Source organism: Salinigranum halophilum, from assembly GCF_007004735.1.
Classification (GTDB): domain Archaea; phylum Halobacteriota; class Halobacteria; order Halobacteriales; family Haloferacaceae; genus Salinigranum; species Salinigranum halophilum.
Genome location: NZ_SSNL01000008.1, coordinates 1 through 112,189, shown reverse-complemented (window position 1 = coordinate 112,189; position 112,189 = coordinate 1). Strand labels below are relative to the sequence as shown.

Here is a 112,189-nt window from a genome sequence, read left to right as displayed (position 1 = left end):
ACGTCGTTCTCCTGCATGAACCGGCGCTGGTACGCCTTGTCGGTCTCGATGCGTGCGTCTTCTTTCCGGGGGCCGAAGGTGTACACCCCGCTCTCGTCGAGCGCGTCCGCGACGCCGGCTTCGAGCGCCGACTCGGGGCCGATTACGGCCAGCGTCGCGCCGACCTCGTCGGCGTAGGCGACGATGTCGTCGACGTCGGTCTCGCCGATGGTCTCGACTCGCTCGGCGAGGCGGGCGATGCCCGGGTTGCGGTTCGACGCGCAGGCGTACAGGGCACAGTCGTCGGCGACTGCACGGGCGATGGCGTGTTCGCGGCCGCCTCCTCCCACCAAGAGTACGGTCTCCGTCATTATCGGAGGACTTCAGCACGAGAGTGTAAAGGTTGCCTTTCGCGCGAAGCGATGTGTACACGGCTGTGCGTATCCGTGTGGCCGGGTACCGACGCCGGAACGACCGCCGTCAGTCGAGCGCGGTGGCACCCTCTCTCGAGTCCATGTCGACCGACGGCATCCCTGACGTCGGTGTCGTGTACGCAGTCGGTTTCTTCTGTGCCGTCGTTCCGGGGTACTCGATGGGGTCCGTCCGGACCGCTGCGAGGTTCCGAATCACTCCCTCGATGAGGTCACCGGACGTGTTCACGAGGTCGGCCTCCGGGAGCCGTTCTCTGGCGGGTCGGGTGTATTCGACCAGTTTCTCCCAGGGGTAGCTGGCGTAGAAGACGACTCGCATGCTGGCGATGTTCGGGTCGGCGTGGTCGCGAAGCCGACAGACGAAGTTCACCCCTTCGTGTATCCTGTTGCCGTCGTTGTACCGATAGCTCTCTCCCACCCGTTGGACGTCCGAGACGAGCAGGTCGAAGTCGTTGTCCTCGTCGAGTATCGCGACGGCCCGCTCCGAACTCGCCGCCGTCGTGACCGTCACCCCGAGCGCCCGAAGGATTCGTCGCTCGCCCAGGAGTTTGTGCGGGTTGTCGTCGACCCAGAGGACGCGCCCACCGCGGGCAGTGTCGACGTCCGAACCGAGGGTTTCGATGGTCGCCAGCAACTGCTCGGTTTCGAGCCGGCTGTCTAACTGGAGTGTCTCGACTGCGGCTTTGACCTCGGGCCGTGTCACGGTAATCTCGACGTTCCCGCCTCTGAACGACTCGAGCCGTTCCCACGGGACGAGCAAGACGGCCGCCGCCGTACCGAGGAGGAAGAGTGTGGTCGAGTCGACGCGCGCGCCGTACTCGACGCTCAGGAGCCGAACCCCCACGAGTCCGAGCGCGACGGCCGCCACGACGACCCGCGAACGTCTGGAAAACGCGTTCATCACCCCTTCGCATTCGTACTGTCGAGAGTTAACAATTTACGTAGATTCGACCCCTCGGTGCGTGGCGTCTTTACGTCACGGAACCGATTCACACCCATGGACCACGCCGGACGCAACCGACTCGACGAGGAGGAGAGCCCCTATCTCCGCCAGCACGCCGACAACCCCGTCCACTGGCAGCCGTGGGACGAGCAGGCACTGGCGGAAGCGCGCGAGCGCGACGTCCCGGTCTTCCTCTCCATCGGCTACTCCGCCTGTCACTGGTGTCACGTCATGGAAGAAGAGTCGTTCGCCGACGAGGAGGTTGCGGCGTTCCTCAACGACAACTTCGTCCCCATCAAGGTCGACCGCGAGGAGCGCCCCGACATCGACTCGGTGTACATGACCATCTGCCAGCGGACCACGGGGCGCGGCGGGTGGCCGCTGTCGGTGTGGCTGACGCCCGACGGCCGGCCCTTCTTCGTCGGGACCTACTTCCCACCGACGGCCCGGCAGGGGATGCCCGGGTTCGTGGACGTGCTCGAACGCCTCGCCGAGTCGTGGGAACAGGACCGAGACGAGATAGAGAACCGCGCCGACCAGTGGAGTTCGTTACTCCGAAACGAACTGGAGGAGACGCCCGACTCCGGCGGAGAGGTCTCCTCGGAGGCGCTCTCGAACGCCACGAGCGCCGCGCTCCGCAGCGCCGACCGCGAGCACGGCGGGTTCGGGTCGTCGGGGCCGAAGTTCCCTCAACCATCGCGGCTCGACCTCCTCATGCGGTCGTACGTCCGGACCGGCCGCGACGAGCCCCTGCAGGTGGTCACGCGGACGCTCGACGCGATGGCCGACGGCGGACTGTACGACCACCTCGGCGGGGGCTTCCATCGGTACGCCACCGACCGCCAGTGGGTCGTCCCGCACTTCGAGAAGATGCTGTACGACAACGCCCTCCTCCCGCGGGTCTACCTCGGGGCGTACCAGCTCACGGGGACCGAGCGGTACGCACAGGTCGCTCGGGAGACGTTCGCCTTCCTCGACCGCGAACTCTCCCATCCCGGGGGCGGCTTCTACAGCACGCTCGACGCCCGGAGCGGGGGGGAGGAGGGGACGTTCTACGTGTGGACCCCCGAACAGGTCGCCGACGTCCTCGACGACGAGGAGTTGGTGAGTCTCGTCTGTGACCACTACGGTATTACACCCGGCGGGAACTTCGAGGGCGGGTCGACGGTCCTGACGCTCGCAGCGAGCCTCGCGGACCTCGCCGAGGAGTACGACGCTCCCGTCGAAGAGGTCCGCGAGCGCCTCGGCGAGGCCCGCGACCGCCTCTTCGCGGCCCGTGAGGAGCGCGTTCGGCCGGCGCGAGACGAGAAGGTGCTCGCCTCGTGGAACGGGATGGCGGTCTCGGCGCTGGCGATGGGCGGCCGCGTCCTCGACGAGACGTACACCGAGCGGGCCGCCGAGGCGCTCGCGTTCGTCCGCGAGGAGCTGTGGGACGCGGACGAGAGACGGCTCGCTCACCGATACAAGGACGGCGACGTGAAGGGCCCCGGGTTCCTCGAGGACTACGCCTTCCTCGCGCGCGGCGCGTTCGACCTGTATCAGGTGTCGGGCGACGTCGAACACCTCGCGTTCGCACTCGACCTCGCGCGGGTCGTCGAAGCGGAGTTCTGGGACGCGGAGCGACGGACGCTGTACTTCACACCCGCGAGCGGCGAGGGGCTGGTGACGCGACCACAGGAGCTGTCGGACCAGTCGACGCCGTCGTCGCTCGGGGTGGCGGTGGACCTCCTCTTCGACCTCGACAGCTTCGTGCCCGACGCCGACTTCGCCGACGTCGCACGGCAGGTGCTCGAGACGCACGCGAACCGCATCCAGGGCAACCCGATGGAGCACGTCTCGCTCGCGCTCGCCGCCGAGAAGTACCATCAGGGGGTGCTCGAACTCACGCTCGCGGCCGACGAGCGACCCGCGGCGTGGCGCGAAACGCTCGCGGCGCGCTACCTGCCCGCGGCCGTCGTCACACAGCGACCCGCAACCGACGCGGGAGTCGGCGAGTGGCGCTCGGTGCTGGGCCTCGACGAGACGCCGCCGGTCTGGGCGGGCCGGGAGGCGCGCGACGGCCCGACGGTGTACGCCTGCGAAGGATTCACCTGCTCGCCGCCGAAGTCGTCGGTCGACGAGGCGCTGGCGTGGGTCGAAAGCGGGGTCGAAGAGTAAGGGAGTCTCAGTCGTCGGCTTCGATGTCGTCGGCCGCGAGCCGCTCTGCGAGGTACACCGCGATGGGGGCGTCGGCGTCCTCGACGAACCGCACGAGTTCCGCGCCGTCGCGTTCGACGACGACCGTCGGAATGCGTTCGATGTCGTACTCGTCGACGCCCGGCCCGACCTTCGACCCGTCGTCTGCCTTCTCGACGGGGTAGTGGCCGACGTTCTCCTCGGGGACCCCCGCGGCCGCCAGCGCGGCACCGAAGTCGGGCAACTGCGACCGGCAGTCCTTGCACCAGTCGCCGCCCCACACCTTGAACACGAGGCCGTCCCGCGAGAGGGCGTCGACCACGTCCGGGTAGGAGTCGGCGTCCCACGCGGGGTTCGGCTGCATCGTCTCGAGTCGCTGGGTCTCGCTCATCGGTCGCGATTGGGAACGGAAGGATATAACGCTGTTCGGCGACGCGCTCCGGCGTCGCGGTCACCGCCGCCTGATTTGATGCGCGCCGTCTTCGCCCGTGACGGCGACGTCGAACGGCTGGGTCATCGTCGCGAGCGTCTGTTCGTCGTGAGCACCGGGGTCGATGCTGGCGACGAGCACCGCCTGTTCCCTGTCGACCCGCCCGCTGAGGACGTGGACGAAGCGGAACACGGCGTTGAGCGTGGCGTGCTGTAACAGCGCGGTCAGTGAGTCCAGTTCGACGAGAATCGGACCGTCGACGTCCTCGAACACCCGGGTGAGCGCGACGCCGTATTCGGTCAGACTGTCGGGCCCCCCGACCGAGTAGACGCGTTCGTCATCGAGTCCATCGGGGGCGCTCGGCGCGACCAGCCGCGTCTCGGCGTCGAGCTCGAACCCCGGTGGGAGACGTCCGAACCGGACGTCGACCGTGGTGAGGCGGCCACTGCCGAGGCGAGCGGTTACGTCGAACGACGGCCGGGGCGCGAGCGCGGCCCCGTGGACGAGAACCGACGATTCGTCTTCGTGGAGGGCGACCCGCTCGTCCGTTGCACTACTCATGTTGTCTTATTGAATCGTGTCCGAGTATATAAAGACACGCCACACCGACTCCGCCGGCCGGTCCGTCACCGGTTTATCACCGGCTGTGCAATCGAGCGTATGGACCGGAGCATCCTCGACACCGTCGGCTCCCCGCTCGTACAGGTCTCGTCGCCCGAGGGGACGACAGTGGCGGCGAAGGTCGAGTCGAAGAACCCGGGCGGGTCGGCGAAGGACCGCCCCGCCCTGGCGATGGTCGAAGCGGCCGAGGAGGCCGGCGACATCGAACCCGGCGACGCCCTCGTCGAACCGACGAGTGGTAACACGGGAATCGGGCTCGCCGTCGTCTCCGCGGCGAAGGGGTACGACCTCACCGTCGTGATGCCCTCGTCGAAGTCGCCGGAGCGCCGCGGCATCATGAAGGCGTACGGAGCGACCATCGAACTGGTCGACGGCGACATCTCCGCCGCGAAAGACCGTGCGGACGAACTCGAGGCCGAGGGGATGTACCAGCTTCGACAGTTCGAGAACCCCGCCAACCCCGACGCTCACTACCGGACGACCGGCCCGGAGATCATCGAACAGGTCGGCGACCGCGAGATCGACGCGTTCGTCGCCGGCGTCGGGACCGGGGGGACCATCTCGGGGACGGGTCGACGCCTCCGCGAGGCGTTCCCCGACATGGAGGTCGTCGCCGTCGAGCCCGCCGACAACGCCGTCCTCTCCGGCGGCGAACCCGGCGTGGACGACTTCCAGGGGATGGGGCCGGGGTTCGTCTCGCCGAACCTCGACGTCGACCTCCTCGACAACGTCGAGACCGTCACCATCGACGACGCGGAAGCCGAGTGCCGGCGGCTGGCGCGCGAGGAGGGCATTCTCGTGGGGCAGTCGAGCGGCGCGTCGAACCTCGTCGCCCGCCAGGTGGCCGGCCGGCTGGCGGACGCGGGTGTCGACGACCCGCTCGTCGTCACCGTGTACTGGGACAGCGGCGAGCGCTACATGTCGACCGGGATGTTCGACGCGTAATCGCCCGTTCGCGGTTATCCCGCGTCGTACTCCGCGGCCGTCAGGCGAACGACGACCGTCTCGTCCACGTCGCGGAGGTCGTACTCGGGCAGGCCGCCCTCGACACGTGCGGCGAACATGGGTTCGGCCAGTCGGCCGTCGACGACACCGAAGATGGCCACGTACTCGTCGGTCTCGTCGGGGTCGAGTCGCCCGTCTCTGACTTTCGTCGCGAGGTCGCGCGAGAGCCACTCCTGCTCGTCGATGGAGGGGTCGCACACGAGCGACCGGTCGGCGAAGCGCACGAGATACCAGTTCAGGTCGTTGAGGAGCGCGACCGCCGCGCCGAGGCTCACCGTGTCGACGGCGACCGCGTTGAAGAAGGGCTCGTCGAGGTCGTACGTCGACAGCGCCGCTCGCGACGTCTCCCGCGAGAGGAGTTCGTAGCGGAGGTTCACGTCATCGGAGCCGACGATACAGACCCGCGTCACGTCTGCGGGGTCGCCGTGCGCCAGTAAAGTGGTTGTGGTCGGCGGCGTCGGTCAGTGCAACCAGGCGTCGACGCACCCGCGCGAGCAGAAGACGAGCCGCTCGCGTTCCACACCGAGCTTTCCCTCGGTGGCACGCTCGCGGAAGAGTTCCATCCCGTAGTGGTCGTCGTCGAGGGCGACGTCGACCCCGCAGGCTGCGCAGTCGTCGACTCCCGCGCGCCAGTAGGCGTACGACCTGACGTCCTGGACGACCCAGTCAGAGCCAGGGTGGTGGCGGGAGGCATGGCGTTTCGTGTGGGACATGGGTGAGCGTAGGTGCTCCACCGACGTAAATCCATTTTTGTGTTATTGTTCACGCTGTTTCGGAGAATACTTCGCGCAACTATCCAGTGGCAGTGGACGAACTGTGTCGAGTGAGCGCGTAAGTGACCGCGTATCGATTTCGGCTCGCGACCGCTCACCCGTCGACCCCCGGTCACTCGGTCTCGTCGACCACCTCGACGTCGCGGGCGACGCTGGCAGCGTGGTCGAGCAGGTCGTCCGGTTCGGCGGCTTCGACGGCCGCCCGCGTCCCGGCCGTCTCGGGGTGCGGCGGGGCGACCCGTTCACAACCGACGGGGAGGGTCGCGTCGTCGAACGTCCCCAGTTCGCGAGCACGGGCGACGACGTCGGCCTTGTCCCAGGCCAAAAGCGGTCGGTGTACCGGGTAGTCGACGACGGCGTCGGTGACCGCGAGGTTCGGGCCGGTCTGACTCGACTTCTGTCCGACGACCTCGCCCGTCGCGAGCGCGCTCGCGCCCTCGCGGTCGGCGACGACGGCCGCCATCCGGAGCATCGCGCGCCGGAGTGAGAGCATCCGTGTGTCGTCGGTCTCGTCCACGACGCGCTCGACCACCGGTCCGCCGGGAACGACTCGGAGTCTCGTATCGGCGTTCGGCGCGCGCTCCCCGAGGAACGCCGTGGTCTCGACCGCACGCGCACGGTGGTCAGCGCCCCCGTACGCGCCCAGGTCGACGTAGAGCGGGACGACGTGACAGCCTCTGCGGAGGAGCTGCCACGCGGCGACGGGCGAGTCGATGCCACCGCTCACGAGGGCCACGACGGTCCCCTGGGTGCCCACCGGCAGGCCCCCCGGCCCGTCGTACTGGACGACACTCGCGAACGTCCCGCTCGACCGGCACTCCACGCGATACACCCTGTCGGGGTCGTCGAGGTCGACCCGGCCGCCGACCCGTTCGAGTATCGCTCGACCACCGACCCGCTCGACGTCGTGCCCGGTGAGTTCCCGTTCCTCCCCGTCGTCGACGACCGAGGCGCGGACGGCGAACGTCGCGTCCGGCGGGTGGGTCGCCGCGAGGTCACACAGCGTCTCGACAGCCGCCTCGACCGTCGGCTCACAGCGCCGCGCCGGCCGCGTCCAGACGACGCCGGGTGTCTCGGCGGCCGCCCGCGCACAGGCGTCGGTGTCGCCACCCTCGACGTAGAGTCGCGCCCACGACTGGTCGACCGTCGCATCGAGACCGCGGTCGGCTAAGACGGCGTCGAGGTTCGTCGCGAGGCGACGGCGCATCCGCCGCCGGACGACACTGCTCTTCGCTCCGAGTTCGCCGTAACCGACCACGACGACGTCGTCCGCCTGAGTGTGGGCCACAATCCCGGTAGCGGCGCACCGGGCTTTGCGTTTCCGGCCATCGCTCCGCGGAAGTTGGGTGGTCTCCCGTCGAAGCTATTGAGTACTCGGGAGGATTAATATAAATGGATTAGTACGCCTCGGCCAACTTGGAGATATCGTCCGACTCCGCCGACGTTCTCTTCGCTCCTGCCATGTCTGACCTTCCCGACGGTTCACACGTCCGCACGGCCGCCCCACCAGTCGACCTCGACCTCGACACCGACGCCGACGGCGAGGTCGCGCTCGACGACCCCGACCTGTATCTGAACCGCGAGCTCTCCGAACTCGCCTTCCAGCGCCGGGTTCTGAATCAGGTGCTCGACGACCGGAACCCGCTCCTCGAGCGGGTCCGCTTTCTCGCCATCGTCACGAAGAACCTCGACGAGTTCTTCATGAAGCGCGTCGGGGGGCTGAAACAACAGATCGACGCCGGGGTGACCGAACGGACGACCGACGGTCGAACCCCCCACGAACAGTGGGCGGCCGTCCACGAGGCGGCCGCGCCCATGTTCGCGCGCCAGTCGGCGTGTTACCGGGAGGTCCTCAGACCGGCGCTGGCCGAGGCGGGTCTCGAGGTCGCTGACTACGACGACCTCACGGACGCCCAGGAGGCGAAGATGCGTTCGTACTTCGAAGAGAGCGTGTTGCCGACGCTGACCCCGCTGTCGTTCGACCCGGCGCACCCGTTCCCGTTCATCTCCAATCGCTCGCTCTCGCTCGCGGTACTCACCCGGAAGCGCGGCGAGACCGACCCGACGTTCACGCGGGTGAAGATTCCACAGAACCGACCGCGGCTGGTCGAGGTCGACACCGACGACGAGGGCCGACGGTTCGTCCTCCTCGAAGAGGTCGTCCGCGCCAACCTCGACCTGCTCCTCCCGAACGTCGACATCGTCGACACTGCGCTCTTTCGGCTCACGCGAAACGCCGAGGTCCGGCGGAACGAGGAGGTCGCCGAGGACCTCATCGAAGCGATTCAGGAGGTGCTCGAACAGCGGCGGTTCGCGTCCGCGGTCAGGATGGAACTCGAGGCGGGCGCACCCGACGCGATTCGCGACCTGCTCATGGAGCAACTCGACCTCGCCGAGCGGGAGGTGTACGACCTGGAGGGTCCCATCGACTACCGCGAGTTCATGGACCTCACCGACCACGACCGGCCCGAGTTGAAACTCGACGACTGGTCGCCGCTTCCCCACCCGCGCCTGCCGGCAGACGGCGGTCTCACGGAGTCGACAGACGGTCACGAGGTGACGGTGTTCGACGAGATTCGCCGCGACGACATCCTGCTGCACCACCCGTATCACTCCTTCACCGACACGGTCCAGCGCTTCCTCGACGAGGCCGCCCACGACCCGGACGTTCTCGCCATCAAGGCGGCAATCTACCGGACGGCGTCGGACTCGAAGGTGATACAATCGCTCATCGACGCCGCCGACAACGGCAAACAGGTGGCGGTGATGGTCGAACTCAAGGCGCGGTTCGACGAGCAGAACAACCTCGAGTGGGTTCGCACGCTGGAGGAGGAGGGCATCCACGTCGCCTACGGCACCGTGGGGCTGAAGACTCACACGAAGACCGCGCTCGTGGTGCGAGAGGAGAACGACGGCGTCCAGTTGTACTCGCACGTCGCCACCGGCAACTACCACTCGGGCACGGCGAAAGGCTACGTCGACCTCGGTCTCCTCACCGCGGACCGCGATATCGGGCAGGACCTGGTCAAGGTGTTCAACTTCTTCACCGGGCCGTCGCTCGACGAGGAGTTTCGGAAACTACTCATCTCGCCCGTCACCATGCGAGCGCGCCTGACAAGGATGGTCCGTCGTGAGGCCGACCACGCCCGCGCGGGCCGTCGGGCGCGCATCGTCGTCAAGGCCAACGCGCTGGAGGACCCCGACCTGGTCGAAGAACTGTACCGCGCGTCGATGGCCGGCGTCGATATCGACCTGGTCGTCCGCGACATCTGCCGACTCAGACCCGGCATCGAGGGGCTCAGCGAGACCGTCGACGTCTACAGCATCGTCGACCGCTTCCTGGAGCACTCGCGTATCTTCTACTTCGAGAACGGGGGAGCCCCCGAGTACTACATCGGCTCTGCCGACTGGATGACGCGCAACCTCGACAAGCGGGTCGAGGCTGTCACTCCCGTCACCGACCCGGACGTTCGCGAACAGCTCCGATTCGTCCTCGAACTCTGCCTCCGTGACAACCGCTCGGCGTGGACGATGAACCCGGACGGGACGTACGACCAGCGCACCCCGGGCGAGGACGAACCGACTGTCTGCACGCAAGACGTCCTGATGGCGTGTACCCGCGCGGCCCACGAGACCGGGGACGACCGCGGAATCGTCCCCGAACACCCCGCGATCGAGACGACACTGCTCCTCGAGGGGTCGGCGCCGGCCCCGTCGGACGACCGCACACCCGCAGAACCCCCCACGGAAATCGATGCCGGGTCAGATTCGGCTGTCGCTTCCGAGTCGGAGACTGACCCATCGGAGACCGACCCGGACGACACACTCCCGGCGATTCTCGAAGCGCACCCGAATCGGTGGTACGTCCCCGACAGCCAGCGCTACGCGTTCGCGGTACGGACGCCGACGGGGGACCGCGCCTACCGGGAGACGGCGGACGCGGCAGCAGCTCTCGTCGAGCGGTACTGGGTAGACAGCGGTACGGACGAGCGCTGAAGAGAGTCGCCGTGAGAACCGGCTCAGGAGAGGTCGCTCATCGTCCGCTGCATCGACCAGTACGCGGCCGTCTGCCGGACGCGACCGCTCGAACACGCTCTCGTGCCGCCGTCGGGAGTGCGGCTCGGGTGGCTGTCGGTGTCGGGCGTGAGCGAGTCGGTGGGTGCGGCGTCGTCTGCTGACATTGTCACGTATGACACGGGAATGTGTGTTAAACGTTGTCTACAAGCGCATATAAGGTGTAGATATTGTATCGATATCGCCACAAAACACGTGATTCGCGGACTCGGGGCGAGTCGAGCGTGGCTCAGAACGTCCGGAGTTCGCCGTCGATGACCCGCTCCGTGATCCCGGTGACCGCAGCGAGTTCCCGGTCGACGATGGCCGCCACGTCCGACTCGATGTCGCCGACCTCGACGCCCGCTTCGGTGACGAGTTCGACGTCGGCGACGTGTGGCTGGTCGATGGGGCGGCCGATCTGACTCAGGAGCCGGACCCGAAGGTCGCGGATGCCGTCGACCTCCGCGACGACCGTGTGGGCGATCTCCGTCGAGAGGAGGTTGTAGATCTTCCCGATGTGGTTCACCGGGTTCTTCCCCGAGGTGGCCTCCATCGACATCGGGCGGTTCGGGGTGATGAGCCCGTTCGAGCGGTTCCCCCGGCCCACCGACCCGTCGTCGCCCATCTCGGCCGAGGTGCCCGTCGTCGTGAGATAGATCGCGCCCTCGTCGTAGTCGTCGGCGGTGTTCACCTCGACGTGGACGTCGCGGTCGGTGTACTCGGTGGCGAGTTCCGTGACGAACGCCTGGACGTCGTCGACCGCCCGCTCGTAGGCGGCCATGTCCTCGAGGTAGGCGTCGACCATCGCGACGGCGACGGTGAGGTCGATGCGGTCGCCCTCGCGCTTGCCCATGATCTTGATGTCGGGTCCGATTTCGGGGTTCTTGTCGGCGTACCGGCCGTTGAGCGCCTGTTCGGCCTCGAGTACGATACGCTCGGTCTCGGTCAGCGGCGCGTGTCCGACACCGAAGCTCGTGTCGTTCGCCATCGGGACCTGGCCGTCCTCGCCGAAGACGTCCTTGAGGTCGCCCGACCCCTCGCCGAGGCGGACGTCGACGACGATGTCCGTCCCGATTTCGAGTTCGGGGATGGTCTCGTGGAGGTAGTCACGGGCGGCTTCGAGGGCCACGGAGTCGACCGGCAGGTTGTGTTCGGTGCCGTTCTCGGTGACGTAGTGTTTCGTCGCCCGCCCGACGATGAGCACGTAGACGGGTTCGAGCATCTCGCCGCCACCGAACGCGGGTGCCGCGGAGCCGGCCACCAGCTGGGTCTCGTCGGTGTTGTAGTGGAGGACGTGACCCACGCGGTCGAGATAGAGGTTCGAGAGGGCCCGGGAGACGCTCTCGGCGATGCCGTCACAGATGGAGTCGGGATGACCCAACCCCTTCCGCTCGACGATCTCTACCCCCTGGTCCTCCACGGCGAGTCGGCCGACCGACTCGATCTGGATGTTCCGCTCGGTCATTGTGTGAGGGGTATAGCCGGGCCTCGCCTATAACTTGCGGAAAGTTTCTGTTGTGTGTGTATTACCATCAGGAATCATCGGGCCCGTCGCGGTCGGCAGGGACTCCGTCACCCGCGTCGCCCGCACCGAGTAGCAAGCCGAGATACGAGGTCCTGACCTGGTCGTCGGGGTCGAGCCCGAGCCTTTCGACGAGTTCGAAAGCACCCTCGCGCGCCGTTTCGACGTCCGCCGATTCGGTCTCGACCTCGACGTACTCGCCGACGTCGGTCACGGCGTCGAGTGTGATGGTGTACTCGCCGACGCGAAAGCGTGCGCGCTCCTTCTCGACGACGGCCACGGGCTCGAAGCCGAGCGCCTGGAGGATGGCGTCCATCGTCTCGTCGTCCGCCACGCCCGTCTCGTGCTCCCGGCGCGTCTTGGACGCGCTGTCGACCAGCGGGCCCTTGTAGGTGACGCGGGCCTCCTCGTCGCCGGCTTCGCACTCGACCCGGCGGATTCGGAGCGCCTCGTCCGTCTCGACGAACTGTCGGTGTGGTGCGTCGTAGTAGGTGTCGCGCTGGACGACGGTTCCCAGCGACTCCGCGTCGAGGTCGGCGAGTCGCGCGCGGACCGCCGCGTGGTCGGCGGGCAGCTTCACCTCTACTTCGTACATACTGCGGACGACGGCGAGGCCGGGCAAAAGCGTGGTCGTCTCGGCCGTGTGCGCACCAATCCACACCATCTGTGGGACGTTCGGTCCGGCCGGCGGGTCGCGTTGACTCGCTCGTCGGGAGGCCCCGCTGCTCGCGGTCCCACTCGGTTCGGGTCTGCGGCCTGAAACGTGATTCTTAAGAGTCGGACGGCTCACCGTTGGAGTATGACCGATGACCAGCAGGCGGAGTCGGCAGACGAACTGGACGCCGCCGAAGCCGAGGCAGCGGAAGACGTCGACGCGGACGCCGAGGGTGCGGAGGAAGAAAGCGGCCTCCAGCAGGGCGATTTCGTCCGGCTCGCATACACCATGCGGACGATCCCCGACGATGACGACGACGAGGAGGGGATGGTCGTCGACACGACAGACGCCGAGGTGGCCGAAGAGGCCGACATCGACACCGACGAGTACGAGTTCGAGCCGAGAATCATCATCCTCGGCGAGGGTCACGTGTTCGAGGCCGTCGACGAGGCGCTCGTCGGGAGCGAAGTCGGCGACGCGGGCACCGTGACCATCCCCGCGGCCGAGGCGTTCGGCGAGGTCGACGAGGACGAGATTCGCACTGTCAGTGCCTCGAAGATCGACGAAGACGACCGCTACCCCGGTGCGCAGGTCCAGATCGACGGCGAGCAGGGCCGCATCGAGACCATCATCGGTGGCCGCGCGCGCGTCAACTTCAACCACCCACTCGCCGGTGAGGACCTCGAGTACGATTACGAGATCCTCGAAGTCATCGACGACCGCACCGAGAAGGCCAAGGGCCTGTTCGGGCTCTACCTCCAGCAGACGCCCGACCTCTGGATCCAGACCGACGAGGTCGAAGAGGAGGTCGAAGTCGCGTCCGACGACGGAGAGACTCCGGAGGAGTCTCAAGCAACCGGCGAAGCCGGTGACGACGACGAGGACGCAGAACCCGAGTACGAGACCGAGACGGTCGAGAAGGAGACGCTGTACATCGAGGCCACGCCGCAGATGACGATGAACCAGCAGTGGCTCTTCTCGAAGCAGCAGATCGCACAGGACGTCATGAACCGCCTCGACCTCGACCGCGTCATCGTCCAGGAGACCATCGACGGGATGGGCGGGATGATGGGCGGCATGGGTGGCATGATGGGCGGCATGGGCGGTGCCGCGCCCGAGGACATCGAAGAGGCCATGGACGACGTGGACCTCGACGACGTCGACGTCGACGCCGACGAAATCGCTGACGAACTCGACGCCGACCTCGACGACGAGTAACGTTCGGTCGTTCGACAGCCGGTCGACCGGCCGGTCGACCCGGTCCGCTGTGCCGTGCTCCCGACTCACAGCGTATCGTATCCGTTATGCAGGTGGCCCACAGCTTCGCTCGTATGGACCTTCCCGAGAGCGTCCGTGACGACCTTCTCGTCGCCCTCGTCGCGGCCGGCTGCACCGTCGTACTCACCCTCGCCCTTCGGTACGGTGTCGGTCTGCGCCCGCCGCTTCTGCCGCGGCTCTCACCGATGGTTCCGTACTTCGGCTACCTGTTCTCGAAGCGGAACGGCCTCCTGTCGATGCTCTCGACAGCCACGTGGGTCGGTGTGACCGTCCTCGTGACGCTGGTGACGTTCGCCTCCTTCGTCGTCTGAGCCCTCACGCGATGTCTCGGCTCGTGTCGACGTCGACCTCCTCGGTGAGTCGCAGTTTGATGGTCTCGTCGAGCGCGCGCCCCCCGCGGAACTTCGGAATCGCCAGTCGGTTCTCTATCTCGGAGCCTTTGACCGTCGTCTCGAGGTCGAAGACGATGTCGGCCATGTGCTTCGTGAGTCCCCGGTTCGCCGGCAGGTGCTCCGTCTTCATGCCGTGGAGGACGGTGATGCCGCCGGTGTTTATCATGTGTGTCTGGACCTCGTTGAGGAACATCCGGTAGCGCGAGGGTTCGACCCCCTCGAGGACGTCGACGATATCGATGATGAGGTTCGCCTCGTCCGGGAGCCCACGAATGAGACGGTGGGCCTGGTCCACCGGACCGTCGCCGTCGACGTCACGCACGGTGGGGTTCCCGGTCTGTACCGACGAGTTCTCGAGCGCGTCCCTGACTGCCTCTACCGAGCGGGCGGTCGTCAGGTAGAGCGTCCCCCGAGCGGCCGTTAGCTCGTAGAGGATGAGCTCCGACTGGCTCGCGGGTCGCGCTCCGAGAAAGACGATGCTTCCTGCCGGTAACCCCCCGTCGAGTTGCCTGTCGAGGACGGTGATTCCGGTCGGAAGCCGGTTCGGCATGCGATGCTGTTACCTCTCCGCACACATATCAGTTACCGGCTAAATATCTTTCTTGATACTCAAAGGCCCGAGGTCGCCGTCCCGTCCGTGGGCCGGTCCGGTGCCGAGAGTGCGGCGGCGACCGCCGCGTACGCGGCCCGCACGCGCTCGTCCGCCAACGGCGCCCCCGTCGCGTTCGGCACCGTGCCGAGCACCGGACCGTCGAAGAGCCTCTCCACTCCGGGAGGTGCCACGCGCGTCCGGGTCAACACGACCCCCGCGACTCGACAGCCGAGCGCACGAGCCATCGCTGCGGTCTTCGTCGCGTCCCGCAGCGCGGGTGCGCACGCCGTCGAGACGAGGACCACGGTGGTCGCTGCGGCGAGGGGCGCGGCCGCGTCCGGTCCGGCACCGCCCGGGCAGTCCACGACGACACGTGCGTCCGTTCGGTTCGCGACCCTGTCGAGTATCGTCGTCACCGTCGCGTCGCTCCCCGTCGGTGACGGCGCTGGGAGTACCGAGAGACCGTCGGCGACACGCTGGGGGGCCGCGTCGTCGCCGGCCATCGGCTCCCGGTCGACGCCTGCCATCGCGTGGAGGTTCGGCATGTCCCGGTCGGTGTCGACGACGACAGTCTCCCCGTCGAGCGCACGGCCGACCCCGAGGGCCGTGGTCGTCTTCCCACATCCACCCTTCCCACCTGCGACTGCGAGCATAGCTCGTCCTGGCCGCCTTCCGGTATTTGAAGTTGAACCTCGGGAGAGCGGGCGCGTCAGTCCTGACAGCAGCCGCCGGCCTCGCCACCGAAGTCGACCGCGAGCGGGTCGGAGATGGCTTCGTTCACGGTTTCGAGCCGTGACTGGAGCTCCGACTGCGCCTCGAGGTACTCGCTCATCACCGGGAGACTGTGAAGTTCCTGCTGCTTGGACTGGAGCTTCTGCATCCCGTCTTCCGTCGCGTTCCCGGTCTGTCGGGCGAACATGAACTCCTCGCGGAGTTGATTGAACTCGCGGATGTGCGCCTGGGCCTCGTCGTCGGCCTCGACGGCCTGCTTCGCCTCCTCGAAGCGCTGGTACTCGTCGGTCTCGGCGATAGCCGCACCGAGGTCACGACCCATCTGCTCGAGGCTCGTCGTCTCGACACTCATGTTCCCGCTTGGGCGAGCACGTAGTTGAATTTGCCGACTGCGTCGGTCCGTCGCCTCGGCGAAAGCTTCGTGTTCGTGAGTACCCTTCCCACGGTCGTGGGAACGACTCGGCCGACGGCGCGGACGGCGGGCGTCACGAAGCGACTGCGTCAGCTCGACCCGGACGCGTTCGTCTCCTTCTGTGCGGCGCTCTGGCGCGCGCGCGGGTACGAGACACGGCGCGAGGGAGACCGGTTCGTCGCCCGACGCGCGGACGAACGCCTGGTCGTCCTCCCGCGACCCGCGCGCGGACCGTTCGAACGACGCGCCGATGCCGTCCTGCGGTGGGCCCGCGGGGTCGCCGACGGGGAGTCCGCCGTCGACGTCGTCGTCACCCCGGTCGACGACTCCGGGGCGTCCCGCCTCGCAGACCGCGACGACGCCCGCCTCGTCGGTCCGACGGGGCTCGTGGACCTCCTGCTGTACGGCGTCTCCCGTGCGGAGGCCGACGCACTCGCCACCGAGCACCTCGGGGTGTCGACGACGGCCCTCCTGTCGACGGACGCCACCACGACCGACACAGGGACGTCCCGAGCCCCGACGCCGACCGCCGTCGCGGCCGTCGTGGGTGTCGCCTGCCTCGTGCTCGCGGCAGGGCTCGCTGGCGTGTGGGCCCCGTCGCCGACGGCGACGCCAGACGACGCCGCCCCGCCGCTTCTGACCGGGGCGGGCACCGAGCCACGGAACGCGACCGACAACTCGTCGGGGACGCCGACCGGGTCGAACGCGTCCGTCGAACGGTACCCGCCGGGGGTCGGGGCGGACTCCGTCGACGCGCAGCGGCTCGCCCGCGCACACGCGACGGCCGTCTCGAACCGCTCGTACCGGCTCATCATCCGGCAGTCCGACACCGACGCGCTGGACGGGGACCGGCGCTGGGACGGCGTCTGGCAGCACGCCGTCGTCGCGAGTGACGGCACGTGGCTCTACACCGTCCTCGGCTACGAGTCGCTGGAGAACGAGTCGTCGCTCGTCCAGTACACGCGGTACACCGACGGCGAGTTCGTCTACCGCCGCACCGACGCCCGGAACGGGACGGTGTACGAGCGGACACCGGCGCGCGTGGACGAGGGGGTCGGGGTACACGCCGACCGGACTCGTCGCTACGTCTCGCGGTATCTCGCGACCACTGACGTCGAAGTCGACCGCGTCTCGTGGCGTCCCGACGAGCACCGCATCGTCGCGACGGGCCGACCGGTGTCCATCGACGGCGGCGTCTCGAACTACACGGCGACGGCGTTCGTCGACGAGACCGGTTTCGTCTCGGAACTGACCGTCGAGTTCACGCGCACCGACGCGCGGGACGCCGACGACGAGTCGGTTCGCTTCCGATTCGAGTACGCGGCCGTCGACGACACCGAGGTCCGACCGCCAGGGTGGTACGACGAAGCCCGGGCCGCAACAGGGACGAACGCCACCCGCGAGTGATCACTGCGTCTCGACGAACGCGACCACGTCCGCGAGTTCTTCCTGCGCGATTCCGTGGCCGGTATCGTACGCCTCGTAGGTGACGGCCGCGCCCATCTCCCGCAGTCGGTCCGCGGCCGCGGCGACGCGCGATTCGGGGATGACCTGGTCGGCACGCCCCGCCCCGAGGAACACCGGGGTGTCATCGAGGTCCGCCTCGGATTCGGCGTGAGATGCGGCCAGATAGCCGTGGAGGCCGACGACCCAGTCGTAGCTGGCGGGTGATTCGACGAGGAGCCCTGTGCTCGTAATCGAGCCCTGTGAGAACCCGAGAAGACCGACGGTGTCGACGTCGAGCGCCTCGCTCGCCGTCGCGGCCGTCTCCGCGGCGTGGTCGAGACTCCGGCGGAAGTCCCCGGCGTGGGGTTGGCTCCGGTGGAGGTCGCCGTCGGGCATATCGAGTTCGTACCACGTGTACCCACCCATGAGTCGGGCGGGCGCGCGGAGACTCAGCACGTGCGCCGGCGGGAGGTGGTCGGCGACAGGGAGGAGGTCGGTCTCGTCGGCACCCCTGCCGTGGAGGACGACGACGAGCGTGTCGTCGCCGACAGCCTCGGCTGGCGGCCGATAGACGTACTCGAGGGGGAGTTCGACGTCGAGCGTCTGTCCTGACATCACCCTCCGTAGGGGAGCGACCCGCAAGAACCCCCAAGTGACACCCGTGTCACCACGTCGTCTCGCCGGCGGGACGGCTCACTCGTCGCGACGGCCGATGCCGAGGGGTTTTCGACAGTTCGCACAGAGGTAGAGGTTCTGCGTGGCCTCGCCGTAGCCGATACCGCCCTGCGGTTTCGACGTGACCTCTCTCACCTCCTCGACGTCCATCTGGTCCGTCGATTCGATGGTCTCTCCGCACTCGGGGCACTGGATCGACGCTGTTGCCATACCGGTCTGTCGTCGCGTGATATATTAATGACACCAGCGTCGTGTGCGCGCGACGCACGAGCGCGACGGCGTCGTCTCACCCACTGTCCGGGACGAAACGCCGACGTTAAACGAGTCGACACGCAATGGATGGCAATGAGCAACGACGCCTACTCCGAGGGCGACCTCCGGAAGACGGGGATGGCCCTGAAGCACGACCGGGAGTGGGATTACGAACTCGACCGCATCGTCGACGCCATCGAAGAGCGCGACGCGACGACGGTCGGGCTCCAGTTCCCCGAAGGCCTCAAGCGCCGGGCTCCGGCCGTCGCCGACGACCTCCGCGCGCTCACCGACGGCGTGACGTTCATGATCTCGGGCCAGCCGTGTTACGGTGCCTGCGACCTCGACACCTTCTTGATGCGCCGCTCGGACGTCTTCGTCCACTTCGGCCACTCGCCGATGAAGGAGTCGGACAAGATCATCTACGTCCCCCTGTTCTCGAACGTCGACCCCTTCCCCATCCTCGAAGACGCCGTCGACGAACTCGACGAGGGGGAGGTCGGCCTCGTCACGACGGCCCAGCACATGAACCGCTTCGGCGAGATGGTCGAGTGGCTCGAAGACCGCGGCTACGAGGTCCAGACGCGGAGGGGAGACGAGCGGCTCACCCACGAAGGGCAGGTCCTCGGCTGCAACTACGCCTCCGCAGACATCCCCGCGGACCAGGTCCTGTACGTGGGAGGCGGGAAGTTCCACCCCCTCGGGCTGGCGATGGAACACCCCGACAAGAACGTCGTCATCGCCGACCCCGTCAACAACGTCGTCACCATCGCCGACACGGAGAAGTTCTTGAAACAGCGCTTCGGCGCGGTGCACCGCGCGATGGACGCCCAGACGTGGGGCGTCATCTTCTGTACGAAGATCGGCCAGGGCCGGTGGGAGCAGGCGGAGCAGATCCTCTCGGAGAACGACGACGCTTACCTCGTGACGATGGACGAGGTGACGCCCGACCGCCTCCGCAACTTCGACTTCGACGCGTTCGTCAACACCGGCTGTCCACGCATCACGACCGACGACGGCCCCCGCTTTCACAAGCCGATGCTCACCCCCGGCGAGTACGAGATCGCCGTCGGCAACAAACCGCTCGAAGAACTCTCCTTCGACACCTTCCACGGCACCTGGTAAGCCACCGCGGCCCGGACGCTTTTGTCGCCCCGCGACACAGCGGGGCTATGCAGTGTGACCCCATCGGCACGGTGTCGACGCCGTTCGAGACGACCAGCGACGCCCCCTCGCAGGGGTGTCACGGCGACGCGGAGGGCGTCGTCCGCGTCGACGAGGCGTACGCCGCGGGCCTGTCGGGGTTCGACGCCGACACCGTCGTGGTCGTCTGGTGGGCCGACCGCGCGGACCGCTCGGTGCTGACGCTCGACCGCGACCCCGCTCGCGGCGTGTTCACCTCCCGGTCGCCCGCGCGTCCGAACCCGGTCTGTCTCACCGAGTGTCGCGTGACCGACGTCGACGTCGAGTCGCGGACGCTCCGGCTCCGCGGCGTCGACATGGCCGACGGCTCGCCGGTCATCGACCTGAAAGCCTCGCTCGCCGACCGACACGAGTGACAGCGACGACCCCGTCCCGTACTCACTCGCGCCGGGTCACCTGTCGCTCCACGTAGTCGACCGCCTCACGGGGTGTCTCACAGGCGTGGACGCCCTCGACCGCGTGCGTTCGAAGCCCGGCGACGGGTCGGTCGAAGACGAACGCGAACCCGATCTCCGAGAGGGTGCCGCCGCTCCCGGCGACGGCGACGACGGCGTCGCCGTTCATCACGACGAGCGGGTTGCGCGCGTGGCCGAGCCCCGTCGCAATCGCCGTCTGGACGAACTCGTTCGCCTCGTCGACCCGTTTGCCGGGGAGTATCCCGATGGTGTGCCCGCCGGCCTCGACGGCACCGTCACAGACGGCCGTCATGACGCCCCCGAGCCCGCCACAGACGACCGTGTGTCCGCGTTCGGCGAGACGGCGGCCGAGCCTCCTGGCGACGTCTCTCGTCGCGGTATCGACGTCGCTCCCGCCGACGACGCTCACGCGCATCGGTTGCTGTCTCCCCCTGTCTTCGGTCTCATCTCTCCCTGGATGAGCCACGCCCGTATAGTTCAGGCGGGTCGCGGCGTCACGTCGTCGGACGTCCCGACACCGAGCGTGCGGAGCGCCTCCGACATCTGACCGAAGTGGGCCGTCCGACGCGTTTCGGATGGCATGGTTTATCACGTGTGACGGCCGGGGGTAAATGTCTTTCTCCCCGACTCTCAACGTGAGCAACATTAAACGGCCCGCGAGGACGCCGAGCGCACGGGGGACCCTGTCGACGTCGTGGGGAACGCGTGGTCGTGTGCGCCTCCTCTCCGTTCGGTCGCAGGCGACGCACAGCCAGCCGTCTCAGTAGACCAGTTCTCCGGAGATGAACTTGCGCGTCCGCTCGTCCGTCGGGTTCTCGAAGACCGTCCCCGTGGGACCGATTTCGCTGAACCCGTCACTCAGGAGCACGCCGACGCGGTCGGCGATCCGTTCGGCCTGGTGCATGTCGTGGGTCGCGACGACGACGCCGATTCCGCGGTCGCGCGCTTCGGCGACCGCTTCTTCGATCAGCCCCGTGTTCCGCGGGTCGAGGTCGGACGTCGGCTCGTCGAGCAGGAGGTACGTCGGTTCGTACGCGAGGGCTCGGGCGAAGGAGACCCGCTGGGCTTCACCACCCGAGAGCGACTGCGCCTCCTGGCCGACCTTGTCGCTCAACCCGACGACGTCGAGCGCCTCCGCGACCGCCTCCGGCGTCCCGTTCGACCCGCGAACCGACCACAGCTGGTCGGTGAGTCGTTCGCTCCAGGACTGACGCACGCGCAGTCCGTACTCGACGTTCCGCGCGACCGTCGCGTCGAACAGACTCGCCTCCTGGAACACCATCCCGATCCGGCGGCGAAGCGCCAGTCGTTCGCTCTCTTCGACGTCCCACACTGCCTGTCCGTCCAGCTCGACCGTTCCCGCCGTCGGTCGGAGAGACACCGCGAGGATTCGCAACAGGGTCGTCTTCCCGACGCCCGAGGGACCGATGATTCCGACCACTTCGCCGGGCTTGACCGACATCGAGACGTCGCCGAGCACGGGCTCGTCGCCGAACGTGTGAGAGACGTTCGAGAGCCGGATCATCGGTTCATCGTCCCCGTATCGCCGACCCGGACGACGATGGTGTTGATGGTCAACACGAGCGCCACCAGCACCGCCCCGAGCACCATCGCGGTCTCGTACTGCCCCTGACGGGCTTCGAGCTGGATGGCGGTCGTCAGCGTTCGCGTCTTCGAGATGCCGTCGGCGCTCGTGATGTTGCCGCCGACGATGAGGACCGACCCGACCTCGCTGATTGCCCGGCCGAACCCGGCCAGAATCGCCGTCGCGATGCCGTACCGTGCCTCCTTGAGGACGACGAGCGCCACGTCGAGGCGCGTGCCGCCGAGGACGCGAGCGGCGTCGCGGACGTTCTCGCTCACGCCGGTGATAGCGGCGAGGCTGATTGCCGTGATGGGCGGCGTCGCGAGCACGAACTGTGACATGATCATCGCCTCCTTGGTGAAGATGAGCTCCAGCGGCCCGAGCGGCCCCCGATTCGAGACGGTGAACAGCACGAGCAGGCCGACGACGACGCTCGGAAATCCCATCCCCGTGTTGATGACCGACTTCACGAACTGCTTGCCAGGGAAGTCGGTGAAACCCATCACGATGGCGACCGGGATACTGAACAGTGTACTCAGCGCGACGGCGATGACGCTCACGTACAGCGAGACGTAGATGATACTCGAGACGTAGCCCTCCCGGAACGGGAGGTCGACCACGGCCGGCAGCTGTGCGACCGATTCGAGCGGCACGTTCACTCGTCGGAGGAGTCGCTACTCCACCCTTCCGGTACGTACTGCTGGAAGTCGGGGTTCTCCGAGACCGCCTCGGGGAAGAACAGCTGTTCCTCGTTGACCTGGTAGCTCGAGATGGCGTCCTGCGCCCCGGGGCTCGTGATCCAGCCGATGTACGCCATCGCGAGGTCGTAGTTCGCGTTGTCGTGGACGCCAGGGTTGACTGCCATGATGCCGTAGGGGTTCGCGAGGATTTCCGGGCCACCCTCGATGGGGCCCTGCACGAGGATAACGAGGTCGACCTCGGACCGCTGAGAGATGAACGTCCCGCGGTCCGAGAGGGTGTAAGCGTCCTGCTGGTTGGCGACGTTCAGCGCCTCGCCCATCCCGGTCCCGGTCTCCTGGTACCAGTCGCCGCCGGGTTCGGTCCCCGCGGCCTCCCAGAGGTTGAGTTCCTTCGTGTGGGTTCCGGAGTTGTCCCCGCGGGAGACGAACGTCGCCTCCGCCTCGGCGATGGCGGTGAGCGCCTCTGTCGCCGAGCCCATCCCCTGGACCCCCGCCGGGTCGCTCTCCGGTCCGACGATGACGAAGTCGTTGAACATGAGGTCGCGACGGTTGACGCCGTAGCCGTTACGCATGAACTCGTCTTCGAGCCCGCGGGCGTGGACCATCACCACGTCGGAGTCGCCGTTGCGAGCCGACTCCAGGGCCGCACCCGTCCCCTGTGCGACCGCGTCGACGGTTACACCGTACATCTCCTCGAAGTCCGGGTGAATCTCGTCGAGCAGCCCCGTATCGTACGTACTCGTCGTCGTCGTGAGCGTCAGCGTCTCGCCGGCCACTCCCGCCTGTTGTTGTTGCTCCTGTTGCTGTCCCGTGCCACCGCTCTGTGTGCAGCCAGCCAGGCTCGCAACTGCCCCGACACCCATCGCCTTGATGAAGCTCCGCCGTTGTATCGTCATAGATACATCGATTGCCCCCCGGGTAAAGTACGTTACGTTGTCACCCGGCCCGCAGGACACGGTGGCCCCGGAGCAGGCGATTCGACGGGGACGTGCTGGCGTCGTCGGCCAGTCCGCCGCCCACCCCTTCGGGAGGTCTATAACGGGCGGGACCGTACGACAGCGCGTGGACTCGGACGGAATCCCAGACGCCGCAGTGCGCATCGAGTCCGACGGTGTCGTCTTCGACGCCCGCGACGTCGCGCTCCTCCGCGCCGTCGACGAACACGGCTCGTTGAACGCCGCCGCGGGGGCACTGGAGCGGTCGTTCGCCCACGCACAGCGACGGGTCGTGGAGTTAGAGGAGGCGTTCGGGTCGCTCGTCGAACGCCGCCGCGGGGGCGCGGGCGGCGGCGGCAGCGAACTCACCGACCGTGCGCGAGAGCTCCTCGCGCGGTTCGACCGGCTCGGTGCCGAGTTCACCGGCGTCGCCGACGCCACTCTCTCCGTGTTCCCCGGCACGGTCGTCGAACTGCACGGCGAACTCGCGACGGTCGAGACGGTTCCGGGGGCGGTGCTGACGCTCGTCCCTACAGATGTGGGCGTCGACCGGGAGGTGGAGGTGTCGGTCAGAGCCGACGCGGTGACGGTCGAACTGCCCGAGGAGGCCCCCGCTCCCGACGCGACGAGCGCCCGGAACCGCTTCGAGGGTCGCGTGTCGGAGGTCGTCACGGGGGAGGCGGTCGGCCGCGTCGCGGTCGACGTCGGGACCGAGACACCCCTGTGGGCGATTCTCACGACCGACAGCCTCGACCGTATGGCGCTCGGGGTCGGTGCCGACGTGGTCGTCTCGTTCAAGGCGACGGCGACGCGAGCGATTCCGCAGTCGTGACTCGGGTGTATCCACAACGCTTAGACGGGCCCCCGTCGAACGCCTCTCCATGTCGACATCCGACTGGGGCGACTGGCTGCCCCGTGCCGTCGCGGACGCAGACCCCGACACCGTCGCCGTCTGGTATCTCGGTTGTAACGGCTTCTTCCTGAAAGGGCGCGAGGGAACGACGCTCGCCATCGACCCGTACGTCGGTCTCGGGGACCCGCCGCGGACCGTTCGAATGGTCCCGGTTCCGTTCGCCCCCGAGGACGTCGCCGACCTCGACGGGCTGTTGGCCACGCACGAACACACCGACCACGTCCACGGGCCGAGCCAGGCACCCATCCTCGCCAACACGGGCGCGACCCTGTACGGGCCGGACGACGCGCTCGCCGTCGCCCGCGAGGACGAGGCCTGGACCGACAACTGGGACGTCACCGACGAGCAGTTCGAGGAGGTCACGGAGGACGATACCTTCGAAGTCGGCGAGTTCACGGTCAACGTCGAGGCCTCGTTCGACCCCGACTCGACCCACCCGGTGTCGTACGTCATCGAACACGCCAGCGGGACGTTCTTCCACGGCGGCGACACCAAGCCCGCCGAGGAGTTCGTCGACATCGGCGAGCGCTACGACATCGACCTCGGCGTGCTCGCGTTCGGGGCGGAGGGCAACATCCCCGACAAGGAGACCGGCGAACCCGTCCACACGAAGTGGTACGCGAACGAGAACGAACTCGTCCGCGCGGCGAAGGACCTCCGGCTCACCCGCTGTCTCCCCTCTCACTGGGACATGTGGAAGGGCATGACCGCCGACCCGACGGTCCTCCACCACCACGCGGCGTCGTTCGCGTACCCCGAACGACTGGAGGTCGTCGAAATCGGCGACCGCGTCGACCTCTGAAGACGAGCCGGAGACGTTCCCTCCTCCCCGAAATTCTCTGTATTGATAGATACCCCCGCACATTTTATGTGAGCGCTCACGGTACCACCTCGCATGAGTTCCGACCCCAGTGCCCAAGAGACGCGTTCGGTCACGGAGGGCCCGGTGACGGTGACGAAGTCGTTCGAGGCCGAGGAGTTCCCCGTCCCCGCCGTGAAGTTCGTGATCGAGTCCGACGCCTCGGAGCCCGTGAGTATCAGACTGGCCGATTCCATCCCCGAGCCGTTCCCGATGGAGAACGTCGGGTTCCACCCCGATTTCGAGAAGGATAACTGGACCGCGTACAAGAGCCACCGGGTCGAGTACGACAGAACGCTCGACCCCGGCGAATCGACGGTCACCGTCTACGGCGTCCGACTCGACGACACGGACGTCGGACCCGACGCGTTCCTCACCGAGCCGACGCTCGCCCGCCTGGACGCGGACGAGGTGGGGACGGCCGACGAGGCAATCGACGACGTTCTCGGCGAGGACTCGAACCAGCTCGTCCGCGACGTTCTCTCGGGTGAGCGCGACGGACTCCCGGGGCTGGGCGAGGAGAACGGGGTCGACGCGCCCGACCTCACGATGGACGCCGCCGGCGGGGAGCCGAACCCGGAGGACATCACGCTGGAGCTGAACGAGCGTGACGCCGGAGGCGACGACACGGCAGACGCGAGCGATGCCCCACGCCCGGACGCGTTCGACGGCTCGGGCGCGTCCGCGACCGAAGCCGCGGCGCGCGCCGTCGTCGCGGCGGTCGACGAGCCCGATGTCGCCGGGGCGGAGGGAGAGACGGGGACGGAGCCGCAGGAGGATCTGGACTTGAACCTCGACCTCGACGACGACGGCGATTCGCCCGCAGAGACCGAATCGGAGACGGCGGCCGACACGGACGTCGCGATCGAGGACGCCGAACACGCCGGGGGACCGCGGGTGACGGCGGGGAGCGTCGTCGCGGCGCTCGCGACGGAACTCGAACGCGAGGACGCCGACTCGGACGACGTGGTGACGCTTCGGGAGGCTCTCGGCACCGAGACCGGTTCGACCGACGGGTCGGTCCCCCGGAGCGTCGACCTCCGCATCGAACGCCTCCAGAGCCAGGTCGAAGACCTCGCGGCGTACTCGGCGGGGCTCGAAGCGTTCCTCGACGAGGAGGGCACGGCGGAGGAGCTCATCGAGGGGTTCCGCGCGGACGTCCACGAGATGACCGACACGGTCGACGAACTCTCCGCGGCGGTCGACGCGGCCGAAGCCGACCGTGACACGCTCCACGGCGACGTGAACAGCCTCCAGTCGGGATTATCGGGCGTCGACGACAGGATAGACAGCCTCGAGGGGCGGTTCGACGAGACGACAGACCGACTGGACCGCGTCGACGACCGGCACGACGAGACGACCGAGCGGCTGGACTCCGTCGAGGACCGCTTCGAGGAAGTGACCGAACGGCTGGACCGCGTCGACGACCGACACGACGAGACGACCGGGCGGCTGGACTCCGTCGAGGACCGCTTCGAGGAGATGACAGAGCGGCTGGACCGCGTCGACGACCGACTCGGTGCCATCGACGAGCGGTTCGACGACCTGGCCGACCAGGCTGCGCACGCCGACGAGACCGCCGAGCGTCTCGACGAGGAGATGGGTGAAGTGCGCGACGAGCTCGCGGCGCTCGACGGCGACATCACCGCGGCACACGAGGCAATTGAGGAGGAGACCGCGCCCGTGCGCGAGGACGTCGCCGACCTCCGCGAGGAACTCGCGGACCTCGACGAGACCGTCGCGGAGTTCCGCGCGTTCCGCGACCGGCTGAGCAACGCGCTCGGGCCGATGGTCGGGGGCGGACCCGGCGGTGACGCCGGGGAGGAGACGACGGCGTCGGCTGAGAGCAGCGGAGAGAACGGCGACGAGGTCGAGAGTGCCGGGGAGAACGACGACGAGCCCGAGGAGGGTGAGGACGCGGACGAAGCCGGCTCGTAGTTCGGCGGCTGTGCCCGTGGCACACGACCGCTAGCCGGCGGCGAAGCGCAACCGGTTTATGAGCGGTTGTCCACACTCAACCAATGACTGCGACGGTGCGCGTCGCCGTCCCGCGCAAGGGACGGCCGCTCGAGGCGGTGCTGGAACGCCTCGCGACGAACGTCGGTGTCGACGACCTGGCCGACGAGATCGCCTCGACGCTCCGATACGAGAAGAGCGTCACCAAGGGGCGCTCCGAGCCCGACCGCGACGTGTACGAGCGGCTGGCCGACTACAGCGACCTCACGGACCCGCTCCGCCCGGAGTTCAGTCTCCTGCGCGACGACCGCGACGGGATGCCCCGCCGCATCGTCTTCGACTCAGTCGAGATCGACGCCGGCGACGTTCGACTCCACCTCGTCGGGCGCGAGGAGCCGTTCCGCGCGCTCCGGACACACGAGTTCGCGCTCGGATTCGACAGCGCCGACCTCGTCCTCGAGGAGGTCGTCTCGCTGGACACCGACGGCATCGCCAACCTCGCGGACGTGAACGCGCGTATCGACCCGATGGAGTCCGACGTCCGCGTCGTCTCCGGGCTCGGTGACACCGTCTATCACACGCTGATGGCGACACCCGAGACCCTGCCTCCCAAGGCCGACCTCGACCGCGACTTCGTCCGCGACTACCAGGGGCCGCTCTGCATCTCGCCGCGGTACGAGCGCCTTGTCGAGGCCGTCCTCGGGACGGACGCCATCGAGCACGTCGACTTCGTCTACCCCGACGAACCCGCAGAAGAAGAAGCCGCAATCGCCGACGCGGGGCTCGGTGTCTATCTCACCGTCACCGGCTCGACGGCGCGCGAGCACGGCCTCGTCCTCGGCGACCACCTCTTCCCGAGCGAGACGGTGCTGCTGGAGAACCGGACCGAAGTCGACCGACACGCCGACGCGGCCAAAGACCTCCTCTCGGTGCCGACCGACGAGACGCAACTGGTCGTCTGAACGTCGAAAGACCCTCTTACCCCCACCCCTGTGTGGTGGTATGTCCGACGAAGCCGAGAGCCGCGTGTGGACGCTCGCACAGCGACCGACCGGAACCCCCTCCACCGAGTGTTTCGACCTCGAGACGCGTGAGAGACCGACACCGAACCCGGGCGAGGCACTCGTCCGCGCGCGCTATCTCTCCGTCGACCCGTACATGCGCGGTCGGATGCGGGCGGGGGAATCTTACGCCGAACCGTGGGACGTCGGTGCACCACTGCGCGGCGGTGTCGTCGGCGAGGTCGCCGACCCCAACGGGACCGGATTCGAGACGGGCGACCTCGTCGTCGGCAACCTGGCGTGGGCCGACTACGCGACCGCCCCCGCACACGAACTGACCCGCGTCGCGGTCGGAGACGTCCCGGCCTCGACGGCGCTGGGCGTGCTCGGGATGCCCGGACGGACCGCGTACTTCGGCACCAGAGCGGTGGCCGAACCACAGCCCGGCGACACGATGGTCGTGAGCGCGGCCGCGGGGGCCGTCGGCTCCGTCGTCGGACAGCTCGCGAAGATGGCCGGCGCGCGGGTCGTCGGCACCGCCGGCTCAGAGCGGAAGGTCGAGTGGCTCCACGAACTGGGCTTCGACGCGGCCATCAACTATCGCGACGTCGACGACTACGGGGACGCGCTCGCCGACGTGGCTCCCGACGGCGTCGACGTCTACTTCGACAACGTCGGCGGGCCCCTCACCGACGCGGTCTTCGACCACCTCGCAACCGACGCCCGGGTCGCCGTCTGTGGACAGATCGCCCTCTACAACGCCGAGGAGCGGCCGGTCGGTCCGCGAAAGCTCGGGACGCTCATCGAGACGCGCGCTCGCGTCGAGGGGTTTCTCGTCAGCGACTTCTCGGCGCGGTTCGAGACGGCGACCGCCGACCTCCGGCGGTGGGTCCAGGCCGGTGACCTCCAGTATCGAGAGACCGTGACCGACGGGCTCGAACGGGCACCCGAGGCGTTCTTGGGCCTGTTCGAGGGAGAGAACATCGGCAAACAGGTCGTGAAGGTGTGACTTACTCGTCGCGTTGACGCATGCTCTGACGTGTGAACTGCGGTTTGACGCTGAGTCCCCGCGACCGACGCCGCATCGCCCGGGCGAAGAAGAGGCCGACGACGGCAGTTCCGACGGCCGTCACTTCGGCCGCGAGGACGTCTGAGAACGCCAGCAGGACGGTCGTCGAGAGCGCACCGGCCGCGAAGAGCAGTCCCCAGACGACGCGACTCGCGAAGCGGTCGAGTGACTCGTTTCGCTCGACGAGGTCGACCTCGACCGTCACGCTCTCGCGGTCGAGGTCGGTGAGGACGTCGTCGATTCCGACCGGTGTGCCGACGATACCGCTCACGACCTCTCCCACGTTCTGCCCGAACCTGTCGGCGAGCGCCCGGACGTTCTCCTCGTTCTGACCCTGCTCGCGGACGTAGTCGTTGACGACGGCGATGAAGTCGAAGTCGTCGTCGAGCGTGCGGCAGACGCCCTCGAGGACGGTCGACACCCTGACGATGAGCGCGAGGTTCTGCGGGAGTCGAAGCGGGAACTCGTACAGCGTCCCCTGGAACTCCGAGACGATCTGGCGCACCTCGTACACCTCGACGCCGCCGCCGCGGAGACTCTCGAAGACGAGCTCGAACACCTCCCGCATCCACTCGCGGTCGACGCCGGGGTCCAGCGCACCGAGTTCGACGAACATGTCGATGACCGTCTCGACGTCGTCGCTCGCGACGGCGACGTAGAAGTCGAAGAGCTTCTCGCGGGTGCGGGCGTCGAGACGACCGGTCACGCCGAAGTCGTAGAAGACGATGGTCCCGTCGGGCTGGATGGCGATGTTACCCGGGTGCGGGTCCGCCTGGAAGAGTCCGTGGTCGATTATCATGTCGATGTAGGTCTCTTCGAGGCGGCGGACGAGCGCCTCCCGGTCGAGGCCCATCCCGTCGATGGCGTCGACGTCGTCGATCTTCACCCCGTCGACGTACTCCATCGTCAGGACTCGCCCGGTGGAGTACGCTGAGAGCGCACGGGGGATTTTCACGTTCGGGTCGTCGGCGAAGTTCTCGCCGACGGCCGTCAGCATCTCGGCCTCGTGGGCGTAGTCGAGTTCCTCGCGGATAGTCGTCTCGAACTCGTCGGCGAGGTTCTCCATGGTGAACGCCTGCCCCGGCGGTGCCACGCGGAGGATGAGTGGGAGCAGCGTCTGCACCACGCGCAGGTCCGCCTCGACTCGACCGACGATTCCCGGCCGGCGCACTTTCACCGCGACCTGTTGGCCATCGACGACAGCGGTGTACACCTGCCCGAGCGACGCCCCGCTGATGGGTTCGGTGTCGAACTCGTCGAACGTCTCGTCGATGGGGCCGAGGTCGGCCTCGACGAGGGGTCGTACTTCTGCCCAGGGGTCCGGTGGGACGCGGTCTTGGAGCTGTGAGAGCACCGTGATGTAGACGGGTGGGAGGACGTCGGGTCGAGTCGAGAGGATCTGTCCGATCTTGATGAACGTCGGCCCGAGAAACAGCAGTTGTTCGAGGAGGTACTCGGCCCGTCGACGCCGGTCAGCCTCGGTGATGTCCCGTGAGCGACCGAAGATGAGGAACCGACGTCTGTCGCGTGCGTGTGTGACGACGAGGGGCAGGAACGACCACACCACGACCACGAACCGTCGGTACGAGCGCAGCGTCATCCGAACCCCCGACGGTGGGTCGACGCCCGCCTCCGTATGCCCTGACACGTCGTGAGGGAAGGGAGCGGTGTGGTTAAACGTGATGACTGACCGCGTCCCACCGCGACGGAGACGGTCCGTCCAACACCGTCAGCACGTCTTAATAACAATATTAATTAAATTGAGTAGAGATGGCACCAGAGAACAGACAGACATATAAAATAAATATAGGATAGAAAAAGAATAATATATGAAAATAGTCGCCGATTACAATAAATATCGTGCTTCAAATCACAAAATATAGTCAGTGCAAAAAGCAGGTGGCTGTGTAGTACAATTAATTATATCTATAAAGCCGGCGACGAGGCCGGATTGGCGACCCTGTTGGCCGGCCCTTACATTACACATATACATCTGTAATTCACATCGGCGCACCGACGGCCAGTTCGCCGTGTCGAAGGCCTCCCGGTCGCACCGGGCGATACGTCGAGTAGTGGGACAGTGCTCACTGCGGGTACGCCAGGTTGAGTTCGATCTCGTTCGCCATCCCGAGCATCAGGTCGGGCACCTCGACTTCGAGTTTCTCCCCTTTCATCCGGTGAGAGGGCCCCGAGACGCTCAGCGCACCGAGAACCTCCCCGTTCGCGTCGCGAACCGGAACCCCGACGGCGTTGAGTCCGCGGAGGTTCTCCTCGCGGTTGAACGAGAACCCGCGCTCACGGACTGCGGCGAGTTCGGAGCGCAACTCCGCCTCGTCGGTGACCGTCTGGTCGGTGACCGCTGCGAGGCCGTGCTGTTCGAGTATCTCGCGGATGCGCTCCTCGGAGAGGTTGGCCAGAATCGCCTTCCCGGCGGCCGTCGAGTGGAGGTGGATGCGTCGTCCGACGCCCGAGTCCGTCTGGACCGCGTGACTCCCCGTCTCGCGGTAGATGTAGACTCCTTCGCCGTTCTCCTCGACGATGAACTGCGCTCGTTCGTCGAAGCGCTCCGCGAGCGTCTTCACGTGTCCCTGGATGAGGCGGAACTCCGACCGGTGGTTCCGGACCTCCTCGCCGAGTTCTAGGAAGCGCAACCCGAGTCGATACTCGTCGCCTTCGCGCACGATGAACCCGAGGTTGGTGAGCGTCGTCAGGTGCGCGTGGACCGTGCTCTTCGCCAAGCCGGTTTCGGCAGTCAGTTCCGCGAGGCTCGCCGTTCGGTGCTCCCGAATTCGTTCGATGATCCCGAACGAGAGCTCCACCGACCGGATGTTGTCGTCGGAGTGGGCGATGTGGTCCATGTGCTGGATATCCAGTAATCGGCAGTGATTCTTAACTCTACCCCCTGTCGTCAGCCCAGAAACACACGAACGCGGGTCGACCTGGGCCTTAGTTCAGATGCGTTCATCTCTGCCGAACAGTCGACTCCCGGCCGGAGCGCGGTGCGCCGACTGCCGACCGGGCCGAGCACGCCCGCTCGGTGTGGTGAACTCACGTGGCGTTGTCCGTTTTCGCGGACTCTACGTGTGTTGTTCACGTGGAGCGTGTCTGGTCGACTCTCCCATTCTTCGTTCCCCACTGCCGAACAGTCGAACGGCCCCTCCGACCGTCCTGGACACTCACCGAGCCGTCACGCTCGGCAGTCGCCGGGTCGTGACCGACCGTCGACCGGCCGTCGACCGACCGACGGTTTCAGTACGAGCGCGGGAGTCCGAGTACCTTCTCTCCCAGATAGTTGAGCACGAGTTCCTGGGTGATTGGGACGAGCCGTGTCAGGCGCGCCTCGCGGAAGTAGCGCTCGACGTCGTACTCCGTCGCGACGCCGAATCCGCCGTGGGTCTGGACCGCCGCGTCGGCCGCAGCGAACGCCGCCTCGCTCGCGAGGTACTTCGCCATGTTCGCACGTGCGCCGACGTCCGTCCCGGTCCCGTCGTCGACGACTTTGGCGGCGCTGTAGGTGAGCTGTTTCGCGGCCTGCACCTCGGCGTATGCCTTCGCCAGCGGGTGCTGGATGGCCTGGTTCTGCCCGATGGGACGACCGAACACCTCGCGCTCGTTGGCGTAGTCGACGGCCCTGTCGATTGCGAGTTCGCCGAGGCCGAGACACTCGGCGGCGATGACGAGCCGTTCCTCGTTCAGCCCGTCGAGCACCTGGTAGAAGCCGTCCCCCTCCTCGCCGACGAGTCTATCGGCGGGGACCCGGAGGTTCTCGAACCAGAGTTCGAACGCGTGGACCGCGTTGCTCGCCGACTTCGAGATGGGCTTCATCTCCAGGCTCCCGGCGTCGACGGCCTCGTCGATGTCGACGAGGAACATCGAGATACCGCGAGTTCGTTTCTCCACGTCGTCGAGGGGAGTCGTCCGCGCGACGAGCAAGATGTAGTCGCTCGCGTCGACGCGGGAGGTCCAGATCTTCTGTCCGTCGATGACGTACTCGTCGCCGTCGCGTTCGGCGAACGTCTCGATTGCCGTCGAGTTCGACCCCGCGTTCGGTTCGGTGAGCCCGAACGCCTGGATGGCGGTCTCACCCCGTGCGACCGCGGGGAGCACCTCCCGCTTCAGCTCCTCGCTCCCGTATCTGACGATGGGGACGGAGTTGTAGATGCCACCGTGGATGGCTTGCGAGGCGGTGAACCCGCCGCCCGCCCGCGAGATCTCCTCCATCATGACGACGGTTTCGGGCGTCCCCATTCCGGCCCCGCCGTACTCCTCGGGGAGGAGGATACCGAACCAGCCGTGTTCGCCGAGTTCTTCGACGAACCTCGTCGGATACGATTCCTCGCGGTCGCGTTCTCGCCAGTACTCGTCGTCGTACCCTTCACAGATCTCTCGGACGCTGTCTCGGACCAGCCGCTGCTGGGCTGAGAGCTCGACGATGTTCGTCGCTCGGGTCATTCGTCCCGACTAAGCGAGTCGGTGAGATAAGCGTATACCCTCGCCGAACCTGACACGGAACAGTGCAGTCGTCACAACGCTTAACATCTCGTTGCGTGTTACATCACGTCGTGACAGGGTACCGCACACAGCAACAGTGGACCGTACCATGGCGGGGACAACCGGCACACCCCGCCGATGGGTGACCGCCCGATTTCCTCGCGCCTCGCCGGGGACGTCCGGTCGGTCGCGCCGGAGCGGGCCGCGGCCGAAATCCCCGACGACGCCACACTCGTCCTGAGCGGGTTCGGGCGCGCGGGCTACCCGAAGGCCGTGGCGCTCGCACTCGCCGAGAGCGGGCGCGACCTCTCTCTCACCGTCATCAGCGGCGGGAGCGTCGGCGACGAGGTCGACACCGCGCTCGTCGAGGCCGGTGCCGTCGCGCGGCGCTTCCCGTATCAGGCCACGTCGGCCGCCCGGACCGCCGTCAACGCGGGGCAGATCGCGTTCCACGACCGGCACATCTCCCGGCTCGGCGACGAGGTCGCGTTTGGCCACTACGGGACGCCCGACGTCGCACTCGTCGAGGCCGTCGCCGTGGGTGACGACTGGCTCGTCCCGACGACGTCTATCGGGCACACGCCGACGTACGTCGCGTCAGCCGACCACCTCATCGTCGAGGTGAACCACGCACAACCGCTCGCGCTCCAGCACCTCCACGACGTGTTCGACCGCGGGACGCCGCCCACCCGACCGCCGCTCCCGCTCTCGTATCCAGGTGAACGCATCGGCTCGCCGCGCATCCCCTTCGACCCCGACAAACTCCTCGCCGTGGTCGAGACCGACCGCCCCGACACACCGTACACCTTCCGAGCGCCGACGCGGACGGACGAACGAATCGCCGACAACCTCGCCACGTTCCTCGCCCGCGAGGTGGAGACGAACCCGACGTTCGACGACGCTCTGAACCTCCAGTTCGGCGTCGGAAGCCTCGGGAACGCGCTGATGGGGGCGTTCGCCGACGCCGACTTCGGCGACCGAGTCGTCTCGTACTACGGCGAGGTCATCCAGGACGGCCTCCTCGATATGCTCGACGCGGACCGTCTCGCCGCCGCCAGCGCCGCCTCGCTCGCGCTCTCGGCCGAGGGCCAACAGCGGCTGTTCGCCGACATCGAACGCTACGCCGAGCGGGTCGTCGTCCGCAACGCCGACGTCTCGAACAACCCGACGCTCATCGACCGCTTCGGCGTCGTGGGGGTGAACAGCGCGCTGGAGGTCGACCTCTACGGCCACGTCAACTCGACGCACGTCGGAGGGACGCACGTCGTCAACGGGATCGGGGGGAGCGGCGACTTCACCCGGACGAGCACGCTCTCTGTCATCGCACTCGCGTCGACGGCCAAAGACGGGACGATTCCGCGTATCGTCCCGATGGTCCGACACGTCGACCACACCGAACACGACGTGAGCGTGGTCGTGACCGAACAGGGCGTCGCGGACCTCCGCGGCTGTTCGCCACGCGAGCGCGCCGTCCGACTGGTCCAGTGCGCTCACCCCGACTTCCGTGCCGACCTCGATGCGTACCTCGACCGCGCCGAACGGGGCGGGGGAAACATCCCCCACGACCTCGACAGCGCCTTCGACTGGCAGCGGGACTGACCGCGTCCGCGTCCCCGACCCAAACGTTCGTATCACCTCCCGACGTCAGCCCAGTCGAACATGGCTGACGACAGCGACCACGAACGGCGACTGGTGAGCGGCTGGGAGGGACGGTACTACGAGGACTTCAGCGTCGGTGACGTCTACAAACACCCCTACGGGCGGACCGTGACCGAGACGGACAACGTCTGGTTCACGAACGTGACGATGAACCTCAACCCGATGCACTTCAACGAGGCGTACGCCTCCACCACTGAATTCGGCGAGCGCCTCGTCGACGGCACGTTCGTCATCGCGCTCGTGGTGGGCATGAGCGTCATCGACGTCTCCGCGAACGCGACGGCGAATCTGGGGTACGACGAGGTCCGTCACCACGCGCCCGTCTACCACGGCGACACGCTGTTCGCCGAGAGTGAGGTGCTGGAGAAACGTGAATCGTCCTCTCGGGACCACGTCGGTATCGTCACGACCGAGTTACGAGCGTACAATCAGGACGACGTGAAGGTCATCTCGCTGAAGCGCACCCCGATGGTGCTCAAACGCGAGTACGCCCAGCCCTCGGCGGCGAAGCCGACGGGATGGCCGGAGGGAATCGGCACCCAGCCCGAAGACCTGGACGGCGAGTGAGGTGCAGAAACGGGGGTGTCACTCACTCGGGGGTGCGGTGGCGCGTGGCGTCGCGGACTCCGGTCCGCGACCCGCGTGCGAGGGATGAGCGAGTGAACGAACGGAGTGAGTGAACGAGTGAATCGGCTGGGGAGGGTGTGGCTTCATCGCGCCCGGCTGCCGCGGGCCGACTGCCGAATCCACGCGTTCGTCCTGCCGTCAGGGCGCGTGCGCATCGATGCACTCTGTCTTGTCTCCCTGTACGCTTCTGATTCCAGCGCGAACTGCTTTATCCTCTCCGCGTGACCTGCGACCGAGGAACACGATATGTCCGACGAGCAATCCCCGGCGATTCGCATCAAAGCCATCAACCCCAACACGACGCAGGCGATGACCGAGAACATCGAGCGGCAGGCCAACCGCTACACCGCCGACTCGACGCAGGTCACCGCCGTCTCGCCCGAACGCGGCCCGGTCAGCATCGAGTCGTACTACGACGACTATCTCGCCGTCCCCGGCCTCCTCGAAGAGGTCCTGAACGCCGCCGACGAGTACGACGCGTTCGTCGTCGCCTGCTGGGGCGACCCCGGCCTCGAAGCCTGCCGCGAGGTGACCGAGAAGCCGGTGGTCGGTATCGCCGAAGGCTCGATGTACGTCGCCAACATGCTCGCGGCGACGTGGTCCGTCGCCACCATCCTCCCCCGCGCGAAGCACTTCATCGAGGCCGCCGTCGTCAAGACCGGCCTTTCCGACCGCTGTGCGTCGGTCCGGTGCACCGATTTGACCGTCGTCGAGACCGAGGAGGCCCGTGACGCCACGTTCGAGGGATTGCTGGAGGTGAGTCGCCTCGCCATCGACGAGGACGGAGCCGAGGCCATCTGCCTCGGGTGTGCCGGGATGGGCGGCCTCGCCGAACGGTTAGAGGAAGAACTGCCCGTTCCGGTCGTCGACAGCGTCGGTGCCGCGGCCGTTCTCGCCGAGTCGCTCGTCCAACTCGGCAAGACCACGAGCAAGGTGATGACGTACAAACCCCCCGAGCCGAAAGCGCAGAGAGGGTACGCGGACATCTACCAGTTCCGCGACGACACGCCCGCGGCCGACGACTGACTTTTCGCTCCCCTGAGCGCTACAGCTAATAGCCCTCTGTGTGTGATTCTCTATGATGCCCGAGACGAATACGAGAGATATCGACCCAATCACCCTGTCGGTCGTCCAGGGTGGGCTCGAGACGGCCCAGCGGGAGATGACGACGACGATGATGCACACGGCGCGCTCGTCCGTCCTCAACATCGCCCGTGACTACTCGAACGCCCTCTTCGACAAAGAGGGGCAGATGCTCGTCCAGGGACAGGACATCCCGATCCACCTCGGGAGTCTCATGCCCGCGACGAAAGCCGTCATCGACCGCTTCGAAGACGACGTCTCCCCCGGCGACGTCATGTACCACAACGACCCCGCCTGGAGCGGCAGTCACATCCTCGACTGCTGTATGTACAAGCCCGTCTTCGTCGACGGCTCCGTCGAGTACTGGACGGTCTCGAAAGGTCACATGACCGACATCGGCGGCCCGGTCCCCAGCGGCTACAACCCCGATGCGACGGAGATATACGCCGAGGGGCTCCGCATCCCGCCCATCAAGCTCTGGGAGGGCGGCGACCTCCGCGAGGACGTCCGAGACCTCCTCTTGGCCAACGTCCGCTCCGCCGACGACTGGAAGGGTGACCTGAACGCCCAGCACGGCGCGGTCCAGATCGGCGAGCGTCACCTCCACCGCCTCGTCGACCGGTACGGCCTCGACACCGTGAACGCCTGCTTCGACCGCCTGCTCGACCGCGCCGAGGAGGCCATGCGTGAGGAGATAACGGGCATCCCCGACGGCACGTACGAGGGGACCGTCCCGCTCGAAGACTCCGGTCACGGACTCGGCGAGGTCGACATCACCGCGCGCGTCACCATCACCGCTGACGAGGCCCACGTCGAACTCGACTCCCCCGAACAGCTCCCCTACTACATCAACTCCTACGCCGCGAACTCGGTGTCGGGGGTGTACCTCGGCTTCATGATGTTCATGCAGCTCGACCCACCGTACAACGAGGGGCTGTACCGTCCCATCACCGTCGACGTCGGCGAACCGGGGACGATGACGAACGCGCAAGAACCAGCCCCGCACGTCAACTGCACGACGACGCCGTCGGAGACCATCACCGACGCCGTTCGCACGGCCCTCGAGAACGCCGAACCCGAGCGGGCGGTCGCGTCGTGGGGGCACACGAGCGGCGTCAACATCGCCGGCACCCGCCCGGACGGGGGAAGCACGTACACGACGATGGTGCTGGCCTCCATCATCAGCGGTGCCGGTGCCTCACACGACATGGACGGCTGGCACTCGCGGGGGCCGCTCTGTTGTTTCGGTGCGCTCTCGTCGGGCGACGTCGAGGTGATGGAGCACATGTACCCCATCGTCCTCCACCGCTACTCGCTCCGACCCGACAGCGGCGGCGCGGGCCGCCAGCGCGGCGGCTGCGGCACCGTCTGGGAGGTCGAACCCCGCGACCACGACATGCAGGTCATCATGTGGGGTGAGGGACGGAAGAACGAGACGCCGAACGCGCTCGGCTCGTACAACTCCCTCAGCGACCCGAAGCTCGGCTCCGTGGAGGTCGACCGCGCGGATGAGAGCGTCGAGGAGTACCGCGAGAACACCATCGTCACGGTGAGCCCGGGTGACCGCGCCCGCAACTACAACCCCGGCGGCGGGGGCGTCGGCGACCCGATGACACGTCCCGTCGACGCGGTCGTCGAGGACGTGACACACGGCGTCGTCACCGAGGCGGGTGCCGAACGGGAGTACGGCGTGGTCGTCGTCGACGGCGAACTCGACGAGGCCGCCACCGAGGAGGCGCGTGCGGCACGGACGGACGGCGGCGCACGCGCCGAGACCCCGGGCGCGACCGACGGGGCCGAGGGGGTGGACCGATGACCTACCGACTGGGCATCGACTCGGGCGGCACGTTCACCGACTTCGTCCTCGCCGGCGATGGCGCTGTCGAGGTCCACAAGACACCGTCGACGCCGTCTGACCCCTCGCAGGCGGTCCGTGACGGCCTCGAACTCGTCGCCCGCGAACACGGGACCGACGTAGCGGGGCTCCTCGCGGAGATAGATATCATCATCCACGGGACGACGGTGGCGACGAACGCGCTCATCGAGCACACGGGCGCGAAGACGGGGCTCATCTGTACCGCGGGCCACGAGGACTCACTCGAGATTCGCCTCGGCCACAAGGAGGACGGCCACCGCTACGATATGAACTACCCGATGGCCGAGATGCTCGTCCCCCGCCATCTGCGGGTGCCGGTTCGCGGGCGCATCCTCGCCGACGGCTCCGAGTACGAGCCCCTGAACGAAGACGACGTGTACGCGGCCATCGAACGCTTCAAATCGGCCGGGGTCGAGGCCGTGGCCGTCTCGCTCGTCTGGTCGTTCGAGAACCCCGCACACGAAGAGCGCATCCGCGAGATACTCGCCGAGGAACTCCCCGACGTCTTCACCTCGCTCTCGGTGGACGTCCTCCCACAGGTGCGCGAGTACACGCGGACGAGCACGACCGTGGTCAACGCGTACGTGAAGCCGACACTCGACCGGTACGTCGCACGGGTCGACGAGTACCTCGACGCCAACGGGTTCACCGGCGAAATCCGCTACATCCAGGCCAACGGTGGTATCGCGAGCAGCGAGACCCTCCGCCGGCGGCCGGCGTACGCGATCAACTCCGGGCCGGCCGGCGGCCCCGCTGCCGGCCTCCACCTCGGGCGACAGTTCGGCTCCGAGGACGTCATCACCGTCGACATGGGCGGGACGAGCTTCGACGTGAGCCTCACGCGCGACGGCTCGACGGAGGTCCGGAAGGACTTCGACCTCATGCGCTACCGGATGGGTCTTCCCATGTTACACGTCGAGACCATCGGTGCCGGCGGCGGCTCCATCGCCTCTCTGGACCGCGGAGTCCTGCAGGTCGGGCCCGAGAGCGCCGGGGCCGAACCCGGCCCCGCCTGCTACGACCGCGGCGGCACACGACCGACGGTGACGGACGCGCTGATGGTGCTCGGCTACCTCAATCAGGCGGAACTCCTCGGGGGGCGGATGCCCATCGATAGCGAGGCCTCCGCGAACGCGATCGAGGAACACGTCGCCGCCGACTCACAGCTAGACGTCGAGACCGCCGCGGCGGGCATCCTGGAGATTGTCACCAAGAACATGGTCGACGGCATCCGCCAGGTGAGCATCGAGAAGGGTCACGACCCGCGTGACTTCACCATGGTCTGTGGCGGCGGCGCTGGCCCCGCCCACGCGACCGCGCTGGCCGACGAACTCGGCGTCGGGCGCGTCCTCGTCCCGAAGACCGCGAGCGTCCTCTGTGCGTACGGCGAGGTCGTCTCGAACTACAAGCACAACCGGCTCGCCTCGTACCCCTCCCGCATCGAAGACGTCGACGCCGACGATTTAGAGGCGCGCTTCGCCGACCTCGAAGCAGGGGCGCGAGACCGGCTCGCGACCGAGGGTATCGCCGCGGAGGACATCGAACTTCAGCGAGTGTTCGAGATGCGCTACCGGAACCAGATCAAAGAGTGCGAGGTGACGATGCCGGCCGTCGAAATCACGGACGAGTGGCTCGACGAACTGAGAGCGGCGTTCGACCGCCGCCACGAGGAGCTGTACACCTACGCCGAACCCGAGACGCCGGTGGACGTCATCAACATCGAGAGCGTCGCCTACGGCGCGGTGACCCCGCCCGACATCAGCGGTGGACTCCCCACCGAGGGGACGGTCGACGACGCGCGGACGGGGAGCCGCGAGGCGTACTTCGAGGCCGCCGGTGGCTTCACCGAGACGCCGGTGTACGACGGCGCACGCATCCCCGCGGGCGCTGAACTCGTCGGCCCGGCCATCGTCGAGGAGACCACGACGACGATGGTCGTCAACCCCGGCTGGCGCGCGCGTCTCGACGACGCGGGCGTCTACGACCTGACCGCCGAGGAGTGAGAATCGGCTCCCGGGGTGGTTTTTACGCGGTTTCGAGAATCGAATTAGTCGAGCGGTAACAGATAACGGTTCCGTGCGGCTCGCCGCTCAGCTCTGTGCGATCTTGCTGATGTCGACGAACCGCGTCAGGACGTAGACGATGGCGAAGATGATGACCAAGAGCGAGATGGACAGCGCCGCGGCGTTCGGGTAGTTCAGCCCGTTGTTCACCGCGAGGTAGATGAGCGTCGTGATGGTCCCTTTCCCGCCCGAGAGGAACTGCGGGACGGTGAAGTCGCCGATGGAGAGGACGAACACGAAGATGACGCCGATGGCGACGCCGGGCATCGACAGCGGGAGCGTGACGTGTCTGAACGTCTCGAGGGGACCGCCGCGGAGCGTCTCGGAGGCGTCGAGGAGGTCCTCGTCGATCTGTGACAGCGAGATGTAGATGGGGGCGGCCATGAACACCACGTAGGCGGCGAGGTAGCCGACGATCTGTGAGAACGGCGAGAACAGCAGGAAGTCCAGCGGCGCATCGATGAGGCCCAGCTGGATGAACAGCTGGTTGATGACCCCCGTCCGGCCGAGGATGGGGTACCACCCGATCGTCCGGACGACCGCGGAGGTCCAGAAGGGAATCACGAGGAAGAGCAACAGCAGGATGCCGCCGTTCTGTGTGGTGTAAAAGCGGAGGTAGTACGCCAACGGGTAGCCGAAGACGAGCGTCACGGCCGTGACCGCGACGCCGATGAGCAGCGAGCGCACGAACACGTCGTAGATGGTCGGCTCGAAGACCGACTGCCACGCCGTGAGCGTGAACTCGTTGATGACGTTGAAGCTGGAGTACGTCAGGAAGCTGTAGTAGAGGATGACCACGAGCGGTGCGAGGAGGAACACGACGAACCACGCGACCGTGGGGGTGATGAGGCCGGCGACCTCGCCCATTCCGCTGAGTCGACGACCCAGACCGGTCGCGGTCGGTTCGTTCTGCTCGCTACTCGCCGATTCGGTTGCCATAGTATCCGGCATGTGAGGGAGTCTCAAATAGTTATTCGTCGGTCGGTTCAGGCGCTAGTGAACTCCTGCCAGCGGCTGAGCATGTAGTCCGCGTTGCTCGGCCAGATCTGGAAGAAGCCCAGACGGTCGATGCGCTCTTCGATGGGACCGGAGTCACGAGCCTTGCCATCAGAAGCCGGCGAGCCCTCCTCCATCGACCACTCGTAGGTCTGGGGGTCGAACAGGCCCGGTTCGGCGACCGACTGGTAGGTCGCCGTCCCTTCGTACGCCCAGTCGTAGTACTCGGGGCCCATGCCCTGTCCCGATTCGTCGGAGCCGTCGCGGACGAGGTCCGTGTTCGGGTAGTGCGGGACCGAGTAGCCCCAGCCCTGGATGAAGCCGGGGAACCACGCGCCGTAGTGGACGTCGTTGATGAGCGAGTGGACCGCGTCGACGTTGTTCCGCGACGAGGCACCGGGACTCACCGGCGCGATGCCGCCGTACCAGTAACGGTACCCCTGGACCCCGTCGCTCATCGTGGCGTAGGTACACGGCGTCCCCGCGCGGCGGACGTCGAGGCAGGCGGGCTGCCAGATGTCGCCGAGGATGGCTTCTTCGGAGGACATGAGGTTCACGGAGTTGCCGTAGGCGACCCACGTCGAGCGGAACTGGCCGGCCTCCTTCTCCTTGATGAGGAAGTCGACGGCCGCGTCGAGCTGGTCTTCTGTCGGGTTGTTCAGGTCGCCCACGTTGGCGTCGATCATCCCGTTGTCGAGGAGGTGCATGAGCGCCTCGGGGATGGAGATCGCGGACGTCGCGCCCATGGCGACCTGCCCCGAGTACTGGTCGTCGAACAGCGCCGACCACTTCGTGACGGCGTCGACGTCGACGAGCTTCGGGTTCAGCCCGATGGCGTCGAAGTTGTACACGTGTGGCGGGAACAGGAGTTCGGTCCGCCCCTCGTCGGCCCACAGCTCTCCCAGGATAGTGTCCGTCTGCGCACCGAGGTAGTCGACCCGCTCGCCGGGGTTGGTGAAGAGTTCGGTGACGGTGCTCTCGTCCCACTTGTCGAGCGCGCTCGTCGGGACGGGGATGCTCGCGTCGTTGTCCTTCGTGATCGCGCCCGACCCGGACGTGTCGAGCGAGAAGGCGTCGAACGTCTCGCGGTCGCCGCTGAGGAGCTTCTGCTGGGTGGTCGGGATGTCGGCGGTCGTGATTTCGATCTCGTTCCCCGTCATCTCGGTGAACTTGTCGCCCTGACCGCCGCGAACAGCCCACGCCGGGCCCATCCACTTCAGGGGGCGCGACCCGCTCGCACCGCCGCCGTCACCACCGCTCCCGCCGCCGTCACCACCACCGCCACCGTTTCCGCCGCCGCCACCGTTCCCGCCGTCTCCACCGTTTCCACCGTCGTTTCCGCCCCCGGTACAGCCGGCCAGTCCGACTGCGCCGGCGGTCACTCCTGCGTGCAACATGAAGTTGCGTCTGCTAATGCCACGGGACATGGTACCACATTCGTGGTGGGGTATATATAACTTCATATCGGTTTGTGTATATACACAACGTACACGTCTTAATACTAGATATAATTTTGACGGCGGCGGTGTTCTCCCAACGTTCGTTCGGTGGCCGTGGCGAAAGAACTAATCTCCACTTCCGAGTCTCCCCCCGTATGGCACACGTCACGGTACTCGGCACCGGTGGGACCATCGCGAGCACGTCGAAGGACACGGGGGCGACGCCCGAACTCTCGGGGGCGGACCTCGTCGAGGCCGTCCCGGACCTCGAGCGCTACGCGACCCTCTCGGTGGAACAGGTCGCACAGGTCCCGAGCTTCGACATGGACTTCTCGACCGTCGCCCGCGTGGGTGAGGCGGCCGAGCGCGCCGTCGACGGCGGGGCCGACGGCGTCGTCGTCACCCACGGAACCGACACGATGGAGGAGTCGGCGTACCTGCTGGACTCGACGCTCGACGTCGACGCTCCCGTCGTCTTCACCGGCGCACAGCGCCGCCCCGACCAGGTGAGTCCCGACGGCCCGTCGAACCTGCTCACGGCGGTTCGTGCGGCCGTCCACGACCGACTGTCGGGAGCTGGTGGCGTCTACATCGCGTTCAACGAGGAACTCCACGCCGCGCGCGACGTCACCAAGACCCACACGAGCGCGCTCGAGACGTTCGCCTCGCCGAACACCGGGCCAGTCGCCAGTTTCCACCCGGGTGACGTGCGGTTCTACCGCGAACCCGGCCGACGCTGTGTCCGCGTCCCCGTCCGCGAACCCACCGCACGCGTCGAGGTGGTGACGACGGGTGTCGGCGTCGACGCGGCGGCCATCGACCGGGCACTCGCCGCCGGCGTGGACGGCCTCGTACTCGAGGGGACCGGCCTCGGAAACACCACGAGCGCGCTCGGCGACGCCGTCGGCCGCGCCGTCGAGACGGGCGTCCCCGTCGTCGTCACCTCCCGGTGTGGCGCGGGGGCCGTCGCCCCCGTCTACGGGACACCCGGCGGTGGGGCGACCCTGGCCGACCAAGGCGCGCTCTCCGGGGGCGACCTCCCGCCCCAGAAGGCCCGACTCACGCTCGCGCTGGCGCTCACGGCGGCCGACACCGTCGAGGACGTCGAACCGTACTTCGCTCTCTGACACGTCGGCGCTCCGGCGGCGATAACTACTTCTCCCGCTCGTGTGACCGACTCTCATGACACGCCTCGCCGAGAGTGTCGCGCTCGTCACGGGCGCCAGTTCGGGAATCGGAAACGCCATCGCCACGACCTTCGGGAGAGAGGGCGCGAACGTCGTCGTCGCCGACGTCAGGCGCGACCCCAAACTCGAGGACGAAGAATCGGTGTTCGACCGGCTCGACGCCGTCGACGCCGAGTACACGTTCGTCGAGACGGACGTCACCGACGAGGCCGACGTGCAGGCCGCGGTCGACACCGCAGTCTCGACGTTCGGCGGCCTCGACGTCCTCGTGAACAACGCGGGTATCTACTACCAAGCGCCCGCCGACGAGGCCCCGATGGCCGACTACGACGCCGTCATGGACGTCAACGTCCGCGGGGTGTTCCTCTGTGCGAAACACGCGTTGCCGCACCTTCGCGAGCGCAAGGGAAAAATCGTCAACCTCGCGTCCATCTACGGCCTCGTAGGTGGCGGACAGAGCGCGGCCTACTGCGCCTCGAAGGGCGCGGTCGCCAACCTGACCCGACAGATGGCGCTCGATTACGCCGCGGACGAGGTGAACGTCAACGCCCTCGCGCCAGGCATCATCGAGACGGCGCAGAACGCCGAGTGGCGCGAGACGGACCCCGTGCTCCTCGAAGACTGGCAGCGCCGGACGCCGTGGCCCCGGTTCGGCACGCCACAGGACGTCGCCGACGCGGCGCTGTTCCTCGCGAGTGCGGAGTCGGACTTCGTCACCGGGACCGTGCTGAGCGTCGACGGCGGGTGGACCGCACAATGACTCCGCGACTCGAACTCGACGTCGGCACCGGGGAGACGTTCTCCGGCGACCTCCTCGTCGACGACGCGCCCGAATCCGTCGCGACCCTGCGGTCGTTCCTCCCGCACGAGTCGGACCTGATGCACGTCCGCTGGAGCGGCTACGCCGTCTGGGTGAACATCGACGAGGTGGAACTGGGCGAGGTGCCGCGGGAGAATCACACGGTGTACCCCTCCCGCGGGGACGTCCTCCTCTACCCCGGCTATCGAAACGAACAGGAGATACTCGTCGCCTGCGGCCCGACCTGCTTCAAGAGCCCCGCCGGGGAGTTGGCGGGCAACCACGTCGCGACGCTCGACGCCTCGCGCGAGGAACTGGCGGCGCTCGAAGAGCGGACCCTGGCGGAGGGGGTCCAGCCGGTGACGATTCGGCTGGTCGACGACTGAAGGGACGTCGGAGCCCGGCGTGAGTCGAGGCCGCGTCTCGGCTGTCGGCACGCACGGTTCGACACTGCGAGAAGCGAGACACGACCGGTGCCCCGGAAGAAGAACGACGACTCAGCGGTTCTTCGCGCCGTAAAAGACCAGGAAGCCCGCGAAACCGAGCAGGACCGTCGAGGCGATGGTCGTGATACTGCCGAGGGCGAAGAGGACCGGTGTCGCCCGCGTCGCGCTCGCGATAGAGAACACCTCGAGCGGCATCGTGTTCTGGTCGCCCAGGAGGAGCAGACTGCGCGTGGCCTCGTTGTACGAGAGCGTGAAGGCGAACACGGCGGCACCGAGGACGGTGGGTGCGATCTGCGGGAGGATGATCTGCCGGAAGACGGTCACCCTGTCCGCACCCATCACGCGGGCGGCCTCCTCGTTCTCTGCGAGGTTCGGCGGGAACCCTGCCAGGAGCACGATGACGGCGAACGGGAGCGCCCAGACGACGTGGACCGGCACGGCGAGCCACAGCCCCTTGTTGAGGTCGAGGAGTTCGTTCAAGAAGAGTGTCGCGCCCACGCCGTAGGTGATGCCGGGGGTGATGATGCCGAGGATGAGCAAGAACAGGAGCGCTCGGCCGCCGACGAACTCGCGGCGGTACGCGAGCGCCGTCGCCGTCGCCAGCAGGGTGGTGATGACCATCACCACGATAGCGAGCTGGAGCGACCGGCTCACCGCCTCGACCATCGCCTCGGTGTTGATGAGTTCGACGTACCACTCGGTCGTGAACGAGACGAAGGGGAAGGTCAGCCCGCCCGAGTTGAACGAGAAGCCGATGACCGAGAGGATGGGTGCGTAGATGTACAGCGCGATGAGCGCGGTGTAGACGACGAGTACGTGTTTGACGCTGATTCGTTCGACGAGGGAGCCGCGCGCGGACGTCTCTGCCGCGCCACTCTCACTCACGGTTTTCGTTGCCATCTACCACGGAGATGCCCGGGGAAGGATATAAATCCTCAGTTCGGCGGTAAAACTCAGTGCATCGCGTCGCCGCCGTCGGGACTCAGCGTCTGTCCGGTGTAGTAGCTGCTCTCCTCGCTCGCGAGGAACACCACCGTCGGGACGACGTCGTCGACCTGCCCCAGCCGACCCATCGGCAACTCGGCCTCCTTCGCGGCGCGCCACTCCTCGGAGATGTCCGCGAGGAGGTCCGTCTCGATGGGTCCGGGCGCGACGGCGTTCACCCGAACCGTCGGCGACACCTCGCGAGCCAGCGCGCGAGTGAACGCGATGATGCCTCCCTTCGCCGCCGAGTAGTGGACGAGCTCTGGCGCACCCTTGATTCCTAGCTGCGAGGCCGTGTTGACGACGCTGCCCCGCCCCGCCTCGAGCATCCCCGGGAGGACGAACCGCGTCGTGAGGAACACCCCGCGGAGGTTCACCTGTATCATCTCGTCCCAGGTCTCGACGGGCATCTCAGCCAGGTGCGACTGGGTGACGATGCCCGCGTTGTTACAGAGGACGTCGGGAGCCCCGAAGCGGTCCTCGAACGCCCTCACCATCGATTCGATGCTCTCGGCGCTGCGCACGTCCCCTTCGAGCGCGACTCCCGTTTCTCCTCCCGCTTCGACCTCATCGACGACTGCCGCGGCCCTCTCGGCCTCGCCGTCGAAGGGCGGGTAGTTCACGCCGACAGTCGCGCCCGCCTCGGCGAGGCCGAGCGCGATTCCCCGGCCGATGCCGCTGCTCGCACCCGTCACTAGTGCCGTCTTTCCCTCGAGGGATACCATGCCACCCGCTCGCAGGCGACCACGAAAAGTGTAGCCCCGAGCGCGACCGTCGCTGAAAGAGTTATGACGCTCGATGTGGACTCACGGGCATGGCCGGTTCAAATGAGACCCACACGTCCGAGGCCACACAGGCCGTCTACGAGCGCGCGAGTATGGACACCCGGGTAGGCTACGGGACGACGCCGGCGCTCGTCGTCGTCGACCTCCAGGTCGGGTTCACCGATTCGGAAAGCCCCCTCGGCGGCGACCTCACGGGCGTGGTCGACCGGACGAACGACCTCCTCGACGCCGCCCACGACACCGACGTGCCGGTGGTGTTCACCCGCATCGTCTCTACTCACCCCGACCACGCCGACTTCGGCATCTGGCAGGCGAAGATTCCCCGTCTCGACACGCTGAAGGCGGGGTCGAGGTGGGTCGATATCGACGAGCGACTTCACCGAGCGGACGAGGACCACGTCCTCGACAAGCGCCAGGCGAGCGCCTTCCACGAGACCGAACTCGCGTCGATGCTGGTCGCGTGGGGCGTCGACACCGTCGTCGTCACCGGCTGTACCACGAGCGGGTGTATCCGTGCGACGGTCGTCGACGCCTGCGCACACGGTTACCGGACTATCGTACCCGGCGAAGCCGTCGGCGACCGCGCGCCCGAACCACACGAGTCGAACGTCTTCGACATGGACGCGAAGTACGCCGACGTCCGTCCCGTGGGAGAGGTCGCCGACTATCTGCGTGGCGCGGACGTGGACGGCCTCGAACAGTAAAAACGGGACGCGCTACTCGCCGTCCTCGCGGCCGTCACCCTGTGCGATTGTCAGGGCGGCGTTGGCGATGGTCTGCGCCGCCGTGTAGCAGTCGTCCCACGAGGTGTACTCGTCCTCGTTGTGGCTCTTACCGTTCTCGCTGACGGCGAACACCATCGCGGTGTCGCAGATGCGGTCCATGTACGACGCGTCGTGGCCCGCGCCGCTGAAGATGCGCATGCTGTCGTAGCCGAGGTCGTCCGCAGCGGTCTGGACGGCGTCGACGGTTCGGTCGGCGAAGTGCACCGGCGAGACGCGCATCCGGTCTTCGAACTCCCACTCGATACCCTCGCGCTCGGCGGCCCACTCGGCCTCCTGCAGGACCCGACTCCGGGCCTCTTCGATGATCTCCTCCTCGGGGTCGCGGAAGCCCCACGTGAACGTCACCTCGTCCGGGATGATGTTGATGGAGTTGGGCTTGACGTCCACGTATCCAGTGGTACCGACGGTGCGCTCGCCGAGCGTCGAGGGAATCCGGCGAATCTGGGTGATGACGTCCGCGGCCGCGACGAGGGCGTCCTTCCGGTAGTGCATCGGCGTCGGGCCCGAGTGGTCGGCGTCGCCGTAGAAGGTGATGGCACCCCACGTGAAGCCGACGACACCCGTGACGACACCGACCTCCTTCTCGTTCTCTTCGAGGTACGGCCCCTGCTCGACGTGGAGTTCGAAGTACGCCTCGTACGCCTCGGGAGGTTCGCAGGGCTCGTCGCCCTTGTACCCGATTCGCTCCAACTCGTCTTCGAACACCGCGCCATCGGCGTCGGTCTTGGCGTACTCCGCTTCGATGTCGAGGACGCCCGCCCAGACGCCGCTGCCCTGCATCGCCGGCTGGAACCGCGAGCCTTCCTCGTTGGTCCAGTTGACGACTTCGATGGGGTGGGTGGTCTCGATTCCCTCGTCGTTCAGCGTTCGGACGAACTCCAGCGCCGCGATGACGCCGAGGGCACCGTCGTAGATGCCGCCGTAGGGTTGGGAGTCGAGGTGCGAGCCGATCATCACCGGCTTCGCGTCGGGGTCGGTCCCCGCCCGCCGCCCGAACATGTTGCCGAAGGTGTCGACGCGGGTGTCGAGGCCCTCCGCATCCATCTGCTCGGCGAACCAGTCGCGAATCTCCTTGTCGTCATCGGAGAGGGTGAGACGGTGGAGGCCGCCGCCGTCGGTGCCGCCGATTTCGGCCTGCGCTTTCATCGTCGAAACGAACCGCTCGCGGTCGAGTGTCAGGTTCATACTCAGAGCGTCTCGTATCGATGCAATAACTCTTTGCGTGGTTCCGTTTGGCGTATCGTCTATCGCCGTCGGTCTGCGAATGCAGGTGAAGACGTGCGAAGGGGGACGAATCGACTGGGAGAGGCGACGGTCCACCGCGCCCGGGCACCGCGCGGTATTCGTGTCACGCTACGCGGCACGCTAGTCGACGGCTTCGTCTCACGCGGTGGGGGCTGTCCCCGCGCTCAAACCGACGGCGAACCCGAAAGAGACGGTCGGGTGCTCGCGTTACTGCCCGAGGATGTCCTTCTCGAGGTCGATGCCCTCCACCACGCTCGGCCGTTCGAGCAGGATGGTGTGTTCGGGGTCCCAGCCGACGGTGACCGCCTCGCTGTCGACCGTCAGTCGGTCCTCGGACTTGAGCTGGAGCTCGACGGTGCTCCCGTCGGCGTCCGTCGCGGAGAGGATGACCTGCGTCCCCGTGCCCGACTGGTAGAGGACGTCCTCGACGTCACAGTCGATGGCGTTGTCCGTCTCGCCCGGGTCGACGAGGCGGAGATACTGCGGCCGCACGGCGAACGGCATCCGGTCACCCACGACGTCTCGTGGCTCGGAGACGAGGTTCGCCGTACTGACGGTGAACGTCCCCAGTCCCGTCTCCATCGCCGCCGTCTCGCCGTCGTCGCTCACACTCACGAGCTCGCCGAAGAAGAGGTTCGAGTCACCGACGAACGTCGCCACGAACGCGGTCTTCGGGCGGTTGTACACCTCCTCGACGGGTCCGGAGTGTTCGACCTTCCCGCCGTTCATCACGATGATCTGGTCGGCCAGCCGCATCGCCTGCGTCTGGTCGTGCGTCACGTAGACGAACGTGGTGCCGAGTTCACGGTGGATGCGAAGCAGTTCCCGCTCCATCCGCTTCTGGAGCTTGTAGTCCATGTCACCCAGCGGCTCGTCTAAGAGGAGGAGTTTGGGTTCGAGTACGAGACTCCGCGCCAGCGCGACCCGCTGTTTCTGCCCGGCGGACAGTTCCCGCGGCGCGCGCTTGCGGAGTTCGTCCAGTTGCATCATCTCCAGCACGTTCGACAGCCGCTCGTCGACGACGTCCTGCGGCGCGTTCATCCGCTTCAGGCCGTAGGTGATGTTCTCCTCGACGTTCAGGTGGGGAAACAGCTGGAAGTCCTGGAAGACGAGCCCGATGTCGCGCTGGTACGTCGGGGTGTCGGTGATGTCGACGCCGTCGAGGATGACCGCACCCTCGGTGGGCGGAATCTTCCCGACGAGCGAGTGGAGTGTCGTCGACTTCCCACAGCCGGAGGGGCCGATGATGACACAGAAGTCGCCCTCCTTGATCGCGAAGTCGATGTCGTCGACGGCGAGGGTCCCGTCGGGGTAGATCTTCGTGAGCCCCTCCACGCGAAGGACGTCGTTCCGGTCGGTGTCGGCGTCAGTCTCTGGGGGCCGCCGGGTGAGGTCTGAGTCCGACATCTCACACCTCCATCAGGTCGTCGACGGTCGCGGTGTCGCTCACGCTCAGCTTCGCGTACGCCACGCCCTCGTCGGCGTTCCACCCGACCGAGGTCCGCGACTGCACTGTCTCCATCGGGACGTTCCCGCTCGTGACGGACTGGAAGTCCTCGACGTCCGTCTCGCCCCGGGTGTCGAGCGAGACGGTGAACTCCGTCACCTCGCCCGTGTAGGTGCGGCCGGCGACGTCGCCGGCGAACGTGTTGTCACAGCCGTCGGCCGCGTCCCCGAGTCGGACCGACTCGGGCCGGACGAGCACGACGACCTCCGCCCCCGGTTCGACGCCGTCGTCGCGGGTGGCCGCCACCACCGACCCCACCGGCGTCTCGACGGTCAACGTGTCGCCGTCGACGGCGGTGACGGTTCCCAACAGCGGGTTCGAGTCGCCGACGAACCGGCCGACGAACGCCGTCGCGGGCTCTGCGTACACCTCGTCGGGGGTGCCGACCTGCTCGATGAGCCCCTGGTTGACGACGACGAGCTTGTCCGCGAGCTTCAGCGCCTGGTCCTGGTTGTGGGTGACGTAGACGAACGTGCTCCCCAGCTCCTCGTGGATCTGCCGCATCTCCAGTTCCATCCGCTTCTGTAGCTTGTAGTCGAGGTCGGCGAGGGGGTCGTCGAGCAGCATCACGTCGCACTCGCGGACGAGTTGCCGGGCGAGTTCGACCCGCTGCTGTTGCCCCCCCGAGAGTTCGGCTGGGAGGCTGTCGCGCGTCTCCGAGATGGCGAGCAGTTCGAGCATGTCGTCGGTCTTCGTCTCGATTTCGGCCTCGCTCACGCCCGCCTGTCGGAGTCCGAACGCGACGTTCTCGGCGACGGTCATGTGCGGGAAGAGCCGTTCCTCGAAGTCCTGGAAGACGAACCCGAGGTCTCTGTCGGGGACCGAGAGTTCTCCGACGTCCCGCCCGCCGAGAGAGATGGAACCGCGGTCGAACTCGACGAGGCCGGCGATGCACTTCAACAGCGTCGACTTCCCCGACCCGGAGGGACCGACGACGACGCAGAACTCGCCGTCTTCCACCGAGAAGTCGATGCCTCTGAGCACCTGTTCGTTCGAGAATGACTTCTCCAGTGAAGTCACAGAGATGATACGTTCTACTTCGCGAGCGACGCTCATGCTGCTGTGAAGGATAACGGCGGTGTTAACGTTTTGGGGAGCGGTACCACGAGACGTGTCAACTCGACACATCTCTGGGGGTACCGGAGACGAATCCCACGCGTAGCGCCTCAGCCGAGTTGGAACACCGTACAGGGGACGTCGAGCGCGAGCAGGATGTCCTGGCTCGTACTCCCCAACAGCGCCTTTCCGGTGGGTCGGCGCTTCCGCCCGCCGATGAACACGTGGTCGATGTCGTGGTCGCTCACGTAGTCCGCCACCTCCTCGGCGGGCACGCCGACCTTCCCCACCACGTCGAGGTCGACCGCCGCCGCCCGGACGAGGCTCGCCGCGTCCCGCACGACGCTGTTTCGTTTCGCGATGTGGGTCGGGTCGGCCGACTCGTACTCCATCCCGTCGAGGATGTCGTCGAACTCCGACTCGGAGTACACCTGGAGGAGGGTCACGGCCGCACCCAGCGCGCTCGCGATCTCCACCGCGTGTTCGGTAATCTCCTCGACGTGCATCCGTTCCTCTCCGACAGCGATCAGTACGCGCTCGATCATCGCCTCTCAGTTCGAGCAAGTGTGATATAACTCTGTGCGCCGGTTCTCCGAACGGACCAGCGTGTGACTCGGTGAGCGGTCCCGTCCGCGCGGCCGTCGAGACGAGCGCGACTCACCTCACGCCGCCTCGTCGCCCTCGTCCACGAGGTCCGTCTTGAACGTGTAACAGTACCGGTCGTAGTCGACGTGGTCCTCGTAGAAGCGGTGGGCGTCGTCACGCCAGAGGCCGGAGGCGAGTTCGACGACGGTGCAGTCGTGGTCGCGGGCCCACCCCTCGACGAACGCCAACAGGTCGGCCCCGTGGCCCTCCGACCGGCGGTCCTCGCGGGTCACCAGGTCGTACACCCACGCGTGGCGGCCGTGATACAGCGTGGTCGAAAGGCGGACGCCCGCGAGTGCGAGGAGGTCGTCTGTCCCCGCTCTCGCCCCACCCTGGTCGCCCTCGTACAGGCCGAACAGTCGGTAGCCCTCGCCGGCCATCACGCGCAGTCGGTCGAGGAACGTCTCGACGTCCAGCGGCCGGAGTTGGCTCATCACGGGGTGAATCTCGCGCCACTGCGCCTCGCTCGTCAGTTCGACGACGTGAGTCTCGCTCGTCATCGAGCGTCGAGACGCGGAGGCGCCTGATAAATGTGGGAGGCGGTCACTCGAGCAGGTCGCGCTTCGCCGCCGCGAACTCCTCCTCGGTGAGCAAGCCGCGCTCGTACAGTCCCGCGAGTCGTTCGAGCGTCGAGACGGGGTCGTTGTCGCCCGCATCCACCGTGTCCTGCCCGTCGAGGTACGCCGCCGCCGCGTCCGTCTCCGTCCCTGGAGTCGCACTCGGATACACCCGATACCGCTCGTCGCCAGCGTCGAACGCCAGTCGCGTCTCCCCGCCCGCGCGCCGGACCGTCGGGCCGCCGACGGTCGCAAGCGGCAGGGTGTCGACGTCGAGTCGGTCGCGGTACTGGACGACGAGGTGGACCGCCCGGTCGGTGACGAGAGTGAGCACGCTCCCACCAGAACACGCCATCCGACGGCGGACCGTGCCGTCCGCCGCCACCCGGTCGGCCATGACACCCTCGAGGAGGTACTGCGGTGTCTCGTCGGGCGCGAGGACCTCTCGGAGCCGTGCGGGGGTTCCCTCGGGGACGAGTCGCACGCCGAGTCGCTCGGCCGTCACCGACTCGCCCGGTGCGGCGGCGGCGAGCGACCGCGTCGTCGCGGTTTCGGACTCGGCACCGGCCGCGTCTTCGGCGTCGGTCGTGCCGTCAGTGGGCGGGTCGCGGGGTGTGTCGGGCATACACCGTCGACGACGGCGCACCGGTTCAACCTTCCCCCGCGCGTGACTGGTGGCCCGAGGGAAACGGCTATAACGGCGACTGTCGACTCTGGACATAGGTATGGGAAGCCACAGCACTCGGCGGCAGCCTCGCATCCGGGTCGGTGTCGACGTCGGCGGGACGAACACCGACCTCATCCTCGTGTCGGACGAGGGGGAGTACAGTCACAAGACGCCGTCGACGGCGGACCCCTCGGAGTCGACGGTGACGGGCATCGTCGAACTCTGTGCGCTCGCGGGCGTCGACCCCAGCGAGGTCGGGCAGGTCCTCCACGGCACGACGGTCGCGACGAACGCGCTCATCGAACACGAGGGCGCAGAGACGGGGCTGCTGACGACCAAGGGCTTCCGCGACGTGCTCCACATCGGCCGCCACCGGAAACCGCACAGTTTCTCGCTCCAGCAGACCATCCCGTGGCAGGAGAACCCCGTGGTCAAGCGTCGCCACCGGAAGGAGGTGACAGAGCGCATCTATCCGCCCGGAGACGTGGTCACCCCGCTCGACGAGGACGAGGTGCTCGACCGCACGGCCGAACTGGTCGACGCGGGCGTCGAGTCCATCGCCGTCTGTTACCTCCACTCGTACCTCGACCCGACACACGAAGCGCGTACCCGCGAACTCATCGCGACGGCGTACCCCGACGTGCGCGTCTCGACTTCCCACGAGGTCGTCTCGCAGTTCCGCGAGTTCGAGCGCTTCACGACGACGGCCATCAACGCCCGACTCGAGCCCGTGATGGCGACGTACCTCACCCGCCTGCAGGAGCGACTCGCTGAGGCGGGCTGCGACGCGGAGGTGCTCATCATGCAGTCGAACGGCGGGATGGCGAGCGTTCGCAACGTCGCCCGACGCCCCGTCACGACGCTCGTCTCCGGCCCCGCGGCCGGGGTGCTCTCCGCGCAGTTCGAAGGGAACGCCCTCGACCGCTCGAACCTCATCGCCCTCGACATGGGCGGGACGTCGGCGGACATCTCGGTCCTTCCGGGGCGAGTCCTCGAACGCGACCCGCGCGACAGCACCGTCGGCGGCTACCCGACCATCGTCCCGATGCTCGACATCGAGACCATCGGGGCCGGCGGCGGCTCCATCGCCTGGTTCGACGGGGCGATGGGGTTCAACGTCGGCCCGAAGAGCGCCGGGGCTGACCCCGGGCCGGCCTGCTACGGCCGTGGCAACGACCAGCCGACGACGACCGACGCCCAGGTCGTGTTGGGGCGAATCGACCCCGACTCCTTCCTCGGCGGCGACCTCGACCTCGACCCCGAACGCTCCCACCAGGCCATCCAGTCGAAGCTGGTGGACGCCACCGACCAGGAGCGGTTCGAGGCGGTCGAGCGCGCCGCGCTCGCGACGCTCGAAGTGGCGAACACGAACATGTACCGAGCCATCCGCGAACAGACCGTCCAGCGCGGCTACGACCCCCGCGAGTACACCATCGTTGCGTTCGGCGGGGCCGGCCCGATGCACGCCGCGAGCATCGCCGAGGAACTGGAAGTCGACACCGTCATCGTCCCGCCGGCTCCCGGTATCGCCTCCGCACGTGGGCTCCTCACCGGCAACGTCAAGTACGACGTCCAGCAGACGGTGAGCCAGCGACTGGAAACCGTCGACGGCGGGTACATCGACGAGACGTTCGACCGCCTCGAAGCGAGGGGCAGAGAACAGCTCACCCGCGACGAGGTCGACGAGTCGCGCTGGCGGTTCGAACGGACCGTCGACTGCCTGTACGAGGGCCAGGGGTACGAGCTGAACGTCCCCTTCGAGGGAACCGACGGCGATTGGCATCAACGCGTCAGACAGCAGTTCGAACGGAAGCACGAAGCCGAGTACGGCCACTACTTCGAGGCCGACCCGGTCGAACTGCTCAACCTCCGCGTGACGGCCGTGGGCGAGATCGAATCCTACACCCCACGCGAGGTCGCCGCCGGCGACGAGGACGCCTCCGACGCCGCGACGACCGAGTCGCGCGTCGTCTTCGGGACGTCCCTCGCTCCCGAATCGGTGATGGTCACGCGGTACGACCGCGACCTGCTGAAGCGGGGGAACGTCGTCACCGGCCCCGCCGTCATCGACGAGTTCGACAGCACCGTCGTCGTCCACCCGGGGTGGACGGCCACGGTTGTCGACAACGGCGGCATCGAACTGAGGTTCGAACCATGAGCTCAGACACGACCGACACCACCGACACCGACGCGAACGACGAGCGAGAAACCACCGCCGCGGACGTCCTCCGTGAGCGCGACATCGACCCGGTGACCATGCAGGTCATCGGCGGCGAACTCGACACCATCGCCCAGGAGATGGCCTACAAGCTCATCCGCTCGTCGTACTCCTCGATTATCCGCGAGTCCGAGGACATGGGCGCGGGCATCTTCACGACCGACTGCCGCGAACTCTGTGAGTCGGACTCGACGCCGATGCACGTCGGCTCGCTCATCGGCTACCTCCAGGGGATGTACGACACGTTCGAAGAGCGCGGCATCTCTCGTGAGGAAGCCATCAACGAGGGCGACGTGTTCATTCACAACCACCCCCACTACGGGGCGAGCCACTCACCCGACATCGCCGTCGCCGTCCCCGTCTTCTACGAGGGCGAACACATCGCGTGGGCGGCCAACACGGCTCACCACCTCGATATCGGCTCTGCCACGCCCGGCCTCGCGGTCGACCTCGAAGACATGTACGCCGAGGGGAGCCTCTTCCGCGCGACGAAGGTGTACTCCGAGGGTGAACGGGTCGAGGAGATCTGGAACTTCATCCGCGACAACGTCCGCACTCCGAGAGAGGTCATCGGCGACCTGCAGGCGCAGGTCTCCTCGTGCAACGTCGGGAAGGACCGCTACCTCGCGCTCGTGGAGAAGTACGGTCTCGACGAGATTCAACACACCGGCGAGGCGCTGATGGACTACGCCGAGGCGCTCTTGCGAAAGGAGATCCGGAAGATCCCCGACGGCACCTACTACGCCGAGGACCACCTCGACGACGACGGTCGCAACCGGGGCGAGCGCCTGAAAATCGCCGCCGAGGTCACCGTCGACGGCTCGGACATCACGGTCGACATGTCCAAGTCCGCGGACCAGACGCCGACGGGGTACAACATCCCGTTCCACGGCTCGACGGACGTCTGCATCTACTTCACCATCCGCTCCATCCTGATGGACACCTTCGTCCGCGACGAGTATCTCCCGCAGAACTCCGGGACGTTCGCGCCCGTTCACCCGAAGGCCCGGCCCGGCTGTATGTTCAACCCGACGCCGCCGACGTCGGCGTTCGCCCGCATCAATCAGGTCGACAAGATGTCCGACCTCATCATCGAGGCGCTCTCGGAAGCCATTCCGGACAAGGTCTGTGCCGGCACCTGCGGGCAGGTGTACTTCGTCTCCTACGGCGGGACGAACGACGCGGGCGAGTACTGGGTCTACCTGGAGGTGAACGAGGGGTCGTACGGCGGGCGACCGGGTGCGGACGGCCTCGACGCGGTGGACGCGCTCGTCCACAACACGAAGAACCGCCCGGTCGAGGACATCGAACTCTCCCACCCGATGCGGGTCGAACAGTACGCGCTCCGCGAGGACGGCCACGGCGCGGGCCACCACCGCGGCGGTATCGGTATCGTCCGCGAGTCGCAGTTCCTGACCGACGCCGTGATGACGATGGAAGGTGACGGAAACACTTATAAGCCACACGGCTTGTTTGGAGGCACGGACGGGACGCACGGTGACCTGAAACACATCACCGCCGACGGCGACGTCATCGACCTCAACTCGAAGGAGTCGGGCTACAAGTTCGCCGAAGGTGACCGCGTCCTCATCAAGACCGCCAGCGGTGGCGGGTACGGCGACCCACACGAACGCTCGGCCGACCAGGTGTACGAGGACTACCTCGACGGCCTCCTGACCGAGGAGATGGCGCTCGAGGCGTACGACGTCGTCATCGTCGACGGCGGCCTCGACACCGAGGCCACGGCCGACCGCCGCGGCGACTGAGCCGCCTCCCCCCGCGATGACCCCGTTGACCCGGGCGAGCACGAGGTGACTCTCCCACGCTGTTCGCATATCCCGTGCCGACAGCCCCCCACTCCCCACCAGAGCTCACCTCACGGGCGACGGGGTGTGCGTGCGTTCCCCCCCCTCGCACCACACCCGGTCCTGCTCTTTCGACACCCCACGACAGACGTGTTTATTCCGTCCGCTCTCGAACGCCTGTCCATGACACCTGCTGACGGGGACCGTCCGGAGGCCACGCTGGCGGCGTTCGTCGCTCGATTGACGTACGACGACGTCCCAGACGCCGCGCGCACCACCATCGAACGCGCGTTCGTCGACACGGTCGGGGTGACGCTCGCGGGAAGCGTCGCCGACGCGGGCACACGAGCGGCCGTGTTCGCGACGAGCGTCGGGACCGGCGAGACGACGGTGCTCGGCACCGGCGAGACGGCGTCGCTCACCGACGCCGTCCTCGCGAACGGGACTGCCGGGCACGCCCTCGACTACGACGACCTCTCGTGGGCGATGGACGGTCACCCGAGCGTGCCTCTCGTCGCCCCCGCGCTGGCTGTCGGCGAGTACGTCGACGCGACGGGAGCAGACCTCGTCACCGCCTTCGCCGCCGGCTTCGAGGCGGAGTGTTACGTCGCCGAACCCGTCTCGCCGACGCACTACGAACAGGGGTGGCATCCGACGGCGACGTTCGGCACCTTCGGCGCGACCGCGGCGGCCGCGTCGCTCCTCGACCTCGACGAGAGAGCGACCGCGCGAGCACTCACCATCGCGGCTTCGATGCCCTCGGGACTGAAGCGTAACTTCGGGACGATGACCAAGCCACTGCACGCGGGACTCGCTGGGCGGTCCGGCGTGACGGCGGCCCTCCTCGCGCGGGACGGCTTCACCGCCGACGAGACGGCCATCAGCGGCGACCGCGGCTTCTGGGACCGCTACGCCGAGGGCGCAGCGCACGTCGCCGACCCACCGGGCGACCCGTGGCGACTCGAAGAGACGGGTATCAGCATCAAGGCGTACCCGTGCTGCTACTTCACGCACACGAGCATCGCGCTCGCGTCGCAACTCGCCGACGACCACGGGCTGGCTCCTGACGACGTCGAACGCGTCGAGGCGACGACGTCGCGTGGCGCGAGCGACGCACTCGTCCACGCCGACCCCGAGACCGGACTCGAAGCGAAGTTCTCGATGGAGTACGCCCTCGCGGCCGCGCTCGTCTTCGACCGTGTCGGGCTGGACGCGTTCGACTCGGAGGCGCTCGCCGACCCGGCGGTCCAGCACGTCCGCGAGCGGGCGACGTTCGTCGTCGACGACTCTCTCGCGTACAAGTCGAATCACGCGCGGGTGGCCGTCGAGACGGTCGACGGCGAACGATACGAAGCCGAGTTGGCAGCGCCCCCGGGGACGCCCGCGAACCCGCTCTCGGAGTCCGAACTCCGCGAGAAGTTCCTCGAGTGTGCGACGTTCGTCCTCGACCGCCCGGCGGCGGCGGACGCGTTCGCCGACCTCCGCGCGCTCCGCAAGTGCGAGAGCGTCCGTGACCTGCTCGCCTCGCTCTGCGTCTGAGCCGCAAAAAACCAAACCGTTCCTGCGTCCCGGGCCGCCTACGCCGGCGGGTTGGCCTCGCGCCACTCCTCGGCGACGGTGTCCATCAGTTTGAACTCGACGCCAGGCTTCGTCGACATGTGCTGGATGAGCGCCTCGAGGCGCATGATGCGGTGGGCCTGTCCAATCACCTGCGGGTGCATCGTGAGGATGAAGACGCCGTCGTCGACGTTCTCGTACATCCAGTCGAACTGGTCGTACCAGCGGCGGAAGATGGAGTCCTCAGAGACGTAGCCCATCCGGTGTGGGCGTGCCCAGGTGAAGGTGAACGGCGGCCAGTCGTCGCGCTGCCACGAGACGGGGAGTTCGACGATGTCCGTCGGTTCGCCGCGCACGTAGGGGCCGTCCGGCGGGGCCTCCCAGCCACCGTAGACGTAGTGTGGGGTGAAGTCCGAGGCCATCTTCGACGACTCCCACCGGATGCCGATGTCGGCGAGGATGTCGAGGGTGTGCGACGAGAAGTCCCACGCCGGGGAACGATAGCCGGTCGGCTTCCGCCCGGTGAGGTCGACGATGTTGTCGACGGCGCGTTCGACGTCGGCGCGCTCGTCCTCCTCGGACTCGAACGTCGCCGGGCCGGTGTGGCTCCAGCCGTGGTGTTGGATGTCGCCGCCGCGGTCCCACACCTCGCCACAGATCTCGGGGAAGCTCTCGATGGTGTGGCCGGGGACGAACCACGTCGCGGGGACGTCGTACTTGTCGTGGAGGTCGAGCAGTCGCGGTGCGCCGACTTCCGCACCGAACACCCCGCGGGAGTGCCGCGTGGGCTCGTCCCACGAGTCATACGACCAGAGCCACGTCGATACTGCGTCGAAATCGTACGATAGACAGACGGTAGCTTGCGCCATTAGCACGTGACTCTCACCCCGGTTCGGCTTAACTGTTGCTGGCAGAACGTGTACAGTTCGACCCGCTCACCGGGCGCAGCTGTCGATGGCAGAGAGAGACACTCGACGGTGGGTCCCGCGTCTTACGGCTGGTCCCAGCGGGTGCCGGGGTTCTCGTCGAGCCAGTCGAGGTGGTTCTCCGCACGGTCGTCGTAGATGACGTCGTCGGGGCCGAGCGGCTCGTCGGAGAAGGTGGCGTCGATGGCGTCGTCGACGCGGAGTACGAGGTCCGCAACCTCGAACGCCGCCACGATGCCCCGGCGCTTGTAGGCGACGGGGTCGAAGACGCCGGCTTCGGTCGCGCTCTCGACGGTCTGTTCCGGCAGGAGGAATCCGGCGTCGAGGGAGCCGGCGGCGTGTGCCATCCGGAGGTCCGCGACGGCGTCGATGGGGTCGGCACCGGCGTTCCGCGCGAGCGTCGCCACCACCGTCTCGAAGGCGTCGGCCATCCCCTCGACCGCGAGCTGTGCCTTCGTCGAGAGACCCGTCGCGCGGGCGCGGACCGCCCGTGCCAGCTCCATCTCGACGGCACCCGCACCGGGGACGACGCCCGGTCGGTGGCTGCCCTCCCCGCGGGCGGCGGCGACGGCCGCGGCCATCTTGCGGACCTCGGTCGTCGCCTGCGTCGCGACGTGCCCCGAGACGCCGTTGAGGACGACGGCCACGGAACCGGGGGTCGGACACTCGTCGAAGACGGTCATGACGGTGTTCTTTCGGCGGCCCCGACGGGGGTCACCCCGGACCTCTTCGACGCGTCCCGCGCGCCCGAGGTCCGTCGGAGCGACGTCTTCGGGGTTGCGGACGAGGCTCGCGCCGGTCGCGCGGGCGAGTTGGCGCATGTCGAGACGGTTCACGCTTCTGATGCCCATGATGCCGGCCTCCGCGAGCAGTTTCTGGAACGGGGGCGTGATGCCGAGGCGGCAGACGACGACGTCGACGCCGAGGGTGCGGTAGGAGTCGACGATGCGCCTCCGGCGCTCGGCGTAGAGGTCCTCGACGTCGTCGAAACTCGACGTGCGGAGGTCGAGCGTCGCTCGTTCGTCCCACTCGGGGTCTTTCAACCCCCCCGTGTCGTGTCCGTCGAGCAGGAGCACTGTCGCGTCAGTCACCGCCCGAGGCATCTGGTCGTTCGCGCGACCGTTCCGGTTGAGGACGGCTCCCTCGACGATCCGCGACGCGCCGATGGCTCCGGTGCTGAGCGTGCGCACGACGAACGTCTCCTCGGTGGGACGTGCGACGAGGTCGACCGCGTCGACGACGGTCGACGCCCACCGCGCCGCGAGACCGCCGACATCGTTCCCGGTCGCCGCAGCGCGGGCGACCTGTTCTTCGACCGCTCGTTCGTCGGGGAACGACGAGAGGAGCCGCGTCTCGGCGTCGAGTGTCGCGAGCGCCGCGTCGAGGCCGACCGCGTAGCCCGCGCGGACGTCGTGGGGGTGGACACCGCGGTCGACGAGGTCGACCGCCTCGTCGAGCAGCGCCGAGAGGAGCACGACGGTCGAGGTCACGCCGTCGGGGATGTCCTGGCCGACGACGTCGGTGTCGCCGGGTCGCTCCGGCCCGAGGACGCGGCGGACGATGGGTGCGATAGGGTGCGTGACCGGGAGCTCTTCGAGCAGGGTCGCGCCGTCGCTCGTGACGACCAGGTCGTCGGCGGGAACGTCACCCCGGTTCTGTGGTTCGGTCTCGCTCGCGAGCTGATTCACGACGAGCTTGTCGCTCGACAGCGGTCCGAAGGCCGTCGAGAGAACGCCAGCGAGGACGTCGACGGCGACGCAGTTGGCGTGGGGGAAGCGGGGAGCCGGTGGGTCGGCGTCGTCCGCGGTGGGTTGGGACGCCTCGTGTACGCTGCTCATTACACATATCCTGTACGTTCGGGTGTAAAAGGTTGTCTCCCACGGCGAGCGTCGGCACGGGAGTGACGAAACGTGGGATTTCTCCGGACGAACCCCGCTCGGGCGTCGACTCAGATGCTCCAGTCGGGCAGTTCGCGCGCGACGAACTGGCCGGTGCCGGGGTCGGCGACGATTTCGCCGTCGTCCGCCACGAGGTGGCCGCGGACGAACGTCTGCTTCACCTTCCCCGTCACCTCGCGACCCTCGTAGATGGAGAAGTCCGCCTTCGAGGCGTTGTCGGCCGCCGTGATGGTGTAGGTCTCGTCCGGGTCGAAGAGGACCACGTCGGCGTCGGTCCCGGGGTCGAGTGTCCCTTTCGTCGGCATGCCGAATATCTGCGCGACGTTGGTGCTCATGACGCGGACGAGCCAGGGGTACGAGAAGCCGCGCCTGCCGACGGCCTCGTCGTGGACGATGGGGAGGCTCCCTTGGAGGCCGTTCGCGCCGAAGGTCGACTCCCACCAGTTGTCGACCTGCTTCGACTCCAGCGAGTAGCCGCAGTGGTCGGTGGAGACCACGTCGAGCGTTCCGTGTCTGAGATGTTCGAACATCGCCTCGTTGTCGTCGGGCTTTCGAATCGGTGGGGCGATCATCGCCTGACAGCCGATGTCCTCGTAGATGGAGTCGTCGCAGACGAGGTAGTGCGTGCAGGTCTCGGCGCGGAGGAGTGAGCCGTCGCCGCGGAAGCTCGCGAGTTCGTCCGCCGCCTTCCGGCAGCTCGTGTGGATACCGTAGTACTTCGCGCCCGCCTCCTGGGCCATCCGGGCGGCGTCGTTCGCGGCCATCGCCTCGGCGTAGTCGGGGCGAGACTGCGGATACCACGTCGGGTCACCTTTCCCCTCCTCGATGAACAGCTCGGTGAGTTCGTCCGTGACCGAGGCGTCCTCGGTGTGGAACACCCCGACGGCGTCGAGGTCGGCGATGCGTTCGAGGACGCGGTTCATGAAGCCGTAGCCGAGGCCGATCTCGTAGGCGGTGAAGAGCTTGAACGACGTCACGCCCTCGTCGACCAGCGTCTCCAGTTCGTCCAGTACCGCGGGGTCCTCGCGGGTGATGGCGGCGTGGACGCTGTAGTCGATGAGCGCCTGTTCACCCTTCCGTTGCTTCTCCTCGAGGCCGTCCATCAACGTCCCCTCCTCGTCGTAGTTGCTCAGCTCGCCGACCCAGTGTTGCCAGGCGAAGTCGATGTACGTCGTGATGCCGCCCAGGGCGGCGGCGGCGGTCCCCGTCTCGTAGGTGTCGATCGAGAAGTGGTCCTCGATGTGGACGTGCGGGTCGATCATCCCGGGCATCACGAGCAACCCGCTCGCGTCGACCGTCTCGTGTGCGTCGGGCATCGACGCCTCGCTTCCGACGGCGACGATCTTTCCGTCGTCGAACGCGAGTGAGCCCTCGAACATGTCTGTCGCGGTGACGAGCGTCCCGCCAGTGATGACTGTGTCTACCGTCATATCGTGTGTGACAACTCCAAACGAGGGTATAAATCTTGACGCCCGGACCGGGGGCCTGAGAGGCGGCTCCCCACCCGCGCGATGCGGGCCACGCGGGGTCGACTACGCTGTCGACGTCGCCACGCGCTCCAGCGCCCGCGCGACACGGAGCGCGACACTGTCTTCGAACCGCGGGGCGACGACCTGCGCGCTCACCGGCACGCCCGACCGCTCGGTCACCGGGAGAGTCACGGCGGGGGTGCCGGCGATGTTGAACGGCGCGGTGTTGCCGATGATGGGGAGGAAGTCCGCGCGCGTCGTCGTCTCGCCCACCGCCGGGACGCGGTCGCGGAGTGTCGGCATCACGAGCGCGTCGACCCTCGAAAACGTCTCGTCGAGGCGCTCTTCGAAGGCGATTCCCTCCCGTCGCGCGCGAGCGTACGTCCGACCCGCACTGCGCGCGTCGAGGAACGCCGGCGGGAGGATTCGGCGTGCGACGTGTTCGCCGAGGCCCCGCTCGCGCGCCGCTCGGAACGCGGCCCGGAGCTCCTCGTTGTAGCCCGACCCGTGGCCGCGGACGACGCCGTCCTGTTCGAGCAGCCAGACGAACTCCGCCGAGCCGACGGTGAGGTACGCCGTCTCCATCTCCGCGAGGTCGAGCGGGACGTCGACGACCTCGACACCGACCGCCTCGAGCCGTGTCGCCACCGCGCGGACCGCCCCAGCCGCCGCGTCCGTGGCGCGCGAGAACGGCGTCGACGGCAACCCGACCCGGAGCCCGTCGGCGTCGTCGAGCCCGTCGGTGAGCGTTCCCGCCTCGCGCGCGCTCGACGTCGTCGGGTCGCGGCGGTCCGGACCGGCGATGGCCTCCAGCACCGTCGCGGCCGTCTCGACGTCGCGCGCGAGCGGGCCGATGGTGTCGAGCGAGGGGGCGAAGTCGACGAAACCGTAGCGAGGGACGAGCGTGTGCGAGGGTTTCACCCCGACGATACCACAGCAGGCGGCGGGGATGCGGACGCTCCCGCCGGTGTCCGTCCCGAGGGCGACGTCGACGGTTCCGGCGGCGACGGCCGCCCCGCTCCCGCTGGACGACCCGCCGGCGACGAGTGCCGCATTCAGCGGGTTCTCCACGTGGCCGAAATCGGAGAACTCCCCCGTCGGACCCATCGCGAAGGGTTCCATGTTCGCCTTCCCGACGACGCCCGCGCCCTCCTCTAAGAGGCGCTCGACGACCGTCGCGTCGAACGAGGGGACTACCGAGTAGGCCCCGGAGCCGCAGGTCATCTCGAGGTCGGCGACGGCGAGGTTGTCCTTCAGGGCGACGGTGATACCGACGAGGGTCCCGTGGCCGGATTCGACGCGCGGCTCGTCGTAGACGGCGAGAAGGGCGTTGTGGTCGTCGTCGGCCCGGTGGCCGCGGTCGTCGCCCGTCCGTGTCGGTGGCCGCTCGTCGGGAGCCGAGCCGAGCGCGTCAGCGAGAATCTCCGCTCGCACCTGGTCCGGCACGTCGAGGTGGAGCCGAGCGGCCTGCTCGCGCATGAGTTCCCGGTCGGCGTCGGTCGCAGCAGTCGCGTCGGTCACGAGACACCCCTCGTTCGATGGTCGCCGCCGGCGTGGGCGGGCGCTGCAACTGCGGTGGTGACGCTCGGGTGCCGTGGCTGGGACGGGCGGCGCATACGCTCTCGGTCACCGGCGAGTCATATAAAAACGTGCGTCGGTAGCGCGGACCCGCCTTAGTGCTCCATCGCGTCGTCCGACACGCGCAGCGCCTCGTCGAGGATGGCGACCGCCTCGTCGACTTCGTCCTCGTCGATGACGACTGGCGGTGCGATGATGAGCGTGTTTATCATGTTCGCGAGGTGCATGCCGTTCGACCAGGCGTGACCCGACACTTCGTCGACGACCGTCTTCCCCATCGAAATCTTGTCTTTGCGCTCGCCGAAGGGGACCCGCTCGCCCTCCTTTCTCGTGAGTTCCACGCCTCTGAACAGGCCGACACCTCTCACCTCGCCGACGCTCGGGTGGTCGGCCGCGACCTTCTCCAGTTCCGCACCCAGATACTCGCCCATTTCGCGGGCGTGCGGGATGAGGTCGTCGTCGATGTACGTCTCGACCGCCGCGCGACCGGCCGCGACAGCCACCGGGTGGCCGGCGTAGGTGTGGCCGTGACAGAACATGTTGTCCTCGAAGTGCGCGGCGATCTCGTCGGTGACGACCGTCGCGCCGAGCGGCGCGTACGCGCCCGTCAGCCCCTTCGCCATCGTCATGATGTCGGGCGTGACGTCGAAGACGTCGGAGCCGAACCACTCGCCACACCGCCCGAAGCCGGCCATCACCTCGTCACAGATGAGGAGTGCGCCGTGGTCGTGGGCGATCTCTTTCAGGCGGGGGAGGTACTCCTTCGGGGGCACGAGGATGCCGTTCGAGCCGACGACGGGTTCGACCAGCACCGCGGCGACGGTGTCGCCCTCGAGCATGAGCATCTCGTCGATGTACTCGAGGCTCTCCATCGGGTCCAGCGTGGACCCGTACGCGTACGGGTCGGGCGCTTTGATCATCCCCGGGAGGCCGGGTTCGGCCATCAGCCGTCGGGGGTCACCGGTGACGGAGATCGAGCCGTAGGTCGCGCCGTGGTACGAGCGGTACCGCGACATGATCTTGTGCTTCCCCGTGACGAGTCGGGCGATCTTGATCGCGGCCTCGACGGCTTCGGTCCCCGAGGTGGAGAAGAACGTCTTCGAGAGGTTCCCCGGCGTGACCTCGGCGAGCAGTTTGCCCAACTGCGCGCGGTTCTCCGTCGTGAGCGACGGGGCGAAGTACGCGCCCGTCCGCGCCTGCTCGGCCATCGCGTCCGCGACGCGGTCGGCCGAGTGACCGAGGTTCGAGCACATCAACTGCGCCGAGAAGTCGAGGCGGCGGTTGCCGCGCGCGTCGGTGAAGTAGACGCCGTCCCCACCCGCAATCTCGGTCGGGCTCACTTCGCTCTGGTACGACCACGTCCCGAAGACGTACTCTTTGTCCATCCGTTCGACGTCGTTCAGTCCGTCGGCTGTCTCTATGGTCTCTTGGTCGTCGGTGGCCATCGTATGTGGGTGGTTCGGGGGAGGCCGAGATTAATCTTCCGCGGCACTCTTCGGTGCCGACACGTCGAGGCGTGTCAGTCGACCTGCGCCTCGATGGCCTCGACGATGATGTCGAGGCCGCGTTCGGCCTGTTCGTGGGTCATGACGAGCGACGGGAGGAGCCTGAGCACCGTCCCCTGTCGGCCGGCGGTCCACACGAGGACGCCGCGCTCGTAACAGTACGTCTGGATGTCCTTGACCATCCCCTTGGCCTCCTTCGAGGGCTTCCCTTCGCCGTCGACGAACTCCGCGCCGATGAAACAGCCCTGGCCGCGAACCTCGGCGAGGTGGTCGTTGTCGGCCTCTCTGAGGCGTCCGCGGATGTACTCACCCAGTTCGACGGCGTGGTCGAGGAGCCCGTGCGACTCGATGTAGTCGATGGCGGCGATGCCGCCGCGCATCGCGGGGATGTTCCCTCTGAACGTCCCGATGTGTCCGCCGGGACCCCAGGTGTCGTAGTCCTCGTGGTACATCATCGCGCCGAGCGGGAGGCCGGCACCGCCGATGCCCTTCGCCATCGTCATCGCGTCGGGAGCGACGCCGTGCCACTCCGCGGCCCACCACTCGCCCGTCCGGCCGAAGCCGGACTGAATCTCGTCGAAGATGAGCATCACGTCGTTGTCGTCGGCGATGTCGCGCAGCCCCTGTAAGAACCCCGCCGGCGGGACGACGACGCCGCCCTCGCCCTGGATGGGCTCGACCCAGATGGCCGCCGGTTTCTCCTGGCCGGCGTACGGGTCCTCGACGGCCGCCTGGACGCGTTCGAGCGCTCGGCCGCAAGAGAGGTCGCCACAGCAGTTCGGGGCCGGACAGACCGCCCGCGCGTTCTCCGTGTCGGCGTTACCCCGCTCGCGCAACGGGTACGGGTAAGGGACGTGCCGGACGTCGGGCAGGAGTGGGTCGTACCCCTGTTTGTACTTTCGGCCGCCGGTGAGTGTCAGCGCGCCGGCGGTGCCGCCGTGGTACGACCCCTCGAACGCCATCATGGCGTTCCGCCCCGTGTTGTGCTTGGCGAGTTTGATAGAGCCCTCGATGGCGTCCGAGCCGCTCGGCCCGCCGAAGACGACCTTGTTGTGGTCCTTCAGCCCGCTCGGGGCGATGTCGTTCAGCCGCTCGATGAACTCGATTCGCGCCTCCGTCGGAAAGTCGATGGTGTGGACGAGTTTCTCGGTCTGGGCGTTCACGGCGTCGAGGACGTGCGGGTTCGAGTGACCCACGTTGAGGACGCCGATTCCGGCGAAGAAGTCGAGGAAGACGTTCCCGTCGACGTCGCGGAGCGTCGCCCCGCGCCCCTCGTCGAGGGCGATGGGGACACTTCGTGGGTAGGACACCGCACTCGTATCGACCTCGCGCTGTCGCTCCAGCAACTTCTTCGACTTCGGTCCCGGAATCGAGGTGTTCATCTGTGGCGCGTCCGCGAAGTGCACGTCTTCGATCGGTGGTCCTGCAGTCATACCCGACACGTCGAAGAGCGTGATAAAATAGGTTTGGCTCTGGTGGCAGTTCGTTTCCAGGTCTCTTCGCGACTGCCGCCGGTGAATCGACTGCGACCGAGCAAAACGGTTAATCCGTATCCTGTCAATCGATGACGTATGGCGCGAATCGACATCAACTGCGATATGGGCGAGAGCTTCGGGAACTACACGATGGGTCGAGACGGCGAGGTGATGCCGTACATCACCTCGGCGAACATCGCGGGCGGCTTTCACGCCGGCGACCCGCACGTGATGAGTGAGACGGTCGAACTCGCGGCCGACCACGGCGTCGGTATCGGCGTCCACCCCGGCCTGCCGGACATGATGGGATTCGGGCGGCGGACGATGGACGCGACGCCCGCGGAAGTCCGCGACTACGTCGTCTACCAGCTGGGTGCGCTCGACGCCTTCGCCCGCCGACACGGGACGCGCGTCCAGCACGTCAAGCCGCACGGGGCGATGTACTCGATGCTCTCACAGAGCGAAGAGCACGCGCGGGCGGTGATGGAGGGAATCCTCGAAGTCGACCCTGAACTCATCTACCTCGCGACGGACATGCACATCTACGAGGTGGCACAGGAGTTCGACGACCTCAGAGCCGTCTTCGAGGGGTACGTCGACATCCTCTACCGCGAAGACCGCAGCCTCATCGTCGAGAAGCAGATGGACCCAAAGCCCCCCGAGGAGGTGGTCGAGCGGTTCGTCTCTATCGCCACCGAGGGCGAGGTCGAGACGGCCTCCGGCGAGACCATCGAGGTCCCGGCCGAGAGCATCTGTATCCACGGCGACGGGCCGAACGCCGTCGAGTTGTTGGAGGCGGTCCACGACGCGGTCGACGAGTACGGTATCGAACTCGTCGGCCTCGACGAACTGGTCTAGGCCTCCCACTCGGGCACCGTCGAGAGGTCGAACTCCTCGTCGATGAACTTCGTCGTGTGCTCGTTCGCCTGGAAGCGCTCGTCGTCGAGCATCGTCTGGTGGAACGGAATCGTGGTCGGGACGCCCTCGATGTCGGCCTCGCGGAGGGCGCGCTTCGCCCGGCGGACGACCGACTCGCGGTCCTCGGCGTGCACGATGAACTTCCCGACGAGCGAGTCGTAGAAGGGAGATATCTTGTCCCCTTCGTCGACGCCGTCGTCGACGCGGACGCCGATTCCTCTCGGGGGACGGTACCGCGCTAGCTCCCCGGGTCGCGGAGCGAAGTCGTTGGCGGCGTCCTCGGCGTTGATACGGAACTCCATCGCCGCACCGCGGGGCTCGACGCTCTCCTGAGAGAAATCGAACTCCTCCCCGGCAGCCACACGCAGTTGCCACGCCACGAGGTCGATACCAGTCGTGATCTCCGAGAGGGGATGTTCGACCTGGATTCTGGTGTTGACCTCGAGGAAGTAGAACTGGCCGTCTTCGTACAGGAACTCCACCGTCCCGGCGTTGGTGTAGTCGGCTTCTGCCATCCCGTGTCTCGCGGACTCACAGAGTTCCTCCCGCAGTTCGGGCGTGAGCGAGGGCGAGGGCGTCTCTTCCAGAACTTTCTGCTGCCGTCGCTGGAGGGAGCAGTCGCGCTCGTACAGGTGGCGGACGTTCCCGTGAGAATCGGCGATGACCTGCACCTCGATGTGACGAGGGTTCTCGAGGAACTTCTCGACGTAGACGTCGGGGTTGTCGAAGTACGCCTCACCCTCCCGTTTGGCCGCCTGAAGCGCGTCGGGAATCGAGTCCTCCTCGGTGACGACCTTCAGGCCCCGACCGCCCCCACCCCCGTCGGCCTTGATGGCGATGGGGTACCCGTGCTCCTCGGCGAACGCTTCGACTTCCGAAGCCTCGGTCACGGGGTCCGTTGTCCCAGGAACGATAGGGACGCCGGCGGCCTGCATCACCTTGCGTGACTTCGTCTTCTCGCCCAGTTGCTCCATGACGTCCGCGGCAGGACCGACCCACGTGAGGCCCTCGTCGACGACTCGCCGGGCGAAGGCGGCGTTCTCGGCGAGGAAGCCGTAGCCGGGGTGGACCGCGTCGGCGTCGGTCTCGTGTGCGGCCTCGATGAGCGCGTCCATATCGAGGTAGCTCTTCGACGCCATCGACCCGCCGACGTGGGCCGCGTGGTCGGCGTGTCTGACGTGTTTCGCCGTCTCGTCGGCGTCGCTGTACACCGCGACGGCTTCGATACCCAACTCGTGGCACGCGTTGATGACACGGATGGCGATCTCTCCTCGGTTGGCAACGAGGACGCGCTCGAACATGCCGCTCGGTATACCGACCATCGATATATACCCTGGGGGTCGACGGCGACGAGTCGCGTCGTGGTGAGCGGGCCGCGGCGTCGAGCGGCAGGCGTCTCGAGCGTGACGGTCGTCTGGTGAGCGGCGACAGAGACGCACGCGCCTCGTCTCGCTCACCGAGCGCCCGCACGCGAGTGCACACGCACACGCCGAGGTGACCGTCACCTATAATTCGGTACCTGTTGACATTCGACTATAACCGATGTCCGCAGAACGCATCACACCGACGGAACTCCCCGAACCACGGTACGAACACGGCGCGGACGACTACGTGTTCGTCGAACTCTCCGAAGAGATGAGCTTCGACGCCAACTTCCAGGCGATGGCCATCACCCAGCAGATTCGCGAGCGCGACATCCCGGGCGTCGACGAGATTTGCCCGGCCAACGCCTCGTACCTCTTGCACTTCGACCCCGACGAGATTGCTCCGACAGCCCTCGTCGACGAACTGAAACAGATCGCGGCCGAGACCGACCTCTCCGAGTACGAGTGGGACACGCGCGTCATCGACGTTCCCGTCCTCTACCAGGACGAGTGGACCCACGAGACGCTGATGCGCTTCCGTGACAACCACCAGGACCCCGACGCCACGGACCTGGAGTACTCGGCGCGCATCAACGGCTACGAGACTGCCCAGGACTTCATCGACGCCCATGCCGGTGCCCCACACATGGTGACGATGGTCGGCTTCGTCCCCGGATTACCGTGGTGTTTCCAGATGGTGCCCGAGAGCCGGCAAATCGAGGTGCCGAAGTACGTCCAGCCGCGGACTGACACCCCCTCGCGGGCCGTCGGCTTCGGCGGGGCGTTCACCGCCATCTACCCCGTTCAGGGTGCCGGCGGGTACCAACTCTACGGACGAACGCCCGTCGAGGTGCTCGACGTCGATCAGGAACTGGCCGACTTCGAGGAGTCGATGGTCCTCCCGAACCCCGGTGACATCCTGAACTTCAGGCAGATCGACCGTGAGGAGTACGACGCGATTCGCGAAGGGGTCGAAGACGGGAGCTACCGCTACACGATGGAGGAGGTGGCGTTCTCGCCCGAGGAGTTCTTCGCGGACCCCGATGGGTACAACGAGCGGTTGGTGGAGGTGCTGTACTAATGATTCACGTCCTCGACGGCGGGCTCTCGACGACGGTCCAAGACGACGGACGCTTCGGCCACTACCACATCGGGATGCCACCCTCGGGCGCGATGGACCAGTACTCACACGCGGTGGCGAACTACCTCGTCGGCAACGACACCGGACACGCCACGCTGGAGATGACCTACAAGGGGTGTGACCTCCGCTTCGAGGAGGACACCGTCATCGCGCTCGCGGGGGCGACGATGGCCGGCGAACTCGCGGGGGAACCGGTTCCGATGTGGGAGTCGGTCGACGTCTCGGCCGGCGACGAACTCTCGATGCAGTTCGCGACCGAGGGCGCGCGGACGTACCTCGCCGTCGCCGGCGGCGTCGACGTCGCGCCCGTGATGGGGAGTCGGTCGACGTACACGCTGGTCGGCATCGGCGGCCACGAGGGGCGGCCGCTGGAAGAAGGCGACACCCTCGCAGTCGGTGATGCCGACACTGGCGGGTTGGCCGGGCGACGAGCCCCGAGGAACGCCATCCCTTCGTACGACGACAGTGAACCGATTCGCGTCGTCCTCGGGCTGTGTGACTACCGGCTCACCGACGAGAGTCGGGAGGAACTCTGCAGCGAACCGTGGACGGTCGACGCCGATGCCGACCGCGTCGGCTACCGACTCAACGGCGTCGACATCGAGTTCGAACCGCGTGAACAGCCGTTCGGTGCCGGCACCGATCCCTCGAACGTAGTCGACCTGGGCTACCCCGTCGGCTCCATCCAGGTGTCGACGCTCCCGATTGTCCTGATGCGCGACGCTGTCACCGGCGGCGGCTACGCGACGGTCGGCACCGTGGTGAGTTCCGACCGGAACCTCCTCGGCCAGCGTCGGACGCACGAGGAGGTCTACTTCGAGTCCGTCACGGTCGACGAGGCGCTCGACGCTCGCCAGGAAGAACAGGCCCTCCTCGAGGAGGTCCGGGAGTCGTTCGCGTGAGTTCGACCATCGAAGCAACGTTTATGCCCGCGACCACTGTACAGTCTCCCGACACGGACACTCAGACCGTCCCCCAACTATGACGACATTCACCATCGAAGCCCCGATGCCGGGCGTGTTCTACCGTAGCCCAGACCCAGAAGACCCGCCGTTCGTCGAGGTGGGTGACGCCGTCTCCGCCGGCGACGTCGTCGCCCTGGTCGGCGTGATGAAGAACTTCTACGACGTCACGAGCGAGAAGGACGGCGTCGTCACCGAGGTCCACGCCGACAACGAGTCCGAAATCGAGGCGGGTGCCGACCTCATCACGCTCGAAGTCGACGACTGAGTCGAAGCCACCGTCCGCGGGTCCCCGGACCCGGTCTTCTCTCGACCGCGTGTCACCGATACCGCCAGAGCGGCGCTCACGCGGTCTATTTCGACCGTTCGTGAGCGACGGCCTCCCGGCGCACCACGCTCCTATTTTGTATAGCAGTATATGATTTATGGGTCGGCCAACGGACAGAGTTCTGTCCGGACGAGAACGACGCAATTGTGTCGATGACGGCCGGAACACCGGAACAGGCGGGTTCTCTGCAGGCGTCGACAGTCAGCAGAGCGAGTACACGTGCTGTTCGTACGTCTCCCGCACGCGGTTGCCCCAGTTGTGGGTGTACGTGTCGATGATGTCGCCGGCGACGTCGCCGCGGAGGTACTTCACGATGCCGCGGTCCCCGGTTCTGTCGCGCATGTGGGTGGTGAAGAAGTGCCGGAAGTAGTGGGGTGTGACGTTCTCGTCGCTGCCGCCGCCGGTCCGGTGCCACCCCGCGTTCTCGGCGTGGTTGACGACCACCCGACGGGCCGCCTTCGCGGAGAGCCGACTCCCCCAGTGGTCGCGCGTTCGCACGAACAGCGGGTCCGCGGGGGAGTGAGCGTCCGGCCGGACGGCGAGCCACTCCGTGAGGACCGCCGCGAGTTCGTCGTCGACAGGGATGACCGTCGACCGCTTGCGCTTGTTTGAGTCCGTCCGACGCTCGCCGTGGGTGACCTGCCCACGGGTCGGAGCCGCGGAGACGAACAGCGAGGCTCCTCTCCCCTCCAGTTGTGGGCGGCCAGAGAGGTCGTACTCCGCCGCTGCTGGACTCTCCGGGAGTCGCAGGTCACGCACATCCAGGTTACAGAGCTCTCCGACACGCATCCCCGTTTTCAACAGTGTCACGACGATGGCACGGTCGAGCGGATGGGTGATCTCACCCACGAACGCCCGCATCTCCCGGACCGAGAGGTCACGCCGTGTCGGGTTCGTCTCGATGCGCTCGTCGAGTTCCTCCATCACCAGCGTCATCGGGTTCGACTCAAAGGCGTCGACGGAGTTCATATACGTGTAGAAGCGGTGGAGGTACGCCGCGTACGTGGCGACGGTGCTCTCGGCCGACTGGCCCCGCTGGCGGTGAATCCACGCCATGCAGTCGCGGTTCGTCGCCTCGTCGAACCCGGTCGACCGCGAGTCGAGAAACGACGCGAAGTCCTCGAGCACTCGACGGTATGCGGCCCGCGTGCGGTCCGAACGACCGTAGTACTCCATGTCCTGGAGGAAGTACTCCACCGGCTGGTCCGCTGTCGTTTCACTCATCGGTCAGCACGTAGCCTCCGTCGCGGCCGCTGTATCGGAGTCGATTCGCGTCCTGAAGGTCGGCGAGTGCGTCGTCGAGCTGGTCTTCCACGTCCGCGGTGAGCCGCGTGAGGAGCTGGTCCCAACCGAGCGCACCCTCCGCCGAGAGGATCGCCACGACCGTCTCTTCGACGCCTGTACCCCCGGGGTTAGCTGTCGAAGAAGCCCCTCCAGAGTTGTCGGTGCCCTGAGTGGTTTCGCGGCTCTTCGGGAGGAATCCCCGTCGGCCCGCCTGGACCATCGTCCGGACGAACTCGCTCTGTGTCATTCCCAGTTCCTCGGCGTGTTCCTGCCAGACGGATTTTTGATACGCCGGGACGTACGTCTGTACGCGTGTCCGCTCGTCGTCGGCGGTGTCTGTCACGGTTCGACGCTCACAGCGAGTGATTATCAATCTACCTCTGATTCGGCGATAAAGTATCTTATCACTGTTTGTGAGTCCACAATCCCACCATCTTTAGTGTTTAGTTCGGTGATAAGCTTGTTTATTGTGTGCTATCGGCCATAACTCTGCACTCGGCGTGACGTTCGTTTCGGTGATTACAAAACACCGATCTGGCGACGACCGAACGGTCAAACGACAGTTTGTGTCTCCACAAACCTGTCGGGTCCGGAGACCGACATCCCGATGGCATGTTCGTCGCGGTCGTCGGCTGGCTCACCGCGCTCCTCCTGCTCGCCGGAGCCGGGCTCGAGGTCGCACGAGCGACCGACGTCCCGTTCCGGGAGTCCCACGAGCGGAGTCCGTCGCTCCTCCAGCGACTCGGTGCCCACGCGATGGACTGGCCGCGCTTCGTGGTGGCTGCGCTCGGACTCGCGGTCGTCTTGCTTCTCCACCCCTTCGTCGACGGGGTGTTACGGTTCGCCGGCGTCGCCGCCCCGTTCGGGTTCTGGGACTTCGGCGCGTACACCGGGGCGCTCGACAGGTGGCGGGCCGGTGAGTCGCTCTACGTCCGGAACGAGGAGGGTGGCTACAGCGGCACGTATCTGTACCCACCCGTCTTCCTCCTCGTCGTCTGGCCGTTCACCCAGCTCCCGTTCGACACCGGGGCGGCCGCGTGGGAGGTCTGTTCGGTACTGTTCTTCTGGGGGAGCCTCCAGCTCCTGGTCCGCCAGTTCGGCTACAGTCTCCGCCTCTGGGAACGCGCCCTCCTCCTGTGGGCGCTCGTGGGCTTTCACCCGCTGTTGTTCTCGGTGAAACAGGGGCAAATCTCGGCGTTTCTGGGCGGCCTCGTTACACTCTCGCTCGTCGGCTTGCTCTCCGCGGAACGACCCAGGAGTACTCCCGGCTACGTGAGCGGCGCGTGTACGGGCCTCGTCGGCGTCGTCAAGCTCGTCTACGCCCCCATCGGCGCGCATCTCCTAACCGACCGACGTCGCTTCCTCGGTGCACTCGGCGCTGGCGTCACTCTGTTCGGTCTCTCCCTCGCGGTGTTCGGAGTTGAGCCGCACGTCGACTACCTCGACGTCCTCCAGTGGGGCAAATCCGGCCAGGTCCGGAGCCCGCTGCTGTGGATGGCACCGTACTACAGGCCGCTCTACGCGCTCGCGCCGGTCTCGCTTCTCCTCCGAATCGTCGGGAGTCTCGTCGTCGTGGGGCTCGCGCTCGCGGCCGCATCCACAGATGCGGACCGTGTGGTCTTCGCACTCGGGGTCGCGACGATGCCGTTGCTCGCTCCACAGGCGTACAGCTACTACCTGACGGCGCTCGTCCCCGCCGTCGTGGTGATGCTCCAGGTCGAGTTCGCGGTGGACGGACGACCGTGGCTCCCACTCCTCGCGGTGTTTCTCCTCCACAGCCACTCGTTCGGCCTCAGACTGGCCGTCGAGTATCTCCCTCCCGTCGTGCCGTTCCGGTCGGCTGCTGTACCCGGCCTCGATGCAACGGTGGCCGACGTCGTCGTCTCGGGCTTCCAGCCGGGGGTGTGGGGCGCACTCCTGCTCGGAGTACTCGCCGCAAAGCGCGTCGTCGACGCGTCTGTACACCCGCTCGCGTCACGCGACCGGGTGCGATAGCCCTGTGCGGGTCGAGACGACGTGGACACCCGAGCGTCGACCACCGTGAGACGTGTGAGATACCCTCTGGTGGGGTCGTCCACCGATTCCGTCCGGCGCGTTCCGACAGATACCGATGCCGGAGCCGTCGCGCCCGGAACAAGTAAATCACATCTCGCTATACAGAATCGGCGACGCGCTCGGATCCGTCGGATACTCGTTTCGGCCACGACACGACCCGGCACTGCTCGGAGTCGACCTGTTCGAGCAGTGTGCGCCCACCGTCCGGAACCGCCACGTTCGGTCCGACACCGAACGACCCGCCGACACGACTGAAGAGCTATATCGTCGGCTGTGCTGTACCCGGGCAGATGCAGAGCCTCGACCGTCGGGCGTTCCTCGCGTTCCTCGCGCTGAGTGGGTGTCTCACCCGCGAACCGACTCCGCCCGTCGCGAACGAGCCCGGCGAACTCGAGACGCCGGTCTCGACGCCGCCGACCGCACCGTCGACACCCCCGGTCGCGACCGCACCGACGGTGGAGCGGCGAATCGAACCGGCCCGGCTCGTCACCTACGAGGCGGCGGGGTTCTCCTTCGTACACCCGGCCAACTGGCAGGAGCGGTCGGCAGCCGACGACGCTATCGTCTCGTTCGAGTACGAGACGCCCGACGGTCGGGTGCTGGGAACCCTCCGCGCGTGGGGGAGTCTCAACACCGCGTACGACGACGTCGCCGCGGCCGAGACGGAGACAGTCAGACGACTCTCCCAGGCCGACCACGCGGTGCGGTCGACGCGGGCGGTGACGCTCCCCGACGACAGACCGGGTCGCGTCGTCGAGTACACCCTCGCCGACACCCCGGTCCGCGGGGCGACCGTCGTCACGCTCGCCGGCCCGTGGATTCTGCGGCTGGTTGTGCTCGTCCACGAGGACGTGTACACCGGCCCGGTGAGAGAGACGGTCGCCGACGTGCTCGGGTCGCTCACCTACACCGGCTGAAGCACGGGGCGCAGCCGCGATTACTCGACGGCCTCGACGAGCTCGGGAGCGTCGTTCGCCGGGCTGTTCACCGCCGTCGACACGGGGTACGCCTCCCACCCCTCGTCGGGTGCGGGGTCGAGAAGCTCGAACGCCTCCGCCTCGTCGCCGTGGAGCCACGTCTCCTCCTCGTCGGGGGCGAGGACGACGGCCATCCGGTGGTGGAGGTCGGCGACGACCCCGTTCGGCGCTGTCGTCACGACGGTGAAGGTCTCGATGGGTTCGGTCTCCCCCGACCCACTGGTGCCGAACTCGCCGAGCCCGGTCTGTCGTGTCGGCGGGGTCCACCGCTCCCAGAGCCCCGCCATCGCGAACGGCCTGTCGTCCTCGTAGGCGACTCGGTAGGGCTGTTTCGTCCCGCCCCGGTCGACCCACTCGTAGAAGCCGTCGGCGGGGACCAGACACCGTCGCGACTCGAACGGTTCGGCGAAGCTCCGCTTCTCTCGCACCGTCTCCGCGCGGGCGTTGATGAACGACGTCGAGTCGTCGTCCGCCCACGAGGGGATCAACCCCCACGTCTTGAATCCGAACTCGTCGGGGGTGCCACCGGTGAGGACCGGCAACTCCTGTCCGGGGGCGCAGTTGTAGCGTGGCGCGACGTCGCGAGCGAAGGAGGCGTCGAACCGCTCTTCGAGCCGGGCCTGCGGGGTGAACAGGGTGTAACGACCACACATACGAGAGGGGAGGGACGCTCGAACCATAACCCCCGGGTTCCGGTCGTCACACCGGGGCAGCGTGGCCCCGACGACGCACGGCGAGGAACGTCGCGACGAGACACAGCCCGGTCGCCGCCGCCAGCACCGGCAGGACCGAGAGTGCGGCTTCGACCCCGCTCCGTTCGAGCACGACGCCCATCAGCGGCGGAAAGACCGCGAGGCCGAAGTAGCCCGCCCCGGTCGTCACCGCGTTCACCGGCCCGCCGTAAGAGGGCACCGCGGACATGGCGTAGGCGGCGAGCGTCGGGAACACCCCGGACCACAGGACGCCGAGGAGGAACACGGCCACCAGAAGGGGGGTCCCCGTGAGCGTCAACACGGCCGCGAGGACGCCCGCCCCGCCGACAGAGAGCGTGATGACGAGCGGGAGGTAGCCGACGCGTTCGGTGATCCGGCTGTAGACGAGGCGGCCGGGGATGTAACCGAGGACGAACACCGACAGCGTGAGATTCGCCGTCGACGGCGGGAGGACGGTCCGGGCGTAGTACGGGAGCCAGGTGAACAGCCCGCCTTCGACGCCACCGCTGACGAACAGCGCGACAGATGCCCCGACGACCTCGGTTCGACCCAGGACGCGGCGGACGTCTTCGAGCCTGAGCGGCCGCTCGACGCCAGAGAGTTCGGGGAAGTCGAGCCGCCAGAGTGCAACCGCGACCGGGACGAAGCCGAGTGCGAGGACCCCGTACGCGAGGCGCCAGGAGCCGATGGCGAGCGCGGCGACGACGAGGACCGGACCGAGGGTCGCACCCACCGCCCACGCGAAGTCGTAGAGGTTGAACACGCGCCCGCGGGCGTCGGGGTAGAGATGACTCAGCAGCGGACGGTCGAGGGCGCGGAACGCCCCGGTCGCGACTCCGCGCAGCACCAACACGCCGAGGTAGACGAGAAAGGAGGGGACGAACGCGAGGACGGCGACGCAGACGGCGACTGCGACCACGCCGAACCGCATCGTTCGTGCGATGTCGACGCGTCCGGCGACAGAGCCCATCGCGAGCAGGGCGACGACGAACCCGACGGTCCCGGCGGGCGCGACGAGACCCAGGAGGGCGGGAGACGCGCCGAACTCGGCTTCGAGCGAGGACAACAGCGGGCCACGGAGCTGGAGTCCGACGGCGTCGACGGCGACGAACCAGCAGACGACGAGGAGCCAGGTCCCCCGCTCCGTGAGGCGGGCCGTGGACACGGGTCGAGGCTCACGCCATCGGTGAAAAAACGTTGGGTTCTGCGTCGGTGGCGAGCCTGCGCGGGACCCGCTGTGACGACTCGTCGTCGGCGAGCGAGAGGTTTAGGCCCGTCCGTCACTCTCCTCGACGCATGCGCGTCGAGAACTCCTTCATCCCGGTTCGCGGAGTGGGGGAAACGACGGAGCGGCGACTGTGGGACTGCGGCGTCCGCGAGTGGGACGACTTCCACGCTGACGTCGACGGCGTCGGCCCGACGACGGCCGAGCGCATCGAGGCGTTCATCGACGAGGCGCGGCCACGCCTCCGCGAGCGCGATTCGGCGTACTTCGCCCGGACGTTCCCGGACAACGAGCGGTGGCGGCTCTACGAGACCTTCCGCGACGACGCCTGCTTCTTGGACATCGAGACGACCGGCCTCGACCACCACCGCGACACCGTGACCACGGTCTCGGTCTATCGGGACGGCGAGACGACGACGCTCGTGAACGGGGACACCCTCACCGCCGGAGCGCTCGAGGAGACGTTCGCCGACGCGGGGCTGCTCGTGACGTTCAACGGGGCTCGGTTCGACGTCCCGTTCCTCGAGACGTCCTTCGACGTCGACCTCGACTACCCGCACCTGGACCTCATGTACGCCTGCCGGTCGGCCGGTCTCACGGGCGGGTTGAAGACGGTCGAGAAGGAGGTCGGCATCGAGCGCGACCGCCCGGACTTGTCGGGGCGCGACGCCGTCCGGCTCTGGCGGGAGTACGAACGCGGTGACAGCGAGGCGCTCGACACGCTCGTTTCGTACAACCGCGAGGACACGGTGAACCTGGAGTCGCTCGCAGAGCAGGTCACGACGCGGCTCGACGAACGGGCGTTCGGCGCGCGGCCAGGCGAGTGATTTTTGTGCCGTCCGCCGGAGGGGAGCGGTATGACGCTCGAACGCACGGACGAGGCGGCTGACGACGACACGGACGCCGAGGACGCCGAGTCGACGACCGACGCGGAGTCCGTCGCCGTCGACGAACCCGACGAGGAGCGACACGGAAGCATCGAGAACACGACCCCGCCGGCACACGCCGAGGAGGGAAACGGCGACAACGGTGACGAGACGGTTCCGACGGTCGAACTCGACCTCTACGACCTCTCGGTCCGGGTCAGCGGGCAGTCGGCCGACGACCTCGACACCGTCGGCGACGCCGCCCGGGACCTCATGGACTACCTCGTCGACCGCGCGAAGGCGCTCGAGGACAGCCCCGACGACCGCGGACTGAGCTGAGTCGGTCGGTGAGGCGGCTCAGAAGTAGCGTTCGAGTATCCGTTCCGCGGTCCGGGCGGCCAGTGCCTGCCCGGTGTTCGTCGGGTTCGCACCGCCCACGCCGTTTGCCAGCGCCGAGTGGTCGGCGACGAAGAGTCGGTCGACGTCGAACGCCTCGCAGGCCTCGTCGACGACCTTCCCCATCGCCATCGTGCTGTGGACGTGTAGCGCGGTCGGCGGCGAGTCCGAGCGGTGGACGTGTGTGGCACCCGCTTCTCGGAGGATCTCCGCGGCGATTTCGGCGAGTCGGTCGCGTCGCTGTCTGTCTCCGGCGCTCGGCTCGTAGTTCACGAGGGGGATGGGGCCGTGTTCGTCCTCGATGCCGGGAGCGACGGTGACGCCGTTGCGCCGGTGCGGACGGTCGTCGCTCACTACGAGCACCTGCAGCATCCGCCGATAGCCCGAGAGCAGTCGTTTGAGCTCCGCTCCCGCCAGTCGACCGACGGTGTCCCAGGGCGCATCGGCCGGGTCGTTCTGGAAGGCGAAGCCCGACGCGCTCGAGCCGAACCCCAGGATGGCACCGATTCCGGGCGCGGTCCCGACCGTCTGGAGCATCCCGAGGCCCGGATAGTCGAACCGGGCCGCGATGTCTTGGCCCTGGAACTGGTCGATGGTGTCCTGCCCGATTCGCGACTCGAGGTCGGCGGCGTCCCACAGTCCCATCACGTTGTCGCCGAAGTGGATGGTCATCCCGCGGCCGACCCACTCGTTCCTCGGGAGGTCGGCGTTCAGCCACAGCCGGGGTGTCTCGATGGCACCGGCAGCGAGGACGACCACCTCGCTTCGCACCGTCTCGACCCGGCCCGACCACGTATCCCGGAACCGAACGCCGGTCGCGGTCGGGTGGTCGATACCGGCCGAGTCGGTCTCGATGGCCGTGACGAACGCGTTCGGCCGGACGGTCACGGTGCCCGTCCGGAGCGCCGCGGGGACGAAGCTGATGTTGCTCGCGCGCTTTGCCTTCTCCTCGTACGGTGCGCCACGTGGGAAGGGATGCCCCGCGATGCTCCCGAGCGCGAGGGTGTCGCCTTCGACGTCGGGGTAGCTGAAGTCGCCGCCGTACCCCGCGTCGACGTGGAGCCGCGGGTCCGGCTGGCGGATGGCGTTCGGCTGGGGGCGGTAGCCCGGTTCGGTGACGTTCAACCCGTCGAGGAGGTCCCAGCCGGCGGCGGCCGCCCCGCGGAAGAACAGCTCCTCTTTCGCCGTGACGGGCGCGGGCGTCACCTCGCACATCGCCTCTACTTCCTGGTAGTAGGGAATCAGGTCGGCGTAGTCGATGGGCCAGTGCGGCTGTTCGTCGACGGAGGCGGGGTACGCACGCGGGTGGCAGCCGGTGTAGTGGAGGGTCGTCCCGCCGACGCCCGCACACTGTAAGATGGCACCGTCGCCCGGGAACTTCCGGAGCCAGAAGCCCCGCTCGTGGTCGGCCGGACCGAAGACGAGCTTCCGAATCATTTCCAGCTCGCGCGTGGTGAACTGTTCGTCGAGCAACGCCCCGCTGAGGTCGTCGACGCTCGACGACGACTCCGCACCCGGGGACTCGTTCGGCTTCGGCCACCGCTCGTTCCCGTAGAACGGGCCGGCTTCGACGAGGAGCACCGACCGACCCGCCTCGGCGAGTTTCCAGGCGGCAACGGGCCCGTCTCCTCCCGCGCCGACGACGACGGCGTCGTAGTGTGAAGCGACCATCGTCGGGTCACTCCGGGTAGGGCTCCTCGTAGCCCGTCGTGTCGTACTCGTTCTCCCGGAAGGTGCCCGACTCGCGGACGACGTCAACCCGCTCGTCGAGGGTCGTCCAGGTCTCGCCCGCGCCGAGGGGGCTGTCGTCGGCACCGACGTAGCCACGGAGCGCGGCGTAACCGTCGGCGACGCCCGGATAGCCGGTCTGTCGCCAGCCCTGGACGGCCGCGGGGTCGTTCGGGTGGGTTCGTTCGCTCGGCGGGAGCGAGAAGTCGTCGTACCCGTCCCACTCGCTGTAGTAGATCATCTCCGCGAACCCGACGACGAGCTGGCCGACGAGGCCGGCGTCGAACTCGAACAGGCCGTGACCGAACGGCGAGACCCGGAGTTCGAACTCGTCGAGGAGGCCGAGCGCGCGCAGACGGTCACGCCGCGACAGCGTCGCGAACGCCCCGGCGTTCCGTCTCACGCGTCGTGGGGACGTGTCGCCGGCGTCGAAGAGTGCGACCGCCCGCTCGACGTCGGGTTCGGACTCGTTGTCGCCGCGCGCGACGAGGGCGTCGGCCGCGACGTCGAGCACCTCCGCCATCGGTACCGCCAGCGGGAGGTTCCCCCGGGTGCCGACGTGCGGGAAGCCGAACTGAAAGAGGCCGTCGACGAAGGTGACGAGGAACGTCTCCATCCCGATGGCGAGTCCACCCGGGACGGCCACTGCGCCGAGTTCGTCGCCGAGTTCGGGCGTCTCCGGAACGACCGCGTCGACGACCGCCCGGGCGGTCACCGCGACGTGGAAGTCCAGCTCCGACTCGTCCGGGGTCGACTTCCCGGCGAGTAGGGCCTCGACCCACTCCCACAGTTCCGACAGCCACAGCCGAACGTGTTGTCCCATGGGCTCTCTGCCACCCTACACGTCAATCGACGAACGCGATATTAGGTGTTACCCGCAGACGAGCGGTGACGCGCGAGCCACCATGACAACTGTTATGTTATGTGTCGACGAATAGCATGGGGACGATGGTCGGGCCGACGAGAGAGAGAGCCGGTCTCGGCCGTCGGCACATCATGACGCCACACGCCCTCACGCTCTGTCGCGCGGCGCTTCGTTCCGTCAGACTCGTGCTCGACGGCAGCGTCCGGTTCCCCCAGGGTCGGCTCGGCGACATCCTCGAAGGGCCGGACAGCGACGCCTTCGTCGTCTATCGCGAGACTGCGCTCGTGGGGAACGACGACGACGCGCCGGAGCGCGTCGTCCTGGTCTTCGCGATGCAGGTGACCGGCCGGGACGTCGGCGAGACGGTCCGTGACGTCCTCTTCGACCCCCTTGCGAACGTCGCCACGCCCTTCTTCGTGGGGATGCCCGGCTTCCGGCGGAAACTGTGGCTCGCCGGCGAGCGTCCGGGGGCGTTCCTCGAACTGTACGAGTGGGCGTCGCGCGCGGACGCCGAGCGCTTCGTCGACGTCCTCGAGTCACTCTTGGCTCCGTTCGAGTTCGCCGGGTCGGCTTCCTTCGAGGTGGTCGACGACGACTCCATCGACGCGTACGTCGACGCCCGAGCGGTCGAGTGGCGCGACGCGGCTCGGGCGGGTCGTCCCGGACGACTCGGCTCGCTTCGTCCGCTCGTACTCGTCGGCATCGCCCTCGCCGTCGTCGGGTATCGCTACTGGCGGCGACGGTCTCGGGCCGAGCCCTCACCGGTCGGCGTCGAGTGAGACGCCCCGGGCACGACGGAGTGAGGACGGCTCCGCCGATTCGACGCCGAGCGAGACCCAGACGGGTGCGCTCCAGCGTCGTATCACTCAAACACACATTTTTTTGGCAAACCTAAAAGTTCAAATCACCCCGTCCACAACCAGGTGGTAATGACCACGTACACCTTCGACGACGTCGCCGTCGTCATGGGGACGTACAACGAGGAAGAAGCCATCGAACACGTACTCACCGACATCGACCGAGTGACCGACGGCCGGGCGGCGGTCGTCTGCGTCGACGGCTCCTCGGACCGAACGGCGGCCGTCGCCCGCGACCACGGCGCGCGCGTCATCGAACAGGAGCCACAGGGGTACGGCGTCGCGGTCCGCGAGGCGGTCCTCGCGCCCGACCGGCCGGTCGTCGTCACCACCGACTGTGACGACACGTACCCCATGGAGCGTCTCCCGGACTTCCTCGACGCCATCAACGAGGGGTACGACGTCGTCTCCGGCGACCGGCTGTCGAAGGGCGCGAAGACGATGCCGATGTTCAACCGCCTCGGCAACCAGGCGTTCGCCCTCGGTGCCTCGCTGCTCGTCGGCCGCCGCCTTCACGACACGACGACCGGGATGCGCGCCTACCGGAAGGCGGTCATCGACGAGGTGACGTGGACGGAGAACACCGGCCTCTCCGCCGAACTCCTCCTGCGGCCCGTGATGCGCGGGTACCGCGTGAAAGAACTCGAAATCGACTACAGCGAACGCCGCGGCGAGACGACGCTCGACCCGCTGTCGGGTGGGGCCGAAATCGCCGGCTCCATCGTCCGGGTCGCCGCGGAGGAGCGCCTGCGACAGCTCTCTTCGAACGGGTCGGGCGCGTCGAGTCGGTCGGCCTGATTCGCGGACGAGTCACGAGACCCGAAGACGACACGAGAGGCACCCATCCGTCCGCGCCGGGGGTGCAGAGAACCAGTGTGGCCGACGCGACCGACCGCGTCAGGCTTCCGTCCGCAGGATGTCCTGGATGCGTCGCGGCTCGCCCGAGAGCGCGGGGTTCTTCTCGACGATTTTCAGCACCTCGTGGTCGGTCACGTTCGGGTAGGACTTCCCGGTGGCCTCCTCGATGAGTTCCCGCTCGAGACGGAAGTCGGTTCCCTGGTAGACGACGTCGACACCGTGTTCGTCGAACGAGAGCGCAGTCATGGGGGGAGCTTTCCCTCGGGAGTATATAAGCACACGGCCCTGGCTCGACGAATTAGTCGGCGTCGACCGGCCCGACGCACCGCGAGGGACCCGTCCGCGAGAGCACGCCGGCGACGGCGAACGCCCCCAGTCCGCCCCCGAGCAGCAACAGCCGATACCCCGTGACCGTCGCGAGCGTCGTGAACAGCACGGGACCGATGGTCGTGCCGAGCCACGCGGCGCTCGTCCGGAGGCTCAGCGACCCGGCACGGTATCGTCTGGGTGCGAGGTCGCTGACGCTCGCGTCGAGCGGCGGGAGGATGAGCCCCTGGCCCGCGCCGACGACGAGGACGCCGAGCGTCAGCCACGCCGGCGTCCCGCCGGCCCAGCCGACGACGAGGCCGAGTCCGTACGCGGCGAGCCCGAAGACGAGGAGTTCCCGGTTCGTGTAGCGAGCCGCGAGCGGACCGCTCCGGGAGGCGACGACGGCCGTCGTGAGCGCGTTCGTGGTGAGGACGACGCCGATGAGCGCCGACGGCGCGAGCGACACCCCGCCGACGGTCACCGGTCCCGTGAATGCGCGCGCGAGCAGGAACGGGATGGCCGTGAACACGCCGCCGAAGAGGAGGACGAACGTGACGATGGCCGTCCCGTAGAGGCTCACTGCCGCACCGACCGGGAGCGCGTGTAGCGCGCCGCGGACGTACGCCAACCCGCCCGCGGGGTTCTCGACGGGGACGTCCTCGACGGCGCGGAGCGCCCACAGCGCGACGAGCGACCCGACGGCGTAGACGGCGAAGGGGGCCTTCCACCCCAGCGTCGCGATGGCGCCACCGAAGAGCGGGTAGACGGCCGCGCCGACGGAGATGGCCGCACCGTTCGCGCCCAGCGCCGCGTTCCGCTGGACGCCCTCGTAGGTATCGCCGATGAGGGTGACCGCGACGGCGAAGAGGCCGCTCGCCCCCATCCCCTGGACGGCCCTGAGGAGGAGCACCGTCGTGAACTCCCCGGCGAGGAGGACCGCGACGCCGCCGAGGCTGAAACAGAGGAGCGACCAGACGAGCACGCGCCGGCGGCCGTGACGGTCGGCGAGCACGCCAGCGACGGGCGAGAAGAACACGCCCGGGAGGGTGTACGCCGTGATGAGGAGGCTCGCGGTACTGTCGGTGACGCCGAGGACGGCGGGCAGGAGGGGCACGATGGGTGTGACCAGCGTGACGCCGAGCACGCCGGCGAGGGTGCTGGCGACGACGACGCGGAACTGCGGGTCGCCCCACGGGACCGTGGTCTCGCCCGAATCGGAGTCCATACGCTCTCGAAGCCGGTGTGAGGGATAACTCGTCCGAGGGGCGTGATGGCTCGCGGCTCGGTCTCCGTCCGGACGCCCCGTGTGAGCCGTGCGTCGCCGGTGTCTCCCCGGTCCCGTCGCCGCCGGCCCGAGTCACAGCAACCGATACGGCCGCGAACGGCCACGGGCGAAGCCGAACACACCGCTCACAACGTCCGACTCCGGGGTCCCCAGCGACTCCGTCAGACGCGCGTCGCACGAGAGTATATTACCAGCGACGTACCATGAACGTCTGTGCCCGTGTCACTCGGAACGGACCCGCTCGACACCCTGGAGATTCCCGACGGGACGACCGTCGAGGAGCACGACCTCGTCACCGACCGTGACGTGCTCGTCGGCGGCCAGAGTTCCGTGGAGTTCGGCGTTCGCGGCCGGAACGTGATGGCGGGAGAACGCGTCCGGTTCGGCGGCGACATCGAGGCCGACGGCGACTGCCGACTCGACGTCTGGTGTCAGGTCGCCGGGAACGTCCTCGTCGGCGAGGACGCCTACCTCGGCGAGCGCGTCCACATCGAGGGTCGGTTGATGGTCTCGGGCGACCTCGACATCGGCGACGACGTCGACATCGACGAGGGGTTCGAGGCGAGCGGCTGGATCGTCATCCGCAACCCGATGCCGACACTCGTCTTTTACTTCGTCGTGCTCTCGCAGTTGCTCAGAATCGGCGAGAAGGACGCCGCCGACGAGATGGCGCAGGCGCTCTCGTCGGACGGCGGCCAGACGCCGCTCGTCATCCCCCGCGGTGCCGACGTCTCCGACGACGCCTGGCGCGTCTCGACCCCGGCGCAGGTCGGCTCGGACTGCCGCCTGCACGGGAACATCCGCGCCGAGCGCATCGAACTGGGGGCGGAGAACAACGTCTTCGGCAGCCTCCGCGCCAAAGGCGACATCACCGTCGGCTCCGAGACCAGAATCCACGGCGACGTCACGACCCGCGGCGGCCACGTGACCGTCGAGGAGGGGGCGCGCGTGCTCGGCGACGTCTCCTGCGGTGACCTCGACCTCCACGAACGGGCGACCGTCGACGGGACCGTGCGCGCCCGCGGTGAGATGCGTATCCGCCGCGACGACACGTCCCGCGACGCGGAGTGAGGGTCCGCCGGCTTCGAACCGCGTTCGTCCACGACACGTGTCAGACAATCTTTATACCACTACTGTCTCTCGTTGCTGTATGAACGAACGGGGGAAATCGCACACGCGTGTCCTGTGTGTCGGGACTCCCACCGATGTCGCCGACGACAGCCTGGCGGCGTTCGACGTCAGGCACGTCGAGACGGCCGCCGACGCTCGCGCTCTCCTCGCCGCCGCCGATTCCAGTCAGTGGACCCCAGACTGCGTCGTGAGCGCCGTACCGGCGGACGCAGCAGCCCCCGACGACGCCCTCGCCTTCCTCCAGTGGGTCGACGAGCGCGCGCCCGGAGTCGCGACGGTGCTCGCCCCCGGCGACGCGGGGAGCGAACGGCTGGCGAGTCGGGCGGTCGCCGCGGGTGTCACTCGCTACTGTCCCGCGGGCGACTCTCTCGGAGACGTCGTCGAGGCCGCCCTCGACCGTGACCGACCCGACCGAACGCACGACTCCGGCGTCGATCGCCGCTACCGGACGCTCGCGGAGAACCTACCGAACGGGGCCGTCGCACTGTACGACCGGGAGCTTCGGTACCTCGTCGTCGGCGGGACGGTGTTCGACGACCTCCCACTCGACCGCGACCGACTTGAGGGGGCGCGGTTCGAAGCCGCGCACTCGGACACGTACGTCGACCGGTACGGCCCGCTCTACCGCGCCGCACTGGACGGCGAGCACTCCGCGTTCGAGTTCACCTACGAGGGCCACACCTTCCGTGGGTACACGGTCCCCGTCCGCGACCGGAGCGACACGATTGTCGCCGGGATGGCACTCACCCAGGACGTCACCGAAGCGCGCGAGCGACAGGCGCGCCTCGAACGGCAAAACGAGCGCCTCGACCGCTTCGCCAGCCTCGTGAGCCACGACCTGCGGAACCCGCTGAACATCGTCGAGGGGTCGCTCGTGTTGCTCCGGGAGGCGGCTCGAGACGGCGACGTCGAAGTCGTCGAGGAGAACGCCGACCGTATCAGCCGGGCGTGTCGCCGGATGAACGAGATCGTCGACAACGTCCTCACGCTGGCCCGACAGCCGGAACTGGTCGACGACCCCGAGAACGTGCCGCTCGCCGACACCGCACGTCGCGTGTGGGAGGGCATCGACGCGCCCCGTTCGTCGCTCCGTATCGATACGGGGCCGCACGACGAGGTGTTCGTCCGTGCGGACCGGAGCGCGCTGGCGCGACTGCTCGAGAACCTCCTCGCGAACGCGGTCGAGCACGGCTCGGCGAGCAGTCCGCCAGCGGCTGCCGGCGCTGTCGAACCCGGGTCCACGAGCGAGGGGGGCGTGTCCGTCCGCGTCGAGTGGTTCGAGGACGACGACCGGGGCTTCGCCGTCGCCGACGACGGCCCGGGCCTCGACCCCGCCGCGCGCGAGCGCGCCTTCGACTGGGGGTACACGACGGGCGATGGGGGGCTCGGCCTCGGACTCAACATCGTCGAAAGCGTGGCCGAAGCGCACGGCTGGAGGCCTGCCGTCGCCGAGAGCGCGTCCGGTGGTGCGCGGTTCGAGATTCGTGGTCTCGAGCACGCGCCCGCCGAAGCCGACGACTGACCGCGAGTGGGCGAACCGATGAGTGAAACCCCCCTTTGTCCCTAGCTAAGGGTTTTTTGACTCCCCGTTGTCGCTTCGGGTATGAACCGACGCCGAACACGAACGGTCGCGACGGTCCTGGTCGCGCTCATGGCCGTCCTCGCCGGCTGTGGCGGGGCGGCACAGGGCGGCAGAAGCGGCGGGGACAGCGGGGCGGTCAGCAGTGATGCGGCGTACGAGCGTGGAGCGACGGCACAGCCGGAAGGGACCCCGATGGCCGCACAGTCGGGCGGGTCGTCCGGCGAGGCCTCGTCGATGCAGTCCATCGACTCGCGCGCGCTCATCCGGACCGGACGCGTGACGCTGGAAGTCACGGACTTCGAGCGCACCGAAGCGAACCTCACCGAGCTGGTCGAGTCGCGCGGCGGGTTCGTCTCCGACACCCGCCAGCGACAACAGCGCGTCGGCGACCGGACGTATCTGACCGGGACCGTCGTCCTCCGGGTTCCGAGCGAGCGCTTCGCGGAGACGTTCAGTGACGTCCAGGCCGAGGGCGAGGTCATCGAGTCCTCGACGTCGACCGAGGACGTCACGGAGCAACTGGTCGACATCGAGGCGCGGCTGAACAACCTCCGCGCCCAGCGCGACCGCCTCCGGACGCTGTACGAGCAGGCGAACGACACGGAAGCCGTCCTGCAGGTCGAACGCCGACTCTCGGAGGTCCAGACCGAAATCGAGCGGCTGGAGGCGCGCAAGCAGGCGCTCGAGCGGCAGGTGGCGTACTCGACGATCACCGTCGACATCAGAGAGGAGCGCCCCGACCGCCTGGGCGTCGACGAGAAGTGGTACGACATCGGCTTCGTCGGAGCCTTCCTCGAGTCCGTAAACGGCGTCGTCGTCGCCCTGCGCGCCGGTGTCGTCATCCTCGGCTACGTGCTCCCGTACCTCATCGTGCTCGCGACGCCCGTCGGACTCCTCGGCGGTGCCCTCGCGTGGCGACGGGGGTGGGGACCGTTCGGCGGTGGCACAGAGCGCGTCGTCGAGGAGGCACCGCCCGACGACGACGAGCGCGACGGATAACGACACCGCCACCGAAAGGCACTCTTCCCGCACGTGCGAGAGGGGAGATATGCTCTCTCTCGCACTCGCGGGCAAGCCCAACGCGGGCAAGTCCACGTTCTACAAGGCGGCCACGATGGCCGACGTCGCCGTCGCCAACTACCCCTTCACGACCATCGACGCCAACCGGGGAATCACTTACGCCCGCACGCGCTGTCCCTGTCTCGACCGCGAGGAGCGCTGTGGCAACTGCGAGGACGGCAAGCGGTACGTCGCCGTCGAACTCGTCGACGTCGCGGGACTCGTTCCCGGCGCGCACGAGGGACGAGGGTTGGGAAACCAGTTCCTCGACGAACTCACCAACGCCGACGCCATCCTCAACGTCGTCGACGCCTCCGGCGGCACGAACGAGGAGGGCGACCCCGTCGAGGTCGGGACGTACGACCCCCTCGCGGAGATCGACTTCATCAAAGAGGAGATGGACCAGTGGCTCACCGGCATCATCGACCGCAACTGGGAGTCGGTCGAGCGGAAGTCCCGCTCGCCCGACTTCGACATCGACGACGCGCTCGCCGACCTGCTCACCGGGTTCGGTGCGTCCGAGTACGACGTCGCCGCCGCCCTCCGGACGCTCGACTACCCGACGGACCCCATCCAGTGGACCGACGAGAACCGAGAGGCGCTCGCCCGCGAGATTCGCGAGCGCACCAAACCGCTCGTCCTCGTGGCGAACAAAGCCGATATCGCACCCGCCGAGAACCTCCAGCGCATCTCCGAGACCGACACCCTCTCGGTGGCGGCGACCGCCGACGGCGAACTCGCGCTCCGGAAGGGTGCGGAGGCGGGCGTCGTCGACTACGACCCCGGCGACGAGGACTTCCAGATCGTCGGCGACCTCACCGACGGCCAGCGGACGGGGTTAGAGCAGATCCGCGAGGTCATGAGTGAACACGGTGGGACGGGCGTCCAGCGGTCCATCGACACCGCCGTCTACGACCTGCTCGACCATATCACGGTGTATCCGGTGCAGAACGAGTCGAAGTGGACCGACGGGACGGGCGAGACGCTGCCCGACGCCTTCTTGCTCCCGCGGGGGTCGACGCCGAAGGACCTCGCGTACGCCGTCCACTCCGACATCGGCGACGGCTACCTCCACGCCGTCGACGCGCGGTCGAACCGCCGCATCAGCGAGTCGTACGAGTTGGAAGAAGGCGACGTCATCAAAATCGTGAGCACGGCGTCGTAGCGCACACCACGCGGCACACGCCACACGCCGGACGCCGCACGCTGTCTCGACCCACCGACGTCTCACGCGTCCCGGTTCCGGCGTTCGAGCAGGTGGAAGGCGACGATGCCGGCGACGAACGCCACGCCGAGGTCGACCAGGAGTCCGCAGAGACCGATTCCGACCACCAGCGGGTACTCGCTCGCCTTCTCGAGGCTCGTCCGACCGAGTTGGAGGGCGATCAGGACCAGGATGGCACCCAGCATCGAGACCGGATACGCCGCCACGAGTTCGACCGCGACGACGGCCACCACGAGGTAGCCGAGGCCGAGGAGGACGTTCGCCCCGGCCGTCCGGGCCCCGAAGGCGTACTTGCCGGCGACGCCGCCGCTGCCGTGACACATCGGCATCGCTCCGAACGGGATGGCGACGAGGTTCATGACGCCCATGCTCGTCGCGAGTTCGTCGGGCGAGACGTCTCGGTCGAAGTAGTCCCCGAGGAGCACGGCCGTCGCCAGCGCGGCGTTGCCGAGCGTCATCGCCAACTGGGCGAGCGTCGCTTCGAGCGCCGGGACGGTGAGGTCGTCGAGGCCGAACAGCACCGTCCCGTTCGCCGACGGGAGGCTCGGCGACGGCAGGCCGACCGACCCCGCCGCGACCACCCCGCCGGCGAGCAACACGGCGAACGCGCTCACCTGCCAGTACCCGCGGACGACGAGGGCCAACGCGAGCACGCCCGCGACCGCCGCCAGCGTGAGGTTTGTGCCGCTCAGGTCGACGCCGGTCCGTAACAGGACGAGCGCGACCCCGAACTGGATCCCGCGGACGACCGGCGAGCCGATGATGCTGCCGAACCGCCCGAGCGAGCCGGTGAGGCCGATGAGGACGAGCACCGCGCTGAGCAACAGGCCAGCGACGAGGAGTTCACCGGTCGTAATCGACCCCGCGATGACGAGCGCGGCGACCGCCTTCATCGGCTCGACGGAGATGGGAACCGCGTAGTAGAGCCCCCAGACGATCTGGAAGACGCCGAACCAGACGAGGAGCATCGACAGCGAGAGGTCGGTGAGTACCGAGAGGGCGACGACGATGGGCAGCACCGTAACCGAATCCCCTATCGCCCCCGTCGCCTCGCTCCAGGAGATGTCGAGGTCGTGGGCTCCCCGGAACGAGACGCTGATACTCATCCATCGGATGATTCATCCCGAACAGTAAAACTCTCACGAGCAACGGACAGGGGTTTCAGGGACGGCACGGAAGAAACTGCTTTTGATTACTCCCTCGCGAGCAGGGGGACGCCGCCGAAGCGTGTGACCCGGCTACTGTACGGCGTCGTACGCCGCGGCCATCCGGTCGAGCGCCTCCGTCAGTTCCTCGACGTTCGTGGCGTAGGAGATGCGGGCGTAGCCCGCCCCGTGTGAACCGAAGGCTTCTCCGGGCACGATGATGACGCCGCGCTCGATGCAGGCGTCGACGAACCCCTCGGGGACTTTCGGCATCGCGTAGAACGCGCCCGTCGGCGTGGGACACTCGAGGCCGATGTCGGCGAGGCCGTCGAGGAGGAGGTCACGACGCTCTTCGAAGGAGGCAGTCATCTCGTCGACGAGTTCCTGTGGGCCCGTGAGGGCTGCCTCGGCGGCGTACTGCGCTGGCGCGGAGGCACAGGCCTGGACGTACTGGTGGACGCGGACCATCCGCTCGATTCGCTCACTCGAGGCGTGGACCCAGCCGACGCGCCAGCCGGTCATCGAGAAGAGCTTGGAGGCGGAGTTGACGACGACGACGTTGTCCGACTCGGCGTACTCGACAGGGGAGTGGTGTTCGCCCTCGAAGACGGTGTACTCGTACACCTCGTCGGAGAGACAGAGGACGTCGTGTTCGTCGGCGATGCGGGCGAACTCGCGGACGTCTTCCTCTGACGACACGGCACCTGTCGGGTTACCGGGGGAGTTGACGACGAAGGCGGCGGTGTCGTCGGTGATGGCGTCCTCGACCCGTGCGGGGTCGATGGTCAGGTCGTCGCGGAGGGGAACGGGAACCGGCTCGCCGTCTGCCAGCTTCGTCAGGGCGTCGTACGAGACGAAGCCGGGGTCGGGGATGACGACCTCGTCGCCGCCGTTGACGTGTGCCTCCAGCGCGACGTGGAGCGCCTCGCTCCCTCCGGCGGTGACGACGATGTCGTCCGGCGAGCGGTCGATACCCTGGTCGCGTTCGTGCTTCGCCGCGATGGCCTCGCGGAGCGACAGCATCCCCTTGTTCTCGGTGTACGCGTCGGCCTCGCCGGCCATGATGGCGTCGGCGGCCGCCTGTCGCGCGTGCTCGGGCGCTGGGAAGTCCGGCTGGCCGAGGCCGAGGTTGATGGCACCCTCGCCCGCCGCCTCGAACACCTCACGGATGCCGCTGATGGAGATACGTTCCACCCGGTCTGAGAAGTGGGTCATACTCACATCGGTGCGGCAGAGCGGATAGTTCTTTGCGAACCGTCTCCGTCTCACCGGCTGTGTGGTGGGGACGCCAGACACCGATACTCGACGGCGGTCGACGTCACCGCGTCCTGAGACGAACCCGGGCAATTAGCAGCAATATCTGCCGTTTCCTACGACGGGTGCGGCCGTCGGTGATTCCCGGCAGATAGCGCTGCAACTTCGCTCCAGCGGTAGGTATCGCCGAGAGCCGTATGTAACCCTTCGAAACGGCTCCGCATGACTCTTACCGCCTGCGAGTGGGGCATAAGGGGCGGTCCCGTACGACGGTGTATGTCAGAACACACGCCTGGGAACGGACCCGCGATTTCGAGACGGCGGTTCCTCGGCGCGGCAGGGGCGACAGGCACGGCAGCCCTCGCGGGCTGTGCCGGGGCCGTCACGGGTGGGGCTGGCGGCAGTGGTCTCTCGGAAATTCAGGTCGCGTACATGCCCATCTACCCCGACATGCAGTACTTCGTCATGGAGGAGGAAGGCTACTTCGGCGACCTCTCGGTCGACGTCTCCGGGAAGCTGTTCTCCGACGGCCCCTCCATCGTCCAGGCGTCGGCGAAGGGCGACTTCGACGTGATGATGTTCGGCATCGTCCCGGCGATGATCGTGATGGACACGGGGATTCCCTCGAAGATCACCGCCGCGAACATCAGAGACGCGATGCAGATTCTCGCGACCGACGAGTTCGCGGGGCTGTGGGAAGAACACGGCACGGACGCCTTCGCGGTCTTCGAAGAGGAGAAGGGCCGCACGTTCACGTTCGGCACGTTCCCGCCGGGGTCGGTCCCCGACATCCTGCTTCGGTACTGGCTCGAGGAAGAACTCGGGCTCGACCCCGAGGAGGACGTCGAAATCACCGCCCTCGGCGGGGCCGGGCCGGTCAGACAGGCCCTCCTCTCGGAGAAGGTCGACGGGACGTCCATCATGGAGCCCGTGCCGACGGTCGTCGAGGCGAACGACGCGCCCTTCTCACCTATCGCCTGGGCGGGCGACTTCATGCCCGGACAGCCGGCCGCGGTGACCCTGATGCACGACCGCCTCAGAGAGGAACACCCCGAGGTCGCCACGGCGTTCGTCCGCCAACACCAGCGCGCGACCGACTTCGCGCTGTCGAACCCTGACACGGCGGCCCAGCACGCCTCGACCGTTATCGGCGAGGAGGCGCTGCCCGTGGAGACGGCGCGGCAGGCGATGGAGTCGCGGGCGTCGGCGTTCATCACGGACCCCCACGAGATCGAAGGCGGCGCGAGCATCTTCTCGCGCTACGCCGCCCGCCTCGGCAAGACGGAGTCGGAGCTGAGCATCGACAGCATGTTCGACTACGGCGTCTACGACAGTCTCTGAGATGGCAGTCGACACCGCGAGCGAAACGGAGTCCACCCCCTCGTTCGAGAGCGTCGACGCTCGACGACTCGTCCTCGGCGGCGTCGGGACCCTCGGGTTCCTCCTCGCGTGGCAGGCGGCCGCCCTCGCTATCGGGAAAGCGTACCTCCTCCCGACGCCGCTTTCGGTCGCCGGCGCGTTCGTGACCGAACTCACGGCGGCGGAGACGCTCTCGCTCGGGTTCGGCGTCACGGTCCCCGCGACGCGGATGGTCGCGAAACTCGTCCAGAGCCTCTTTCACTACCTCCCGGGCCTCGTCGTCGGGTCGACGCTCGGTATCTCGCTCGGCATCGCGATGGGCTGGAACGAGACGCTCGACGACGCGCTGACGCCCGTCACACGGGTCCTCAGACCGATTCCGCCGCTGGCGTGGATCGCCTTCGCCATCGTCTGGATCGGCATCAACCACAGGGGCGCGGCGTTCATCGTCGGCATCGGGGCGTTCTGGATCAACTTCTACAACGCCTACTCCGGGGTCGAAGGCGTCCCTCAGCACCTCAAGGAGGTCGCCAGCTCACTCGGTGTCGAGTCGGACGTCAGCATGATTCGGAAGGTCGTCGTCCCGGCGGCGTCGCCCTCTCTCATGACCGGGATTCGGACGAGCATCGGTCAGTGCTGGATGATCGTCGTCGCCGCCGAACTGTTCGGTGCGCCCGGCGTGGGCTTCCAGATCATCAACGCCGCACAGAACCTGCAGATGGACGTCTCCGTCGCGTACATGCTCGTCATCAGCGTCGTCTTCCTCGCGAGCGACGGGCTCTTCCGGAACGTCGAACGGAGGGTTCTCGAGTGGCGCGCCTAGAGGAACAGCCGATGACCGATACGAAGACCGACGTCGACGACACTGATGCGGACGCGTCGACGACCGCACGGGCGCGAGAGAAGGTGGTCGTCGACGGCCTCGGCAAACGGTACGACTCCGACCGCCAGACCGTCCAGGCGCTCTCCGACGTGAACTTCTCGGTCGGTACCGGCGAGTTCGTCTGTCTCGTCGGTCCGTCGGGCTGCGGGAAGACGACACTCTTCCGGCTCATCGCGGGGCTCGAGACGCCCACGACCGGCGACGTACTGCTCGACGGCGAACCGGTCACCGGCCCGGGCACCGACCGGGGGATGGTGTTTCAGGAGTACGGTCTGTTCCCGTGGCGAACGGTGCGAGAGAACGTCGCGTTCGGGCTCGAAGAACAGGGTGTCGACGGGGCCGAGCGGAAGCGACGCGTCGCCGAGATGATCGACCTCGTCGGGCTCTCGGGGTTCGCCGACGCCTACCCGAAGGAGCTGTCGGGTGGGATGAAACAGCGCGTCGGCATCGCCCGTGCGCTCGCGGTCGACCCCGAACTCCTCCTCATGGACGAGCCGTTCGGCAGCGTCGACGCCCAGACCCGTGACATGCTCCACGGGGAGTTGCTCGAGGTGTGGGCCGAGACGGGCAAGACGGTGCTGTTCGTCACCCACGACGTCGAGGAGGCGGTGACGCTCGCCGACCGCGTCGTCGTGATGGCGGCCGACCCCGGCCGCGTCCGCGAGGTCGTCCCCGTCGGGCTCGAACGGCCCCGGGTGCGGACCGACGCGGCCTTCGCCGACCGCGTCGAGCACATCCGCGGCCTCATCGGCGACTGAGCCGTCGCGTTCCGCCGTCCGGTCGCCGACCCTAGTGTTATGTACTCTCACGCAGGTCATGACGTATGGCGGACACGAAGCGCGGTCGAGAGGAACAGGCGCGGAACGAAGCGCGCCGACAGCGCGAGCGGGAGATCGAGCAGGCCCGACAGCGCCGAGACGAAGCCGAGCCCGACGCGCCGAGTGAGCCCGCGGTCGAAGACCGAGCACAGGCGACGGGCCCCCGTCGCTGTCACCGGCGCGACTGTGAGGAACCCGCGGCCTTCCTCGTGCTCGAGCGATACCTCGAGGACACCGGTCACGGCCCGGTCGAAGCGACGGCAGCCCTGTGTCGGGAACACACCGCAGAGGAAGGCCCCGCCCGTCTCGACGACGTCTTCGCGGGCTACGTCTTCCGCATCGAGCCGCTCTCGGAGACCGCTTCCGAGACGGAGTCGTAGCTCATGCGGAGACGGGCCGTCGAGGCTCAGTCCTCGTAGGTGTCTCTGAGTTCGGCGACGTGGTCTCCGAGACGCGAGAGCGCGGCGTCGGGGTCCAGGTAGCCCTCGTTGTACTCGTAGTAGATGTCCTCTGCGGCGTCGATGAACGCCGCGACGGCTTCGGGCGTCTCGTCGGACTCGTTCGTGTCGGTCATACTGTCACTGTCGACGCCCGGCCTGTTGGTCGTTTCCCTCTGCGCTGGAGGGGGGAGCGGGCGGACGGGCGGCTCGGTTGCACTCACCCACTCCGAAACCCACAAACGCACACCCGTCGAAGCCGGCGTATGACTCCGGCCGTTCGGCGGTCCGTCGCGTCGCCACGAGGGGGCAGCCCGACGTGAACCCGCTCGACCGCTACGAACCGCTCGTCGACGGCCGCGAGGCCTTCCGCGAGGCCTGCGAGCGACCGCTTCCCTACGCGGTCCGGGTGAACACCATCAAGGCCGACCGCGACCGGGTGTGCGCCGCGTTCGACGAGGAGGGAATCGCCTACGAAGCGACCGACTGGAACCCCGACCTGCTCACACTGGAGGGGAAAGCCGGACGGACCTGGCCGTACTTCCTCGGGTGGGTCCACGGACAGGAGGCGGTCTCCGCACTCCCTGCGACCGTCCTCGACCCCCAGCCGGGCGACCGAGTCTGGGACGCCTGCGCCGCACCGGGGTCGAAGACGACGCAACTCGCGGCGCTGATGGGAGACGAGGGAACGCTCGTCGGCAACGACAACAACCTCGGACGACTGTCGGCGCTCCGGCACAACGCCGAGCGTCTCGGTGTGACGAACCTCGTCGTCACGAACCAGGACGCGCGGAACTTCTCGCTCAAGCCGCTCGCCTTCGAGTCGTTCGACCGCGCCATCGTCGACGCGCCCTGTTCCTGTGAGGGGACGTGTCGCAAGAACCCCACCGCCCTCGACGACTGGACGCTCGACCACGTCCACCAGGTCGCCGGCATCCAGAAGGGAATTCTCAAGCGCGCGGTCCAGGCCACCCGCGAGGGCGGCACCGTCGTCTACTCGACCTGCACGTTCGCGCCCGAGGAGAACGAGGCCGTCCTCGACCACGTCCTCAGCGAGGAGGACTGCCGCCTCGTCGACTTCGACGTCGGACTGGAGACGTCGCCGGGCGTCACCGAGTGGGAGGGCGAGGAGTTCGACCCCACTGTCGCGAAGGCCCACCGCGTCTACCCCCACCAGAACGACACGGGCGGCTTCTTCTGTGCGAAGCTGGAGGTGACGGGATGAGCCGCGAGAACGACGGCCAGCGGTTCGACCGGTTGCCCGCGACCCCCACCGAGCGCGAGGTCCCCGGCCGCGCCTCGCGCGCGGAGGTGCTCGACTGGTGGGCCGAACGGTTCGAGATCCCCCCCGAGACGTTCGAAGGCTTCTCGTTCTGGGAGAAGGGCGCGGGGAAACTGTGGGTGTTCGCCGGCGAGTCGCCCTCGCCCACGAACGTCGAGGGGCTCGGGATGACGTTCCTGCGGACGCGACAGGAGCACTGGAAGCCGACGACGGTCGCAGTCCAGCGGTTCGGCCACCTCGCGACGAAGAACGTCGTCGCCCTCTCGCCCGCGGAAGCGAAACGCTTCGCCGCCGGCGAGGACCAGGAGGTCGACTGGGACGGCGACTGGGGATACCTCATCGCCACCCGCGAGGTCGCCGGTGAGCGCGCGCCACTCGGGGTGGGGCTGTATCTCCACGGCGAACTCCGGTCGGTGGTGCCGAAAGGCACTCAGGAGTCGCTTCCGGAGTGAGCCGTCGCTACGCCTTCTCCCGGAGGACGCCGCCACCGAGCCCCTCCCACTCGACGCGATAGCCCAGTCGGGAGAGCACGGCGCTGGTGTCTCCAAGTCCGACGGCGGCCAGCACGTCCTCGACGTCCGCGAGCGACATCCCGACCTCGACCTCCGTGCGCACGCGCTCGAGTACGTCAGGGCGGACGAGCGTGCCGCCCACGCGCTCGTGTTCGGGGAACGAAACGGCGTCGAGCGCGTCCTCGCTCACGCCGTGGCGCTCTGCGAGCGTGGACAGCGACACCGCGTCGTCATCGAGGGCGAGCCGGGTCGGAAGCGACGCTGCCGCCGCCGCGACCAGGTCGGACTCGTACGTCCGGAGCACGTCGACGACGTCTTTTACCCGGACGCGACCCGAGTACGAGACCACCCGGTGGTCCCGCGCTTCGACCGCCTCGCCGACGCCGAGCGACTCGTCGACGGCGACGAGGAGTTCGACCTCCTCGACGTCATCCAGTTGAGCGAGTTTCTTCGACACGTACTCGGGCGTCCAGAAACCCATTATTTCGAAGTAGACGCGGAAGCCTTCGACGTTCGAATCGAACTCGGTCGCCTCAGCGGCCGACCCCGCGGGTCGGTAGTCGAACGCGAAGTCGGGGATCATCACTCGAGTCCCGGTCGCCAGCGCCTCGGGCTCTCGTGTGAGCTCCCAGTCGAGGTCGAGCGTCTCGAACCGCGCGGCGAAGTCCGCCTCGACGCCGCTATCGAACGTCGGCTCGGCGAGCGGGTCGTCGTCCGGGAGGGTGAGGTCGGCGTCCGAGAGACGGAGTTCGCGCTCGGTCCCGCGGTCGTCGATTGTCGCCTCGAGTCGCCACTCCGACGCCTTCGCGGCGGTTCGGAGGAGCCGGGCGAACGCCGTCCCGTACCGTCGCGTGCGGCGGAAGAGCGCGTCCGGACCGGTGACCACGACCTCCCGCTCGCCCGACACGTTCCGAATCTCGTACATCAGCCGGAGCCGTTTGACCGCCGAGACGAGCGCCCTCGGGTCCGACGACCGGAGCCGGACCTCGGTCGCGTCGAACAGGGCGGTCTGTGCGAGCGAGAGGTTGTACCGGTCGACGAGGTCGTCGGGGCTCCACGGCGAGTCGAACCGGGTCATGACCTGATTCACCTCCCGGTCGGCGTACAGCGACTCGTCGACCGCCGCGACAGTGAGACCGAGCGACCCGGCCGCCTGTGAGAGCGCCCGCGTCCGTTCGGTCTCGCTGGCGACACCGACCGCCTCGCTCGCCTCGAACACCGCTCGACGCACCCGCTCGGGCGGCACTGGCGCGCGCGTCTCGAACGTCGCCTCCCTGTCGAGCAGCGCCGCGAACCCCCGGACGAGTTTGAAGTCGTCGGCCTCGCGTTCGAGTTCCGCCAGCGCCGCATCCAGTGCGGCGCGCGTCTCGCCGACGTGGTCGCGGTAGCGTCCGAGCACCGCCGCGGCGAGCGGTCGCTCCTCCCGGTCGACGAACTGCGGACGGTAGCCGCCGCCCCGGCGGGAGACGCGGAGGAGGTCCTTCGTGAGCACGACTCGACCGAGGCGACTGAGCGACAAAAGGTCGTGGGACTGCGCTCCGGCCGGTGCAAACGCACAATCCGACGCACGCTGACCGCTGTGCAGTCGTGACGAGGGGACGCGGGCGTCGGTGATTTCGGCGACGAGACGCCGCCCGAAGCGGTCGGTCTAGTTAGTAGTCGCCCACTAGCCTCTCCGCCGGGCGGCGACGTTCTCCTCCGTGGTCTCTTCGGTGACGACCTCGTACAGGAGCGCCCGCCCCCCGTCCGACTTCGGGCGGAGGATACGACCCAGCCGCTGTGTGAACTCGCGCTCCGACCCCGACCCCGAGAGGACGCACGCGACGTTCGCGTCGGGGACGTCCACCCCCTCGTCGAGGACGTTCGCCGTCACCACCCGCGAGTAGGTCCCCTCTCTGAACCGCTCCAGTATCTCGCGGCGCTCTCCAGCACCGGTCTCGTTCGTGACCGCGGGGAGGAGAAACCGCTCGGAGAGACGGTAGACGAGGTCGGTGTGGGCGGTGAAGACGATGACGCGGTCGTCGCGGTGGCGGTCGAGGATGTCCGCGAGGGCGTCGACCTTGGCGTCGGCGTTCATCATCACCCGGCGGGCGCGTTGTTTGGCGAGGAGGGCCTCACGGGCGCGGGGGTCGTTCCCCGACCGCATCACGAGTTTCTGGTAGTCCGCGCCCGACCGCATGTCGAGGTTCGAAGTTCGAAGGTAGTCGACGAACGTCTCCTGGGCCTCGTCGTACTGCCGTCGCTCCGCCTCGGAGAGCGACACCTCGATGCGCTTGATGTCGTAGTCGGCGAGGTGTTCGCCGGCGAGGTCGTCGACGTCGAGCGCGAAGACCCGGGGGCCGACGAGTCGCTCGACGGCCTCGTGTGCGCCGTCGGGTCGCTCGAACGTCGCCGTCAGGCCGAGGCGGGCGGGCGCGGCGAGCAACCGGGCGATGTCCTGGTACCCCTCGCCGCCCAGGTGGTGGACCTCGTCGAAGACGACGAGGCCGAACTGGTCGCCGATTTCGTCCGCACGGAGATACGCCGAGTCGTACGTCGAGACCGTGATGGGTGCCTGGCGCTGCTGTCCGCCGCCGAACTGGCCGACCTCGACGTCGAACTCGGCCTCGAGTTCACGACGCCACTGATTCAGGAGGTCGATGGTGGGCACCACGACGAGCGTCGGCAGGTCCAGCGTGACCATCGCGGCGATGGCGACGACGGTCTTGCCCGCGCCCGTCGGGAGTTCGACCACGCCCCGATGGTCGGCGCGCCGCCAGGCGTCGAGGGCGTCGCGCTGGTACTCGCGGAGGTCGTACGACGTCGAGAGCGAGAGCGCGGGCCACGACGCGAGGTGGTCGTCGTACACGTCGTCGCGGCTGTCGAGGACGTCCCGCAGGGCGCTGTAGCGGAACGCGGGGGCACGAGCGGTGCCCGAACGCGGGTCCGTCTCGAGGAAGGGCAGCGAGAGACCGGCGGGTGGGTCGTCGACGCGAACGGTGCCGTCCTCGAACGAGAGCGTAGTCACTGCGCCAGCGTAGTCGGGCGAGGGATAAAAGCGTCGTCGCTGTCGAGCGAGGCGGTGTTCGAGGCGAGGGCGTCCACTCGTCCACGACGGTGAGCGTCGATGCCGTGGCGGTGGTGCGGGACGGGCGAACGGCGGGACAGCGACCGCACGGTGCGTCGCTGTGTCCACTGGCTCCCGCGTGACGACGACCCCGCGGACTCACTCAGACGAATACCCACTGCACGCGTCCCGCTCACCCGCCCGCAGCGTTAACCGACTCCCGCGTGTAGCGTCAGGCATGGCACACGTAGACGTACTCGAACCCCTCGAACTGGACGCGCCGACGATGGTCGAGGGTCTGCCCGGGGTCGGACTCGTCGGGAAGATCGCGGCCGACCACCTCGTCGAGGAGTTCGCGATGACTCACTACGCGAACGTCCACTGCGATGCCCTCCCGAAGGTGGCCGTCTACCAGGAGGGAGACGCGACCCTCCACCCGCCCGTCCGGCTGTACGCCGACACCGAACGGAACCTCCTCGTCCTCCAGAGCGACGTCCCCATCTCGCCGGCGGCCGCCCAGGAGTTCGCGGACTGTATCGGCGGCTGGTTCGACGACGACGGGGTGTTCCCCATCTACCTCTCGGGTATCGGCCGGGAGAAGTCCGACGCACCGCCGGCGATGTACGGGGTCGGCGTCGGCGACGGCCTCGAGCGACTCGAAGCGGCCGACATCACCGCCCCGGACGAGACCGGACTCGTCTCGGGTCCGACAGGAGCCCTGTTGAACGACGCCGTCGAACACGGCCGGGCCGCCGTCGGTCTGGTCGTGGAGTCGGACCCGCGGTTCCCCGACCCCGAGGCCGCCCGGATTCTCATCAGAGAGGGTATCGAACCGCTGACCGGCCTCGAGGTCGGCACGGACAGCCTCGTCGACCGCGCAGAGGAGATTCGGGCCGCCAAGGAGCGCCTCGCGAAGCGGATGCAGGAGGCGGGCGACGAGAGCACGCAGGCGCGACCGCTCGGGATGTACCAGTAGCAAGCGGGTGCGCCCGAGCGCCGGAACGTTTCTACAGCCTTAAGCCTCGTCGGTCACTTCGTCCAGGCATGAGCGACGACGCCGACATGGACGCCGACGCGGCCGCCGAGGACGTCGAATCGGGGCCCGCAGTCAACGGCGAGACGGCCGCCCCGGACGACGAGTCGACAGGTGACGACGCTGACGCCGCCACCGCGGAGGCGTCGACGGAGACTGGCCTCGCCAGTGAGGTCGCCGAGGTGGACGAGACGCTCGCCGAGGACGTCGCGGCACTCGAAGGACGGGTCGCCGAACTCGAAGCCGCTCTGGACGACGCACGGTCGAAGCTGACCCGGAAGCAGGCGGACTTTCAGAACTACAAGAAGCGGACGAAGAAGAAGCAAGAGCAGATCAAAGCGCGGGCGACCGAAGACCTCGTCGAACGTCTCGTCCCCGTTCGGGACAACCTCGTCCGTGCGCTCGACCAGGACGAGGAGGCCGACATCCGTCCCGGAATCGAGTCGACGCTCACCGAACTCGACCGGGTCCTCGAAGGCGAGAACGTCACCGTCATCGAGCCACAGCCGGGCGACGAGGTCGACCCCCACCGCCACGAGGTGATGCTCCGCGTCGACGCCGAGCAACCCGCGGGAACCGTCGTCGACCTCTACCAGCCGGGCTACGAGATGGCCGAGAAGGTCATCCGCCCCGCACAGGTCACCGTGAGCAGCGGCGCTGACACGGCGGAGTAGCTCTCCACGGTCCGGTCGCGACGTGTCTAGCTGGTGCCACCTCGACTGACGTCAGTCGTGGGGGGCCGACCACGCCCTTCGCTCGCCCACACGAGGCGACTGGCCGGACGACGTCGCGGCAGCGGAACGGGTTCGGTGTCGGCGGTTCGTGATAAGTCCCTCGCCTCGCCTCCCACCAGATAGCGACAAAAACGCACGACAGCGCCGACATGGCCTGCACTGTTCGGGAGTCGAATCTAGTAACCTTTAACCGACGCAAGCCGATAGGTGAACCCAAGATGGCGAGCAACAAGATTCTCGGTATCGACCTCGGTACCACCAACAGCGCCTTCGCGGTGATGGAAGGTGGCGACCCCGAGATCATCGTGAACGCCGAAGGGGACCGCACGACACCCTCCGTCGTCGCGTTCTCCGACGACGGCGAACGACTCATCGGCAAACCCGCCAAGAACCAGGCCATCCAGAACCCAGACCGCACGATTCGGTCCATCAAGCGGCACATGGGTGAGGAGGGGTACACCGTCGAAATCGGCGACGACGAGTACACGCCCGAACAGCTCTCGGCGATGATTCTCCAGAAGATCAAGCGCGACGCCGAGGAGTACCTCGGCGACGACGTCGAGAAGGCGGTCATCACGGTCCCCGCGTACTTCAACGACCGCCAGCGCCAGGCCACGAAGGACGCCGGCGAGATCGCCGGCTTCGAAGTCGAGCGCATCATCAACGAGCCGACTGCGGCGTCGATGGCGTACGGCCTCGACGACGACTCCGACCAGACCGTCCTCGTGTACGACCTCGGCGGCGGCACGTTCGACGTCTCCATCCTCGATTTAGGCGGCGGCGTCTACGAGGTCGTCGCCACGAACGGTGACAACTCGCTCGGCGGCGACGACTGGGACGAAGCCGTCATCGACCACCTCGCCACGGAGTTCAAGAACGACCACGGCATCGACCTCCGCGAGGACCGTCAGGCCCTCCAGCGGCTGAAGGACGCCGCGGAGGAGGCCAAAATCGAACTCTCCTCACGAAAGGAGACGACCATCAACCTCCCGTTCATCACGGCCACCGACTCGGGGCCGGTCCACCTCGAACAGAAGCTCACGCGGGCGAAGTTCGAGTCGCTCACCACGGACCTCATCGACCGCACGGTCGGCCCGACGAAGCAGGCGCTCGAAGACGCCGGCTACGACAAGGGTGACATCGACGAGGTCATCCTCGTCGGCGGGTCGACTCGAATGCCGCAGGTCCGCGACAAGGTCGAGGACCTCCTCGGCGTCGAACCCAAAAAGAGCGTCAACCCCGACGAGGCCGTCGCGCTCGGCGCGGCCATCCAGGGCGGCGTGCTCTCGGGCGACGTCGACGACATCGTTCTCCTCGACGTCACACCGCTGTCGCTCGGCATCGAGGTGAAGGGTGGGCTCTTCGAGCGGCTCATCGACAAGAACACCACCATCCCGACCGAGGAGTCGAAGATATTCACCACGGCCGCGGACAGCCAGACGCGCGTCCAGGTGCGGGTCTTCCAGGGCGAGCGCGAAATCGCCAACAAGAACGAACTGCTCGGGGAGTTCCAGCTGACGGGTATCCCGCCGGCTCCCGCGGGGACGCCGCAGATCGAGGTGTCGTTCAACATCGACGAGAACGGCATCGTCAACGTCTCCGCCGAGGACAAAGGCTCCGGTAACAAGGAGGACATCACCATCGAGGGCGGTGCTGGCCTCTCCGACGAACAGATCGACCAGATGCAGCAGGAGGCCGAGGAGCACGCCGAGGAGGACAAGGTCCGCCGCGAGTTCGTCGAGGCGCGCAACGAGGCCGAGAGCACCGTCCAGCGCGCCGAGACGCTCCTCGAAGAGAACGAGGACAGCGTCTCCGACGACCTCCGCGAGGACATCGAAGCGGAGGTCGAGAACCTCGAAGAGGTCTTAGCCGAGAACGAGGAGGCCGACGACCTCGAAGCGGCGACCGACGAGATCGAGGACGCCGTCGAGGACCTCGCCGAGGCGCTCCAGGAGATCGGCAAACAGATGTACGAACAGCAGGCTCAGCAGCAGGCCGCCGGTGGCGCGGGCATGGGCGGTGCCGGCGGTATGGGTGGTATGGGCGGCGCTGGCGGCGCTGGTCCCGAAGGCGACGACGACGAGTACGTCGACGCCGACTTCGAGGACGTGGACAAAGACGACGAATAGTCGTCTTTGTCTGCCCGCCAGGAACACACGAGTTCTAGACCGAAGGGCTACCGCCGCCGGTGTCGTAGTCAGCATATGGCCGCCCTGACGCCCGTCCTCTTCGCGCTCACCGTCGCGTTCCTCGCGGTCCACGAACTCGACGCGGTCCGGAACCACGAGTGGCGGTTCTTCTTCTCCCCGTTCGGCGTCGACGACGACACCGGGTACCGCGTCTTCACGGCGCTCCACGTCCCGCTCTTCGCCGTCGTCTTCACGTTCTACTCCGCGCCCGCATTCCAGACTGGCCTCGACCTCTTCGCGGTCGCACACGGCGGCGTCCACCTGGCGCTGCGCGACCACCCGCTGGTCGAGTTCTCGGGGTGGTTCTCCGGGCTGTGGATCTACGGGGCATCGGCGCTCGGTGGCCTCCACCTCCTCGCTGTGGTCGTCTCGTGAGGGCGACCGTGTCCCGACGGGTCGCTCGTTCGAAAGGCGCGTTTTTCAAGTAGTTCGGTCGTGAATGAGCGAGTAACGGATGAGCGAGGACTTCTACGACGTACTCGGGGTGTCGCGTGACGCCTCGGAAGACGAAATCAAGAAAGCCTACCGGAAGAAGGCCTCGGAGTACCACCCCGACGTGAGCGACGACCCCGACGCCGAGGAGAAGTTCAAGAAGGTCCAGAAGGCCAAGGAGGTCCTCACGGACGACGAGAAGCGCCAGATGTACGACCAGCTCGGCCACGACCGCTTCCAGCAGGCCCAGAAGCAGGGCGGGATGGGCGGCGGTGCTGGCGGCCGAGGCGGTGGCGACCCGTTCGGCGGCATGGGTGGCGGCGCCGGCGGCATGGGTGGCTTCGAGGACATCTTCAACCAGTTCTTCGGCGGCGGCGGTGGGCGACAGAACGGGCCCAGTCAGGGCAAGAACATCCGGACGAGCATCACGCTCGACCTCGAAGAGGCCTACGAGGGCGTCTCGAAGCAGTTCACCATCCAGCGCCCCGAGCGCTGTGACGAGTGTGACGGCGCGGGCCACCCCCCGGACGCCGACGTCAGTACCTGTCCGGAGTGTAACGGGCAGGGACAGACCACGCAGGTGAGCCAGACACCGTTCGGGCGCGTCCAGCAGACCCAGACCTGTCGACGCTGTGAGGGCGAGGGCGAACTCTACTCCGAGGAGTGTTCCGAGTGCGGTGGTGCCGGGAAGGTCCGGCGCGAGGCCGAACTCACCGTCGACATCCCCGCGGGCATCAGAGACGGGCAGACCCTCCGGATGAACGGCGAGGGTGCGCCCGGCGAACACGGCGGGCCGAACGGCGACCTGCTCATCGATGTCGCCGTCCGCGAACACCCGGAGTTCGAGCGCGACGGCGACGACCTCTTCCACCAGTACGCGCTCTCGTTCCCCCAGGCGGTCTTCGGGACGACGGTCGAGGTACCCACGCTCGACGGCACCGTCGAGATGGACGTCCCCGAGGGTACCCAGAGCGGCGAGACGTTCCGCCTGAAGCGCAAGGGGATGCCGAAGCTCCAACAGCGGGGTCGACGCGGCCGACAGCGCCACGGCGACCTCTACGTCCAGGTCCAGGTCGTCACGCCCGACAACCTCAACAAGGAACAGCGCAAGGCGCTCGAGAAGTTCGCCGAGGCCGGCGGCGACGAGGTCGACGTCAAGGAAGGCTTCTTCGAGCGCATCAAGAACTCCTTTTGACTGCGCCCGGGGCGTCGGCGTTGGTCGGCGACGTCTCGTTTGCCGTCCGATAACCGACTGGAGACGGACCCGCCCCGCACATACTTACCCACGGCCCGTCTGGTCTCTCGCGTATGTCCTACACCAAGGTCAACTACCGCGACGTCGACCCGGTCGCGGACGGACTGTACTTCCTCCGCGACGCCCTCGGCTGTGAGAACCTCGGATTCAGTGTGGTCGACTGTGAGCCGAACTGGACCGGTAAGGAACACGACCACGCCAACGGCGACCACGAGGAGGTGTACTACCTCGTCTCGGGCGAAGCGACGCTCTACGTCGACGGAGACGAGGTGGCGTTGGACCCCGGCGACGCGGTCCGCGTCGCGCCCGACGCGGCCCGACAGATCGAGAACGGCCCTCGCGAGAGTACGTTCGTGGTCGTCGGCGCCCCCTGAGGGACGAAAGCCTCAGGGACGGTGACATTATTGTCGTTCGGCTGTGAACACACCCCATGACCGGTGACTCCGACCACAGAATCCCCGTGACGGTCCTCAGTGGCGCACTCGGTGCCGGCAAGACGACGCTCGTCAACCGACTGCTGAGGAGCCCCGGTGACCGGACCATCGCCGTCGTCGTCAACGACGTCGGCGACGTGAACATCGATGCCGAACTCATCGAGGAAGAGAACGAGGACACCGGCGTCGTCGACCTCTCCAACGGGTGTATCTGCTGTGGACTCCAGGGCGACCTCCTGTCCGAGGTGACGCGCCTCGCCGACGAGCGCACGTTCGACTACCTGGTCGTCGAGGCGTCGGGGGTCTCAGAGCCCGTCCCCATCGCGCAGACCTTCACGCGCGGGACGGACGACGCCGACATCGACCCGACCGAACGGTTCCGCCTCGACACGATGGTCTCCGTCGTCGACACGTACGGATTCTGGAAGGAGTTCGACGCCGCGACCCACCGTGAGGACTCCGCCGGTGGAGGGCGGTCGCTCTCGGAGGTGTTCGTCGACCAGGTCGAGTTCTGCGACGTCCTCCTCTTGAACAAGTGTGACACCGTCCCTGAGGACGCGCTCGAGGAGGTCGAGGCCGTCGTGCGCGAACTGCAGCCCCGAGCGGTGCTGTATCGGACGGAGTACTCGGACGTGCCGACCGACGCCGTCCTCGACACCGGACTGTTCGACTTCGAGGAGGCCCAGCGCGCGACCGGGTGGAAGCGACACCTCGCGGGCGAGGATACCCACGACGGGGAGCACGACCACCACCACGCTGGTGCCGTACACGCCGTGTCGACGTTCACCTACGAGACCGACGAGCCGTTCCACCCCGAGCGCCTCGACGCGTGGCTCGACGACTGGCGCGGGGACGTCGTACGGGCGAAGGGCTTTTTCAAACTCGCGGGGCGGCCGGAGACGGTGATGGGGTTGAGTCAGGCCGGCCCGTCGGTGCAGGCGGGCCCGCTCGGCACGTGGGACGAGGACGACGATCGACGGACCCGACTGGTGTTCATCGGGACGGACATGGACGAAGCCGACATCAGACGGGAACTCGACGGCTGTCTCGTTCGAGAATCGGAGTCGCTCGAGAGCGTTACCGACCCGTTCCCGGCGTGACCTGCTCGCGCAGGTCGTCCCACTCCTCGTAAAAGCCGTAGTTGGTCTCGCGCGCCCGCTGAGCGGCGATGGCCTCCTGGTAGGTGTCGTCGTAGTCGAGCAGCGCCGTCCAGCCGTCCTCGCGGAACGTGCAGTACATGCACATACGACGTTGTTGGCGCGGGCCACACAAGACCGTTACCGCCGACTTCGAATTCTCACAGATGAGAGCCGACCCGGAACGTAGATACGTGGCAGTGGATGACAAGTGGTATGTGTTCTAGACTCCCACGGCGACGAACCGCGGTCACCGGACAGTGTGACCACTGCGAGTGGACGGCCATCACGGACTCGTACGCAAAGATGGTGAAGTACTACCAGGACCACCTCCGAGCCGACCATCCAGCGGTCTGGCTCCGCACCTGAGCGACCCGGCCCCCTCGACAGGGACACACACCCGCGACCGATACGGCGTAGTACGACGTTCGAGCGCGCGCCGCAAGCCGACGAGCGCTCCCGGAACTCCGCGAGCGTAGCCACGACGCGTTCACGACTACCGGCCACAGGTGTGGCTCGGTGGGGTGAGGCGGCTCGAAAAAGAACGTGTGCTGGTGGAGCGACGTCGCCTACGGCTCGAGCAGGACCTTCGTGACGCCCTCTTCGCGCTTGTCGAAGGCGTCGTACATCTCGGGGGCCTCGTCGAGGCCGACGCGGTGGGAGACCACCCACGAGGGGTCCGCGCGGCCTTCGATGATGAGGTCGCGGAGTTCGCGGTTGTACTCCTTGACGTTACACTGGCCCGTTCCGAGCTTCTGTCCCTTCTCGAACAGCTTCCCGAAGTCGATGCCGAGTCGACCCTGCGCAGCCATCTCGTCGGGGGCACCGGGGTCGGAGGGGACGTACAGCCCGGGGATGCCGAGTTCGCCCGTGGGGCGGACGACCTGGACAAGCTGGTTCAGCACGACGGCCGGGTTCTCGCGGGCCGGGTCGTACGCGTCCGAACCGGGGTCGGTCTCAGGGTCGATGGCCTGGTAGCCGACGGCGTCGACGCCCTTGTCGACCTCGCCCCCGTGGTCGTCGATGATCTGCTCGACCGGGTCGCCCTCCTCGAAGTTGATTGCGGTGGCGTCACAGTGTTCCTCTGCGAGTTCGAGCCGGCTCGGGACGCGGTCGACGGAGTAAATCTTCGACGCGCCCTTGATCTTCGCGCTGTAGGCGGCCATCAGCCCGACCGGACCCGCACCGAAGATGGCGACGCTCTCGCCGGGCTGGAGGTTCGCCAACTCTGTTCCGTGCCACCCTGTCGGGAAGATGTCGGCGAGGAGTGCGAACGCGTCCTCGTGTTCGTCGCCGTCGGGGAGTTTGAGCGCGTTGAAGTCCGCATACGGGATGCGGAGTTTCTCGGCCTGTCCCCCCTTGTACGGCCCCATGGCGACGTAGCCGTAGGCACCGCCGGCGAAGCCCGGGTTGACGTTCGTACAGAAGCCGGTGTAGCCGTTCTCACAGTTCTGGCAGAACCCACACGCGACGTTGAACGGAGCGACGACGCGGTCGCCCTCCTCCAGCGTGGAGACGCCGTCGCCGACCTCGGTGACGATTCCCATGTTCTCGTGTCCGAAGACGATTCCTTCCTCTGCCGCGGTTCGGCCCTCGTACATGTGGAGGTCCGACCCACAGATGCACGACGTCGTGATGTCGATTAGGACGTCGTTCGGATGCTGAAGCTCCGGCTCTTCTACTTCCTCGACGGCTACCTCTTTCGGTCCCTTGTATACGACTGCTCTCATGGACATACTTCTGACACCTCAGGTTAGTGTGGCCCCAACAATTATTATGTTTATCGGCCGTCAATTGTCACTACTGGCGTAGTTGTCGGCCGAGACCGATTCCATCGGCCCCACACTGGCCCCGCGTCTCGAACCATTCGACCTTTGACGGCGAACCCGTTAGAGGACCCATGCACGTCCTCGGAGACCTCGTCGTCCGCGAGCGGCGAAGCGGCCGGCCCGCGTTCCACGTGGCCGAGACGGACCGCTCGATCTCGTATCGCGACCTCTGTACGACCGCGTACAAGGCGGGGAACGTCCTCCGGTATCTCGGGGTCCGCGAGCGCGCGACCGTCGCCGTGGTCGGCACCGTCGGCCCGCACCCACTCTGGGCGTTCTACGGGGCCGGTCAACTCGGTGCAGTGACTCGGTTCGCCGGCCACGAGGACGCCGTCGACGCCGCCCCTCGTGTCCTCTTGCTCCCCGTCACCGACGAGGAGCGTGTCGCACCCGGCCCGCGCACGAAACTCGCGACCTACGGGGGTGCGCCCACGCAGGTGACCACGCTCCACTGGGAGAAGGAACTGTGGAGCGAGAACCCCGCGGTCCACCCGACGGACGTCGACCCGACGGACCCGCTCCTCACGACGGGCTCTCGAACGTACACGCACGAGGACGTTCTCGACGCGGCCCGCGCCGTCGTCGACGCGTTCGACCTCGACGAGACGCGTCGCGTCGCCGTCCGCGGCCCGCTCTCACAGCCCCACGTGGTCACGGCCGGCCTCGTCGCCCCGATTCTCGCCGGCGGGACCGTCGTCGCGCCAACCGAGGAGTCGTCGTCGGACGTCGCCGTCGTCGGGCACGGCGTGGACGCCGTCCCCGAACCACGGGTGTGTCGCGCCGACGACGTTCCGCTGTAACCGGCTTTCGAGCGCCCTCCGTCAGGATGCGTTTTTGAGTTCGTCGAGCGCGGCGGGGTTCTCGATACTCGACATATCGCCGAGTTCTTCGCCCTGGTAAATCGAGGAGATGGCGCGGCGGATGACCTTCCCCGACTGGGTTTTGGGG

At 67.6% G+C, this 112,189-nt stretch carries 108 protein-coding genes (1 of these 108 cut by a window edge); 54 read left to right on the top strand and 54 right to left on the bottom strand.

Annotated elements, in window-relative coordinates; all coding sequences use genetic code 11:
• Both purD and E6N53_RS19515 read right to left on the bottom strand, forming a co-directional pair.
• Positions 1-350 carry the beginning of a phosphoribosylamine--glycine ligase gene (gene purD / locus E6N53_RS19520; protein WP_142861105.1) on the bottom strand. Its footprint begins 937 nt before the window's first position, so only the first 350 of its 1,287 coding nucleotides appear in the window; the start codon lies at positions 348-350; its stop codon lies off the left edge, out of view.
• Positions 351-459: 109 nt separating this feature from the next.
• Positions 460-1,311 (bottom strand): response regulator, encoded by an 852-nt coding sequence (locus tag E6N53_RS19515; protein ID WP_142861104.1) that lies wholly within the window; start codon positions 1,309-1,311, stop codon positions 460-462.
• 96 nt (positions 1,312-1,407) lie between these two features.
• On the opposite strand from E6N53_RS19515, the gene E6N53_RS19510 reads away from it, so the two are divergent.
• The gene (locus tag E6N53_RS19510; RefSeq protein ID WP_142861103.1) at positions 1,408-3,510 is read left to right on the top strand and encodes a thioredoxin domain-containing protein; all 2,103 of its coding nucleotides are present in this window, start codon (positions 1,408-1,410) and stop codon (positions 3,508-3,510) included.
• 7 nt (positions 3,511-3,517) lie between these two features.
• Here E6N53_RS19510 and E6N53_RS19505 read toward each other — a convergent pair whose 3' ends face one another.
• The gene (locus E6N53_RS19505; RefSeq protein ID WP_142861102.1) at positions 3,518-3,919 is read right to left on the bottom strand and encodes a thioredoxin domain-containing protein; all 402 of its coding nucleotides are present in this window, start codon (positions 3,917-3,919) and stop codon (positions 3,518-3,520) included.
• A 60-nt stretch (positions 3,920-3,979) separates the two neighbouring features.
• Positions 3,980-4,519, bottom strand: coding sequence for a DUF7504 family protein (locus E6N53_RS19500; RefSeq protein WP_142861101.1), 540 nt, complete (start codon positions 4,517-4,519; stop codon positions 3,980-3,982).
• A gap of 99 nt (positions 4,520-4,618) precedes the next feature.
• On the opposite strand from E6N53_RS19500, the gene E6N53_RS19495 reads away from it, so the two are divergent.
• A complete protein-coding gene (locus tag E6N53_RS19495) occupies positions 4,619-5,524 on the top strand; it encodes a PLP-dependent cysteine synthase family protein (protein WP_142861100.1) in 906 nt (301 codons plus the stop codon).
• A gap of 14 nt (positions 5,525-5,538) precedes the next feature.
• Here the strand turns inward: E6N53_RS19495 and E6N53_RS19490 are convergent, their stop codons facing one another.
• The 3 genes from E6N53_RS19490 to E6N53_RS19480 form a co-directional block, all read right to left on the bottom strand.
• Entirely contained in the window at positions 5,539-5,994 is a 456-nt protein-coding gene (locus E6N53_RS19490; protein ID WP_142861099.1) for a DUF5804 family protein, read from the bottom strand.
• 51 nt (positions 5,995-6,045) lie between these two features.
• Entirely contained in the window at positions 6,046-6,297 is a 252-nt protein-coding gene (locus E6N53_RS19485) for a hypothetical protein (protein WP_136591880.1), read from the bottom strand.
• A gap of 172 nt (positions 6,298-6,469) precedes the next feature.
• Positions 6,470-7,645 (bottom strand): tRNA sulfurtransferase, encoded by a 1,176-nt coding sequence (locus tag E6N53_RS19480; protein ID WP_236642430.1) that lies wholly within the window; start codon positions 7,643-7,645, stop codon positions 6,470-6,472.
• 173 nt (positions 7,646-7,818) lie between these two features.
• Between E6N53_RS19480 and ppk1 the strand changes: the two genes are divergently transcribed.
• Entirely contained in the window at positions 7,819-10,353 is a 2,535-nt protein-coding gene (ppk1, locus tag E6N53_RS19475) for a polyphosphate kinase 1 (protein WP_142861098.1), read from the top strand.
• Between the two features lie 23 nt (positions 10,354-10,376).
• Here ppk1 and E6N53_RS20850 read toward each other — a convergent pair whose 3' ends face one another.
• The 3 genes from E6N53_RS20850 to cyaB form a co-directional block, all read right to left on the bottom strand.
• On the bottom strand, positions 10,377-10,538 hold the full coding sequence (locus E6N53_RS20850) for a hypothetical protein (RefSeq protein WP_161569965.1): 162 nt from the start codon (positions 10,536-10,538) through the stop codon (positions 10,377-10,379).
• Between the two features lie 122 nt (positions 10,539-10,660).
• Positions 10,661-11,878, bottom strand: a complete 1,218-nt coding sequence (locus E6N53_RS19470) for a methionine adenosyltransferase (RefSeq protein WP_142861097.1) — start codon at positions 11,876-11,878, stop codon at positions 10,661-10,663.
• Between the two features lie 67 nt (positions 11,879-11,945).
• A complete protein-coding gene (cyaB, locus tag E6N53_RS19465; RefSeq protein WP_142861096.1) occupies positions 11,946-12,530 on the bottom strand; it encodes a class IV adenylate cyclase in 585 nt (194 codons plus the stop codon).
• 204 nt (positions 12,531-12,734) lie between these two features.
• Here cyaB and E6N53_RS19460 point away from each other — a divergent pair, with 204 nt between their 5' ends.
• Together E6N53_RS19460 and E6N53_RS19455 are read left to right on the top strand one after the other, a co-directional pair.
• A complete protein-coding gene (locus E6N53_RS19460; RefSeq protein WP_142861095.1) occupies positions 12,735-13,808 on the top strand; it encodes an FKBP-type peptidyl-prolyl cis-trans isomerase in 1,074 nt (357 codons plus the stop codon).
• Positions 13,809-13,921: 113 nt separating this feature from the next.
• Entirely contained in the window at positions 13,922-14,179 is a 258-nt protein-coding gene (locus tag E6N53_RS19455) for a DUF8049 family protein (protein WP_201740280.1), read from the top strand.
• A gap of 4 nt (positions 14,180-14,183) precedes the next feature.
• Here the strand turns inward: E6N53_RS19455 and E6N53_RS19450 are convergent, their stop codons facing one another.
• From E6N53_RS19450 to E6N53_RS19440, 3 genes are read right to left on the bottom strand one after another with little or no spacing between them, the layout of a single operon-like run.
• Positions 14,184-14,810, bottom strand: a complete 627-nt coding sequence (locus E6N53_RS19450; protein ID WP_136591874.1) for an RAD55 family ATPase — start codon at positions 14,808-14,810, stop codon at positions 14,184-14,186.
• A gap of 59 nt (positions 14,811-14,869) precedes the next feature.
• On the bottom strand, positions 14,870-15,505 hold the full coding sequence (locus E6N53_RS19445; protein WP_142861093.1) for a MinD/ParA family ATP-binding protein: 636 nt from the start codon (positions 15,503-15,505) through the stop codon (positions 14,870-14,872).
• A 56-nt stretch (positions 15,506-15,561) separates the two neighbouring features.
• The gene (locus E6N53_RS19440) at positions 15,562-15,936 is read right to left on the bottom strand and encodes a YlbF/YmcA family competence regulator (protein ID WP_136603337.1); all 375 of its coding nucleotides are present in this window, start codon (positions 15,934-15,936) and stop codon (positions 15,562-15,564) included.
• Positions 15,937-16,032: 96 nt separating this feature from the next.
• Here E6N53_RS19440 and E6N53_RS19435 point away from each other — a divergent pair, with 96 nt between their 5' ends.
• The gene (locus tag E6N53_RS19435) at positions 16,033-17,403 is read left to right on the top strand and encodes a hypothetical protein (protein ID WP_142861092.1); all 1,371 of its coding nucleotides are present in this window, start codon (positions 16,033-16,035) and stop codon (positions 17,401-17,403) included.
• Here the strand turns inward: E6N53_RS19435 and E6N53_RS19430 are convergent, their stop codons facing one another.
• Together E6N53_RS19430 and E6N53_RS19425 are read right to left on the bottom strand one after the other, a co-directional pair.
• Positions 17,404-18,057: an alpha/beta hydrolase gene (locus tag E6N53_RS19430; RefSeq protein ID WP_142861091.1), complete on the bottom strand. Its 654-nt coding sequence runs from the start codon at positions 18,055-18,057 to the stop codon at positions 17,404-17,406. It lies immediately after the preceding gene.
• A 78-nt stretch (positions 18,058-18,135) separates the two neighbouring features.
• Positions 18,136-18,327 (bottom strand): hypothetical protein, encoded by a 192-nt coding sequence (locus E6N53_RS19425; protein WP_142861090.1) that lies wholly within the window; start codon positions 18,325-18,327, stop codon positions 18,136-18,138.
• Positions 18,328-18,462: 135 nt separating this feature from the next.
• Between E6N53_RS19425 and dph2 the strand changes: the two genes are divergently transcribed.
• Together dph2 and E6N53_RS19415 are read left to right on the top strand one after the other, a co-directional pair.
• On the top strand, positions 18,463-19,494 hold the full coding sequence (gene dph2, locus E6N53_RS19420) for a diphthamide biosynthesis enzyme Dph2 (protein ID WP_142861089.1): 1,032 nt from the start codon (positions 18,463-18,465) through the stop codon (positions 19,492-19,494).
• Between the two features lie 47 nt (positions 19,495-19,541).
• The gene (locus E6N53_RS19415) at positions 19,542-19,928 is read left to right on the top strand and encodes an SAM-dependent methyltransferase (protein WP_142861088.1); all 387 of its coding nucleotides are present in this window, start codon (positions 19,542-19,544) and stop codon (positions 19,926-19,928) included.
• A 22-nt stretch (positions 19,929-19,950) separates the two neighbouring features.
• Here E6N53_RS19415 and E6N53_RS19410 read toward each other — a convergent pair whose 3' ends face one another.
• The 4 genes from E6N53_RS19410 to E6N53_RS19395 all read right to left on the bottom strand — a co-directional run bounded on the left by E6N53_RS19410 (position 19,951) and on the right by E6N53_RS19395 (position 23,170).
• Complete coding sequence (locus tag E6N53_RS19410; protein WP_142861087.1) at positions 19,951-20,403, bottom strand: TIGR00725 family protein; 453 nt, start codon at positions 20,401-20,403, stop codon at positions 19,951-19,953.
• 345 nt (positions 20,404-20,748) lie between these two features.
• The gene (locus E6N53_RS19405) at positions 20,749-21,513 is read right to left on the bottom strand and encodes an amino acid ABC transporter ATP-binding protein (RefSeq protein WP_142861086.1); all 765 of its coding nucleotides are present in this window, start codon (positions 21,511-21,513) and stop codon (positions 20,749-20,751) included.
• Positions 21,510-22,226, bottom strand: a complete 717-nt coding sequence (locus E6N53_RS19400) for an ABC transporter permease (RefSeq protein ID WP_201740279.1) — start codon at positions 22,224-22,226, stop codon at positions 21,510-21,512. Before E6N53_RS19400 ends, E6N53_RS19405 begins: the two co-directional genes overlap by 4 nt.
• A 2-nt stretch (positions 22,227-22,228) precedes the next feature.
• Positions 22,229-23,170: an ABC transporter substrate-binding protein gene (locus E6N53_RS19395; RefSeq protein WP_142861085.1), complete on the bottom strand. Its 942-nt coding sequence runs from the start codon at positions 23,168-23,170 to the stop codon at positions 22,229-22,231.
• A gap of 166 nt (positions 23,171-23,336) precedes the next feature.
• On the opposite strand from E6N53_RS19395, the gene E6N53_RS19390 reads away from it, so the two are divergent.
• From E6N53_RS19390 to E6N53_RS19370, 5 genes are all read left to right on the top strand, one after another.
• A complete protein-coding gene (locus tag E6N53_RS19390; protein WP_236642429.1) occupies positions 23,337-24,041 on the top strand; it encodes a TOBE domain-containing protein in 705 nt (234 codons plus the stop codon).
• 49 nt (positions 24,042-24,090) lie between these two features.
• Positions 24,091-24,924: an MBL fold metallo-hydrolase gene (locus E6N53_RS19385; RefSeq protein WP_142861083.1), complete on the top strand. Its 834-nt coding sequence runs from the start codon at positions 24,091-24,093 to the stop codon at positions 24,922-24,924.
• Between the two features lie 93 nt (positions 24,925-25,017).
• The gene (locus tag E6N53_RS19380) at positions 25,018-26,919 is read left to right on the top strand and encodes a coiled-coil domain-containing protein (RefSeq protein WP_142861082.1); all 1,902 of its coding nucleotides are present in this window, start codon (positions 25,018-25,020) and stop codon (positions 26,917-26,919) included.
• 83 nt (positions 26,920-27,002) lie between these two features.
• A complete protein-coding gene (locus E6N53_RS19375) occupies positions 27,003-27,899 on the top strand; it encodes a phosphoribosyltransferase HisG-related protein (RefSeq protein WP_142861081.1) in 897 nt (298 codons plus the stop codon).
• Between the two features lie 40 nt (positions 27,900-27,939).
• A complete protein-coding gene (locus E6N53_RS19370; protein ID WP_142861080.1) occupies positions 27,940-28,947 on the top strand; it encodes an NADP-dependent oxidoreductase in 1,008 nt (335 codons plus the stop codon).
• A 1-nt stretch (position 28,948) separates the two neighbouring features.
• Here E6N53_RS19370 and E6N53_RS19365 read toward each other — a convergent pair whose 3' ends face one another.
• The 3 genes from E6N53_RS19365 to E6N53_RS19355 all read right to left on the bottom strand — a co-directional run bounded on the left by E6N53_RS19365 (position 28,949) and on the right by E6N53_RS19355 (position 33,459).
• Positions 28,949-30,655, bottom strand: coding sequence for an AarF/UbiB family protein (locus tag E6N53_RS19365; RefSeq protein WP_236642428.1), 1,707 nt, complete (start codon positions 30,653-30,655; stop codon positions 28,949-28,951).
• 436 nt (positions 30,656-31,091) lie between these two features.
• On the bottom strand, positions 31,092-31,865 hold the full coding sequence (locus tag E6N53_RS19360) for an IclR family transcriptional regulator (protein WP_142861079.1): 774 nt from the start codon (positions 31,863-31,865) through the stop codon (positions 31,092-31,094).
• Between the two features lie 391 nt (positions 31,866-32,256).
• Positions 32,257-33,459, bottom strand: a complete 1,203-nt coding sequence (locus tag E6N53_RS19355; RefSeq protein ID WP_142861078.1) for an acyl-CoA dehydrogenase family protein — start codon at positions 33,457-33,459, stop codon at positions 32,257-32,259.
• A 177-nt stretch (positions 33,460-33,636) separates the two neighbouring features.
• Here E6N53_RS19355 and E6N53_RS19350 point away from each other — a divergent pair, with 177 nt between their 5' ends.
• The 5 genes from E6N53_RS19350 to capA all read left to right on the top strand — a co-directional run bounded on the left by E6N53_RS19350 (position 33,637) and on the right by capA (position 40,746).
• Positions 33,637-35,097, top strand: a complete 1,461-nt coding sequence (locus E6N53_RS19350) for an acetyl-CoA hydrolase/transferase C-terminal domain-containing protein (protein ID WP_142861077.1) — start codon at positions 33,637-33,639, stop codon at positions 35,095-35,097.
• Positions 35,098-35,157: 60 nt separating this feature from the next.
• Entirely contained in the window at positions 35,158-35,724 is a 567-nt protein-coding gene (locus E6N53_RS19345) for a MaoC family dehydratase (protein ID WP_136591854.1), read from the top strand.
• A gap of 306 nt (positions 35,725-36,030) precedes the next feature.
• Positions 36,031-36,810, top strand: a complete 780-nt coding sequence (locus E6N53_RS19340; protein ID WP_201741208.1) for an aspartate/glutamate racemase family protein — start codon at positions 36,031-36,033, stop codon at positions 36,808-36,810.
• A 55-nt stretch (positions 36,811-36,865) separates the two neighbouring features.
• Positions 36,866-38,683 carry a caprolactamase subunit beta gene (gene capB / locus E6N53_RS19335; protein WP_142861076.1) on the top strand — a complete coding sequence of 606 codons (1,818 nt, stop codon included), beginning with the start codon at positions 36,866-36,868 and terminating at the stop codon, positions 38,681-38,683.
• Positions 38,680-40,746 carry a caprolactamase subunit alpha gene (gene capA / locus E6N53_RS19330; RefSeq protein ID WP_142861075.1) on the top strand — a complete coding sequence of 689 codons (2,067 nt, stop codon included), beginning with the start codon at positions 38,680-38,682 and terminating at the stop codon, positions 40,744-40,746. Before capB ends, capA begins: the two co-directional genes overlap by 4 nt.
• Positions 40,747-40,833: 87 nt before the next feature.
• Here the strand turns inward: capA and E6N53_RS19325 are convergent, their stop codons facing one another.
• Together E6N53_RS19325 and E6N53_RS19320 are read right to left on the bottom strand one after the other, a co-directional pair.
• The gene (locus tag E6N53_RS19325) at positions 40,834-41,745 is read right to left on the bottom strand and encodes an ABC transporter permease (RefSeq protein ID WP_236639922.1); all 912 of its coding nucleotides are present in this window, start codon (positions 41,743-41,745) and stop codon (positions 40,834-40,836) included.
• 47 nt (positions 41,746-41,792) lie between these two features.
• On the bottom strand, positions 41,793-43,229 hold the full coding sequence (locus E6N53_RS19320; RefSeq protein ID WP_142861074.1) for a substrate-binding domain-containing protein: 1,437 nt from the start codon (positions 43,227-43,229) through the stop codon (positions 41,793-41,795).
• Positions 43,230-43,396: 167 nt separating this feature from the next.
• Here E6N53_RS19320 and E6N53_RS19315 point away from each other — a divergent pair, with 167 nt between their 5' ends.
• The 3 genes from E6N53_RS19315 to E6N53_RS19305 are packed head-to-tail and all read left to right on the top strand — an operon-like array spanning position 43,397 to position 45,613.
• Entirely contained in the window at positions 43,397-44,368 is a 972-nt protein-coding gene (locus E6N53_RS19315) for an asparaginase (protein ID WP_142861073.1), read from the top strand.
• 55 nt (positions 44,369-44,423) lie between these two features.
• On the top strand, positions 44,424-45,188 hold the full coding sequence (locus E6N53_RS19310) for an SDR family NAD(P)-dependent oxidoreductase (RefSeq protein WP_136591849.1): 765 nt from the start codon (positions 44,424-44,426) through the stop codon (positions 45,186-45,188).
• Complete coding sequence (locus tag E6N53_RS19305) at positions 45,185-45,613, top strand: DUF3830 family protein (RefSeq protein ID WP_136591848.1); 429 nt, start codon at positions 45,185-45,187, stop codon at positions 45,611-45,613. The genes E6N53_RS19310 and E6N53_RS19305 overlap by 4 nt, the downstream gene beginning before the upstream one ends.
• Positions 45,614-45,724: 111 nt before the next feature.
• Here the strand turns inward: E6N53_RS19305 and E6N53_RS19300 are convergent, their stop codons facing one another.
• Both E6N53_RS19300 and E6N53_RS19295 read right to left on the bottom strand, forming a co-directional pair.
• Positions 45,725-46,573, bottom strand: coding sequence for an ABC transporter permease (locus tag E6N53_RS19300; protein WP_136603319.1), 849 nt, complete (start codon positions 46,571-46,573; stop codon positions 45,725-45,727).
• 53 nt (positions 46,574-46,626) lie between these two features.
• The gene (locus E6N53_RS19295) at positions 46,627-47,382 is read right to left on the bottom strand and encodes an SDR family NAD(P)-dependent oxidoreductase (RefSeq protein WP_142861072.1); all 756 of its coding nucleotides are present in this window, start codon (positions 47,380-47,382) and stop codon (positions 46,627-46,629) included.
• An 89-nt stretch (positions 47,383-47,471) separates the two neighbouring features.
• Here E6N53_RS19295 and E6N53_RS19290 point away from each other — a divergent pair, with 89 nt between their 5' ends.
• A complete protein-coding gene (locus E6N53_RS19290) occupies positions 47,472-48,146 on the top strand; it encodes an isochorismatase family protein (RefSeq protein ID WP_142861071.1) in 675 nt (224 codons plus the stop codon).
• Positions 48,147-48,158: 12 nt separating this feature from the next.
• On the opposite strand, the gene E6N53_RS19285 is transcribed toward E6N53_RS19290, so the two are convergent.
• From E6N53_RS19285 to E6N53_RS19260, 6 genes are all read right to left on the bottom strand, one after another.
• Entirely contained in the window at positions 48,159-49,412 is a 1,254-nt protein-coding gene (locus E6N53_RS19285) for a Zn-dependent hydrolase (protein WP_142861070.1), read from the bottom strand.
• A 267-nt stretch (positions 49,413-49,679) separates the two neighbouring features.
• Positions 49,680-50,879 (bottom strand): ABC transporter ATP-binding protein, encoded by a 1,200-nt coding sequence (locus E6N53_RS19280; protein WP_142861069.1) that lies wholly within the window; start codon positions 50,877-50,879, stop codon positions 49,680-49,682.
• 1 nt (position 50,880) lies between these two features.
• The gene (locus tag E6N53_RS19275) at positions 50,881-52,035 is read right to left on the bottom strand and encodes an ABC transporter ATP-binding protein (protein ID WP_136591842.1); all 1,155 of its coding nucleotides are present in this window, start codon (positions 52,033-52,035) and stop codon (positions 50,881-50,883) included.
• A gap of 110 nt (positions 52,036-52,145) precedes the next feature.
• The gene (locus tag E6N53_RS19270; protein ID WP_136591841.1) at positions 52,146-52,580 is read right to left on the bottom strand and encodes a universal stress protein; all 435 of its coding nucleotides are present in this window, start codon (positions 52,578-52,580) and stop codon (positions 52,146-52,148) included.
• A 117-nt stretch (positions 52,581-52,697) separates the two neighbouring features.
• Positions 52,698-53,180 carry a GNAT family N-acetyltransferase gene (locus tag E6N53_RS19265; protein ID WP_136591840.1) on the bottom strand — a complete coding sequence of 161 codons (483 nt, stop codon included), beginning with the start codon at positions 53,178-53,180 and terminating at the stop codon, positions 52,698-52,700.
• A 43-nt stretch (positions 53,181-53,223) separates the two neighbouring features.
• Positions 53,224-53,862: an SHOCT domain-containing protein gene (locus E6N53_RS19260; protein WP_142861068.1), complete on the bottom strand. Its 639-nt coding sequence runs from the start codon at positions 53,860-53,862 to the stop codon at positions 53,224-53,226.
• 100 nt (positions 53,863-53,962) lie between these two features.
• Between E6N53_RS19260 and E6N53_RS19255 the strand changes: the two genes are divergently transcribed.
• The 3 genes from E6N53_RS19255 to E6N53_RS19245 all read left to right on the top strand — a co-directional run bounded on the left by E6N53_RS19255 (position 53,963) and on the right by E6N53_RS19245 (position 59,466).
• Complete coding sequence (locus E6N53_RS19255) at positions 53,963-56,062, top strand: hydantoinase/oxoprolinase family protein (RefSeq protein ID WP_142861067.1); 2,100 nt, start codon at positions 53,963-53,965, stop codon at positions 56,060-56,062.
• On the top strand, positions 56,059-57,888 hold the full coding sequence (locus E6N53_RS19250) for a hydantoinase B/oxoprolinase family protein (RefSeq protein WP_142861066.1): 1,830 nt from the start codon (positions 56,059-56,061) through the stop codon (positions 57,886-57,888). Before E6N53_RS19255 ends, E6N53_RS19250 begins: the two co-directional genes overlap by 4 nt.
• Positions 57,889-58,110: 222 nt before the next feature.
• Positions 58,111-59,466: an MmgE/PrpD family protein gene (locus E6N53_RS19245; protein WP_142861065.1), complete on the top strand. Its 1,356-nt coding sequence runs from the start codon at positions 58,111-58,113 to the stop codon at positions 59,464-59,466.
• A 38-nt stretch (positions 59,467-59,504) separates the two neighbouring features.
• Here E6N53_RS19245 and E6N53_RS19240 read toward each other — a convergent pair whose 3' ends face one another.
• The 6 genes from E6N53_RS19240 to E6N53_RS19215 all read right to left on the bottom strand — a co-directional run bounded on the left by E6N53_RS19240 (position 59,505) and on the right by E6N53_RS19215 (position 68,293).
• Positions 59,505-60,353 carry a polysaccharide deacetylase family protein gene (locus tag E6N53_RS19240; protein WP_142861064.1) on the bottom strand — a complete coding sequence of 283 codons (849 nt, stop codon included), beginning with the start codon at positions 60,351-60,353 and terminating at the stop codon, positions 59,505-59,507.
• Between the two features lie 122 nt (positions 60,354-60,475).
• On the bottom strand, positions 60,476-62,248 hold the full coding sequence (locus E6N53_RS19235) for a TCP-1/cpn60 chaperonin family protein (RefSeq protein WP_142861063.1): 1,773 nt from the start codon (positions 62,246-62,248) through the stop codon (positions 60,476-60,478).
• Between the two features lie 110 nt (positions 62,249-62,358).
• Positions 62,359-63,738 (bottom strand): dihydroorotase, encoded by a 1,380-nt coding sequence (locus E6N53_RS19230; protein WP_142861062.1) that lies wholly within the window; start codon positions 63,736-63,738, stop codon positions 62,359-62,361.
• Between the two features lie 102 nt (positions 63,739-63,840).
• Positions 63,841-65,298, bottom strand: a complete 1,458-nt coding sequence (locus E6N53_RS19225) for an amidase (protein ID WP_201741207.1) — start codon at positions 65,296-65,298, stop codon at positions 63,841-63,843.
• A 152-nt stretch (positions 65,299-65,450) separates the two neighbouring features.
• Positions 65,451-66,800, bottom strand: coding sequence for an aminotransferase family protein (locus tag E6N53_RS19220; RefSeq protein WP_142861061.1), 1,350 nt, complete (start codon positions 66,798-66,800; stop codon positions 65,451-65,453).
• Between the two features lie 74 nt (positions 66,801-66,874).
• Complete coding sequence (locus E6N53_RS19215; protein WP_136603310.1) at positions 66,875-68,293, bottom strand: aspartate aminotransferase family protein; 1,419 nt, start codon at positions 68,291-68,293, stop codon at positions 66,875-66,877.
• 138 nt (positions 68,294-68,431) lie between these two features.
• On the opposite strand from E6N53_RS19215, the gene E6N53_RS19210 reads away from it, so the two are divergent.
• Positions 68,432-69,193 (top strand): LamB/YcsF family protein, encoded by a 762-nt coding sequence (locus E6N53_RS19210; RefSeq protein WP_142861060.1) that lies wholly within the window; start codon positions 68,432-68,434, stop codon positions 69,191-69,193.
• Here E6N53_RS19210 and E6N53_RS19205 read toward each other — a convergent pair.
• A complete protein-coding gene (locus E6N53_RS19205; RefSeq protein WP_142861059.1) occupies positions 69,190-70,554 on the bottom strand; it encodes an acetyl-CoA carboxylase biotin carboxylase subunit in 1,365 nt (454 codons plus the stop codon). The two genes, E6N53_RS19210 and E6N53_RS19205, sit on opposite strands and share 4 nt — an antisense overlap.
• Before the next feature lie 241 nt (positions 70,555-70,795).
• Between E6N53_RS19205 and E6N53_RS19200 the strand changes: the two genes are divergently transcribed.
• The 3 genes from E6N53_RS19200 to E6N53_RS19190 all read left to right on the top strand — a co-directional run bounded on the left by E6N53_RS19200 (position 70,796) and on the right by E6N53_RS19190 (position 72,988).
• Positions 70,796-71,698, top strand: a complete 903-nt coding sequence (locus E6N53_RS19200) for a 5-oxoprolinase subunit B family protein (RefSeq protein WP_142861058.1) — start codon at positions 70,796-70,798, stop codon at positions 71,696-71,698.
• A complete protein-coding gene (locus E6N53_RS19195; RefSeq protein ID WP_142861057.1) occupies positions 71,698-72,660 on the top strand; it encodes a 5-oxoprolinase subunit C family protein in 963 nt (320 codons plus the stop codon). The genes E6N53_RS19200 and E6N53_RS19195 overlap by 1 nt, the downstream gene beginning before the upstream one ends.
• A gap of 79 nt (positions 72,661-72,739) precedes the next feature.
• Positions 72,740-72,988: an acetyl-CoA carboxylase gene (locus tag E6N53_RS19190; RefSeq protein WP_136591826.1), complete on the top strand. Its 249-nt coding sequence runs from the start codon at positions 72,740-72,742 to the stop codon at positions 72,986-72,988.
• 261 nt (positions 72,989-73,249) lie between these two features.
• Here E6N53_RS19190 and E6N53_RS19185 read toward each other — a convergent pair whose 3' ends face one another.
• Both E6N53_RS19185 and E6N53_RS19180 read right to left on the bottom strand, forming a co-directional pair.
• The gene (locus tag E6N53_RS19185) at positions 73,250-74,272 is read right to left on the bottom strand and encodes a tyrosine-type recombinase/integrase (protein ID WP_136591825.1); all 1,023 of its coding nucleotides are present in this window, start codon (positions 74,270-74,272) and stop codon (positions 73,250-73,252) included.
• Positions 74,265-74,675, bottom strand: a complete 411-nt coding sequence (locus tag E6N53_RS19180; RefSeq protein ID WP_142861056.1) for a DUF5805 domain-containing protein — start codon at positions 74,673-74,675, stop codon at positions 74,265-74,267. The genes E6N53_RS19185 and E6N53_RS19180 overlap by 8 nt, the downstream gene beginning before the upstream one ends.
• A 269-nt stretch (positions 74,676-74,944) precedes the next feature.
• Between E6N53_RS19180 and E6N53_RS19175 the strand changes: the two genes are divergently transcribed.
• Together E6N53_RS19175 and E6N53_RS19170 are read left to right on the top strand one after the other, a co-directional pair.
• Entirely contained in the window at positions 74,945-76,327 is a 1,383-nt protein-coding gene (locus E6N53_RS19175) for a glycosyltransferase family 87 protein (protein WP_142861055.1), read from the top strand.
• A 350-nt stretch (positions 76,328-76,677) separates the two neighbouring features.
• The gene (locus E6N53_RS19170) at positions 76,678-77,304 is read left to right on the top strand and encodes a hypothetical protein (RefSeq protein ID WP_142861054.1); all 627 of its coding nucleotides are present in this window, start codon (positions 76,678-76,680) and stop codon (positions 77,302-77,304) included.
• Between the two features lie 20 nt (positions 77,305-77,324).
• Here the strand turns inward: E6N53_RS19170 and E6N53_RS19165 are convergent, their stop codons facing one another.
• Positions 77,325-78,017 (bottom strand): SOS response-associated peptidase, encoded by a 693-nt coding sequence (locus E6N53_RS19165; RefSeq protein ID WP_142861053.1) that lies wholly within the window; start codon positions 78,015-78,017, stop codon positions 77,325-77,327.
• A 46-nt stretch (positions 78,018-78,063) separates the two neighbouring features.
• Positions 78,064-79,242 (bottom strand): MFS transporter, encoded by a 1,179-nt coding sequence (locus E6N53_RS19160; RefSeq protein WP_142861052.1) that lies wholly within the window; start codon positions 79,240-79,242, stop codon positions 78,064-78,066.
• A gap of 131 nt (positions 79,243-79,373) precedes the next feature.
• Here E6N53_RS19160 and E6N53_RS19155 point away from each other — a divergent pair, with 131 nt between their 5' ends.
• Together E6N53_RS19155 and E6N53_RS19150 are read left to right on the top strand one after the other, a co-directional pair.
• Positions 79,374-80,129, top strand: coding sequence for a ribonuclease H-like domain-containing protein (locus E6N53_RS19155; RefSeq protein ID WP_142861051.1), 756 nt, complete (start codon positions 79,374-79,376; stop codon positions 80,127-80,129).
• 30 nt (positions 80,130-80,159) lie between these two features.
• On the top strand, positions 80,160-80,507 hold the full coding sequence (locus E6N53_RS19150) for a DUF8002 family protein (protein ID WP_142861050.1): 348 nt from the start codon (positions 80,160-80,162) through the stop codon (positions 80,505-80,507).
• 18 nt (positions 80,508-80,525) lie between these two features.
• On the opposite strand, the gene E6N53_RS19145 is transcribed toward E6N53_RS19150, so the two are convergent.
• Both E6N53_RS19145 and E6N53_RS19140 read right to left on the bottom strand, forming a co-directional pair.
• Positions 80,526-82,235, bottom strand: a complete 1,710-nt coding sequence (locus tag E6N53_RS19145; RefSeq protein WP_142861049.1) for a GMC oxidoreductase — start codon at positions 82,233-82,235, stop codon at positions 80,526-80,528.
• 7 nt (positions 82,236-82,242) lie between these two features.
• Complete coding sequence (locus E6N53_RS19140; protein WP_142861048.1) at positions 82,243-83,115, bottom strand: hypothetical protein; 873 nt, start codon at positions 83,113-83,115, stop codon at positions 82,243-82,245.
• Between the two features lie 125 nt (positions 83,116-83,240).
• On the opposite strand from E6N53_RS19140, the gene E6N53_RS19135 reads away from it, so the two are divergent.
• On the top strand, positions 83,241-83,936 hold the full coding sequence (locus E6N53_RS19135; protein WP_142861047.1) for a hypothetical protein: 696 nt from the start codon (positions 83,241-83,243) through the stop codon (positions 83,934-83,936).
• 150 nt (positions 83,937-84,086) lie between these two features.
• Positions 84,087-84,812 (top strand): dolichyl-phosphate hexose transferase, encoded by a 726-nt coding sequence (locus tag E6N53_RS19130; protein ID WP_142861046.1) that lies wholly within the window; start codon positions 84,087-84,089, stop codon positions 84,810-84,812.
• 99 nt (positions 84,813-84,911) lie between these two features.
• Here E6N53_RS19130 and E6N53_RS19125 read toward each other — a convergent pair whose 3' ends face one another.
• A complete protein-coding gene (locus E6N53_RS19125; protein WP_136591813.1) occupies positions 84,912-85,118 on the bottom strand; it encodes a DUF5800 family protein in 207 nt (68 codons plus the stop codon).
• Between the two features lie 52 nt (positions 85,119-85,170).
• The gene (locus E6N53_RS19120) at positions 85,171-86,406 is read right to left on the bottom strand and encodes an MFS transporter (protein WP_142861045.1); all 1,236 of its coding nucleotides are present in this window, start codon (positions 86,404-86,406) and stop codon (positions 85,171-85,173) included.
• Between the two features lie 279 nt (positions 86,407-86,685).
• On the opposite strand from E6N53_RS19120, the gene E6N53_RS19115 reads away from it, so the two are divergent.
• The 4 genes from E6N53_RS19115 to E6N53_RS19100 all read left to right on the top strand — a co-directional run bounded on the left by E6N53_RS19115 (position 86,686) and on the right by E6N53_RS19100 (position 91,403).
• On the top strand, positions 86,686-87,537 hold the full coding sequence (locus tag E6N53_RS19115; RefSeq protein ID WP_136591947.1) for a polymer-forming cytoskeletal protein: 852 nt from the start codon (positions 86,686-86,688) through the stop codon (positions 87,535-87,537).
• Positions 87,538-87,616: 79 nt separating this feature from the next.
• Positions 87,617-89,119 carry a sensor histidine kinase gene (locus tag E6N53_RS19110; protein ID WP_142861044.1) on the top strand — a complete coding sequence of 501 codons (1,503 nt, stop codon included), beginning with the start codon at positions 87,617-87,619 and terminating at the stop codon, positions 89,117-89,119.
• A gap of 81 nt (positions 89,120-89,200) precedes the next feature.
• On the top strand, positions 89,201-90,178 hold the full coding sequence (locus tag E6N53_RS19105; protein ID WP_142861043.1) for a DUF4349 domain-containing protein: 978 nt from the start codon (positions 89,201-89,203) through the stop codon (positions 90,176-90,178).
• Between the two features lie 49 nt (positions 90,179-90,227).
• Positions 90,228-91,403, top strand: coding sequence for a redox-regulated ATPase YchF (locus E6N53_RS19100; RefSeq protein WP_142861042.1), 1,176 nt, complete (start codon positions 90,228-90,230; stop codon positions 91,401-91,403).
• A 62-nt stretch (positions 91,404-91,465) separates the two neighbouring features.
• Here the strand turns inward: E6N53_RS19100 and E6N53_RS19095 are convergent, their stop codons facing one another.
• Together E6N53_RS19095 and E6N53_RS19090 are read right to left on the bottom strand one after the other, a co-directional pair.
• The gene (locus E6N53_RS19095; protein ID WP_142861041.1) at positions 91,466-92,569 is read right to left on the bottom strand and encodes a putative sulfate/molybdate transporter; all 1,104 of its coding nucleotides are present in this window, start codon (positions 92,567-92,569) and stop codon (positions 91,466-91,468) included.
• Positions 92,570-92,701: 132 nt separating this feature from the next.
• On the bottom strand, positions 92,702-93,823 hold the full coding sequence (locus E6N53_RS19090) for a pyridoxal phosphate-dependent aminotransferase (RefSeq protein ID WP_142861040.1): 1,122 nt from the start codon (positions 93,821-93,823) through the stop codon (positions 92,702-92,704).
• Positions 93,824-94,138: 315 nt separating this feature from the next.
• Here E6N53_RS19090 and E6N53_RS19085 point away from each other — a divergent pair, with 315 nt between their 5' ends.
• The 4 genes from E6N53_RS19085 to E6N53_RS19070 all read left to right on the top strand — a co-directional run bounded on the left by E6N53_RS19085 (position 94,139) and on the right by E6N53_RS19070 (position 97,302).
• The gene (locus E6N53_RS19085) at positions 94,139-95,203 is read left to right on the top strand and encodes an ABC transporter substrate-binding protein (protein WP_142861039.1); all 1,065 of its coding nucleotides are present in this window, start codon (positions 94,139-94,141) and stop codon (positions 95,201-95,203) included.
• Position 95,204: 1 nt separating this feature from the next.
• Entirely contained in the window at positions 95,205-96,044 is an 840-nt protein-coding gene (locus E6N53_RS19080; RefSeq protein WP_142861038.1) for an ABC transporter permease, read from the top strand.
• Positions 96,045-96,055: 11 nt separating this feature from the next.
• Complete coding sequence (locus E6N53_RS19075) at positions 96,056-96,862, top strand: ABC transporter ATP-binding protein (protein WP_136591946.1); 807 nt, start codon at positions 96,056-96,058, stop codon at positions 96,860-96,862.
• A 65-nt stretch (positions 96,863-96,927) separates the two neighbouring features.
• Positions 96,928-97,302 carry a hypothetical protein gene (locus E6N53_RS19070; RefSeq protein ID WP_136603290.1) on the top strand — a complete coding sequence of 125 codons (375 nt, stop codon included), beginning with the start codon at positions 96,928-96,930 and terminating at the stop codon, positions 97,300-97,302.
• Positions 97,303-97,328: 26 nt separating this feature from the next.
• On the opposite strand, the gene E6N53_RS21180 is transcribed toward E6N53_RS19070, so the two are convergent.
• Positions 97,329-97,496 carry a hypothetical protein gene (locus E6N53_RS21180; protein WP_201740275.1) on the bottom strand — a complete coding sequence of 56 codons (168 nt, stop codon included), beginning with the start codon at positions 97,494-97,496 and terminating at the stop codon, positions 97,329-97,331.
• Between the two features lie 182 nt (positions 97,497-97,678).
• On the opposite strand from E6N53_RS21180, the gene E6N53_RS19065 reads away from it, so the two are divergent.
• Entirely contained in the window at positions 97,679-98,584 is a 906-nt protein-coding gene (locus E6N53_RS19065; RefSeq protein ID WP_142861037.1) for an RsmB/NOP family class I SAM-dependent RNA methyltransferase, read from the top strand.
• A complete protein-coding gene (locus E6N53_RS19060; RefSeq protein ID WP_142861036.1) occupies positions 98,581-99,093 on the top strand; it encodes a DUF7122 family protein in 513 nt (170 codons plus the stop codon). Before E6N53_RS19065 ends, E6N53_RS19060 begins: the two co-directional genes overlap by 4 nt.
• Before the next feature lie 7 nt (positions 99,094-99,100).
• On the opposite strand, the gene E6N53_RS19055 is transcribed toward E6N53_RS19060, so the two are convergent.
• Positions 99,101-100,645: a DUF790 family protein gene (locus E6N53_RS19055; RefSeq protein ID WP_142861035.1), complete on the bottom strand. Its 1,545-nt coding sequence runs from the start codon at positions 100,643-100,645 to the stop codon at positions 99,101-99,103.
• Between the two features lie 174 nt (positions 100,646-100,819).
• A complete protein-coding gene (locus E6N53_RS19050; RefSeq protein ID WP_142861034.1) occupies positions 100,820-102,160 on the bottom strand; it encodes a DEAD/DEAH box helicase in 1,341 nt (446 codons plus the stop codon).
• Positions 102,161-102,437: 277 nt separating this feature from the next.
• Here E6N53_RS19050 and E6N53_RS19045 point away from each other — a divergent pair, with 277 nt between their 5' ends.
• The 7 genes from E6N53_RS19045 (at position 102,438) to E6N53_RS19015 (ending at position 109,376) form a co-directional block, all read left to right on the top strand.
• Entirely contained in the window at positions 102,438-103,175 is a 738-nt protein-coding gene (locus tag E6N53_RS19045; RefSeq protein ID WP_142861033.1) for a proteasome assembly chaperone family protein, read from the top strand.
• A 68-nt stretch (positions 103,176-103,243) separates the two neighbouring features.
• Complete coding sequence (locus E6N53_RS19040; protein WP_142861032.1) at positions 103,244-103,906, top strand: nucleotide exchange factor GrpE; 663 nt, start codon at positions 103,244-103,246, stop codon at positions 103,904-103,906.
• Positions 103,907-104,184: 278 nt separating this feature from the next.
• Positions 104,185-106,095 (top strand): molecular chaperone DnaK, encoded by a 1,911-nt coding sequence (dnaK, locus tag E6N53_RS19035; protein WP_142861031.1) that lies wholly within the window; start codon positions 104,185-104,187, stop codon positions 106,093-106,095.
• 75 nt (positions 106,096-106,170) lie between these two features.
• Positions 106,171-106,530 (top strand): DUF6713 family protein, encoded by a 360-nt coding sequence (locus E6N53_RS19030; protein WP_136591796.1) that lies wholly within the window; start codon positions 106,171-106,173, stop codon positions 106,528-106,530.
• Positions 106,531-106,609: 79 nt separating this feature from the next.
• A complete protein-coding gene (dnaJ, locus tag E6N53_RS19025; protein WP_142861030.1) occupies positions 106,610-107,782 on the top strand; it encodes a molecular chaperone DnaJ in 1,173 nt (390 codons plus the stop codon).
• Between the two features lie 113 nt (positions 107,783-107,895).
• Entirely contained in the window at positions 107,896-108,216 is a 321-nt protein-coding gene (locus tag E6N53_RS19020) for a cupin domain-containing protein (RefSeq protein WP_142861029.1), read from the top strand.
• Between the two features lie 56 nt (positions 108,217-108,272).
• Positions 108,273-109,376 carry a CobW family GTP-binding protein gene (locus E6N53_RS19015; protein WP_142861028.1) on the top strand — a complete coding sequence of 368 codons (1,104 nt, stop codon included), beginning with the start codon at positions 108,273-108,275 and terminating at the stop codon, positions 109,374-109,376.
• On the opposite strand, the gene E6N53_RS21175 is transcribed toward E6N53_RS19015, so the two are convergent.
• Positions 109,354-109,521 (bottom strand): hypothetical protein, encoded by a 168-nt coding sequence (locus tag E6N53_RS21175; RefSeq protein WP_201740274.1) that lies wholly within the window; start codon positions 109,519-109,521, stop codon positions 109,354-109,356. The two genes, E6N53_RS19015 and E6N53_RS21175, sit on opposite strands and share 23 nt — an antisense overlap.
• Before the next feature lie 107 nt (positions 109,522-109,628).
• On the opposite strand from E6N53_RS21175, the gene E6N53_RS21170 reads away from it, so the two are divergent.
• Entirely contained in the window at positions 109,629-109,781 is a 153-nt protein-coding gene (locus E6N53_RS21170; RefSeq protein WP_201741206.1) for a hypothetical protein, read from the top strand.
• A gap of 200 nt (positions 109,782-109,981) precedes the next feature.
• Here E6N53_RS21170 and E6N53_RS19010 read toward each other — a convergent pair whose 3' ends face one another.
• Positions 109,982-111,142: a glutathione-independent formaldehyde dehydrogenase gene (locus tag E6N53_RS19010; RefSeq protein ID WP_142861150.1), complete on the bottom strand. Its 1,161-nt coding sequence runs from the start codon at positions 111,140-111,142 to the stop codon at positions 109,982-109,984.
• 170 nt (positions 111,143-111,312) lie between these two features.
• Between E6N53_RS19010 and E6N53_RS19005 the strand changes: the two genes are divergently transcribed.
• A complete protein-coding gene (locus E6N53_RS19005; RefSeq protein WP_142861027.1) occupies positions 111,313-112,041 on the top strand; it encodes an AMP-binding protein in 729 nt (242 codons plus the stop codon).
• Positions 112,042-112,189: the final 148 nt, after the last annotated feature.

Bases quoted from the DNA above. Each gene is read 5' to 3' on its own strand.
- E6N53_RS19515 (WP_142861104.1), bottom strand. From the start codon at position 1,311: ATGAACGCGTTTTCCAGACGTTCGCGGGTCGTCGTGGCGGCCGTCGCG.
- E6N53_RS19510 (WP_142861103.1), top strand. From the start codon at position 1,408: ATGGACCACGCCGGACGCAACCGACTCGACGAGGAGGAGAGCCCCTAT.
- E6N53_RS19505 (WP_142861102.1), bottom strand. From the start codon at position 3,919: ATGAGCGAGACCCAGCGACTCGAGACGATGCAGCCGAACCCCGCGTGG.
- E6N53_RS19500 (WP_142861101.1), bottom strand. From the start codon at position 4,519: ATGAGTAGTGCAACGGACGAGCGGGTCGCCCTCCACGAAGACGAATCG.
- E6N53_RS19495 (WP_142861100.1), top strand. From the start codon at position 4,619: ATGGACCGGAGCATCCTCGACACCGTCGGCTCCCCGCTCGTACAGGTC.
- E6N53_RS19485 (WP_136591880.1), bottom strand. From the start codon at position 6,297: ATGTCCCACACGAAACGCCATGCCTCCCGCCACCACCCTGGCTCTGAC.
- ppk1 (WP_142861098.1), top strand. From the start codon at position 7,819: ATGTCTGACCTTCCCGACGGTTCACACGTCCGCACGGCCGCCCCACCA.
- E6N53_RS20850 (WP_161569965.1), bottom strand. From the start codon at position 10,538: ATGTCAGCAGACGACGCCGCACCCACCGACTCGCTCACGCCCGACACC.
- E6N53_RS19470 (WP_142861097.1), bottom strand. From the start codon at position 11,878: ATGACCGAGCGGAACATCCAGATCGAGTCGGTCGGCCGACTCGCCGTG.
- cyaB (WP_142861096.1), bottom strand. From the start codon at position 12,530: ATGTACGAAGTAGAGGTGAAGCTGCCCGCCGACCACGCGGCGGTCCGC.
- E6N53_RS19460 (WP_142861095.1), top strand. From the start codon at position 12,735: ATGACCGATGACCAGCAGGCGGAGTCGGCAGACGAACTGGACGCCGCC.
- E6N53_RS19455 (WP_201740280.1), top strand. From the start codon at position 13,922: ATGGACCTTCCCGAGAGCGTCCGTGACGACCTTCTCGTCGCCCTCGTC.
- E6N53_RS19450 (WP_136591874.1), bottom strand. From the start codon at position 14,810: ATGCCGAACCGGCTTCCGACCGGAATCACCGTCCTCGACAGGCAACTC.
- E6N53_RS19445 (WP_142861093.1), bottom strand. From the start codon at position 15,505: ATGCTCGCAGTCGCAGGTGGGAAGGGTGGATGTGGGAAGACGACCACG.
- E6N53_RS19440 (WP_136603337.1), bottom strand. From the start codon at position 15,936: ATGAGTGTCGAGACGACGAGCCTCGAGCAGATGGGTCGTGACCTCGGT.
- E6N53_RS19430 (WP_142861091.1), bottom strand. From the start codon at position 18,057: ATGTCAGGACAGACGCTCGACGTCGAACTCCCCCTCGAGTACGTCTAT.
- E6N53_RS19425 (WP_142861090.1), bottom strand. From the start codon at position 18,327: ATGGCAACAGCGTCGATCCAGTGCCCCGAGTGCGGAGAGACCATCGAA.
- dph2 (WP_142861089.1), top strand. From the start codon at position 18,463: ATGAGCAACGACGCCTACTCCGAGGGCGACCTCCGGAAGACGGGGATG.
- E6N53_RS19415 (WP_142861088.1), top strand. From the start codon at position 19,542: ATGCAGTGTGACCCCATCGGCACGGTGTCGACGCCGTTCGAGACGACC.
- E6N53_RS19410 (WP_142861087.1), bottom strand. From the start codon at position 20,403: ATGCGCGTGAGCGTCGTCGGCGGGAGCGACGTCGATACCGCGACGAGA.
- E6N53_RS19405 (WP_142861086.1), bottom strand. From the start codon at position 21,513: ATGATCCGGCTCTCGAACGTCTCTCACACGTTCGGCGACGAGCCCGTG.
- E6N53_RS19395 (WP_142861085.1), bottom strand. From the start codon at position 23,170: ATGACGATACAACGGCGGAGCTTCATCAAGGCGATGGGTGTCGGGGCA.
- E6N53_RS19385 (WP_142861083.1), top strand. From the start codon at position 24,091: ATGTCGACATCCGACTGGGGCGACTGGCTGCCCCGTGCCGTCGCGGAC.
- E6N53_RS19380 (WP_142861082.1), top strand. From the start codon at position 25,018: ATGAGTTCCGACCCCAGTGCCCAAGAGACGCGTTCGGTCACGGAGGGC.
- E6N53_RS19375 (WP_142861081.1), top strand. From the start codon at position 27,003: ATGACTGCGACGGTGCGCGTCGCCGTCCCGCGCAAGGGACGGCCGCTC.
- E6N53_RS19370 (WP_142861080.1), top strand. From the start codon at position 27,940: ATGTCCGACGAAGCCGAGAGCCGCGTGTGGACGCTCGCACAGCGACCG.
- E6N53_RS19360 (WP_142861079.1), bottom strand. From the start codon at position 31,865: ATGGACCACATCGCCCACTCCGACGACAACATCCGGTCGGTGGAGCTC.
- E6N53_RS19355 (WP_142861078.1), bottom strand. From the start codon at position 33,459: ATGACCCGAGCGACGAACATCGTCGAGCTCTCAGCCCAGCAGCGGCTG.
- E6N53_RS19350 (WP_142861077.1), top strand. From the start codon at position 33,637: ATGGGTGACCGCCCGATTTCCTCGCGCCTCGCCGGGGACGTCCGGTCG.
- E6N53_RS19345 (WP_136591854.1), top strand. From the start codon at position 35,158: ATGGCTGACGACAGCGACCACGAACGGCGACTGGTGAGCGGCTGGGAG.
- E6N53_RS19340 (WP_201741208.1), top strand. From the start codon at position 36,031: ATGTCCGACGAGCAATCCCCGGCGATTCGCATCAAAGCCATCAACCCC.
- capB (WP_142861076.1), top strand. From the start codon at position 36,866: ATGCCCGAGACGAATACGAGAGATATCGACCCAATCACCCTGTCGGTC.
- capA (WP_142861075.1), top strand. From the start codon at position 38,680: ATGACCTACCGACTGGGCATCGACTCGGGCGGCACGTTCACCGACTTC.
- E6N53_RS19325 (WP_236639922.1), bottom strand. From the start codon at position 41,745: ATGGCAACCGAATCGGCGAGTAGCGAGCAGAACGAACCGACCGCGACC.
- E6N53_RS19320 (WP_142861074.1), bottom strand. From the start codon at position 43,229: ATGTCCCGTGGCATTAGCAGACGCAACTTCATGTTGCACGCAGGAGTG.
- E6N53_RS19315 (WP_142861073.1), top strand. From the start codon at position 43,397: ATGGCACACGTCACGGTACTCGGCACCGGTGGGACCATCGCGAGCACG.
- E6N53_RS19310 (WP_136591849.1), top strand. From the start codon at position 44,424: ATGACACGCCTCGCCGAGAGTGTCGCGCTCGTCACGGGCGCCAGTTCG.
- E6N53_RS19305 (WP_136591848.1), top strand. From the start codon at position 45,185: ATGACTCCGCGACTCGAACTCGACGTCGGCACCGGGGAGACGTTCTCC.
- E6N53_RS19300 (WP_136603319.1), bottom strand. From the start codon at position 46,573: ATGGCAACGAAAACCGTGAGTGAGAGTGGCGCGGCAGAGACGTCCGCG.
- E6N53_RS19295 (WP_142861072.1), bottom strand. From the start codon at position 47,382: ATGGTATCCCTCGAGGGAAAGACGGCACTAGTGACGGGTGCGAGCAGC.
- E6N53_RS19290 (WP_142861071.1), top strand. From the start codon at position 47,472: ATGGCCGGTTCAAATGAGACCCACACGTCCGAGGCCACACAGGCCGTC.
- E6N53_RS19285 (WP_142861070.1), bottom strand. From the start codon at position 49,412: ATGAACCTGACACTCGACCGCGAGCGGTTCGTTTCGACGATGAAAGCG.
- E6N53_RS19280 (WP_142861069.1), bottom strand. From the start codon at position 50,879: ATGTCGGACTCAGACCTCACCCGGCGGCCCCCAGAGACTGACGCCGAC.
- E6N53_RS19275 (WP_136591842.1), bottom strand. From the start codon at position 52,035: ATGAGCGTCGCTCGCGAAGTAGAACGTATCATCTCTGTGACTTCACTG.
- E6N53_RS19270 (WP_136591841.1), bottom strand. From the start codon at position 52,580: ATGATCGAGCGCGTACTGATCGCTGTCGGAGAGGAACGGATGCACGTC.
- E6N53_RS19265 (WP_136591840.1), bottom strand. From the start codon at position 53,180: ATGACGAGCGAGACTCACGTCGTCGAACTGACGAGCGAGGCGCAGTGG.
- E6N53_RS19260 (WP_142861068.1), bottom strand. From the start codon at position 53,862: ATGCCCGACACACCCCGCGACCCGCCCACTGACGGCACGACCGACGCC.
- E6N53_RS19255 (WP_142861067.1), top strand. From the start codon at position 53,963: ATGGGAAGCCACAGCACTCGGCGGCAGCCTCGCATCCGGGTCGGTGTC.
- E6N53_RS19250 (WP_142861066.1), top strand. From the start codon at position 56,059: ATGAGCTCAGACACGACCGACACCACCGACACCGACGCGAACGACGAG.
- E6N53_RS19245 (WP_142861065.1), top strand. From the start codon at position 58,111: ATGACACCTGCTGACGGGGACCGTCCGGAGGCCACGCTGGCGGCGTTC.
- E6N53_RS19240 (WP_142861064.1), bottom strand. From the start codon at position 60,353: ATGGCGCAAGCTACCGTCTGTCTATCGTACGATTTCGACGCAGTATCG.
- E6N53_RS19235 (WP_142861063.1), bottom strand. From the start codon at position 62,248: ATGAGCAGCGTACACGAGGCGTCCCAACCCACCGCGGACGACGCCGAC.
- E6N53_RS19230 (WP_142861062.1), bottom strand. From the start codon at position 63,738: ATGACGGTAGACACAGTCATCACTGGCGGGACGCTCGTCACCGCGACA.
- E6N53_RS19220 (WP_142861061.1), bottom strand. From the start codon at position 66,800: ATGGCCACCGACGACCAAGAGACCATAGAGACAGCCGACGGACTGAAC.
- E6N53_RS19215 (WP_136603310.1), bottom strand. From the start codon at position 68,293: ATGACTGCAGGACCACCGATCGAAGACGTGCACTTCGCGGACGCGCCA.
- E6N53_RS19210 (WP_142861060.1), top strand. From the start codon at position 68,432: ATGGCGCGAATCGACATCAACTGCGATATGGGCGAGAGCTTCGGGAAC.
- E6N53_RS19205 (WP_142861059.1), bottom strand. From the start codon at position 70,554: ATGTTCGAGCGCGTCCTCGTTGCCAACCGAGGAGAGATCGCCATCCGT.
- E6N53_RS19200 (WP_142861058.1), top strand. From the start codon at position 70,796: ATGTCCGCAGAACGCATCACACCGACGGAACTCCCCGAACCACGGTAC.
- E6N53_RS19195 (WP_142861057.1), top strand. From the start codon at position 71,698: ATGATTCACGTCCTCGACGGCGGGCTCTCGACGACGGTCCAAGACGAC.
- E6N53_RS19190 (WP_136591826.1), top strand. From the start codon at position 72,740: ATGACGACATTCACCATCGAAGCCCCGATGCCGGGCGTGTTCTACCGT.
- E6N53_RS19185 (WP_136591825.1), bottom strand. From the start codon at position 74,272: ATGAGTGAAACGACAGCGGACCAGCCGGTGGAGTACTTCCTCCAGGAC.
- E6N53_RS19175 (WP_142861055.1), top strand. From the start codon at position 74,945: ATGTTCGTCGCGGTCGTCGGCTGGCTCACCGCGCTCCTCCTGCTCGCC.
- E6N53_RS19170 (WP_142861054.1), top strand. From the start codon at position 76,678: ATGCAGAGCCTCGACCGTCGGGCGTTCCTCGCGTTCCTCGCGCTGAGT.
- E6N53_RS19165 (WP_142861053.1), bottom strand. From the start codon at position 78,017: ATGTGTGGTCGTTACACCCTGTTCACCCCGCAGGCCCGGCTCGAAGAG.
- E6N53_RS19155 (WP_142861051.1), top strand. From the start codon at position 79,374: ATGCGCGTCGAGAACTCCTTCATCCCGGTTCGCGGAGTGGGGGAAACG.
- E6N53_RS19150 (WP_142861050.1), top strand. From the start codon at position 80,160: ATGACGCTCGAACGCACGGACGAGGCGGCTGACGACGACACGGACGCC.
- E6N53_RS19145 (WP_142861049.1), bottom strand. From the start codon at position 82,235: ATGGTCGCTTCACACTACGACGCCGTCGTCGTCGGCGCGGGAGGAGAC.
- E6N53_RS19140 (WP_142861048.1), bottom strand. From the start codon at position 83,115: ATGGGACAACACGTTCGGCTGTGGCTGTCGGAACTGTGGGAGTGGGTC.
- E6N53_RS19135 (WP_142861047.1), top strand. From the start codon at position 83,241: ATGGTCGGGCCGACGAGAGAGAGAGCCGGTCTCGGCCGTCGGCACATC.
- E6N53_RS19130 (WP_142861046.1), top strand. From the start codon at position 84,087: ATGACCACGTACACCTTCGACGACGTCGCCGTCGTCATGGGGACGTAC.
- E6N53_RS19125 (WP_136591813.1), bottom strand. From the start codon at position 85,118: ATGACTGCGCTCTCGTTCGACGAACACGGTGTCGACGTCGTCTACCAG.
- E6N53_RS19120 (WP_142861045.1), bottom strand. From the start codon at position 86,406: ATGGACTCCGATTCGGGCGAGACCACGGTCCCGTGGGGCGACCCGCAG.
- E6N53_RS19110 (WP_142861044.1), top strand. From the start codon at position 87,617: ATGAACGAACGGGGGAAATCGCACACGCGTGTCCTGTGTGTCGGGACT.
- E6N53_RS19105 (WP_142861043.1), top strand. From the start codon at position 89,201: ATGAACCGACGCCGAACACGAACGGTCGCGACGGTCCTGGTCGCGCTC.
- E6N53_RS19100 (WP_142861042.1), top strand. From the start codon at position 90,228: ATGCTCTCTCTCGCACTCGCGGGCAAGCCCAACGCGGGCAAGTCCACG.
- E6N53_RS19095 (WP_142861041.1), bottom strand. From the start codon at position 92,569: ATGAGTATCAGCGTCTCGTTCCGGGGAGCCCACGACCTCGACATCTCC.
- E6N53_RS19090 (WP_142861040.1), bottom strand. From the start codon at position 93,823: ATGACCCACTTCTCAGACCGGGTGGAACGTATCTCCATCAGCGGCATC.
- E6N53_RS19085 (WP_142861039.1), top strand. From the start codon at position 94,139: ATGTCAGAACACACGCCTGGGAACGGACCCGCGATTTCGAGACGGCGG.
- E6N53_RS19080 (WP_142861038.1), top strand. From the start codon at position 95,205: ATGGCAGTCGACACCGCGAGCGAAACGGAGTCCACCCCCTCGTTCGAG.
- E6N53_RS19075 (WP_136591946.1), top strand. From the start codon at position 96,056: ATGACCGATACGAAGACCGACGTCGACGACACTGATGCGGACGCGTCG.
- E6N53_RS19070 (WP_136603290.1), top strand. From the start codon at position 96,928: ATGGCGGACACGAAGCGCGGTCGAGAGGAACAGGCGCGGAACGAAGCG.
- E6N53_RS21180 (WP_201740275.1), bottom strand. From the start codon at position 97,496: ATGACCGACACGAACGAGTCCGACGAGACGCCCGAAGCCGTCGCGGCG.
- E6N53_RS19060 (WP_142861036.1), top strand. From the start codon at position 98,581: ATGAGCCGCGAGAACGACGGCCAGCGGTTCGACCGGTTGCCCGCGACC.
- E6N53_RS19045 (WP_142861033.1), top strand. From the start codon at position 102,438: ATGGCACACGTAGACGTACTCGAACCCCTCGAACTGGACGCGCCGACG.
- E6N53_RS19040 (WP_142861032.1), top strand. From the start codon at position 103,244: ATGAGCGACGACGCCGACATGGACGCCGACGCGGCCGCCGAGGACGTC.
- dnaK (WP_142861031.1), top strand. From the start codon at position 104,185: ATGGCGAGCAACAAGATTCTCGGTATCGACCTCGGTACCACCAACAGC.
- E6N53_RS19030 (WP_136591796.1), top strand. From the start codon at position 106,171: ATGGCCGCCCTGACGCCCGTCCTCTTCGCGCTCACCGTCGCGTTCCTC.
- dnaJ (WP_142861030.1), top strand. From the start codon at position 106,610: ATGAGCGAGGACTTCTACGACGTACTCGGGGTGTCGCGTGACGCCTCG.
- E6N53_RS19020 (WP_142861029.1), top strand. From the start codon at position 107,896: ATGTCCTACACCAAGGTCAACTACCGCGACGTCGACCCGGTCGCGGAC.
- E6N53_RS19015 (WP_142861028.1), top strand. From the start codon at position 108,273: ATGACCGGTGACTCCGACCACAGAATCCCCGTGACGGTCCTCAGTGGC.
- E6N53_RS21175 (WP_201740274.1), bottom strand. From the start codon at position 109,521: ATGTGCATGTACTGCACGTTCCGCGAGGACGGCTGGACGGCGCTGCTC.
- E6N53_RS21170 (WP_201741206.1), top strand. From the start codon at position 109,629: ATGTGTTCTAGACTCCCACGGCGACGAACCGCGGTCACCGGACAGTGT.
- E6N53_RS19010 (WP_142861150.1), bottom strand. From the start codon at position 111,142: ATGAGAGCAGTCGTATACAAGGGACCGAAAGAGGTAGCCGTCGAGGAA.
- E6N53_RS19005 (WP_142861027.1), top strand. From the start codon at position 111,313: ATGCACGTCCTCGGAGACCTCGTCGTCCGCGAGCGGCGAAGCGGCCGG.